119 protein-coding genes and 3 tRNA genes (2 of these 122 cut by a window edge) are annotated in these 114,593 nt (G+C 40.7%); 86 read left to right on the top strand and 36 right to left on the bottom strand.

Annotated elements, in window-relative coordinates:
• From WC724_01975 to WC724_01955, 5 genes are all read left to right on the top strand, one after another.
• On the top strand, positions 1–717 hold the 3' portion of the coding sequence (locus tag WC724_01975) for a PCRF domain-containing protein (GenBank protein ID MFA6077767.1). Its footprint begins 273 nt before the window's first position; 717 of the gene's 990 nt are visible here — the last part of the coding sequence; the start codon falls outside the window, past its left edge; its stop codon occupies positions 715–717.
• 87 nt (positions 718–804) lie between these two features.
• Positions 805–1,521 (top strand): 30S ribosomal protein S2, encoded by a 717-nt coding sequence (rpsB, locus tag WC724_01970; protein MFA6077766.1) that lies wholly within the window; start codon positions 805–807, stop codon positions 1,519–1,521.
• A gap of 36 nt (positions 1,522–1,557) precedes the next feature.
• Positions 1,558–2,142 (top strand): elongation factor Ts, encoded by a 585-nt coding sequence (gene tsf, locus WC724_01965; protein MFA6077765.1) that lies wholly within the window; start codon positions 1,558–1,560, stop codon positions 2,140–2,142.
• A 20-nt stretch (positions 2,143–2,162) separates the two neighbouring features.
• A complete protein-coding gene (locus WC724_01960) occupies positions 2,163–2,552 on the top strand; it encodes a hypothetical protein (protein ID MFA6077764.1) in 390 nt (129 codons plus the stop codon).
• A 135-nt stretch (positions 2,553–2,687) separates the two neighbouring features.
• A tRNA-Thr gene (locus tag WC724_01955) sits at positions 2,688–2,759 on the top strand.
• Between the two features lie 173 nt (positions 2,760–2,932).
• On the opposite strand, the gene WC724_01950 is transcribed toward WC724_01955, so the two are convergent.
• Positions 2,933–3,067 carry a lmo0937 family membrane protein gene (locus tag WC724_01950; protein ID MFA6077763.1) on the bottom strand — a complete coding sequence of 45 codons (135 nt, stop codon included), beginning with the start codon at positions 3,065–3,067 and terminating at the stop codon, positions 2,933–2,935.
• A 77-nt stretch (positions 3,068–3,144) separates the two neighbouring features.
• Positions 3,145–3,660, bottom strand: a complete 516-nt coding sequence (locus WC724_01945; protein MFA6077762.1) for an RNA polymerase sigma factor — start codon at positions 3,658–3,660, stop codon at positions 3,145–3,147.
• Positions 3,661–3,895: 235 nt separating this feature from the next.
• On the opposite strand from WC724_01945, the gene WC724_01940 reads away from it, so the two are divergent.
• From WC724_01940 to WC724_01870, 15 genes are all read left to right on the top strand, one after another.
• The gene (locus WC724_01940; protein ID MFA6077761.1) at positions 3,896–4,192 is read left to right on the top strand and encodes a hypothetical protein; all 297 of its coding nucleotides are present in this window, start codon (positions 3,896–3,898) and stop codon (positions 4,190–4,192) included.
• 6 nt (positions 4,193–4,198) lie between these two features.
• The gene (locus WC724_01935) at positions 4,199–4,543 is read left to right on the top strand and encodes a YtxH domain-containing protein (GenBank protein ID MFA6077760.1); all 345 of its coding nucleotides are present in this window, start codon (positions 4,199–4,201) and stop codon (positions 4,541–4,543) included.
• Positions 4,544–4,686: 143 nt separating this feature from the next.
• Positions 4,687–5,376, top strand: coding sequence for a fibronectin type III domain-containing protein (locus WC724_01930; protein MFA6077759.1), 690 nt, complete (start codon positions 4,687–4,689; stop codon positions 5,374–5,376).
• 128 nt (positions 5,377–5,504) lie between these two features.
• A complete protein-coding gene (locus tag WC724_01925) occupies positions 5,505–5,888 on the top strand; it encodes a response regulator (GenBank protein ID MFA6077758.1) in 384 nt (127 codons plus the stop codon).
• 7 nt (positions 5,889–5,895) lie between these two features.
• Complete coding sequence (locus WC724_01920; GenBank protein MFA6077757.1) at positions 5,896–7,677, top strand: ATP-binding protein; 1,782 nt, start codon at positions 5,896–5,898, stop codon at positions 7,675–7,677.
• A gap of 35 nt (positions 7,678–7,712) precedes the next feature.
• Positions 7,713–8,216 (top strand): response regulator, encoded by a 504-nt coding sequence (locus tag WC724_01915; GenBank protein ID MFA6077756.1) that lies wholly within the window; start codon positions 7,713–7,715, stop codon positions 8,214–8,216.
• A gap of 206 nt (positions 8,217–8,422) precedes the next feature.
• Positions 8,423–9,745, top strand: coding sequence for an ice-binding family protein (locus tag WC724_01910; protein MFA6077755.1), 1,323 nt, complete (start codon positions 8,423–8,425; stop codon positions 9,743–9,745).
• Positions 9,746–9,770: 25 nt separating this feature from the next.
• Positions 9,771–11,639 (top strand): ice-binding family protein, encoded by a 1,869-nt coding sequence (locus tag WC724_01905; protein ID MFA6077754.1) that lies wholly within the window; start codon positions 9,771–9,773, stop codon positions 11,637–11,639.
• A gap of 107 nt (positions 11,640–11,746) precedes the next feature.
• Positions 11,747–12,328, top strand: a complete 582-nt coding sequence (locus tag WC724_01900) for a class F sortase (GenBank protein ID MFA6077753.1) — start codon at positions 11,747–11,749, stop codon at positions 12,326–12,328.
• 139 nt (positions 12,329–12,467) lie between these two features.
• Entirely contained in the window at positions 12,468–14,075 is a 1,608-nt protein-coding gene (locus tag WC724_01895) for a glycosyltransferase family 2 protein (protein MFA6077752.1), read from the top strand.
• Between the two features lie 2 nt (positions 14,076–14,077).
• Positions 14,078–15,016 carry a PEGA domain-containing protein gene (locus WC724_01890; GenBank protein ID MFA6077751.1) on the top strand — a complete coding sequence of 313 codons (939 nt, stop codon included), beginning with the start codon at positions 14,078–14,080 and terminating at the stop codon, positions 15,014–15,016.
• Between the two features lie 42 nt (positions 15,017–15,058).
• Entirely contained in the window at positions 15,059–15,835 is a 777-nt protein-coding gene (gene pheS / locus WC724_01885) for a phenylalanine--tRNA ligase subunit alpha (protein ID MFA6077750.1), read from the top strand.
• A 2-nt stretch (positions 15,836–15,837) separates the two neighbouring features.
• Positions 15,838–18,183: a phenylalanine--tRNA ligase beta subunit-related protein gene (locus WC724_01880; GenBank protein ID MFA6077749.1), complete on the top strand. Its 2,346-nt coding sequence runs from the start codon at positions 15,838–15,840 to the stop codon at positions 18,181–18,183.
• A gap of 16 nt (positions 18,184–18,199) precedes the next feature.
• A complete protein-coding gene (locus WC724_01875) occupies positions 18,200–18,757 on the top strand; it encodes a C39 family peptidase (GenBank protein MFA6077748.1) in 558 nt (185 codons plus the stop codon).
• Positions 18,758–18,857: 100 nt separating this feature from the next.
• Positions 18,858–20,906 (top strand): DNA topoisomerase subunit B, encoded by a 2,049-nt coding sequence (locus WC724_01870; GenBank protein ID MFA6077747.1) that lies wholly within the window; start codon positions 18,858–18,860, stop codon positions 20,904–20,906.
• Between the two features lie 139 nt (positions 20,907–21,045).
• On the opposite strand, the gene thrS is transcribed toward WC724_01870, so the two are convergent.
• The gene (thrS, locus tag WC724_01865) at positions 21,046–22,785 is read right to left on the bottom strand and encodes a threonine--tRNA ligase (protein MFA6077746.1); all 1,740 of its coding nucleotides are present in this window, start codon (positions 22,783–22,785) and stop codon (positions 21,046–21,048) included.
• 45 nt (positions 22,786–22,830) lie between these two features.
• On the bottom strand, positions 22,831–26,019 hold the full coding sequence (locus tag WC724_01860; GenBank protein MFA6077745.1) for a DNA polymerase III subunit alpha: 3,189 nt from the start codon (positions 26,017–26,019) through the stop codon (positions 22,831–22,833).
• A gap of 57 nt (positions 26,020–26,076) precedes the next feature.
• On the opposite strand from WC724_01860, the gene WC724_01855 reads away from it, so the two are divergent.
• From WC724_01855 to WC724_01820, 8 genes are all read left to right on the top strand, one after another.
• A complete protein-coding gene (locus tag WC724_01855) occupies positions 26,077–26,691 on the top strand; it encodes a ribonuclease HII (protein ID MFA6077744.1) in 615 nt (204 codons plus the stop codon).
• Positions 26,692–26,899: 208 nt separating this feature from the next.
• Positions 26,900–27,046, top strand: coding sequence for a hypothetical protein (locus tag WC724_01850; GenBank protein MFA6077743.1), 147 nt, complete (start codon positions 26,900–26,902; stop codon positions 27,044–27,046).
• Between the two features lie 267 nt (positions 27,047–27,313).
• Entirely contained in the window at positions 27,314–27,541 is a 228-nt protein-coding gene (rpmF, locus tag WC724_01845; GenBank protein ID MFA6077742.1) for a 50S ribosomal protein L32, read from the top strand.
• A gap of 59 nt (positions 27,542–27,600) precedes the next feature.
• Complete coding sequence (gene nusB, locus WC724_01840) at positions 27,601–28,500, top strand: transcription antitermination factor NusB (GenBank protein ID MFA6077741.1); 900 nt, start codon at positions 27,601–27,603, stop codon at positions 28,498–28,500.
• A gap of 59 nt (positions 28,501–28,559) precedes the next feature.
• Complete coding sequence (rnc, locus tag WC724_01835) at positions 28,560–29,306, top strand: ribonuclease III (GenBank protein ID MFA6077740.1); 747 nt, start codon at positions 28,560–28,562, stop codon at positions 29,304–29,306.
• Between the two features lie 113 nt (positions 29,307–29,419).
• On the top strand, positions 29,420–30,040 hold the full coding sequence (locus WC724_01830) for a hypothetical protein (GenBank protein MFA6077739.1): 621 nt from the start codon (positions 29,420–29,422) through the stop codon (positions 30,038–30,040).
• An 85-nt stretch (positions 30,041–30,125) separates the two neighbouring features.
• A complete protein-coding gene (locus tag WC724_01825) occupies positions 30,126–32,414 on the top strand; it encodes an AAA family ATPase (protein MFA6077738.1) in 2,289 nt (762 codons plus the stop codon).
• A gap of 137 nt (positions 32,415–32,551) precedes the next feature.
• Entirely contained in the window at positions 32,552–32,782 is a 231-nt protein-coding gene (locus WC724_01820) for a hypothetical protein (GenBank protein ID MFA6077737.1), read from the top strand.
• 577 nt (positions 32,783–33,359) lie between these two features.
• On the opposite strand, the gene rnr is transcribed toward WC724_01820, so the two are convergent.
• The gene (gene rnr / locus WC724_01815) at positions 33,360–35,342 is read right to left on the bottom strand and encodes a ribonuclease R (GenBank protein MFA6077736.1); all 1,983 of its coding nucleotides are present in this window, start codon (positions 35,340–35,342) and stop codon (positions 33,360–33,362) included.
• Positions 35,343–35,547: 205 nt separating this feature from the next.
• On the opposite strand from rnr, the gene rpsP reads away from it, so the two are divergent.
• From rpsP to WC724_01770, 9 genes are all read left to right on the top strand, one after another.
• The gene (rpsP, locus tag WC724_01810) at positions 35,548–35,997 is read left to right on the top strand and encodes a 30S ribosomal protein S16 (protein ID MFA6077735.1); all 450 of its coding nucleotides are present in this window, start codon (positions 35,548–35,550) and stop codon (positions 35,995–35,997) included.
• A 152-nt stretch (positions 35,998–36,149) separates the two neighbouring features.
• On the top strand, positions 36,150–36,473 hold the full coding sequence (locus WC724_01805) for a KH domain-containing protein (GenBank protein ID MFA6077734.1): 324 nt from the start codon (positions 36,150–36,152) through the stop codon (positions 36,471–36,473).
• Positions 36,474–36,602: 129 nt separating this feature from the next.
• Positions 36,603–37,241, top strand: a complete 639-nt coding sequence (trmD, locus tag WC724_01800) for a tRNA (guanosine(37)-N1)-methyltransferase TrmD (GenBank protein MFA6077733.1) — start codon at positions 36,603–36,605, stop codon at positions 37,239–37,241.
• A gap of 294 nt (positions 37,242–37,535) precedes the next feature.
• Complete coding sequence (locus tag WC724_01795; GenBank protein MFA6077732.1) at positions 37,536–40,613, top strand: peptidoglycan-binding protein; 3,078 nt, start codon at positions 37,536–37,538, stop codon at positions 40,611–40,613.
• 76 nt (positions 40,614–40,689) lie between these two features.
• Positions 40,690–41,658: a CAP domain-containing protein gene (locus tag WC724_01790; GenBank protein MFA6077731.1), complete on the top strand. Its 969-nt coding sequence runs from the start codon at positions 40,690–40,692 to the stop codon at positions 41,656–41,658.
• Between the two features lie 237 nt (positions 41,659–41,895).
• Entirely contained in the window at positions 41,896–45,114 is a 3,219-nt protein-coding gene (locus WC724_01785) for a DNA-directed RNA polymerase subunit beta (protein MFA6077730.1), read from the top strand.
• Between the two features lie 13 nt (positions 45,115–45,127).
• Positions 45,128–48,754, top strand: a complete 3,627-nt coding sequence (gene rpoC, locus WC724_01780; protein ID MFA6077729.1) for a DNA-directed RNA polymerase subunit beta' — start codon at positions 45,128–45,130, stop codon at positions 48,752–48,754.
• Positions 48,755–48,840: 86 nt separating this feature from the next.
• Positions 48,841–50,565 carry a DNA primase gene (gene dnaG, locus WC724_01775; GenBank protein MFA6077728.1) on the top strand — a complete coding sequence of 575 codons (1,725 nt, stop codon included), beginning with the start codon at positions 48,841–48,843 and terminating at the stop codon, positions 50,563–50,565.
• A 23-nt stretch (positions 50,566–50,588) separates the two neighbouring features.
• Positions 50,589–51,845: a sigma-70 family RNA polymerase sigma factor gene (locus WC724_01770; protein ID MFA6077727.1), complete on the top strand. Its 1,257-nt coding sequence runs from the start codon at positions 50,589–50,591 to the stop codon at positions 51,843–51,845.
• Positions 51,846–51,930: 85 nt separating this feature from the next.
• Here WC724_01770 and WC724_01765 read toward each other — a convergent pair whose 3' ends face one another.
• Both WC724_01765 and WC724_01760 read right to left on the bottom strand, forming a co-directional pair.
• Positions 51,931–52,173 carry a hypothetical protein gene (locus tag WC724_01765; GenBank protein MFA6077726.1) on the bottom strand — a complete coding sequence of 81 codons (243 nt, stop codon included), beginning with the start codon at positions 52,171–52,173 and terminating at the stop codon, positions 51,931–51,933.
• Positions 52,174–52,297: 124 nt separating this feature from the next.
• The gene (locus WC724_01760) at positions 52,298–52,540 is read right to left on the bottom strand and encodes a hypothetical protein (protein ID MFA6077725.1); all 243 of its coding nucleotides are present in this window, start codon (positions 52,538–52,540) and stop codon (positions 52,298–52,300) included.
• Between the two features lie 74 nt (positions 52,541–52,614).
• On the opposite strand from WC724_01760, the gene sufB reads away from it, so the two are divergent.
• Positions 52,615–53,964 (top strand): Fe-S cluster assembly protein SufB, encoded by a 1,350-nt coding sequence (sufB, locus tag WC724_01755; protein ID MFA6077724.1) that lies wholly within the window; start codon positions 52,615–52,617, stop codon positions 53,962–53,964.
• Between the two features lie 4 nt (positions 53,965–53,968).
• Positions 53,969–54,652 carry a SufD family Fe-S cluster assembly protein gene (locus WC724_01750; protein MFA6077723.1) on the top strand — a complete coding sequence of 228 codons (684 nt, stop codon included), beginning with the start codon at positions 53,969–53,971 and terminating at the stop codon, positions 54,650–54,652.
• A 45-nt stretch (positions 54,653–54,697) separates the two neighbouring features.
• Here WC724_01750 and WC724_01745 read toward each other — a convergent pair whose 3' ends face one another.
• The gene (locus WC724_01745; protein MFA6077722.1) at positions 54,698–54,916 is read right to left on the bottom strand and encodes a hypothetical protein; all 219 of its coding nucleotides are present in this window, start codon (positions 54,914–54,916) and stop codon (positions 54,698–54,700) included.
• Between the two features lie 110 nt (positions 54,917–55,026).
• Here WC724_01745 and WC724_01740 point away from each other — a divergent pair, with 110 nt between their 5' ends.
• The 4 genes from WC724_01740 to WC724_01725 are packed head-to-tail and all read left to right on the top strand — an operon-like array spanning position 55,027 to position 57,654.
• On the top strand, positions 55,027–56,250 hold the full coding sequence (locus tag WC724_01740) for a SufS family cysteine desulfurase (protein ID MFA6077721.1): 1,224 nt from the start codon (positions 55,027–55,029) through the stop codon (positions 56,248–56,250).
• A 1-nt stretch (position 56,251) separates the two neighbouring features.
• A complete protein-coding gene (locus WC724_01735; protein MFA6077720.1) occupies positions 56,252–56,638 on the top strand; it encodes an iron-sulfur cluster assembly scaffold protein in 387 nt (128 codons plus the stop codon).
• Positions 56,628–57,359, top strand: coding sequence for a Fe-S cluster assembly ATPase SufC (sufC, locus tag WC724_01730; protein ID MFA6077719.1), 732 nt, complete (start codon positions 56,628–56,630; stop codon positions 57,357–57,359). Before WC724_01735 ends, sufC begins: the two co-directional genes overlap by 11 nt.
• Before the next feature lies 1 nt (position 57,360).
• Positions 57,361–57,654: a metal-sulfur cluster assembly factor gene (locus WC724_01725; GenBank protein MFA6077718.1), complete on the top strand. Its 294-nt coding sequence runs from the start codon at positions 57,361–57,363 to the stop codon at positions 57,652–57,654.
• A gap of 48 nt (positions 57,655–57,702) precedes the next feature.
• On the opposite strand, the gene WC724_01720 is transcribed toward WC724_01725, so the two are convergent.
• From WC724_01720 to WC724_01710, 3 genes are all read right to left on the bottom strand, one after another.
• Positions 57,703–58,416, bottom strand: coding sequence for a thioredoxin domain-containing protein (locus WC724_01720; GenBank protein ID MFA6077717.1), 714 nt, complete (start codon positions 58,414–58,416; stop codon positions 57,703–57,705).
• A gap of 40 nt (positions 58,417–58,456) precedes the next feature.
• Positions 58,457–59,080 carry a hypothetical protein gene (locus tag WC724_01715; protein MFA6077716.1) on the bottom strand — a complete coding sequence of 208 codons (624 nt, stop codon included), beginning with the start codon at positions 59,078–59,080 and terminating at the stop codon, positions 58,457–58,459.
• A 263-nt stretch (positions 59,081–59,343) separates the two neighbouring features.
• Positions 59,344–59,622, bottom strand: a complete 279-nt coding sequence (locus tag WC724_01710; GenBank protein ID MFA6077715.1) for an RNA-binding protein — start codon at positions 59,620–59,622, stop codon at positions 59,344–59,346.
• A gap of 270 nt (positions 59,623–59,892) precedes the next feature.
• Here WC724_01710 and WC724_01705 point away from each other — a divergent pair, with 270 nt between their 5' ends.
• Both WC724_01705 and dinB read left to right on the top strand, forming a co-directional pair.
• A complete protein-coding gene (locus WC724_01705) occupies positions 59,893–60,105 on the top strand; it encodes a DUF378 domain-containing protein (GenBank protein ID MFA6077714.1) in 213 nt (70 codons plus the stop codon).
• Positions 60,106–60,182: 77 nt separating this feature from the next.
• Positions 60,183–61,292, top strand: coding sequence for a DNA polymerase IV (gene dinB, locus WC724_01700; protein MFA6077713.1), 1,110 nt, complete (start codon positions 60,183–60,185; stop codon positions 61,290–61,292).
• Here dinB and WC724_01695 read toward each other — a convergent pair.
• Together WC724_01695 and WC724_01690 are read right to left on the bottom strand one after the other, a co-directional pair.
• Entirely contained in the window at positions 61,284–62,024 is a 741-nt protein-coding gene (locus tag WC724_01695) for a pseudouridine synthase (protein MFA6077712.1), read from the bottom strand. The genes dinB and WC724_01695 overlap by 9 nt on opposite strands.
• 47 nt (positions 62,025–62,071) lie before the next feature.
• Positions 62,072–62,434: a diacylglycerol kinase family protein gene (locus tag WC724_01690; GenBank protein ID MFA6077711.1), complete on the bottom strand. Its 363-nt coding sequence runs from the start codon at positions 62,432–62,434 to the stop codon at positions 62,072–62,074.
• Between the two features lie 67 nt (positions 62,435–62,501).
• Between WC724_01690 and WC724_01685 the strand changes: the two genes are divergently transcribed.
• Together WC724_01685 and WC724_01680 are read left to right on the top strand one after the other, a co-directional pair.
• Positions 62,502–62,912 (top strand): SET domain-containing protein-lysine N-methyltransferase, encoded by a 411-nt coding sequence (locus tag WC724_01685; GenBank protein MFA6077710.1) that lies wholly within the window; start codon positions 62,502–62,504, stop codon positions 62,910–62,912.
• A gap of 4 nt (positions 62,913–62,916) precedes the next feature.
• The gene (locus tag WC724_01680; protein ID MFA6077709.1) at positions 62,917–63,675 is read left to right on the top strand and encodes a hypothetical protein; all 759 of its coding nucleotides are present in this window, start codon (positions 62,917–62,919) and stop codon (positions 63,673–63,675) included.
• Here the strand turns inward: WC724_01680 and WC724_01675 are convergent.
• From WC724_01675 to WC724_01655, 5 genes are all read right to left on the bottom strand, one after another.
• Positions 63,655–64,305, bottom strand: coding sequence for a GGDEF domain-containing protein (locus WC724_01675; GenBank protein MFA6077708.1), 651 nt, complete (start codon positions 64,303–64,305; stop codon positions 63,655–63,657). The genes WC724_01680 and WC724_01675 overlap by 21 nt on opposite strands.
• Before the next feature lie 82 nt (positions 64,306–64,387).
• Positions 64,388–64,888, bottom strand: a complete 501-nt coding sequence (locus WC724_01670; GenBank protein ID MFA6077707.1) for a hypothetical protein — start codon at positions 64,886–64,888, stop codon at positions 64,388–64,390.
• 137 nt (positions 64,889–65,025) lie between these two features.
• Positions 65,026–65,193 (bottom strand): hypothetical protein, encoded by a 168-nt coding sequence (locus tag WC724_01665; GenBank protein ID MFA6077706.1) that lies wholly within the window; start codon positions 65,191–65,193, stop codon positions 65,026–65,028.
• A 69-nt stretch (positions 65,194–65,262) separates the two neighbouring features.
• Complete coding sequence (locus WC724_01660; GenBank protein MFA6077705.1) at positions 65,263–65,763, bottom strand: GerMN domain-containing protein; 501 nt, start codon at positions 65,761–65,763, stop codon at positions 65,263–65,265.
• Positions 65,764–66,196: 433 nt separating this feature from the next.
• Positions 66,197–66,268: transfer RNA gene (locus WC724_01655), tRNA-Asn, on the bottom strand.
• Positions 66,269–66,402: 134 nt separating this feature from the next.
• Between WC724_01655 and WC724_01650 the strand changes: the two genes are divergently transcribed.
• Genes WC724_01650 through WC724_01635 form a run of 4 tightly spaced genes read left to right on the top strand, consistent with a single transcriptional unit; the run spans position 66,403 to position 68,203 of the window.
• Positions 66,403–66,828: an HIT domain-containing protein gene (locus WC724_01650; GenBank protein MFA6077704.1), complete on the top strand. Its 426-nt coding sequence runs from the start codon at positions 66,403–66,405 to the stop codon at positions 66,826–66,828.
• 8 nt (positions 66,829–66,836) lie between these two features.
• On the top strand, positions 66,837–67,058 hold the full coding sequence (locus WC724_01645) for a DUF167 domain-containing protein (protein MFA6077703.1): 222 nt from the start codon (positions 66,837–66,839) through the stop codon (positions 67,056–67,058).
• A 58-nt stretch (positions 67,059–67,116) separates the two neighbouring features.
• Complete coding sequence (gene raiA / locus WC724_01640; protein MFA6077702.1) at positions 67,117–67,515, top strand: ribosome-associated translation inhibitor RaiA; 399 nt, start codon at positions 67,117–67,119, stop codon at positions 67,513–67,515.
• Positions 67,516–67,525: 10 nt separating this feature from the next.
• Entirely contained in the window at positions 67,526–68,203 is a 678-nt protein-coding gene (locus tag WC724_01635) for a peptidylprolyl isomerase (protein MFA6077701.1), read from the top strand.
• A gap of 66 nt (positions 68,204–68,269) precedes the next feature.
• Here the strand turns inward: WC724_01635 and WC724_01630 are convergent, their stop codons facing one another.
• The 3 genes from WC724_01630 to def form a co-directional block, all read right to left on the bottom strand.
• Complete coding sequence (locus tag WC724_01630) at positions 68,270–68,713, bottom strand: hypothetical protein (protein MFA6077700.1); 444 nt, start codon at positions 68,711–68,713, stop codon at positions 68,270–68,272.
• Between the two features lie 194 nt (positions 68,714–68,907).
• The gene (gene fmt / locus WC724_01625) at positions 68,908–69,777 is read right to left on the bottom strand and encodes a methionyl-tRNA formyltransferase (protein MFA6077699.1); all 870 of its coding nucleotides are present in this window, start codon (positions 69,775–69,777) and stop codon (positions 68,908–68,910) included.
• Positions 69,761–70,321 (bottom strand): peptide deformylase, encoded by a 561-nt coding sequence (def, locus tag WC724_01620; GenBank protein MFA6077698.1) that lies wholly within the window; start codon positions 70,319–70,321, stop codon positions 69,761–69,763. The genes fmt and def overlap by 17 nt, the downstream gene beginning before the upstream one ends.
• Before the next feature lie 147 nt (positions 70,322–70,468).
• Here def and WC724_01615 point away from each other — a divergent pair, with 147 nt between their 5' ends.
• On the top strand, positions 70,469–70,957 hold the full coding sequence (locus tag WC724_01615) for a hypothetical protein (protein MFA6077697.1): 489 nt from the start codon (positions 70,469–70,471) through the stop codon (positions 70,955–70,957).
• Positions 70,958–71,007: 50 nt separating this feature from the next.
• On the opposite strand, the gene priA is transcribed toward WC724_01615, so the two are convergent.
• Positions 71,008–72,924: a primosomal protein N' gene (gene priA, locus WC724_01610; GenBank protein ID MFA6077696.1), complete on the bottom strand. Its 1,917-nt coding sequence runs from the start codon at positions 72,922–72,924 to the stop codon at positions 71,008–71,010.
• An 84-nt stretch (positions 72,925–73,008) separates the two neighbouring features.
• Between priA and murA the strand changes: the two genes are divergently transcribed.
• From murA to rseP, 5 genes are read left to right on the top strand one after another with little or no spacing between them, the layout of a single operon-like run.
• The gene (murA, locus tag WC724_01605; protein ID MFA6077695.1) at positions 73,009–74,334 is read left to right on the top strand and encodes a UDP-N-acetylglucosamine 1-carboxyvinyltransferase; all 1,326 of its coding nucleotides are present in this window, start codon (positions 73,009–73,011) and stop codon (positions 74,332–74,334) included.
• A gap of 12 nt (positions 74,335–74,346) precedes the next feature.
• Positions 74,347–75,360, top strand: coding sequence for a rod shape-determining protein (locus tag WC724_01600; GenBank protein ID MFA6077694.1), 1,014 nt, complete (start codon positions 74,347–74,349; stop codon positions 75,358–75,360).
• 30 nt (positions 75,361–75,390) lie between these two features.
• A complete protein-coding gene (locus WC724_01595; protein MFA6077693.1) occupies positions 75,391–76,080 on the top strand; it encodes a hypothetical protein in 690 nt (229 codons plus the stop codon).
• A 49-nt stretch (positions 76,081–76,129) separates the two neighbouring features.
• Positions 76,130–76,681, top strand: a complete 552-nt coding sequence (frr, locus tag WC724_01590; GenBank protein ID MFA6077692.1) for a ribosome recycling factor — start codon at positions 76,130–76,132, stop codon at positions 76,679–76,681.
• A gap of 3 nt (positions 76,682–76,684) precedes the next feature.
• Positions 76,685–77,788, top strand: coding sequence for an RIP metalloprotease RseP (gene rseP, locus WC724_01585; GenBank protein MFA6077691.1), 1,104 nt, complete (start codon positions 76,685–76,687; stop codon positions 77,786–77,788).
• A 47-nt stretch (positions 77,789–77,835) separates the two neighbouring features.
• Here the strand turns inward: rseP and WC724_01580 are convergent, their stop codons facing one another.
• Positions 77,836–78,291, bottom strand: coding sequence for a hypothetical protein (locus WC724_01580; GenBank protein ID MFA6077690.1), 456 nt, complete (start codon positions 78,289–78,291; stop codon positions 77,836–77,838).
• 123 nt (positions 78,292–78,414) lie between these two features.
• Here WC724_01580 and WC724_01575 point away from each other — a divergent pair, with 123 nt between their 5' ends.
• From WC724_01575 to greA, 6 genes are all read left to right on the top strand, one after another.
• Entirely contained in the window at positions 78,415–79,659 is a 1,245-nt protein-coding gene (locus tag WC724_01575; protein MFA6077689.1) for an aminoacyl--tRNA ligase-related protein, read from the top strand.
• An 8-nt stretch (positions 79,660–79,667) separates the two neighbouring features.
• Positions 79,668–80,723, top strand: coding sequence for a rod shape-determining protein (locus WC724_01570; GenBank protein ID MFA6077688.1), 1,056 nt, complete (start codon positions 79,668–79,670; stop codon positions 80,721–80,723).
• The gene (mreC, locus tag WC724_01565; protein ID MFA6077687.1) at positions 80,704–81,495 is read left to right on the top strand and encodes a rod shape-determining protein MreC; all 792 of its coding nucleotides are present in this window, start codon (positions 80,704–80,706) and stop codon (positions 81,493–81,495) included. The genes WC724_01570 and mreC overlap by 20 nt, the downstream gene beginning before the upstream one ends.
• 1 nt (position 81,496) lies before the next feature.
• A complete protein-coding gene (locus tag WC724_01560) occupies positions 81,497–81,787 on the top strand; it encodes a hypothetical protein (protein ID MFA6077686.1) in 291 nt (96 codons plus the stop codon).
• Between the two features lie 10 nt (positions 81,788–81,797).
• The gene (locus tag WC724_01555) at positions 81,798–83,483 is read left to right on the top strand and encodes a penicillin-binding transpeptidase domain-containing protein (GenBank protein MFA6077685.1); all 1,686 of its coding nucleotides are present in this window, start codon (positions 81,798–81,800) and stop codon (positions 83,481–83,483) included.
• 132 nt (positions 83,484–83,615) lie between these two features.
• Positions 83,616–84,074 carry a transcription elongation factor GreA gene (greA, locus tag WC724_01550; protein ID MFA6077684.1) on the top strand — a complete coding sequence of 153 codons (459 nt, stop codon included), beginning with the start codon at positions 83,616–83,618 and terminating at the stop codon, positions 84,072–84,074.
• Between the two features lie 165 nt (positions 84,075–84,239).
• Here the strand turns inward: greA and WC724_01545 are convergent, their stop codons facing one another.
• Positions 84,240–84,578, bottom strand: a complete 339-nt coding sequence (locus WC724_01545; protein MFA6077683.1) for a hypothetical protein — start codon at positions 84,576–84,578, stop codon at positions 84,240–84,242.
• A 370-nt stretch (positions 84,579–84,948) separates the two neighbouring features.
• Between WC724_01545 and lysS the strand changes: the two genes are divergently transcribed.
• The 10 genes from lysS to WC724_01495 all read left to right on the top strand — a co-directional run bounded on the left by lysS (position 84,949) and on the right by WC724_01495 (position 93,016).
• Entirely contained in the window at positions 84,949–86,418 is a 1,470-nt protein-coding gene (gene lysS, locus WC724_01540) for a lysine--tRNA ligase (GenBank protein ID MFA6077682.1), read from the top strand.
• Positions 86,419–86,426: 8 nt separating this feature from the next.
• Positions 86,427–87,086 (top strand): Type 1 glutamine amidotransferase-like domain-containing protein, encoded by a 660-nt coding sequence (locus tag WC724_01535; GenBank protein MFA6077681.1) that lies wholly within the window; start codon positions 86,427–86,429, stop codon positions 87,084–87,086.
• A 142-nt stretch (positions 87,087–87,228) separates the two neighbouring features.
• On the top strand, positions 87,229–87,351 hold the full coding sequence (locus WC724_01530) for a hypothetical protein (protein MFA6077680.1): 123 nt from the start codon (positions 87,229–87,231) through the stop codon (positions 87,349–87,351).
• Positions 87,352–87,671: 320 nt separating this feature from the next.
• Complete coding sequence (gene mraZ / locus WC724_01525; protein ID MFA6077679.1) at positions 87,672–88,106, top strand: division/cell wall cluster transcriptional repressor MraZ; 435 nt, start codon at positions 87,672–87,674, stop codon at positions 88,104–88,106.
• Between the two features lie 39 nt (positions 88,107–88,145).
• Positions 88,146–89,114 (top strand): 16S rRNA (cytosine(1402)-N(4))-methyltransferase RsmH, encoded by a 969-nt coding sequence (gene rsmH, locus WC724_01520; protein ID MFA6077678.1) that lies wholly within the window; start codon positions 88,146–88,148, stop codon positions 89,112–89,114.
• A gap of 16 nt (positions 89,115–89,130) precedes the next feature.
• Positions 89,131–89,484 carry a hypothetical protein gene (locus tag WC724_01515; GenBank protein MFA6077677.1) on the top strand — a complete coding sequence of 118 codons (354 nt, stop codon included), beginning with the start codon at positions 89,131–89,133 and terminating at the stop codon, positions 89,482–89,484.
• Positions 89,468–91,189 (top strand): penicillin-binding protein 2, encoded by a 1,722-nt coding sequence (locus WC724_01510; protein MFA6077676.1) that lies wholly within the window; start codon positions 89,468–89,470, stop codon positions 91,187–91,189. The genes WC724_01515 and WC724_01510 overlap by 17 nt, the downstream gene beginning before the upstream one ends.
• Positions 91,190–91,204: 15 nt before the next feature.
• Complete coding sequence (locus tag WC724_01505; GenBank protein MFA6077675.1) at positions 91,205–92,515, top strand: Mur ligase family protein; 1,311 nt, start codon at positions 91,205–91,207, stop codon at positions 92,513–92,515.
• An 83-nt stretch (positions 92,516–92,598) separates the two neighbouring features.
• The gene (locus tag WC724_01500; protein MFA6077674.1) at positions 92,599–92,838 is read left to right on the top strand and encodes a hypothetical protein; all 240 of its coding nucleotides are present in this window, start codon (positions 92,599–92,601) and stop codon (positions 92,836–92,838) included.
• Between the two features lie 106 nt (positions 92,839–92,944).
• A tRNA-Glu gene (locus WC724_01495) sits at positions 92,945–93,016 on the top strand.
• A 238-nt stretch (positions 93,017–93,254) separates the two neighbouring features.
• Here WC724_01495 and WC724_01490 read toward each other — a convergent pair.
• Complete coding sequence (locus WC724_01490) at positions 93,255–93,623, bottom strand: hypothetical protein (protein MFA6077673.1); 369 nt, start codon at positions 93,621–93,623, stop codon at positions 93,255–93,257.
• Positions 93,624–93,627: 4 nt separating this feature from the next.
• Positions 93,628–94,047: a hypothetical protein gene (locus tag WC724_01485; GenBank protein ID MFA6077672.1), complete on the bottom strand. Its 420-nt coding sequence runs from the start codon at positions 94,045–94,047 to the stop codon at positions 93,628–93,630.
• A gap of 130 nt (positions 94,048–94,177) precedes the next feature.
• On the opposite strand from WC724_01485, the gene WC724_01480 reads away from it, so the two are divergent.
• Positions 94,178–94,333: a hypothetical protein gene (locus WC724_01480; GenBank protein ID MFA6077671.1), complete on the top strand. Its 156-nt coding sequence runs from the start codon at positions 94,178–94,180 to the stop codon at positions 94,331–94,333.
• Between the two features lie 197 nt (positions 94,334–94,530).
• On the opposite strand, the gene WC724_01475 is transcribed toward WC724_01480, so the two are convergent.
• Together WC724_01475 and WC724_01470 are read right to left on the bottom strand one after the other, a co-directional pair.
• Positions 94,531–94,794 (bottom strand): hypothetical protein, encoded by a 264-nt coding sequence (locus tag WC724_01475; protein MFA6077670.1) that lies wholly within the window; start codon positions 94,792–94,794, stop codon positions 94,531–94,533.
• Between the two features lie 115 nt (positions 94,795–94,909).
• Positions 94,910–95,368 (bottom strand): GatB/YqeY domain-containing protein, encoded by a 459-nt coding sequence (locus tag WC724_01470; GenBank protein MFA6077669.1) that lies wholly within the window; start codon positions 95,366–95,368, stop codon positions 94,910–94,912.
• Between the two features lie 52 nt (positions 95,369–95,420).
• Here WC724_01470 and WC724_01465 point away from each other — a divergent pair, with 52 nt between their 5' ends.
• The 3 genes from WC724_01465 (at position 95,421) to rplU (ending at position 97,997) form a co-directional block, all read left to right on the top strand.
• Positions 95,421–96,206: a PD-(D/E)XK nuclease family protein gene (locus WC724_01465; protein ID MFA6077668.1), complete on the top strand. Its 786-nt coding sequence runs from the start codon at positions 95,421–95,423 to the stop codon at positions 96,204–96,206.
• A 10-nt stretch (positions 96,207–96,216) separates the two neighbouring features.
• Positions 96,217–97,272 (top strand): DNA recombination protein RmuC, encoded by a 1,056-nt coding sequence (locus tag WC724_01460; GenBank protein MFA6077667.1) that lies wholly within the window; start codon positions 96,217–96,219, stop codon positions 97,270–97,272.
• Positions 97,273–97,637: 365 nt separating this feature from the next.
• Entirely contained in the window at positions 97,638–97,997 is a 360-nt protein-coding gene (gene rplU / locus WC724_01455) for a 50S ribosomal protein L21 (GenBank protein MFA6077666.1), read from the top strand.
• Positions 97,998–98,025: 28 nt separating this feature from the next.
• Here rplU and WC724_01450 read toward each other — a convergent pair whose 3' ends face one another.
• From WC724_01450 to WC724_01435, 4 genes are all read right to left on the bottom strand, one after another.
• On the bottom strand, positions 98,026–98,640 hold the full coding sequence (locus WC724_01450; protein ID MFA6077665.1) for a toprim domain-containing protein: 615 nt from the start codon (positions 98,638–98,640) through the stop codon (positions 98,026–98,028).
• Between the two features lie 6 nt (positions 98,641–98,646).
• Complete coding sequence (dnaB, locus tag WC724_01445) at positions 98,647–100,017, bottom strand: replicative DNA helicase (GenBank protein ID MFA6077664.1); 1,371 nt, start codon at positions 100,015–100,017, stop codon at positions 98,647–98,649.
• Between the two features lie 94 nt (positions 100,018–100,111).
• Complete coding sequence (gene cysS, locus WC724_01440) at positions 100,112–101,503, bottom strand: cysteine--tRNA ligase (GenBank protein ID MFA6077663.1); 1,392 nt, start codon at positions 101,501–101,503, stop codon at positions 100,112–100,114.
• On the bottom strand, positions 101,494–102,408 hold the full coding sequence (locus WC724_01435) for a magnesium transporter CorA family protein (GenBank protein ID MFA6077662.1): 915 nt from the start codon (positions 102,406–102,408) through the stop codon (positions 101,494–101,496). The genes cysS and WC724_01435 overlap by 10 nt, the downstream gene beginning before the upstream one ends.
• A gap of 274 nt (positions 102,409–102,682) precedes the next feature.
• Here WC724_01435 and WC724_01430 point away from each other — a divergent pair, with 274 nt between their 5' ends.
• On the top strand, positions 102,683–103,903 hold the full coding sequence (locus WC724_01430; GenBank protein MFA6077661.1) for a S41 family peptidase: 1,221 nt from the start codon (positions 102,683–102,685) through the stop codon (positions 103,901–103,903).
• Between the two features lie 27 nt (positions 103,904–103,930).
• Entirely contained in the window at positions 103,931–104,377 is a 447-nt protein-coding gene (rplI, locus tag WC724_01425; GenBank protein MFA6077660.1) for a 50S ribosomal protein L9, read from the top strand.
• A gap of 68 nt (positions 104,378–104,445) precedes the next feature.
• On the opposite strand, the gene rpmA is transcribed toward rplI, so the two are convergent.
• Entirely contained in the window at positions 104,446–104,718 is a 273-nt protein-coding gene (gene rpmA, locus WC724_01420) for a 50S ribosomal protein L27 (GenBank protein ID MFA6077659.1), read from the bottom strand.
• A gap of 59 nt (positions 104,719–104,777) precedes the next feature.
• Here rpmA and WC724_01415 point away from each other — a divergent pair, with 59 nt between their 5' ends.
• The gene (locus tag WC724_01415; protein ID MFA6077658.1) at positions 104,778–105,158 is read left to right on the top strand and encodes a hypothetical protein; all 381 of its coding nucleotides are present in this window, start codon (positions 104,778–104,780) and stop codon (positions 105,156–105,158) included.
• A 7-nt stretch (positions 105,159–105,165) separates the two neighbouring features.
• On the opposite strand, the gene WC724_01410 is transcribed toward WC724_01415, so the two are convergent.
• A complete protein-coding gene (locus tag WC724_01410; protein ID MFA6077657.1) occupies positions 105,166–106,353 on the bottom strand; it encodes a PD-(D/E)XK nuclease family protein in 1,188 nt (395 codons plus the stop codon).
• 90 nt (positions 106,354–106,443) lie between these two features.
• On the opposite strand from WC724_01410, the gene WC724_01405 reads away from it, so the two are divergent.
• The 6 genes from WC724_01405 to WC724_01380 are packed head-to-tail and all read left to right on the top strand — an operon-like array spanning position 106,444 to position 112,878.
• Positions 106,444–107,976, top strand: a complete 1,533-nt coding sequence (locus WC724_01405; protein MFA6077656.1) for an efflux RND transporter periplasmic adaptor subunit — start codon at positions 106,444–106,446, stop codon at positions 107,974–107,976.
• A gap of 29 nt (positions 107,977–108,005) precedes the next feature.
• Positions 108,006–108,722 (top strand): ABC transporter ATP-binding protein, encoded by a 717-nt coding sequence (locus WC724_01400; GenBank protein MFA6077655.1) that lies wholly within the window; start codon positions 108,006–108,008, stop codon positions 108,720–108,722.
• A 2-nt stretch (positions 108,723–108,724) separates the two neighbouring features.
• Positions 108,725–109,963: an ABC transporter permease gene (locus WC724_01395; protein ID MFA6077654.1), complete on the top strand. Its 1,239-nt coding sequence runs from the start codon at positions 108,725–108,727 to the stop codon at positions 109,961–109,963.
• A gap of 11 nt (positions 109,964–109,974) precedes the next feature.
• Entirely contained in the window at positions 109,975–110,922 is a 948-nt protein-coding gene (locus WC724_01390) for a matrixin family metalloprotease (protein ID MFA6077653.1), read from the top strand.
• Between the two features lie 7 nt (positions 110,923–110,929).
• Entirely contained in the window at positions 110,930–111,778 is an 849-nt protein-coding gene (locus tag WC724_01385; GenBank protein ID MFA6077652.1) for a Gmad2 immunoglobulin-like domain-containing protein, read from the top strand.
• A gap of 17 nt (positions 111,779–111,795) precedes the next feature.
• Positions 111,796–112,878 (top strand): DUF2914 domain-containing protein, encoded by a 1,083-nt coding sequence (locus WC724_01380; protein MFA6077651.1) that lies wholly within the window; start codon positions 111,796–111,798, stop codon positions 112,876–112,878.
• 331 nt (positions 112,879–113,209) lie between these two features.
• On the opposite strand, the gene WC724_01375 is transcribed toward WC724_01380, so the two are convergent.
• Both WC724_01375 and WC724_01370 read right to left on the bottom strand, forming a co-directional pair.
• Positions 113,210–113,554, bottom strand: coding sequence for a hypothetical protein (locus WC724_01375; protein MFA6077650.1), 345 nt, complete (start codon positions 113,552–113,554; stop codon positions 113,210–113,212).
• A 39-nt stretch (positions 113,555–113,593) separates the two neighbouring features.
• Positions 113,594–114,593: the 3' portion of a peptidoglycan DD-metalloendopeptidase family protein gene (locus WC724_01370; protein MFA6077649.1), read on the bottom strand. The gene runs 323 nt beyond the window's last position; only the last 1,000 of its 1,323 coding nucleotides appear in the window; its start codon lies off the right edge, out of view; its stop codon occupies positions 113,594–113,596.

Here is a 114,593-nt window from a genome sequence, read left to right as displayed (position 1 = left end):
GCTGCACTTTTTGCGGAAGAGCTTTCTATTATGTATCAGCGATATGCTGAATCTCGTAATTGGTCTGTGACTAGACTTGATGAATCGCGAAGTGAACTTGGTGGATATAAAGAAGTTTCGTTTGAAGTAAAAGGAAAGGGAGCTTATGAAGCGCTTCAGTTTGAAACCGGGGTTCATCGAGTGCAGAGAATTCCTGCAACGGAAAAATCAGGTAGAGTGCACACGTCAACAGCATCTGTTTCGGTTTTACCGATTCGTACTCGTTTTTCATACACAATATCTCCGGCTGATGTGGAGATGGAACTTTCTCGTTCCGGTGGTGCTGGTGGGCAAAACGTTAATAAAGTTGAAACGGCTGTACGCCTTATTCACAAACCAACAGGGGTTGCGGTGCGTTGCCAGAGCGAGAGAAGTCAGTTGAAAAATCGCGAGAAGGCTTTTGAAATGCTTTCCGCGCGCCTCTCAATGCTCAAAGAAGAAGAAGAGTTTAATAAGCTTTCTGCTGAAAAAAAGAGCCAGATTGGAACTCGCGACCGTTCAGAAAAAATTCGCACGTATAATGTTCTTCAAGATCGTGTCACCGACCATCGTATCAAGCAGACATGGCACAATATCGAGGGAATACTCGCTGGGGGCTTAGATCCGATAATTAGGACGTTTGAGGGGTTTAACGGGGTGATTCCTAGTGGAGGGGAGGGAGAACAAGACGAAGACTAATACGGGTTGCTTAGAATAAGCCTTTTTGTTAGTATATGAACTTCTAACCCTCTATATATGGGTGGGGTGGGATAATAATTTTAAAATATGCAGAAAAATACTAAAGAAATACCAAGCATGGAAGCGCTACTTAAGGCAGGCGCTCATTTCGGCTATTCCCGCACAAGACGTCACCCATCAATAAAAAAGTCACTTTTAGGTTCAAAAAATCACGCTGATATCATAGATCTTGATAAAACAAGTGAAATGCTTGAGATAGCTTGTGATTTTGTCAGAGAGCTTGGAAAACAAGGCAAGCAGATTATCTTTGTTGGTTCTAAGCCAGAAGCTCGCGATATTGTTAAAGAAGCAGCACAATCAATCGATATGCCTTTTGTCACAGAGCGTTGGATTGGAGGAACTTTGACTAATCTTTCAGAAATTAGAAAGCGAGTAGAAAGACTTTTGCAAATTAATGACGAAAAAGAAAAAGGTACAATTGCACGTTATACAAAAAAGGAACGTCTTATTATCGACTTAGAGCTCGGAAGACTCAACCGATATTTCTTTGGTTTGATTTCTCTAAAGAGTATGCCTGGTGCAATGTTTGTTATTGATTCTAAAAAAGAAGCCATTGCAATCGTCGAAGCCAAAAACGTTAAAGTTCCAGTTATCAGTGTCTCAAACTCTGACTGTGATGTTTCAGTGGTTACATATCCTATTGTTGGTAACGACGCTTCAACTTCAAGTATTAAACTTTTTGTTGAAAGCATCGTGAATGCATACCAAGAAGGGGTATCGATGCGCGAAGAGGTTGCTAAATAATTTACTCATAAGTTCTTTTTTAAAACCATGGTAACAATGGATCAAGTTAAGGAATTGCGCGACATAACAGGTGTTTCCGTTATGCAGTGTAAAAAAGCTCTCGAGGAAGCAGAGGGAGACAAAGAAAAGGCAATTGAAATCTTAAAAAGAAAAAGTAAAGATATTGCCGGAAAGAAAGGTGACAGGACTTTGGGTTCTGGCACTGTTCAGTCATACATTCACTTAGGTGGTTCTGTTGGTTCAATGGTTGAGCTTTCTTCTGAAACTGACTTCGTTTCAAAAAACGAAGAGTTTAAGAAACTTGCCTATGACATTGCAATGCATGTTGCGGCAGCAAATCCAGAGTTTGTTCGACGTGAGGATATCTCCGAGGAAGTTATCGAAGACTTAAAAAAAGTATTTACTGAAGAGGCTCTAGCTGCTGGTAAGAATGATCCTGTTGTTAAGGAGAAGGTTGTTTTGGGTAAATTAAATACATACTTTGCAGAGAGGGCTCTACTTGAACAGCCTTTTGTAAAGAATGGTGATGTTACTGTTGGAGCATTGGTGGATGAGGCAGTTCAGAAATTTGGGGAGCGTATTGAAATTGCACGCTTTGCACGTTTTTCCACAGTTAGGTAGTATTATTGACATAGGTATATATGATTTTACCGGCTATATTTTCTTTGGTTTTTGCTTCCGCCATCTCGGGGATGGTTCTTTTTAGGGTGTGGAGCATTAGGAGGGGTAAAATATTAAGTGGTGAAGAATGTAGAGTTGAAGATCTTTTGTCGGTGTTTGAATGGGAAAAAGCCTGGGAAAGTTTTTCAGCATTTATCCTTGGTAAGTTACAAAAGATGTCATCTGCTTTTTCTCGAATTTCAATAAACTTTTATCACATAGCGAAAAAGTTTATTGAAGAGAGAGTAGAACACTTTTCGATGTCTATTCCGCCAGTTAGCGGAGAAGATGGAGAAAGGGGGTCAGCTTCATTTTTTCTTAAGGATATATCCAATCATAGGGATAGTTTCCGTAACGGAGAATTGAAGTAGTTTTTTAGACAATTGCTCTAAAACATTTTGTGTGTAAAAATGTTTGGGCAAACAAGCCTAGTGATTGCATTAGCCGCCTTAGCTCCCCAGTAGCAGAGAAGACTCGCTACGGGGCAGGCAGTTGGTTCCATCAGAGCCGCCTTAGCTCAGTGGTAGAGCGTCGCTTTTGTAAAGCGAGGGTCCTCGGTTCAAATCCGAGAGGCGGCTCTGATGGAGTGAACAGAATTAGCGTTTGCTTGTCCCGTTGTAAATAATTTTTACTACCGGGATAAAGCGAGGGTCCTCGGTTCAAATCCGAGAGGCGGCTCCAATAAATTTACAACAAAAAACTAGCACAAATTGTGCTAGTTTTTTGTTGTAATGAAATTCTAACGAAGAGTTTAATTTGAAAGTAAGCGAACAATAAAAGCAATGATTGCGATGACAAGGAGTGTGTGAATAAGGTCGCCACCTAGATTAAAACTGAAGCCAAGTAACCAGAGAATGAGTAAAACGATTATAGTTGTTTGAAGCATATTTAAAAAAATTATCGGTAATACACTAATGACGTGTCCCTAGTTAATTCATTACACGATATTTGTAAAAATATAAATTAGGCGTGGCCATATAGTATTTTAAATTTTTCAAGGCCACGATGTAACTGAACAGCAACAGCATTTTTCGTTTTTCCGGTTAGGATGGATATTTCTTCAAGTGAAAGATCTTGCACATACCTCATGTTCATAACTTTTCGATATGTTTCTGGGAGTAGTTGTATTAGTAAAAGCGCCGCCTTACCGTCTAGTGCATTTGCAAGAAGTTCTGCTGAGTCATTGTTTCCTGGGTCAAAACCTTTTTCCGTGAGAACATCAAGAGAAGTTGTTTTATGTTTGCGATACTCGTCTACTATTAGATTATTTAGGACGTGGTAAAGGAAGGCCTTCATCACATCAATTTTTCCCCCTTTAACCAGATACGCCCACGTCTTCATGAAGGTGTCTTGAACTAAATCCTCGCCAATCTCATGGCTATGCGTTTTAAAAAACGCATGCGAGTTAAGACCTTTCTCGTATTCTCCATGCGCTAAAGTTAGCGCTCTTTGTTGTTGGGCTGTTTCCTTTTTATTCATTTTAGTTTAAGTAGTTACAACCTATGACGTTTCTTGGTTTGTTTCATTACATCAAGATTACGACGGGTACTGAGTTTGTTGTCGTGTTTGGTTGCGGGCCAGTTCTTTTTGTGGAAACGATAGCTGTGTGACATTACATGGCACCCAGTGGAATAGAATATCTTACCCAAATAGTACCACGTTGTGTTGATTATATCAAGTGTAACAAGTAGGCGGTTTGGTCGGCATTGTTAACATGGAAACAGTACTTATTTTCTCCGAAATAGTTTTCAATCTAACAATTTCTTTGGCCGTAATGGTAGTTGGAGTTTTGATGACTGTTATTGCGTATCACCTAGTAAGCGTAGCCCAAGATCTTAAAAAGATTTCCGACAACATTACTAATGTTTCGTCGGAAGTGGGGGAGAGGATAAGCGAAGCCCTAGAAAGACTTTCAGAACTGCCAGTACTTTCATATTTTTTTAGGAAGCGTCCGTCAAAATACGTAAAGGAAGGTCGTGTAAAAGTAATTAATAAGAAATATAGTAAATAATAAAAAATGAACAAAAAAATAGTTAATAAAAAAAACACAAAAGGAAATAGTGGAAAACTTTTAGAAGGGGCTTTGGTAGGGGCAGTGCTCGGTGTTGTGGCTGGAATACTTATAACGTCAGAAGCAGGGAAGAAAATAGGAACTGATATCAAGAAACTTTCCGGAGATTTCTATCGTTATATGGCACCGCAAGTGAAGAAGTTAAAAAATCTTGGCGAGTCAGAATACAACACTCTTGTTGATCAAAGTGTTAAGAAATATGCCAAAGCAAAAAAACTTTCCATTGCAGAAGAAAAGATTCTTGTTAAGGAGGCAAAGCGTTCATGGAACCATATTAAAAAGCATCTGTAACATTAATTTGCTAGTTTATTTATTTTTTAATCAGTACAACCTGTAATCGGTTAGATATATAAACGGCAATTATTGTAGTGAGGGTAGTTTTCAGGTCGAACGATTATTTAGAAGCTTAAATTAATAACAATAATAAAAAAAATATGTCTAAAACTATAAATTACACAGAAATATTGAATCGCTTTCTTTTGGAGGCGGGAATAATTTTGTCAGCAGCAGTAATTATCAGCACGCCTTTGTTTGCGCAAGCAGAAACGCTAAACCGTCAGTTGGAAATTGGAATGAGTGGGTCGGATGTTTCCGCCCTTCAGACATTCTTGGCTTTGGATCAAACTATTTACCCCCAAGGTCTCGTGACTGGGTATTTTGGTCCTCTAACAAAGTCTGCCGTATCGAATTTCCAGGCGCGTAACGGCATTGATACTGTCGGTAGAGTTGGTCCGATAACGCTTTCGGTCCTTAATGCTCAGATGGTTGGTGGTATAAGTGTTGGGGCAGACTTAGTTGCACCACTTATTACCAGCTTAAACATCACCACCACTAATACAAGTGCCTCTGTCAGTTGGAATACCGACAGTCTGGCTCGTGGGAAGGTTTACTACAGCACTTCACCAATTATGCTAAGTAACACCTTTGACCAGACCGGCATTCATTCTGTTGAGCCTGGTGTAAGTGGTATCTTGGCACAATATGATGGCGCCTCAAAAACGTATCATAACGTAAACATAAACGGTCTTAGTCCAAATACTAGGTATTATTACTTGGTTGAAGTACTAGATTCGTCAAACAACGCAAGTATAACCCCACCTTCTTCTTTTTATACTAATCAATAGTATTGGAGAGATTTAGGTTAAACAAAAAAATCTTTTTGGAAAATTACCAAAAAGGTTTTTTTGCGCCCTCTTTGTTTTGTTGTAATGGTTTTCGTTCTTGTTCGGCTCATGTGTATAGAGAAAATATTATGAAAAAACAAAAAACGATACTAATAATCGAGGATGAAAAAAGTCTCCGCAGCGCAATAGTTGATATTCTTCATATTAAAAATTTTCTATCAATTGAGGCTAGAAATGGAAAAGAAGGTGTGGTTTTGGCGCTCTCAAAACACCCAGACCTTATCTTACTCGATCTTATTATGCCTGAAATGGACGGCATAACGGCCTTAAAGAACATCAGAAAAGATAAATGGGGAGAGAAGGTGCCAATTATTATTTTAACCAATTTAAGTGGCCCCAACGAACAGTTTGTAGACGATTTACTAGTTCATAAATTAACACATTATTTAATAAAATCTGACTGGAAGCTCCATGCTATTGTGAAGAAAATAGAAGAAATACTGGAAATTTAAAAATTTTATGAAAAAAAAAGTTATAACCTCAGTATCCAATGAAATAATTCGAAACCTTAAGGTTCTAGCCAAGGAAAAAGAGGTTGTTCGACGTAAACTGGAGATAACGGCAAAGGAGCTCGCCGAGACGGCCAAGAAACTTGCCACAACAGCTAGGGAGAGGGAAATTGTTCGACGTAAACTAGAGATAACAGCAAAAGAACTCGCTGCAACAGCAGAAAAACTCGCTGCAACAGCAAAGGAAAAAGAGGTTGTTCGGCGCAAACTAGAAATAACAGCAGAAAAATTAGCTGTCACAGCAAAAGAACTCGCTGCAACAGCAAAAGAAAAAGAGGTTGTTCGAAGAAAACTAGAAGTTACAGCCGCAAAACTAGTAGTAACTGCGGCGAAGTTAGCAATAACAGCAGGGAAGCTCGCAGTGACCGCCGAAGAGAAAGAAGACGTTCGCCGTAAACTCGCAGTGACCGCCGAAGAGAAAGAAGACGTTCGCCGTAATCTTTTGGTAACAGCCACTAAACTTGCTGCAACAGCTGAGGAGAGGGAAAGCGTTAGACGTAAACTCGCCGTAACAGCAAAGGAAAAAGAAGACGCTAGACGTAAACTCGCGGTGATTGCTAAAAAGCTTAAAAAATCACACGAAACACTAGAACATAAAGTTCTCGAGCGTACTAAAGATTTAGAAATGGCTAGAGTGAAAGAGGAAGCAATATTACTGTCAATTGGTGACGGTCTTCTTGTTACCGACGAGAAGGGAATTATTATAATAATGAACAAAACAGCCGAAAAGCTGTTTGGCAAAAAGAGAGAGGAGACTATTGGAAAAATTTTTTCCGATACTATTCTCCTTGAGAACGAAAAAGGATTTCTTGTTTTTTTAGAGCAATATCAGGCAAAAACAATTTTGGACGATAACACAACTACCTCCGTTTCCACTTATTATTATAGGAGAAAGGATAAAACAAAATTTCCCATGTCTGTTATGGCGACCCCCGTTATTCTCAAAGGAAAGGTGATAGGCGCAATTAAAATTTTTAGGGACATAACATCTGAGAGAGAAATAGATAAAGCTAAGACGGAGTTCGTCTCTCTTGCTAGTCACCAGCTTCGCACGCCGTTATCTACTGTTAATTGGTATGCTGAAATGCTTTTGGCGGGTGACGTAGGAGAATTAAATGATAAACAAAAAAAATATCTTGATGAGGTTTATAAAAGTAATCAACGCATGGTTGAGTTGGTAAATGCACTCTTAGACGTTTCTTCTTTGGAACTCGGTACGTTTATCGTCGAACCAGAATCAGTAGATATAAGTAAACTTGCTCAAAGTGTCATAGATGAACAAAAACCACAGATTAATATAAAAAAAATATCATTCTCTTTCTCTTCAGAGAAGAATGTCGGAGTTATACAGGCAGATCCAAAGCATTTGCGAATGGTGGTGCAAAATATTTTATCAAACGCTGTGAAGTACACACCAGATGGAGGAAAAATTGCAATGTCTCTTTCTTGGTCAGGGAAAGGAAATATTCTTTTAAAAATTCTCGACACAGGTTATGGCATTCCAAAGAATCAACAAGACAAGATATTCACCAAGTTGTTTAGGGCAGATAATGTTAGAAATAAGGATACTGATGGAACAGGGCTCGGTCTTTATATTGCAAAATCTATTGTTGAAAATTCTGGAGGAAAGATTTGGTTTAAATCTTTAGGGGTAGGAGATAGCGGTACTACTTTTTATGTAACACTACCATTACTAGGAGCTAAAAAAAGGGGGAATAGGTATGCAAAATAAATTATCAATATTCATAACTCAGTATACAAAAACACATGATTAAAAAAGCTTTAAAAGAAATTAACAGCAAAAAAAAAGATATTTCTAGTAAAAAGAAAACAATCTTGGTTATAGAAGATGATCGACCTTTGCTCGAGGTGATAAACGCAAAACTTGAGAAAAGCGGTTTTGGAGTTATCTCTGCTCGGAGTGTTGAAGAAGCTTTTAATGCAAAACTCGAAAAAAATTCTCCTAAGGCGATTACTGTGCTCAGTATTGAACAAGCTCTTAAATATATCGAAAGCTTGGAGAGAGTTGATGCGGTTTGGCTCGACCATCATCTCCTAGGAGAAGAAGATGGTCTTGCTTTTGTTAAAAAATTTAAAGCAAACGGTGGAAGGTGGAATAAAATACCCGTTTTTGTTGTTTCTAATGCCGCAAGTCCTAAAACAATAAAGTCATATATTGATTCCGGTGTAAGCAAGTATTACGTTAAATCTAACCATCGTCTTGATGAAATCATTGAAGATATAAATTTATTACTAAAATCATTTAAGTAATAAATTAACCTTTTGCTAAAGGGCTAATTTTACGCCTAGCCCAAGGTCTGTTTTTCTATGTGGCCACGAAAAATCAACTGTAAAATTAACTGTAATGGTTTTCCGTTTAAAACGGCATCACTGCGTAAGATAACTATTTTAAACAATAGAAATAAAAAAATGGTGCAAATTTAATAAGCAATAAAGCATTTTTTTAAAAATAATATATGAAAAAAATTAATGAAAACTTATCAGCAGTAGCGTTGGCTGTCTCCCTTGTTTTTGTAGGAACAGCGCCAATAGCTGTGCTTGCAGCAGGACCTGAAGTGATTAATCTTGGGTCAGCTGGAAATTTTGCTATTTTGGCAAAATCTGGAATATCGACTACAGGCACCACTTTAGTTGTTGGTGATATTGGGGTTAGTCCAGCAGCCGCAACACTTATAACCGGATTCGGGTTGATTCTTCCTTCTGCATCAGCATTTTCTACATCAGTACAAGTTACCGGGAAAGTGTATGCCTCTGATTATGCTGTTCCAACACCATCTAATATGACTACCTCAATCAGTAATATGGAAACTGCCTACACTGACGGTGCGGGTAGAACAAATCCTACCGCGACTGAATTAGGTGCCGGAAACATAGGCGGAATGACACTTGTTCCCGGATTATACAAATGGGGTACAGGCGTAACAATACCATCTGACGTTACCATTTCAGGTGGTGCGAATGATGTCTGGATTTTTCAGATAGCACAGAATCTTGAGATTAGTTCAAACGTTAAAATTATTTTAAGTGGAGGAGCGCAATCCAGTAATATTTTCTGGGTAGTAGCAGGTCAGACAACTATCGGCACAGGAGCCGTTTTTAATGGAAATATTTTGGACCAGACAGCGATTGTGCTGAATACTGGCGCAACGTTAAATGGTAGAGCACTTGCACAGACCGCGGTTACTCTTGATGCGAATTCCGTTAATATTCCTTCGGTTTCTATTTCCACTACTCCCGCTACACCAGCAATTCCAGCTGTTACAACAGTGACTCCTACGGTTTCTGCTACACCTGCTGTGCCTGCAACCCCAGCTTCATCTGTAACTACAACCTATACAACTCAATCTTCAGTTAACGAAACCGACTCTGGATGTTTTTCTGGAAATAAATTTAGCATAACAACTGGTCGCAATTGCGTTTCTTCAAGTGTGACCACTATGAATGACTCAGGATGTTTTTCGGGAAATAAATTCAGCATAACAACGGGCACTGCCTGTATCCCCGGAGCTTCTTCCCGTGGCATTGGACAAGAAGTCCGAGCAATTACAGCCAACCTTAGGGAGGGTGGTAGAGGTAGTGATGTATTAGCTCTTCAACAGTTTTTGATTTCAGAAAACAAAGGTTCGGCTGCTGTGGCTCTGTCTAGAGTTGGTGCCACGTCTTACTTTGGAGTCTTGACTCGTGAGGCTTTGGCTGAATTTCAAGCAAGGGTAGGGATTAGTCCGGCTTTGGGAAATTTTGGAACAATAACACGCGGATTTATAAGTGAGCATTATTAAAGCAATAATTAAATATTATAAAAAAATGAAAAAACTCAAAAACAATTTAATAGCAGTCGCAGTAGCAGTCGCGTTTGTTGCAGGATTTGCCAATCCCGTTGTCGTTTCCGCAGCATCTACACCAACACTTGGTACTGCCAGTACATTCGGTATTGTTTCTGATACTTGGACAAACTCCTTGAATGCTGGACTTGAGACAGCTATTAATGGAAATGTTTGTTATACCACACCACCAGACACAGCTCCGATATCAATTAATGGGATTACCGTTACGCCACTAAGCCAAGCTGTTGTGCCATGTATAAATGGGGCGGCTCAATCAACGGCTTTGGCAAATTTAAATAGTCAGGCGTGTACATCTCTTGGTGCCAACGTTGTTTTGTCTGGAACATATACTCCAGGTTGTTACTCTAGTAGTGGGACAATGGATATAGCACTAAGTACCACTGTGACCCTCGATGGTCCTGGGACATATATTTTCAGATCAGGTGGTGCGCTTACAACAGGAGCTAACTCCAAGGTTGTTTTGATAAATGGTGCGAGCGCTTCAGATGTGTTTTGGACACCAACAGGGCTTGCCTCAATTGGAGCGAACTCTGCAACATCACCGACACCAACCTTTGTTGGTAATATAATTGCCGATACTCTCGGCTCTACAGGGGTTACTTTGGGGCATTTTGCACACCTCTTAGGAAGAGTGTTGGCTTTTGGTCATACCGTTACAACTGACTCAAACACAATTACTGTGCCAACCACTCTCCGTGTTATTAAGACTGTCATTAACACGAGTGGAGGGACGGCCGTTTCTTCTGACTTTACAATACATGTGAAGAGTGCGGGTGTTGATGTTTCTGGTAGTCCACAGCTTGGAGCTGTAACACCAGGGACCGCCTACTCACTCTCAGCTGGTACTTATGTGGTGAGCGAAAACGTGAACCCATCATATACAGCAATTTTTAGCGGAGACTGTAATTCAAGTGGCAGCGTGACTCTTGCTTTGGGCGATAGTAAAACTTGTACTATTACCAACACAGATACACCACCACCTCCAACACCATCATCTACGGGCGGTAGCACCTTCTCTCCATTGCCACTTATTAACATTACAAAAATACCAAGTCCTGTTGCGTTACCTCTTGGTGCTGGGGTAGTCAACTACACTTACACAGCAACAAATATAGGTCCAGTTGCGATGAGTAATGTATGGGTTAAGGATAACAAGTGTAGTCAGGTAAATTTTGTTTCGGGAGATACAAATAATAACTCGTGGCTCGACTTGTCTGAAGCATGGATATACCGTTGTACTAAAACAGTTTCTCAAACTGAAACAAACACAGCAACTGCTCGTGGTTTCTATAACGGATGGGACACATATGACACTGCGAATGCAACTGTCGTTGTTGGTTCGGCTGTAACACCACCATTAATACATTTAGTAAAAAAGCCAAGCGTATCAGTTTTGCCGATTGGCGGAGGAGCTGTCACTTATGCGTATACAGTAACTAATCCAGGAACAGCGCCATTGTCGAACGTCAGCATTACCGACGACAAGTGTACTGGTCTACCAGGACGCGTTACGGGACACCCTGGAGACATCAACAGTAATAACTTGCTTGAGAGTAACGAAACATGGTCGTTTACTTGTCAGACAAATATTACTCAAACAACGACAAATATAGGCACAGCCGTGGGCTACGCCAATGGCTTAACAGCCGTCGATTTTTCATCGGCTACAGTTGTTGTACCTGAAGTTCTAGGAGCAACCGTTGGTTTTCCTAACGCAGGGTTCCCACCAGAAAGAGGAAATACTTTATGGTTTGTTGCCACATTGATAGGGGTTATCGCATTGGTCTCAACTACACTCAAGGTGGTCTTAAAAAAGCGCACGGTTTAAATACTCACCAGATTTCTGGCGAAGGATTAAAAAGTGTACTGTGAAGTTTATGTTTATGGTTCCGTTTTGATACGGATGTCGCCTTAGGATTAAATCCTCTCAAGTTTATGAAATCAAAAATCTCTTCAAATCAAACACTCGCAATAGTATTTCTTATAGGGTTCATTGTTTCGGCTGTTCTTTATTCTTACTTTACACCACGTAATTCAACAGGTGACAGCAAGGTATCTTTTATTGAATATCCAGAATTGTTGCCAATGAACCTACGCATTCCAGCCATTGAAGTTGATGCGTCTGTTGAAGAAGTAGGAATTGCTATAGACGGTGTAATGGATACACCGAAAGTGCCTGACATCGCGGGGTGGCTTAAAATTGGACCACGCCCGGGAGAAGAGGGAACAGCGGTTATTACAGGACACTTTGGTTGGAAAAACAATATTCCTGCAGTCTTTGACGATCTGAACAGACTAAAAAAGGGAGACAAGATCTATGTCGAGGATGGAAAGGGGAACAGTGTTGTTTTCGAGGTGCGTGAGATTCGGATATACGACGAGAAAGAAGTTGCTCCAAATGTATTTAGTTCAAATGATGGAAAGGCGCATCTCAATCTGATTACTTGCGAGGGCGTATGGGATAAAACGATGCAGAGCTACTCCAATCGCCTTGTTGTTTTTGCTGATAAGGTTTAAATACCGACCTTTTGGGGAGTGTTTTCCGGGGCTTTCGTTGGTGGTGAATTTTTGATAAAGTAGGCTCGAGTAATGCCTAGGAGACACCCAGTGTCGTAACCGATGCATGAAATTCGGTATTTTGTACCAGCACAACTTTATGGAAGGAGAAGATAAAAAACATAATATTTCTTGGGTGAATAAGGAGTCAATAAGTACTCCTTATTTTCATGTGGGCCGCGCCACTGATCTTTCTTTGGGGGATTATCGTTTGTACCGGTTTCTCGAAATGATTCCTGGCCTTATGGCTTGGGGGACGATTATTACAATAATATTATTGTCTATTTTTGCTCCGACTATTGCCGCAATGTTCATAATTGCTTTTGATGTGTATTGGGTTTTGAAAACAGCACATCTCTCTTATCACCTTCGCCATAATTGGAAGCGTATAAAGCATAATCTAAAAGTAGACTGGTCTTCAATGCTTGAGAATCTTAAGTATGAGCATATCTACCACTTGGTTGTTTTACCGTACTACGACGAAAGCGAACACGTGCTTAATAATACAATCGAAAAACTTGCTGAATCAAAATATGATTTGAAGAAAATAATCGTTGTATTAGGAGCAGAAAAAAGGGCCGGGGAAGATGCAATTCTACGCGGAGAAGCAATACTTTCAAAATATAAAGAAAAGTTTTTTGACGTTCTTTTGACTGTACATAGAGATGGTATTCCCGGAGAGATGGCTGGTAAAGGTTCAAATATTTCTTATATGGCAGAAGAAGCCAGAAAGCTCATTTTGGATGCGAAAAATATTGCATACGAAGATGTTTTAGTTTCTGCTTTTGATAGTGACACGGTAGTTTATCCTGATTATTTTACCTGTCTTACTTGGCACTTTTTAACTTGCGAAAAACCATATCAATCTTCATTTCAGCCAGTACCTTTATATAACAACAATATTTGGGATGCCCCAGCGCCATCACGCGTCGCTGCCATGTCTTCTACTTTCTGGCAGATGATTCAACAAGAAAGACCAGAAAAGCTTGTCACTTTTTCTTCTCACGCTGTTTCTTTTAAAACTCTTTATGAGGTGGGGTATTGGCAGAAGAATATGGTTTCTGAAGATTCAAGAATTTTCTGGAATCTTTTAATGGCACACGATGGAAACTATGAAATAGTTTCAATCGCTTATCCTGTTTCGATGGATGCAAATCTCGACTCAAGTTTATGGCAAACAATGAAGAATGTGTACAAGCAACACAGACGTTGGGCATATGGATCAGAAAATGTTCCTTATATTTTGATGAATTTTTTAAAAAATAAAAGAATTCCATTATTGCAAAAAATAAGAATTTCTTTGGTCCAGCTTGAAGGCTATTGGTCTCTTTCAACAAACCCGCTAATTATATTTTTACTTGGCTGGTTACCAGTTATAATAGGTGGGAGCATCTTTAACCAAACTGTTCTTTCTTATAATCTTCCAATCATGACAAGGAACTTGATGATTATCTCAATGCTTGGTCTTTTTCTTACCGCCGCGATTTCTTATTCTTTTTTGCCACCGCGTCCGTCAAATAGAACATGGCGAGATAATTTTTTTATGATTATTCAATGGGTTTTGGTTCCAGTTACTATCACCATTTTTGGTGCCATACCAGGACTTGATGCTCAGACCAGATTGATGTTTGGTCGTTATATGGGTTTTTGGGTAACACCAAAACACAGAGGAGAAACAACAGTTTTTGCCAAAACGAAAAATATTTAAATATGCCAATAAAACCACTTTCAACTAAGAGCAGAAATAGATTTTTTTATTTGCTGATAGCTGTGTTTTTTATTGCCTCCCCAATTTTGGTTTTATACACATCAGGCTATCGCTTTGGAGAGGGGATTGTTTCTGAAACAGGTGGCGTTTCTGTTTATTTAAGTCCAGCGGGTTCTACTTTATATATAAACAATAGGGCCGGAGATACGCTCGGCTTTTTATCTAGGTCGTTTTTTGTTCAGGATTTAAAAATTGGTAATTATTTTATTGAGGTCAAAAAGGAAGGGTATTATCCTTGGGCAAAAAATATTGTGGTATACCCCAAAATTGTTACTGAGAATTACGCATTTCTTGCTCCAGAAAAATTTATATTGGACGAAGTGTTGCAGTTCGGTAAGCTAAAAGAAGGCACTTCTACGACAACAAAAGAAGTCGTGAGGGTGGCAACAAGTACGGAAGAATATCTAGCCGTTAAAAGTTTATTTGAAAAAAGAAAATTAACTAAAGCAGAAGAAAAAAAAGAGCTTGAAGAGTCTCTCGATATTCATAAAAGATTTGATCTTGATGAAACTGACGACATTTTAATTTCAGGTAAGAGTGCTGTTTATTTAAACAATAATACAATCTCGGCTTTATGGATTGGTAACGTTTTAGATGCCCCATATTTTTTCCGTGTTTCTACTAGTACTGTAGCAACGACAACTGATATTTTTAAAAGTGAGGAAAAAATTTCTAATATTGAATTTTACCCAGACCGAACAGATGTTGTTTTAATAGAGAGGCCATCTGGGATTGTTGCCTTACAGCTTAATATTGGATCAAGGGAAGCAGATTTACGCCCGGTTTTTAAAGAGCGAGATTCAAAAATTCGCGTTGCCTCAAATGGAGCTTATTTTATAAAAGGCGTGGACGGTAGATTTTATCGCCTAGAATTACCATAAAAACTTTGTTTAAGGGCCTCATTTGGCTATAATCAGAGGACTATGTTGTCTCCGGAAAAAAGTGGCCACATTCATCCAATAACGCTAGCTGTTATGCGTATTTCGGACATTTTTTCGAGGATGGGCTTCGATACTGTTGATGGGCCAGAGCTTGAAGATGAATGGCATAATTTTGATGCTTTAAATATCCCCGGAGATCATCCTGCTAGGGATATGCAGGACACTTTTTGGATTAAAGATAAAAGGGGTGTAAATAAGTATGGCGAAGATGTTGGCTATGTTTTGCGTACCCACACAAGTAATATGCAGATTCGCGCGATGGAGAAACATGTCGCAGAAGGTCGCGAGTTTCCATTGGCTATCGGGTGTCCAGGAAAAGTATTTCGCAACGAGGCGACAGACGCGACTCACGAGGCTCAGTTTTTTCAAATAGAAGGATTTTATGTTGGCAAAGACACATCGCTTTCAATGATGGTGGGGGTTATGCAAAAACTTTTCTCAGATTTTTTTGAGACAGATATCGTAATTAGATTACGCTCGTCGTACTTTCCGTTTGTTGAGCCCGGTAACGAATTTGATATGCAATGTTTTAAGTGTAAGGGGGGCGGATGCAATATTTGCAAGCAAACAGGGTGGATAGAAATAGGTGGAGCAGGAATGGTACATCCACGAGTACTTGAAGCGGGTGGAATTAATCCGAGGGAATATCGTGGTTTTGCTTTCGGTTGTGGTATCGACCGTATGGTAATGCTCAAATATGGCATTGATGATGTGAGACTTTTATACAATGGCGATCTTCGGGTAGTGAATCAATTTTAGATATGAAATTCTCTAAACAATGGCTACAAGATTATATTATTGAAACTCTTCCAAGTGATGTTGTTATTGCTGATACTTTAAACAAAAAGTCGTTTGAAGTAGAGGAGGTAATTTCTTTGCCGAACGATACAGTTTACGATATTAAAATTCTTCCAAACCGTGCGCACGACGCATTAGGGCATCGTGGTTTGGCACGCGAAATCTGTGCGGACTTGAGCCTCACTTTTAAAGAAGACGAGCGTGTTCAAAAAGACAATAATTTTTTGGGCGATTCAGTAGTTGCTCCCATTGTCGCAATTGGTGATGCAAAGTTTTGTACACGATTTATGAGTATGCGTATTGACGGTGTGTTTGTTGGCGACAGCCCAGAATGGCTAAAATCGCGTCTTGAGGCGATTGGACAGCGAAGTATCAACAACATAGTTGATGCCACTAATTACGTGCAATTTGCGCTTAATAAGCCGATGCATGCGTATGACACACGAAGTATTAAGGGTGCGCTCTGTACTCGTTTTGCTAAGAACGGGGAGGTGTTTACTACGCTTGATGAAAAGACCTTGAACCTCGATGGAGAGACTCTTGTAATTGCTGATGACGAAAAAGTACTCGGCCTTGCTGGCATAAAAGGCGGTAAGTATAGCGGTATAAGCAAAGACACGACTAGTGTTGTTCTTGAGAGTGCCAACTTTAATCCAAGTTTAATTCGCCAAACAGCACAAAAATATGACCTTCGAACTGATGCATCTAAGCGCTTTGAAAACGGTATTGCGAACTCACTTGTGGAAGAAGGTCTTTATATGACAGCGAATTTAATTAAAGAAATTTGTGGTGAAGTAATGGCAAGCGAAGTCGTTGATGTATATCCACGCAAAGATACAGAATATTATGTCGGAATTTCGCTTCCGGAACTCAACCTGATTTTAGGAACTACATATACTGATAGTGATATAGAAAGTACATTGAAGCGTCTTTCTTTTTCTTTTGAAAAAATAATTCCACAGGACTACATAACAGGAACATATAAAGCTGTTGTCGGGGTGCCATACAAAAATCCTTCAATTATGCGCGAAGACGCACCTTCTGCTTTTAACTGCTCTTCCTTGATTAGTTATTTATACAAAGGTATTTGGATGCCAAGTATTTCTGTCGATAAATACGTTTTTTCAAAAAAAGTAACTTTAGAAGAGTTAAGGTTCGGAGATTTAGTGTTTGCTAATTCAGGCGAGGGAAAAATTTATTTTGAATCAGTGGATTTCTTGAAAGGGGAGAAAGTTCCTAGCGGAGTTGATCATGTTGGTATGTATCTTGGAGACGGGAAGATTGTTCACTCTACAAGAGTACATGGAAAAGTTATAATAGAAACAATCGAAGAATTTTCGACAACAAGAAAAATAGTTGGATACGGAAGGGTGGTAGACGACTTAAGCGAAGAACGATATGTGATAAATGTTCCTTCTGAACGTTTAGATATCCGTATTAAAGAAGACGTGGCCGAAGAAATAGGGCGTATTTTGGGTTATGACAAACTTGTGCCAAGCCTACCAAAGCTTTCTCATACCGGAGCAATTCATAAGCGTATGTATTATGAGAACAAAATTCGCGAAATACTACTTGCTCGCGAGTTTTCTGAGGTAATGACTTACACTTTTGGCAATAAAGGTGAGGTCGCAATCGTAAAAGGGCTTGCCGATGATAAAGAAAAACTACGTTCAAATATTGCTTCGGGGATTGAAGAATCTCTTAAATTAAACATTCACAATGCTCCTCTTCTTGGGCAAAAAGTAATTAAGATTTTTGAATTTGGCAATGTGTTTACAAAGAACACAGAGGTTAGGAAATTATCTTTTGCAATTGATGATGGAATAAAGAAGAGTAGTTTTGTTGGTGAGGCAAAAAGTATTATCGCAGAAATAGAAGAATCCCTCGGAGTTAGTATCGTCGATAATTTCATAGTTAACGAAAAGCCATGCATTGTTGAGCTAGACTTTGATGCGTTTATTGCAAAATTATCTGAACCAACAAGCGATAATGTTCCAACAAAGATTTCTTTGCCGGCGGTAAATTATAAAAATGTTTCCCCTTATCCGTTCGCGCTTCGTGATATTGCTGTGTTTGTGGGGGGCGGAGTAAGCGAAGAGGAAGTTCTAGGGGTTATTAAAAAAGAGGCAGGGGAATTGCTTGTGCGAATAGATTTGTTTGATAGATTTGAAAAAAATGGAAAGATTTCATATGCATTTCATCTCGTCTTTCTTTCCGAAGAAAAAACATTAAGTGATGTAGAGCTTGATGAAATTATGAATCGAGTGACAAGGGTGCTAAACAGTAAAGATAACTGGACGGTGCGTTAATAAAAATAATATTCTAATGAAATTAAACGTTCCATATTACTCACAATTTCTGGATGTAAACAACGATCCTTATTGGATGCCACGGGCTTGTGGAATGGTGTGTTTGAAAATGGTTCTTGATTATCACCTTTCTTCGAAGGTTGATAGTAAAAAAACTCCACCACTTTTAGAGATGTGTGAAAGGGGAAAGAAAGATGGTGGGTATGGACCATCTGGCTGGTTCCATGATTACTTTGTGAAGACCGCCAAGGAATATGGTTTAAATTCTGAAAGGGGGGAGAAGATAGGAGAAATTTTGGGATTACAAAAAATACACGATGAACTCAAAGATGGGCGACCCGTGATTGTTTCTGTTTCGAAATATACGCTTGGTCAGACAAAGTTCCACATGGTTGTCCTAACTGGCTACGAAGAAAATGATGGAATTGAGTTTCCAGAGAGGAAAGGACAACTTACGGGGTTTTACTTTAATGAGCCTGAATCTTTATCAAAAGAGCAAGGTAAAGACCTGTTTGTTGATATCAAATCCTTTAAGCATGATTGGCGCAGAATGGCTATATTTTTCAAGCCATAATTCACTATATTTTCTCGTAAAAAAGCTTTCGTTTTGGGTCGTTTTCTGCTATACTTTCTCTAACAAAGCGAAGGCGCTTTTTTGATTTAACCCTTAAAATATGGCTGAAAAGAAAGGAAACGGACATCACTACGACGCTCAAGATATTACAGTCTTAGAGGGGCTCGAACCGGTACGAAAGCGCCCTGGAATGTATATCGGTACGACCGGTATTGATGGACTACATCATCTAATTTGGGAAATTTTTGATAACTCACGCGACGAAGCGATGGGTGGTTTTGCCGATCATATTGAAATTGTTTTACTCCCTGGTAACCGTATCCGCGTGGCAGATAACGGTCGCGGTATTCCAGTCGAGATTCACAAGAAAACAAAAGTATCTGCGCTCGAGACTGTTATGACCACACTTCACGCTGGGGGTAAGTTTGGTGGTGAAGGATACAAAGTTTCTGGAGGTTTGCACGGTGTTGGGGCCTCAGTTGTAAACGCCCTTTCTCTTTATGCAAAAGTTGAAGTGCATCGTGATGGAGCAAAACATTTTCAGGAATACAAACAAGGTGTTAAAAAGGCTGCAGTTAAAAAATTTGGTACATCAAAACTAAACGGAACCATCGTTACATTTGAACCTGATCAAGAAATTTTTAAAGAAATAAAATTTGAATGGAACACGGTTGTTAATCACATGCGCGGTCAGGCCTACTTAGTGAAGGGTCTTCGCATCGGTGTTATTGATGCTCGCATGTATGAAGGGAAAATTGATGACAGCAATGTGTTTTATTTTTCTGAACTTGGTCTTGAGGTGCCATCAATGAGTTTCTACTTTGAGGGAGGACTGCTCTCTTTGGTCAAATTTCATAACCAGACACAAAAGCCGATACATAAGAATATTTTTTATGTTGAGAAAGAGGCAGACGGAGTACAAGTTGAGGTGGCGCTTCAGTATGTTGATGACATAACTCCAAAAATAATTCCATACGCAAACAATACTTACAACGTAGAGGGTGGAACTCACGTCACTGGTTTTAAGACCGCTCTTACTCGCGTATTAAACACATACGGACGAAAAAACAACATAATCAAAGAGAAAGAAGAAAATCTCACTGGTGAAGATGTTTTGGAAGGAATAACCGCTGTTATCTCTGTTAAGTTGCGTGAAATTCAGTTTGAAGGGCAAACAAAGGGTAAATTGGGTAGCGTGGAGGCGCAAGGTGCGGTGGCTTCTGTTTTTGGCGAGGCATTCAACTATTTTCTAGAGGAGAATCCTGATGACGCTCGCGATATTTTGAATAAAGTTTTGCTCGCTCTTAAAGCTCGTAAGGCTGCAAAAGCCGCAAAGGACAGCGTGCTTCGTAAGGGTGCTCTTGAGGGAATGACTTTACCTGGTAAGCTCGCTGATTGTCAGACCAGAAATGCTGAGGAGGCAGAAATATTTATCGTTGAGGGAGACTCGGCGGGTGGTTCTTCGAAACAGGGCCGTGACCGTCGCACGCAAGCAATTTTGCCACTTAAAGGAAAGATTTTGAACGTAGAGCGTTCTCGTATAGACAAAATGCTCACTTCAAATGAAATCAGGGCGCTTGTTATAGCAATGGGTACAGCGATTGGTGATACTTTTGATTTATCAAAACTTCGCTATCACAAAATAATAATCGCAACAGATGCCGACGTTGACGGTGCCCATATCCGTACACTTTTGCTAACTCTTTTCTTTAGATACTTTAAGCCAGTTATTGATGGTGGATTTTTGTATATTGCTCAGCCACCTCTTTATAAAATTAAGAAAGGGAAAGATATAAAATACGCATACTCTGATGCTGAGAAAATAAAGATAGTTGGTAAAGATGTTTCCCTAGAGGAGATTGAAGAAATTACAGAAGAAGGTGACGTAGAAACCGAAGAAGAAGTTGAAGAAAAAACAAAGAAGCGCGAAGCGAAGGTTTCCATTCAAAGATATAAAGGTCTTGGAGAAATGAACCCAGAGGAGTTGTGGGAGACAACAATGGATCCAGAAAAACGTGTCTTAAAGCAAGTTACCGTTGATGATGCTGAGGATGCAGAGAAGGTGTTCGTGACTCTCATGGGTTCTGATGTGCCGTCACGAAAATCATTCATTCAGTCGAACGCTAAGATGGCCAATTTGGACGTGTAGCTTCTTTTTCTTTTTATTTTTAAAAACGCGAATATCCGCCTGCTGGCGGATTTCTATACTCACGCCGTCGCGCTCCGTAATATTTTAAAAAATAAAATGGGGTTAGTTTAAGAAAAAATAAAACCCAATTTAAAATATTTTAACTCTTATCCTTTATTTGGGCTTGTAGTTTTTGAATTATTTCTTCAACTGAAAATGCACCTATCTGACCAGCATCACGGCTCTCAAGTGTTGCAGTGTTGTTTGCCACCTCTTTGTCGCCAATCACTAAGAAATAAGGGGTTTTGCTTGTTTTGGCATTACGTATCTTCTTTCCGAGTGTTTCGTTGCTTAAATCAATTTCGATTCTAATACCGGATTCTCTCATTAAACTCGCAATATTTTTGGCGTAGTCAATTTGATTTTCTCCAATTGGGACAATTATTGCTTGGACAGGGGAGAGCCACGTTGGAAATGCACCGCCGTAGTGTTCGATTAAAATTCCCATAAAACGCTCGGTTGAACCCAAAATTGCGCGGTGGATAACGACTGGTTGGGATTTCTTACCTTCCTTGTCCGTGTATTCAAGTTCAAATTTTTTAGGAAGATTAAAATCAAGTTGTATTGTTGATAGTTGCCATTCACGTCCTAGAACATCCTTAAACATAAAATCAAGTTTAGGCCCATAAAAGGCGGCTTCGTTTTCTGCTTCTTTGTATTTCCATCCTGTTTTAGAAATGACAGAACGTAGTGCGTTCTCTGCTTCTTCCCAAACAGAATCGTCCCCAAGATATTTTCCTTTATTTTTAGAATCACGAAGTGAAATGCGAACCCAAAAATCATTAAAACCAAAAGCCTTATATGTTTCGCCAATCATTTCAACCATTGTCCTTATTTCGTCTTGTATCTGGGTGCTTTCGCAGAAGACATGGCAATCGTCTTGAGTGAGGGAGCGCACTCTTGTGAGGCCGGAGAGTTCACCGGATTTTTCGTAGCGGTAGTTTGTAGTTGTTGATGTGTAGCGTAAAGGTAAGTCGCGGTATGAATGAGGAAGCGACTTGTAGAGCATCATGAAGTGTGGGCAATTCATCGGCTTTAGATAGTAGTCAACATCATCAACTTTCATTGGATTGTACATTGCGTCGTATTTGTCCAAGTGCCCTGATATTTCGTACAGCTTTCCTTTTGTGATGTGAGGAATCCAGATTGGCAAATACCCACGTTTTTCTTGTTCCTCGGTTATGTAGTTTTCAATTAACCGACGTAGGATTGCTCCTTTTGGGTAAAACAAAGGAAGGCCCTGACCAACTTCTTCAATCAAGGTGAAGAGCTCAAGTTCTTTACCGAGTTTACGGTGATCGCGTTTTTTGGCCTCCTCTTGCATTACAAGATATGAATCAAGTGCGTCTTTTTTTGCAAAGGCGAGACCATAGATACGAGTCAGCATTTTATTTTTTTCATTTCCACGCCAATAGGCACCAGCTGTATGGGTGAGAGCAAATGCGTCAGCGTGTATTTTTTTTGCATCATCAACGTGTCCACCACGACAAAGGTCGGTGAAATTACCTGATGCGTAAAGGGTTAGTTTTTCACCACGCTCTACGATCTCATTGATCAACTCAAGTTTATATGGGTTTCCCGAAAAAGCCTCACGTGCTTCGTCTTTACTAACTTCGTGTGGAGAAAACTCGCTCCAGTCTTTTAAAATCTTGCGCATCTCATTTTCTATATTTGGAAGATCCGCGTCGCTTATCGGAGTTTTGAACTCAAAGTCATAATAGAAGCCATTTTCAATGGCAGGTCCGATTGCTGGTAATGCGTCAGGATAAAGCTCTTTAATTGCTGCTGCCAAAAGGTGGGCGAGCGAATGTCTTAGGCTTTGTAATTGTTCTTCTGTCATAAGGGCAATAATAGCAATTTTATTGATTTTACCAAACAGGGGCTTCTACTTGAGCTCTTTTAGCTCTTCTATGATTAAGCTCGTTTCGTCGTTTCTTTTTGATATACGCCCGCGAGCAATTACGCATTTATCTGAGACACAAAAATCTTTTACATCTTTGTATAGTTTTGGGAACACAACCGCTTCCATTGTTCCAGTAAAATCTGATATTTTTAGGAATGCCATTCGGTCGTTTGTTTTTGTTATCACTTCTTTTGATTCCTCAATGATTCCAGCAACAACGGCGAGCATTCCTTCTTTGTATGTGGCTTTTAATTTCTCTACTGTCATTTCACGCCCATTTAATTTTTCTTTCCATGGATCAAGTGGATGTCCGGAAACATAAAGTCCAAGCAGTTCTTTTTCCCACGCCAACATGTCGCTTTTCTTTGCTGGCTCAGATGGCTTCAGATTGATTGTTGCAAGCGGGGCTTCTGCCATTCCTCCAAAAAGTGAATCTTGCGCGGTGTCTATGTGGCTTGCCGCGTGAGCAAACTCTAACGCTTCTTCCGTGTTTGCTAGCAATTGACCACGTTCTCCGAGCTTATCCATACTTCCAGATTTAACTAGAGCTTCAAGAGATTTTTTGTTTAAGTTTTTGTGTTTAACTCGCATTAGAAAATCTGCAAATGATGTGTATTTTCCGTTTTGCTTACGTTCAGTAATGATTGCCTCTGCGATATCAACACCAAGATTTTTTGTTGAAATCAAACCAAAGCGAATTTCTTCTTTTCCTTCTTCGTTTTTTACAACAGTGAAATCGCCAAAACTTTCATTTACATCTGGAGGTAAGACGTTTATGTTCATGTGCTTACATTCAGTAATTATTTCAGCAACCTTATCAACGTCTCCAGATTCGGCGGATAAAATAGCGGCCATATAAGGAGCAGGGTAATGAGCCTTCATGTATGCGGTTTGATAGGAAACACGACCATAGCTTGCTGCATGGGCTTTGTTGAACCCATACGCTGCGAACGGCTCAATAAGCTTCCAAATTTCAAGAGCTTTCTCTGGCTTCAGTCCTTTGTCGACACAACCAGAAATAAACTTTTCTTCTTGTGCAGCCATTTCTTTTGGAATTTTTTTACCCATGGCCTTGCGGAGCTTGTCGGCTTCAAGCCAAGAATACCCAGCAAGTGTAATTGCGGTTAGAAGAACATCGTCTTGATAGGCTATAACACCATAGGATTCCTTCAATATCTCTTTTAGTCGTGGGTCTGGGTATTTGATTAAAGATGGGTTACGTTTGCGGGCAATGTAGTCGGGGATAGAAATCATCGGCCCTGGGCGATAAAGTGCGACCATAGCATTAATGTCGTGAATTGTTGTTGGCTTAAGTTCCTTCAAATAGCGGGTCATTCCGTCGCCGTTTAATTGAAACAAGCCTTCGGTCTCGCCTCGTGCCAAAAGTTCAAATGTCAATTTGTCATCTAAGGGAATGCGTTCAATATCGACGTCTTCGTCGTAGAGTTTTTTTACCAAGTCGACAGCTCTTCCTAGAATTGAAAGGTTTCTAATTCCAAGAAAGTCGAACTTTAGAAGACCAACATCCTCAACGACATACATATCGTACTGGGTGATAATTTTTCCACCCTTAGGGTCAAACTGTAGTGGAGTAAAATCGGTGAGTGGGGTAGGGGAAATAACAACACCAGCGGCATGCACAGAGACGTGTCTCACGCACCCTTCAAGTTTTTTTGCCAAGTCTATAATTTCCTTTGAATCTTTTTCGTTTTTATAAATAGTCTTAAGTTCTGGGGTCATCTTGAGAGCATTTTCAATTGTCATTGGGAAACCCTGTGAACCCATCGGGATTAGTTTTGATAGACGGTCTCCCGTTGCGTAAGGATGCCCAAGCGCTCTTGCCACATCACGCACAGCGCCACGAGCCATCATTGTTCCGAATGTTCCAATTTGAGCAACTTTATCAGCTCCATATTTTTGTTTTACATACTCAATCATCTCGTCGCGACGATTGTCGGCGAAGTCCATATCGATATCGGGAGCAGAAGGACGTTCTGGGTTTAAGAATCGTTCAAAGGGGAGTTTGTATTCAAGTGGATTAACCTTGGTAATACCAGTCAGGTACGTAACAATGGAACCTGCAACAGACCCTCTGATGTTTGTGAAGATTTTGTTCTCCGCCGCAAAGCGCAGAAGATCTGCAACAACCAAGAAATAAGGAGCATAGCCTTTGTCCTTAATAATTTTTAGTTCGTACTCAATACGTTCAACAACTTCCGTAGTTTTTTCAAGTTCACGCCTAACTATTCCTTCGTAAGTTAAACTTTTTAATTCTTCGTCGTAGTCAGCACTTCTTTCGGGGAGTTTAATGTCAGGGAAAACCCACTTACCAAGTTCAATTTCAATGTCGCACATATCGGCTATTTTGAGGGTGTTTTCTACAGCATCGGGAATATCTTTAAAAAGTTCATATGCTTTTTTTGCGTCTATTAAAGAGAAGTTGTCGTTGCCGAACGTGAGGCGATTGGCGTCGGTGGTATCTGAGCCGGTTTGTACTGCAAGAAGTGTGTCGTGGGCTTTGTGGTCGTCTTCGTCTAAATAGTGCGAATCGTGAGTAGCAACAAGAGGAATATTTAGTTCACGACCAAGCGCAACAATTTTATCGCGGACTTCTTTCGCCCCATCCATTTTTACGTGAGCCATTATTTCAAGGAAATAATTTTCTTTACCAAAAATATCTTGATACTCGGCGATTATTGCACGTGCTTTTTCGTCATTGTGTGCAGAGAGGGCACGAGAAAGCTCACCACCAAAACAACCAGAAAGACAAATGATTCCCTCGCTGTGTTCTCGTAGCAAATCCTTGTCCATTCTCGGTTTGTAGTAATAACCCTCAAGGTTTGCCTTACTCACAAGTTTCAAAAGATTTTTATAACCAGTTACGTTTTTGGCGAGAAGGGTGAGGTGATAGCGCTTTGAATCAACGTTTGGCTCTTTATCAAAACGTGTTCGCTCGGCGATGTATGCCTCAACGCCAATAATGGGTTTTACTCCGTGTGTTTTGCAGAGTTTATAGAATTCTATTGCTCCATACATATTGCCGTGGTCGGTCAGAGCGAGGGCGGGCATTTTAAGCTCTTGTGCCCGTTTTACCATGGCATCTACTTTGGTGAGCCCGTCTAAGAGAGAGTAGTGGGAATGCGTATGAAGATGAACGAAATTTTTCTCCATGATTTATGTTCCGCCTATTATAGCAGAGGCAAACAGGGACTCTGCTATCATGTGGATATGAAGAAAATCGTGGTTAAAAAGCACAAATGGATTGTCGGCGTTGATGAGGTGGGGCGAGGGCCGTTGGCTGGACCAGTAGCTGTCGGTGCTGTTGCCATTAATTCGGCAATTTATGGTTTAAGACTTAAAAAAGAATTTAAAGGAATTCGCGATTCTAAGAAACTTTCAGAAAAAAAGAGGGAAGAATGGTTTAAGAAAATAAAACTAGCACAAAAGGAAGGCGAGATAAAATTTTCAGTTTCTTTTGTGAGCTCATCAATTATAGATAAAAAAGGAATAGTTTTTTCTATACAAACCGCCTTAAACAAATCTCTTTCAAATCTTAAGGTTAAACCAGAGCAAGCACACATATTTCTTGATGGGGGATTGAAGGCGGGGAAAGAATATAAAAATCAAAAAACCATAATTCACGGTGACGATTTAATACAGATTATTTCAATTGCTTCAGTTGTCGCCAAAGTAACTCGCGATAAGTTGATGGTGCGATACGCTAAAAAATTCCCACGATATGGATTTCAAACACATAAGGGATATGGTACAAAAGCGCACTATTTTGCTATCAAGAAATATGGAACAACCAAAATCCACCGCCAAAGTTTTCTGAAAAGCTAAAGTTTTTCTTCTCTTTAAGTCCAAAGCTTTTGCTGTTAAAAACATTGAGCAGCGCGACGGCGCGAGCATAGCAAAAACTTAGCAAAGTTTTATGCGCGTTTTTAGGGGCAAAAGCAAAAAATATTTTATTTGACGCGGGTATTAAATAGTGGTATAAATTGCGCTAGCGATTATTGATATTTTGTCGTTTCAAGTTTAGGGGATTTTGATGAAAATGGTAACTGATGTGGCAATAGCTGTTGGCGGGATTGGTTCAGTCTTTGTTCCGCCACAGGTGTTTCTGGGAGTTCTTTTGTCGGGGCTGTTCCTTGTCGCAATCGTCATGATGGCGCGCGATGGCACGAGCAATTCATAACACTAAACTAAAGGGTAATATATGAAATTTCGTCTCGCAGTAGCAATTGTGGGCGCCGTTTTCCCTTTTTTTCTTTGGCCGGGAACACTCTTTGGTCTCCTCATCTCAGGGCTGTTCCTTGTCGCAATCGTCATGATGGGGCGCGAATACGTGAACAAGGGCGATTGAGCGTTTTCTGGTATAGGGAAATTGTGAAAAAACAAGGCGGGCTGATTGATTTCAGCCCGCCTTTACTTTTTATGGCATTTTTGTAATACTACGCAAGTTATGGTTGTACGAATGAGACATACGCGGGCACACACCCGCAATCGCCGTTCCCACCACGCTTTAGTGGAGGGTTCTTTATCTAAGTGTGAGAAGTGCTCGGCACCACACCTTACCCATCGGGCATGTCCTAACTGCGGTACTTACCGTGGAAGGCAAGTTCTTGATGTGACTAAGAAGATATTGAAAAAAGAGAAAAAGGCGAAAGCAGCTTCAGCTGCTAAAAAGTAATACGTTTAAAATTAAAAGCTAATCCGCCAAACGGCGAATATAAGCTATAAGTTCTTCAAATGGCTAACCGGCACCTTTCAAGGTCAATAGTTCTCCAAACGCTCTTTGAGTGGGATTTTAATGGTAAGCCAGAAAACACTCTTGAAGATATTTTAAAACGTAATATTGAGGAATTTGCCCCAGGTGCAAGTGATGCAGAGTTTATGCGTACACTTGTGGTGAATGTCGCAGCTCGTACAAAAACTCTCGACGACATTATTGAAAAAGCAGCTCCAGCTTGGCCGATTGACCGCATTGCAGCTGTTGATAGAAATATTTTAAGACTAGGGCTCTTTGAGCTTCTTTTTGCAGATAGACTTGAGGTTCCACCAAAGGTTGCTATCAACGAAGCAATTGAATTAGCAAAATCTTTCGGTGGAGATAATAGTGGCAGGTTTGTGAACGGAGTTTTGGGTGCCGTCTACAAAGAACTTGGTGAGCCCGGCAAAGATGATGTTAGTAAAAGTAAGCATAGTAGGGATCCAGAGGAGATTGAAAAACTTCCTATTGATAAGTTAGTCGGCGCGATTGTATACGGCTGGGGTGGCGGTATTTTACAGCTTGCTTTTGTGCACGACATTTTTGGACATTGGACTTTGGCCAAAGGGCACCTACAAGAAGGCGAGACAGATGAAGAGGCCGTCAATCGAAAAACACAGGAGGAGCTTGGAATTACCGTCACTGTCAAAGAAAAGATTGGTGACAATGAGTACCTTGCAACTGATCCAGAAAAAGGTAGGCTACGTAAGCAGGTTTGCTATTACCTTGTTGAATCGCCTATAGTGACGCTTACAACAGAGAAGACTGGCGGGCTTGATGATTCGCGCTGGTTTCCAGTGACAGAGGTTCCAAGTTTGAACCTATATGATGATATTGTGCCAATCATCACAAAAGCCATTGGAATTCTGTTAAAGAAATAGGTGTGCGGTAGTACGTGGCAAAAAATATTAGAAAATAATTCGAACGTAGTTATGGAATTTTGAACAACATTTTGTTAGTTGTTCCATGGCTTGTGTTCCCAAACACAATGATTGATTTCTCCGAGTTTGAAAAAAAGATGGGGGTTAGTTTTAAAAATAAAAACTTGCTTAAGCAAGCATTTATTCATCGTTCTTATTTAAACGAAAATCCAAAGGTTGGTATTCACCACAACGAGCGTCTTGAGTTCTTGGGTGACGCAGTGCTTGAACTTATTACAACCAATTATCTCTATAAAAATTACCCTGACAAAAACGAAGGGGATCTTACTTCGTATCGCGCAGCCCTTGTGAACGCCGTTACTCTTTCGGAGGTTGCGCAGAATATTGGGATGAATGACTTCCTCTTGCTTTCAAAAGGAGAAGCAAAAGATACAGGTAAGGCGCGACAAGATATTTTGGCCAACACCTTCGAATCATTTTTAGGTGCACTGTATCTTGATCAGGGATACGAAAAATCAGAAAAGTTTGTTGAAAAAGTCTTGTTCCCGCTGATGAAAGATATCTTAAAGAAAGGTTCGTGGCGTGACTCCAAGAGTGTTTTTCAAGAAAAGGCACAAGAGATTTTTGGAGTTACTCCGGTTTATAAAGTGACAGCCGAGTCAGGTCCAGATCACGATAAAAGATTTACCGTTGGAGTTTTCCTTTCAAAAGATTTGATTGTTGAGGGTGCTGGAAAATCAAAACAAGAAGCAGAACAAAAAGCAGCGACAGCCGCTTTGAAGAAGAAGGGGTGGGATGCGAAATAGTTTTTAGCCCAGAACTCTTTGTTTGACAAAACAAAATAAAAATGCTTTAATACAAGGAGCATTATTGATCATTGTTATCAATTTTTCGAAGGAGGATTACCGTGAGTGAACATATGGGCATAGCCGAGCAACTCGGGGTGTTTTTCCCAAAGGTCGCTTCGGCGGCAAGGGCTAAAAAGACCAACGACGTAAAGGCGAGGAAAGAAAAAGAGGCGGAGGCGAAAAAAGCCAGCCAGGCCAAATTGGCTACGGAAGAGGCGGCTATCATCAAGAAGGAAGCTCTTTCCTCCGACGGTGTTACTCGCCGTGAAATGTTGTGGGCCGGTGGTGGAAACGCACTGTTTTCGGTGAAGATTCCGGAAACTGCGGAATACAAGGTCGGTGTAAATGGAGGAAATGATTACCTTCACTTTTTCCGGCCGGTGAAGGGCGGAGTGGTCAATATCCATGTTTACCACCCCAATAACCCCCGCCAATTCCTGGGGGAAAAAGTAATTTGCACTATGCGGATCTGGATAAAGCACTACGAAGACGGCAGGGAATACATTTACCTTGACCTATTCATCCTCCCGCGCGAGACCGAGGCCGGAAGTTTCCCGTCGCATGAATGGCGTGTCGTTCAAGGGCGTGATCCAATCGCGCCGAAGGGGATGATGAACGTTTACCATTTTCCGACACCGGAACCACTCGATGGCGCAATCGTCGTCGGGGAAATACCGCCGAAGTTCAAATAGTCGAGCACCAAACTGAAAGAGCCCCGCATAATGCGGGGCTCATTTTTTTTAAGTTTAAATTAAGTTATAATCTTTATTAAATATAATGTTAAAAAGCCTTGAACTCTCCGGTTTTAAGTCGTTCGCTAAAAAAAGCGAGCTTGAATTTTCTGCCCCAATTACCTCGATTGTTGGGCCTAATGGTTCTGGTAAATCAAACGTGGCGGAATCAATCCGCTTTGTTTTGGGTGAGCAGTCACTGAAATCGCTTCGTGGAAAGAAAGGCGAGGACATGATTTTTAATGGCTCTAAGGCGATTCCCGCAATGAACCGCGCCCACGTTTCTATTACTTTCGACAATACAAAAAGAGTTTTTTCTCTTGAAGGAGAGTTGTCCGGTGACATAAATTTAAATTTTGATGAGATTACAATCACCAGAGAAGTGTATCGCGATGGAACGAATAAATATTTGATAAACGGTTCACAAGTTCGCTTGCGCGATATCGTTGAGCTTTTGGCGTCGGTTAATATTGGAGCATCGGGACATCACATTATTTCTCAGGGCGAGGCGGATAGGATTCTAAATGCCAATATTATTGAAAGGCGAACAATGATTGAAGAATCTCTTGGATTAAAAATATATCAGTGGAAAATAAGTGACGGGGAGAAAAAATTAGAGCGTACCCGCGAAAACACAGAAAAGGCAGAATCACTTCGTCGGGAAATTGCTCCGCATATAAAATTTCTAAAAAAGCAGGTTGAGAAGGTTGAGAAAGCTGAACAGTTGCGAGTTGAGCTTTCAGATCTCTACGCTGAATATTTAAAGCGTGAAGAGTTTTACATAGTACGAGAAAAAGAGAAAATTGGAAGAGAGAAGGGGATTTTGGTTAATACGCTTCGAGATGTTGAAAAGATGATTGGAAGCATTAAAGACTCCCTTGCTTCAAGAGAAAAAAACCTAGACACGCTTTCTGGTTTGCGACGTTTTGAGGAGGGGCTCCGTACTATACGTGCCGATAAAGATGAGCTTTCAAGAAAACTTGGGCGTCTTGAGGGGCGAATAGAAATTGAGCAAGAACGAAAAAAGGAGATGGAGGAGATGTCCAAAGAAGAGGAAGTTGCTCAAATCTCAGCTTCTAAGGCACGCCTTTTTGCGGAAAAAATTAGTGAATTGTCTGCAAAAGGAGAAATAGCGAATGATGTTTTTACACTAAAGCCTATTCTTGCGGCGCTCAAACAACTGGCAAATGAGTTTCTTGAGACACTCCGAGAAAGCACCCCTCAGAGAGTGGTATTTTCTGAAGAAGATTTTGAGAGGCTAAAAGGAGAGTGTGAAGTAATTGAAAGAGATATTGAAAGAAAGGAAGGTGAAGAGAATTCACTCAATCTTGAATATATGAAAGCAAAGGCTGAGCTTGAGAAAGACAAAGATTTGTCACATGATCGCGAGCGCAAACTATATGAACTTTCTGCTCACAGAAGTGAGTGCGTTTCTAAATTGGATATCCTTTCCTCAAAGGAACACTCTGTTTTGCGCGATGAAGAGATGATGAGAACCGAGCAACAAGAAGCACTAGTCTTGATTGGGGCTGATTCTTTGCGCTATAAAGATTTTGAGTTAGACGAAGTATCAGCGGCAACTGAACCTCGTGAAATTCAAGAAGATCGTCGAAAGAAAATGGAGAGAATAAAAATTCGCCTTGAGGATATGGGTGGTGCCGGTGGGGCAGAGCTAATGCGTGAATACCAAGAAGTATCTGAGAGAGACACATTTCTTGAGAGAGAAATTTCTGATTTGAAAAAGAGCGCGGAAGACATCGAGTCTCTTATCTCTAGTCTTCGAGAAAAATTAAATAAGCAGTTTTCCGAGGGTATAGAAAAAATAAATAAACAGTTTGATGAATTCTTTAAATTAATGTTTGATGGGGGAAACGCCTCACTTTTGATTATTGAAGAAAAGAGAAAACCAAAAAGCATCGGGTTTGACCCAGACACAGGAGAAGAACTTTACGAAGAACTTTCTGATGATGAGGAAGTTAAGTACGGTATCGATATCAAAGTAAGCCTTCCTCAAAAGAAAATTCGTGACTTACAGATGCTTTCAGGTGGTGAGCGTGCCCTTACTTCAATCGCTCTTATTTTTGCCGTATCACAGGTTAACCCACCTCCTTTCCTTGTTCTCGATGAGACGGACGCCGCCTTGGATGAAGCTAATTCGCGTAAATATGCTGATATGCTGACGAACCTCGCGAGACACTCACAGCTTGTCGTTATTACTCACAACCGCGAAACAATGTCGCGTGCGGGAGTGCTTTATGGCATTACAACAGCCGGCGACGCAGCTTCCCGTCTTCTTTCTGTTAAGTTTGAAGAAGCTGTAGCGGTGGCTAAATAATTTGTTTATTGACTTGTTGCGAGACATCTATATTCTTGAGATAGTTTTGAATTGAATAACCAGGGAGACGAATCATGGGGAATAATAGAAGGGTTCCTGAGTTGAACGACGAAAACGTAGCCAGGTTTTTCCGATCAATGAACAAGATTCGGGAAGAAGGGACGCCGTCGCCTAACCATAAGTGCAAGGCGGAAGGTTGTGGCGGGGACGTCGCCAAAGAAGTTCTTGGTTGTTCCGGCGGGATGTTCTTGTATCGCACTGCTGTTTGTCGTAAGTGTGGCAGGCAATATCCCTACGCTGGTGAAGGCGTTCCGACCTTCGGGGAAAAAGAATTTGTGGAAATGATGAACACTCCGTTTACTATTTAGTTTCGGAGGAATAGGCCGCGCAATGCGCGGCCATTTTTTTGATGAGATGACAACATAAAACCCGCCGGTTGGCGGGTTTTTATTAGTTGGATTCTGATTATGCGCAAAGAATGAGAACCTCGCTCTTTGACGGCTCTGTGCAGGAAATTATTTCTCTGCCGTCTGTGGTTACTTTTGCTTTGTATCCACAATTACAGTAGTACAGCCGAACAACAATATGGGCGGGTGGAAGCTCGTTGTCCAACTGCCTGAAATAAAGAGATCCTCCCTGGCATGATGGGCAGAACCCATTAATTGGTGGGTTGGGGCCTTTCACTTTCTTTCTCCAAAAAAACGACAGACTTCAATATATCCCTACTTAATGAGTTTAGGCAAGTTCTATTAAAAGACTCTTTCAAAACGCGTATAATTTTCTGTTGAGTCGCGCGTCAACGGACGGTCGCACGATATGATTTCGTCTAAATCATATGCTCGCGTCGTCACGCTGCGCCCGCCTGCGCGTACACGCGGGCAGGCAATGTTTTTCAAGAGTCTTTTGGGTAATTAAAATACGTAATTTAAATACAAAGGGGCGTTTTTATACCAATGCGTAATCTATAGTCTTTCTCCCTAGGTCAGTTTTCATAACCTTAATTTTAACTTTGTCGCCAAGAGAAAATATTTTTTTAGTTTTTTCTCCAACTAAGCGATAGCGTTTTTCCTCGAAGTTATAAAAATCATCATTTAGTGTTCGTAGCGGGACCATTCCTTCACACTTTGTTTCTTTTTCCTCCACATAGAAACCCCACTCCGTAACCCCGGAAATAACACCGTCAAATGTTTGCCCAATACGTTCGGACATATATTCAACTTGTTTGTATTTGATTGAACCACGCTCCGCATCTGATGCCTCCTTCTCCCTTTGTGAAGAAAGAGTAGACATTCGTTCGTAGAACTTCCATTCTTTAGGATCTATTTTTTCGTTATTTAAATAGTGAGCCAAGAGGCGATGCACCATGGTGTCCGGATAACGACGAATAGGGGAAGTGAAGTGTGTATAAAACTCAAACCCGAGACCAAAGTGCCCAATATTTTGGGTCGTGTAAATTGCTTTTGCCATTGAACGGACAACAGCTGTTTGAATCATATCCTTTACACTAGTACCTTCGAGTTTTTCAAGAAGATTATTTATATCTTTTGGTGTTGTTTTCCCGTCATGAAGTTTTAGGTCATACCCCAAGCTTTTGACGAAAATCGCAAGGTTCGCGATTCGGTCTGTGTCTGGCTCGTCGTGAATGCGATAAACAAAAACACCTTCTTCTTTTTCGTGTTTTTTTGCAACGAAAGCTGCGACTTCACGGTTGGCGAGAAGCATGAACTCCTCAACGAGTTTATGAGTATCGCCTCTAACTTTTTTGTAGACGGCGATTGGGCGTCCTGTCTCATCTAATTTAAAGCGAACTTCCTCTTGTTCTAGCGAAATAGCGCCCTCCTCAAAACGTTTCTGCTTTAGTTTTTTTGCAATCTTATTTAAGACGATAAGGTCTTCGAAATGTTCACCGGAGCCACGGTCGATAGTTTCCTGAGCATTTTCGTATGTAAATCTTTTGTTGGAATTGATAACAGTGCGACCAAACCAGTGGTCAGATATTTTGCCGTTCATATCAATTTTAAATACAGCACTGAATGTGAGCTTGTCCTCATTTGGGTTTAAACTGCAGAGTCCGTTGGAGAGTCCTTCTGGGAGCATTGGAATCGTGCGGTCTACTAAATAGATTGAAGTCGTACGTTTCATTGCTTCTTTATCAATCTCAGTTCCTGGGCGGACATAATGAGATACGTCGGCAATGTGTACGCCGATTTCGTAATGTTCTTCGTCTTTTTTCTCAATTGAAATCGCGTCGTCAAAATCTTTTGCATCTTCTGGGTCGATAGTAAATGTCGTAACCTCCCTGAAATCACGACGATCTTTTAAGTCCTCGGGAGTAATTCCTTTTTTTTCAAGATTTTCAGATTCGCGTTCAACGTCTTTTGGAAAACCAATATCAAAACCAGATTCCAAAACGATGGCCACCATTTCTGCATCGTGATCACCTGGTTTTCCTAGAACACGAATAACTTTTCCGATTGGGTTTTTCTTTGGGTCGGTCCATTCTCCCAAAGCAACGAAAACCTTGTCTCCTTCTTTGCCCCCGTTTAAATCGTCCTTCGGAATTATTAGGTCAACATAAACACGCTGGTCTTGGGGGATGAGGTAATAGATGTCATTTGATTTTTCAATAGTTCCTGCAAATCCAGACTTAGCACGAAGAAGAATCTCAATAACTTCTCCTTGTGGTTGTCCGCTACGCCCTTTTCCGTGAACGGCGGCTGTCACCCGGTCACCATGAAGCGCAGTATTAAGCGAGCTTGCATCGATTTCAATAGAGTCTTCTTGTCCCTCTACCCGAACAAACCCAACACCCTTGAAGCTGACAGTAATAGTGCCTTCGACTATATGTTCGCGGTGCTTTTGGTCGTGTTCTCTCGGAGGAGTCTTTTTATGGTCTATTTTGTGGTGTTTATCGGTATGCTTTTTCATGGGTTCAAATAATAACACAAAAGGGGTTTATTCGCAGGGGGATTTTTCTTGTTAAAAATAATAAAAACTTTTCGTTTTAAGAGACTAGCGAGCGTGGCGACGCGAGCTCGAGGAAATTTTCAGCAGAAAATTATCCGTGCTCTTAAGGCGAAAAGTGAAAAAATAAAACTTGACCTATTTGGTCATTTCTATTAGTATTGCCTGCATGTTAAAAATTAGGTTACAGAGAATAGGACGAAAGAACAGCCCACATTTCCGCGTGGTTGTTGTTGATCATAGAGAGGGCCCAAAGACGGGTAACTTTGTTGAGATTATCGGATCCTATGAACCTAAGCTCGGAAACTTTGAAGTTAAGGCAGATCGCGTCAAACATTGGATGTCTCACGGAGCGTTGCCTTCAGACACAATGCACAATTTCCTCGTTGAGAAAAAAGTTATTGAAGGTAAGAAAAGAAATGTCCTTTCAAAGAAAAGCCCAATTAAGAAAGACGAACCTGCAAAGACAGAAGCCCTTGCGTCACCAGCACCAGCTCCAGTAGCAGAAGCTGAAGTAGCGGCAGAGGCTCCAGCTGTTGAGACCCCAGTTGAAGTAGCTGTCGAAGCACCAGCAGAGGTAGTTGCAGAAGCTCCAGCAGAAGAAACGCCAGCTGCATAATTTGATAACTTTTGATTTTTAAGAAAACCGCCGAATCATTTTGATTGGCGGTTTTCTATTCATTGACCACAATCGATTGAAGTTTTACAATTGACGAAGTAGCCCGGTTTGATACCGTGTCTGCTTTTTAAAAATAATCTACCGAAATGAATATGGAGAAAGATAAGGAATTTTTAGAATATGTAGTGAAGGCGTTAGTTGATTTTCCAGATGATGTGAAGATAGGAAGAGTGATTGATCAAATGGGAGTGCTTTTGACTTTGGATTTGAACCCAGCAGATATGGGTAAAATTATCGGACGAAAAGGGAACACTGCGAAAGCAATTAGAACACTTCTTCGTGTTGTTGGTATGAAAAACAATGCGCGTGTTAATTTGAAAATAAATGAACCAGCAGGAGGAATGGTGAAGCCATACGATAGTGGAGTGACATTAAATACAGTTGAGCAGGTGATGGAAGATATCAAAGATTTATAACTAGCTGGTTAGCTTTTAGTTTCATTAGCTTCGTTAGGTGGAAGACAAAAGAAAAGTCCTGTGTATACAGGGCTTTTCTTTTGTCTTTATTTCTATAAGCTATAGCCTAATAACTAAAAGCTGATTATTATGAAATTTCACGTAGTAACACTATTTCCGCCAATGTTCGACTCGTATCTGAAAGAGTCGATTATTGGACGAGCCATAACAGACAAGAAAATTGCGGTCAAATTCTATAATCCTCGTGATTACACAACCAACAAATGGGGGAGAGTTGATGGTCGTCCATATGGCGGAGGTCCAGGGATGGTGATGGAAGCACAGCCTGTTTTGGCGGCGGTCGCCAAAGCTCGGGGTAGGAAAAAAATAAAGACCATTATTTTTTCTCCAGCAGGGAAAAAATTGACCAACGAATACGCGCGAAATCTTTTGAAAAAAAATAAAGAAATAATTTTAATATCAGGAAGATATGAAGGGATTGATGGGCGAGTGAAAAAAATTCTTAAAGCCGAAGAAATTTCAATTGGTGATTATGTGCTCACTGGCGGGGAATTACCATCAATGGTTTTGATTGATACAGTCGCTCGTCAGATTAAAGGAGTGCTCAATACTTTTGATTCAGTTGAAGAGAATCGCATTTCTTCAAGTGAGGTTTATACACGCCCAGAAGTTTTAAAACATAAAGGCAAGAATTATCGCGTGCCAAAAGTGCTCCTTTCTGGACATCAAGCAAAGATTGAGGAGTGGAAGAAAAAAGATTTGCAATAAATTTCTTTTTAATGATTTTGGTTACAGAGGGCCCCGTTAAGCGTTTTTTTAAGATATATATTTTGCGCTTGACACTATTTGTGCTGGGAGTACGCTCAAGATGATAGTTACTTTAAAAGGAGAACACCTTTTTTTATTGTATTTGTGTGTTTTTACTTTGGCTTTATTTTAGCAATTTATTTATTAATTAAATTAGCTAGTGCCAAAGTTGCCACGACTTACTCCTCTCCGGGAAATAATTTCTCGAACCGAAGCATAGCCGAGACAGCTTCGACGGTAGCAAAATTAAAATATATGTTTTCACAAACAATGGTTTACGCCTCATCCATAAGAGACGTCGTATTAAAAGTTTTTGTTTTAGGAGTTATCACCTTGTCGTTTTTTGTTTTTGCCGGAGTGGCAAATGCAGCGACATTAAATGTTGATGCTGTTTGTGTTGATGTAGTGCCAGCAGAAACACCAGATGGTATATGCGACGCACTAGATACATACAAGACTATAGAGGAGGCGCTTATGGCGTCCAATATTGGAGATACTATTTTTCTCAACAACGATGTGACAACCCTTTCTCAGATAAACCCTAAGGAGGGGGTAATAATTGACGGTAACGGAAAGACACTAACGGCGGCTTTTGCGAAGACGACGAACTCAAACAATTCAGCAATCGGAGTCACAAATTCTAATGTGACAGTACAGAATATTGTTATTGATGGGACGGGTGGGGCAAACCTTCATGGTGTAAATGTCTATCAATCAACAGGGGTTACGTTGAACTCGGTCACCATTACTAATTTTAGGTCTGGTGTAGTGGTAAATGGTTCATCTGTAACGGCAACAAACTTGAACACGAGTGGAAACACTTGGAATTCGGTAAACGTCGATCCTGGTTCTGGGGTCACGTTGCCTTCGTCGTTTACACTCAATAGCGGTAATTTGGATGATAATACACAGATTTGGTCCGACGGTGCGAATGTCACGGAAACGGCCAATGTTACCGTTGTAGCAACTGGATATAATATGTACAAAAAGGGTGGTACGCTCGCGGCTTACGTTTGGACGAACAGGGCGTTAACTGGCGTAGCTACAATCGGCACCACTTTCTACACAAGTATTCAAGATGCAGTTACTGCTGCTGTTTCTGGTGACACGATTAATGTTGCGCCTGGAACGTATGCGGTTGGTCAAATTGTTATTGATAAAAATTTGACTATGACAGGAGATGTTTCTAGTAAGCCGGTACTACAACCTTCTGGAAATTTTACCGTAAACAATGCAGGTGGTTCATGGATACTGGTTCAACCTGGAATTTCATTCAATTTGAGTAATGTTGTAATGGACGGAAATACGGCTTTTACAAGATATGCTCTTCGTTCTCATGGAAATACAACTGTTAACAATGTTGATTTCCAGAAGATTTGGGGAAGTACTAATGGTATCGGTAGTCCTTATGCTGGGATCGCTATCTCAAGTTTTGGTGGCGCCATTGCTGGAGCTGGAAGTGCCGGATTCGACACACACGGAGGTCTCGGTGGTTTGGCGAGTACGCTTACAGTGACAAATAGCACATTCGCCAATATCGGGCGCATCGGTGTGCTTGTTAAAGGCACTGGTTCTACGGCAACAATTACGGGTAACACTTATACTGGTAAAGGCGACGGTGATTTCCTAGACTATGCTTTTGAATTTGGTGCTGGGGGGTCCGGTACTGTTAGCGGTAATACTATTAGCGGTAATCGCGGTGTTGCCATCGGTCCCTCAACTTCGGCTGGTATTTTGGTTACTGAGTATTATGGCTCAGGAACGAACGCAACAATTACCGGAAATACATTCTCTAACAATAGTGTGGGATTACATGTTGGTTATCTTGATACCGATGCAAGCGTTGTTACTGCTCATGAAAATAATTTTAGCGGAGAATCTGTTGGAGTGGAATCTGACGCAACTACAGTAACTGTCAACGCAGAGAATAACTGGTGGGGAACCGCGAGCTCTACAGAGATAGCAGTTAAGGCTCCTGGTTTAGTTGATTTTGATCCATGGTACATCAATCCTGGCATGACAGTGCTCTCAAGCGCGGTGAGCGAAACTGGCGTGGTAGATGCTTCGACTTTAAGTTTCGATGTAGCCGGTACTAATTCCGGCGATGCTGACTTGCCAGCTGGTGTCACGGATATTACTTTGGGTAATAACACAGTACTCGACCTCTCAAGCGCCACAACCTCAGCTGTTTCAACGGTTGTTGTTGGTGGAAATAGCGTGAACTTAACGCAAGCAGTTACCCTTCAGTCAGGAGTTGAGGGTGAACCAATTGTGTTGACTAACTCAAGTCTCGCCGGTGTCAGTGTGAGTATTCCTGATGGAACGATTATTTCAGGTCCAGTAGAATGGGACGGCACGATAATGCCATCGACAGACGCTCCGAGTGATGGTACTGCACCATCTGGGTTTACAGTCGGAGGTACAGTTATCTCCGTCGGCTCTTCTAATGGAACATTAGTCTTTGATAAGGCGGTAAAAATAGTTTTATCTGGTGTTACAGGAATAGTCGGCTACAAACCAGCACTCTCTACTACTTGGGTAAAAATAACTACTGCATGTACTGGCGCGAATGACCCAAGCAATATTTCTTCTGGCGAGTGTTACTTCACGGATGGAGGGAATACGATTATTTGGACATATCACTTCACGTCATTCGGAGGACTTGATCCAATTCCTCCAACTCCAACCCCAACACCAGCTCCATCAGGTGGTGGCGGGCCAGTCGGTCTTTTCGGAGCGGTAACAAATAATTCAGTCGGAGTGCAAAACGCACAAGTAGTGGTTGCACAAACTCCAGCAGCCACAAACGCAGCGGCTCCAGCAACTCCAACCCCAAGAGGCCAAGTGCTCGGTGTGTCTACATTTAGATTCACAAAAGCAATGTCTGTGGGTTCCCGTGGAGATGAGGTGATTGAACTTCAGAACCGCCTCATTGCAGAAGGTTTGCTTTCAAGTGAAGCGACTGGATACTATGGCTCACTTACATCACAAGCCGTTAAAGCATTCCAGGCAAAGTATGGAATTTCTCAGGCCGGAGTGGTTGGACCTCAGACAAGGGAAAAATTAAATGGAACATCAGCTTCTTCAGCGTCAGAAGGAAGTCAATTTGGTGCAGCTGTTTCTGCTTTTTCTCGAAGCTTGAGTCAAGGCTCAAGAGGGGATGACGTTACAAAACTTCAAGAGCGTTTAACAACAGAAGGAGTTTACTCAGGTCCAATTACTGGGTACTTCGGAGCTCTAACTAGATCAGCAGTTGAGGCATACCAGGAAATGAAAGGACTTGAAAAAGTCGGAGTAGTTGGACCGATGACTCGCGCTGAACTAAATAAGTAAAGCGGATAGCTAACACAAAAACCGCCCTCTTGTTTTTGGGCGGTTTTTGTGTGATAGTATGTAGCACGATATAGCTATGGAAAAACTCAAAAAAACCATACGGACTCTAAAGGATACTTTTATTCCATCAAGGAAAAATGAAGGTCATCCTTATATTTTTAGGCGAGAAACGATTGTTGCCGTCGTAATGGCAATTCTTATTGTTGAAGCTGGATTTCTCGTTCAAGAATTTGTTGTTTTTAGAAAAGACAATTTTCTCGCAGCGGTTCTTCCGGGGTATGTTATGTCACTCACCAATACCGCCCGTAACCAAGATAACTTAAAATCACTTTCAGAAAATACTCTTCTGCGCGAAGCGGCACAGAAAAAGGCAGAAGATATGGCGTTACGCGGATATTTTTCTCACACCGGTCCAGACGGTAAACTTCCTTGGCAATGGCTTGATTCGGTTGGCTATAGCTACCGCTATGCTGGAGAAAACTTGGCAGTTAACTTCACCGACACAAAAGAGCTTGTTGATGGTTGGCTTGCTTCGCCAGGACACCGCGCAAACATTCTTCGAGGTAGTTTTACTGATATTGGAATTGGTATGGCGACTGGAACATACGAAGGCAGGGAAAGTATATTTGTCGTTCAATTTTTTGGAGCACCAGCAACGAAGCCATTAGTTAAGGCGGTAGATCAACCCAAAGATAAAAAATCTACAACCTCAATAGCTATTACAGAAATCGCGCCTAACACACCAGTTGTTTTTGGAACTTCTACTTATAACTCGATGGAAGATATTTCACCAATAGCAAAACCATTTCTTTCTCCAAATACAATCTTAAAAGGTTTGTTTGTTGTAATAGTTGCATTTCTTGTGGGGCTAGCGGTTTTAGGAATGTTTGTTCATTTCCGTCTTCCACACCCAAGAGTCTTGGCTGGTTGTATTTTTGTTCTAGCCATCATTTTGGGGATACTATATTTGAACAATAACTTGTTTGTTCCTAGTGTAGAGTTCCCGACAGACATTTCAGCTTCGGTTGTAAATGCTGTTAGGTAGGGGAATTTGACATGTATTTTTGGGCGGGTATACTGTCTTTACCAGTTTTTGATTGAGTCACGCCCCTGGTAGTGTTGATTCGGGAACCTATTCTCGATGAAAATTGAAGAAAATTATCAGGTGTCCTAGAAAAGGGGCGGGATTTTCCTTGCTTTCATTTTCTTTTTGCATAACCGTTTCGCAGAGGGACCTACGCTTTAATGAGAGTGTTGGTCGCTTTACGAGGCTACAAATACTATGTCAAAACAGTTGCGTGTACAGGATGCAATTCTTCCAGTGTCTCGCGGAAGATTGAGTGGTGCAGGACGTGAGCAGAAACATTTTTCCGCTTGGAAAAAACCTCTCGCCGGTATGCCAGACTTGATTGAAAATCAGGTTGCGTCATACAAGTGGCTTATCGAAAAAGGTCTCAAGGAGATATTCAAAGAATTTTCTCCTATAAAAGACTATTCAGATAAGAAATTTGATCTTGAGTTTACTTCGTTCTTTTTGAGCGAACCAAAACACAATGAGTATTTTGCAAAAGCAAACAAGCTTTCTTACGATGCTCCTCTTCGTGCAACAATTAAACTAAAGAACAAAACTTTCGGAACTGTTAAAGAACAGGAAATTTTCATGGCGGACTTTCCGCTAATGACTTCACACGGCACCTTCATCATTAACGGTGTCGAGCGTGTTATTGTCCCTCAGCTTGCAAGAAGCTTCGGGGTTTTCTTCAATGACCAAGATATAAAAGGAAAACGTTTCTTTGGTGCAAAAATAATCCCATCTCGTGGCGTTTGGATTGAAATAGAATCTGATGCTGATGGTATTTTCGTACGTATCGACCGAAAGAGAAAGTTCCCAGTTGTTTCTTTGCTACGTGTTTTTGGCACAAAGAGCGACAAGGAAATCATCGGTAAGTTCACAAAGGAAATGCAGGAAGCTGTCACAGTTTTGCTTGAGAAGGACCCAGCCAAGACACTAGACGATTCATATATAGAAATCTACAAGCGTCTTCGCGACGGTGATTTGGCAACAGCAGACAATGCTCGCGAGTTCATCACCTCAATCTTCAGTGAAGAGCGTTACGACCTTTCTCCTGTTGGACGTTTCCGTTTCAATCAGCGCTTTAACCTAGCAATGACAGAATTGGCGCTTGCACGACGTACTCTTTCACTTGAGGACGTTATCCTTATTGTTGAAAACATAATTACATTAAACGCTACCCCAGGAGCAGAAGCTGATGATATCGACCACTTGGGTCTTCGTCGTGTTAGATACGTTGGAGAAATGCTTCAAGCAAAAATCCGTGTTGGTATGGCTCAGATGAAAAGAAACATTCAAGACAGAATGTCTACTATTGATGCTGAGACAACACTCCCAATTCAGATAGTTAACCAACGCCCACTCCAAGCTCGTATCAAAGAATTCTTTACAACAAACCAACTCTCTCAGTTTATGAGTCAGGGTAACGTTTTGGACGAAATTGAACACCTTCGAACGCTTTCAGCACTTGGACCAGGCGGTCTTACCCGTGAAAGAGCCGGTCTTGAAGTTCGTGACGTGCACACTTCACACTACGGTCGCGTTTGTCCAATTCACACTCCAGAAGGTCAGAACATCGGTCTTATTTTGCACCTTTCGACACATGCTCGTATCAATGATTTCGGTATTATCGAAACACCTTACGTTAAGGTTAAGAACGGAAAAATCACAAAAGAAATTGTTTACTTGAACGCTCTTGAAGAAGAGGGAAGCATTATTGCCCACGCTGGCATTCCTTATGATGAAGAAGGAAATATTTTAGAAAAGAAAGTTGAAGCTCGCGTTAAGACAGAACCAGGTTTGGTTGATAAAAACGAAGTTGATTACATCGACGTTTCAACAACACAGCCTTTCTCTGTAGCAACATCACTCATTCCATTCTTGGAACACGACGACGCCGGTCGCGCACTCATGGGTTCCAACATGCAGAAGCAAGCAACGCCTTGTATCATCCCGGAAGCTCCACTTGTTGCGACAGGAATGGAACACTCGGTTGCTCACTTTACTGGACGACTAATTCTTTCAGAGGAAGAGGGAACGGTTACCTATGTTGATGCAAAGAAAATTAAAGTTGAAGGAACAAAGTCAGGAAAAGAAAAAGAATATACTTTAGTTAATTACTCTAGAACAAACGACTTTAGCGTTTTCCACCAGCGCCCAATAGTTTCAGTTGGCCAAAAAGTTAAAAAGGGTGAGGTTATGGCGGACACATCATCGTCTGACCACGGACAGGTAGCACTCGGACAAAACGTCTTGGTTGGTTTTATGGTTTGGGACGGTTCGAACTACGAAGACGCCATCATCCTTTCAGAAAGACTTGTTAAGGATAGTAAGTTTACAAGTATTCACATCGAAGAGTTCGTTGTGAATGTTCGTGATACAAAACTTGGACCCGAGGTCACAACTTGCGACATTCCAAACGTTGGAGAAACAAAATTGAAAGATCTCGACATTGATGGAATTGTTCGTATTGGTGCCGAAGTTCGTCCAAACGATATTTTGGTTGGTAAAATTACACCAAAAGGCGAATCAGAGCTTACACCAGAAGAAAGACTCCTTCGTTCGATTTTCGGCGAGAAAGCTCGCGATGTTAAAGATACTTCACTTCGCATGGAACACGGTAAGCGTGGGCGTATTGTTGGTGTGAAGGTTTTCTCTCGCGATAGTGGTGACTCACTTGATAGCGGAATCATTAAGAGAATCCATATCGAAGTCGCTCAGCTTAGAAACATTTCTGTTGGAGACAAACTAGCAGGACGTCACGGAAACAAAGGTGTTATCTCCCTCATTTTGCCTGAGCAAGACATGCCATACATGGAAGACGGTACGCCAATCGATGTTATTTTAACGCCACTTGGAGTTCCTTCTCGTATGAACTTGGGACAGATTCTCGAGCTTCACATGGGTCTCGCGGCAAACACTTTGAATTACCAAGCAATCGTTCCTCCTTTCCAAGGAGCAACTGACCAGGAAATTCGTGATGAACTTAAGAAAGCCGGATTTGCGGAAACAGGTAAGGTTAAACTTTACGACGGTCGTACTGGTGATTCGTTCAATCAAGAAATTGCCATTGGATACATGTATATCATGAAGCTTCACCACATGGTGGAAGACAAGATTCACATGCGCTCCATCGGACCGTACTCGCTCATTACTCAGCAACCACTTGGTGGAAAGGCGCAAGGTGGAGGTCAGCGCTTCGGTGAAATGGAAGTGTGGGCTCTCGAAGGATATGGCGCAGCCCATACTCTCCGTGAAATGCTCACTGTTAAGTCAGACGATATCGTCGGTCGTTCACAGACGTTTGATTCCATTATTAAGGGTGAAGATGTGAGAACGCCAAACGCACCTGCATCATTTACGGTTATGCTCAATTACTTACGCGGATTGGCCCTTGATGTCGAACTTAGAAAAAAGAGACGCAATTAATTAAAATAAACATATGAAAACATTTGATACAAGCGATTTCGATGCCATTTCACTCTCGGTTGCGTCTCCAGACAAAATCAGAGAATGGTCATATGGTGAGGTAACAAAACCAGAAACAATTAATTATCGAACTGGCCGTTCAGAACGCGGAGGTCTTTTCGATGAGCGCATCTTTGGTCCTGAGAAAGACTTTGAGTGTTACTGCGGAAAGTATCGTCGTATTCGTTATAAGGATATTGTTTGTGAGAAATGTGGAGTTGAAGTAACTCGCTCTATTGTTCGCCGTGAACGAATGGGTCACATTGAACTCGCAAGTCCAGTTGCTCATATTTGGTTTCTCCGTGGAGTTCCATCAAGAATGAGTCTTTTGATGAACGTACCAGTTACAGATCTTGAAAAGGTTATTTATTTTGCTGGCTATATCGTCACAAAAATAAATGATGAGGAAAAAGATAAAATCATTAAAAATCTAGAATCAGAATACAAAGCAAAGGTTAAATCAATGACCGATGAAGCATCTCGTGAAAAAATCAAAGAAATGCTTTCAACTGCAAAGAAAGAAGTTGGTGAAATTGTTACCGGAAAAGTTCTTGATGAGGCAACATATCACCGTTATGCCTTAAAATACGGTTCAGTCTTTGAGGCAACAATCGGAGCAGAAGCTATCTTCAATCTTTTCAAAAATCTAGATTTGAAAAAACTCGAGAACGAACTTACAAGCAACACAAAAAAGACAACTGCTATTGAAAGAGAAAAAACCGAAAAGCGCTTATCGCTTATTCGTGCAATGATCAATTCAAACGTTCGTCCAGATTGGATGTTCTTGACTGTTATTCCAGTAATTCCTCCAGCACTTCGTCCAATGGTTGCCCTTGAAGGTGGACGTCATGCAACATCAGACGTGAACGATCTTTATCGTCGTGTTATCAACCGAAACAATCGTTTGAGAAAGCTTCTCGAAATCGGCGCACCAGATGTTATCTTGCGTAACGAAAAGCGTATTTTGCAGGAAGCTGTTGACTCACTTATCGACAATTCAATTCGTCGACAGTCTGAGGCAATGGCAATGAATCAATCTCAGCGCCGTTCACTTAAATCACTCTCAGACAATTTGAAGGGAAAGCAGGGTCTCTTCCGTCAAAACCTTTTGGGTAAGCGTGTAGATTATTCTGGACGTTCAGTTATCGTCGTTGGACCTCAGCTTCACTTAGACCAGTGTGGTTTGCCAAAGCATATGGCGCTTGAACTTTTCCGCCCATTTGTTATTTCTAAAATTCTTGAAAGAGAGCTTGCTTACAACATTCGTGGCGCCGGTCGTTTAATCGACGAAGGTGTGCCAGAGGTTTGGGCAATTCTTGAAGAAGTAATCAAGGGAAAATACGTTCTTCTAAACCGCGCACCAACACTTCACCGTTTAGGTATTCAGGCTTTCCACCCAGTACTAATTGAAGGAAACGCAATCCAGGTGCACCCACTAGTTTGTACAGCTTTCAACGCTGACTTCGATGGAGACCAGATGGCCGTTCACGTTCCGCTTTCTAAAGAAGCCCAAGAAGAAGCTGGTAGCTTAATGGCTGCAAACAGAAATCTTTTGAAGCCAGGAAACGGTGATCCAATCGTTAACCCAAAGCTCGATATCGTGCTTGGTTGTTACTGGATGACAAAAGTTGTTGATGGTGAAAAAGGTGAAGGAAAATTCTTCCCAAGTCCAAACAACGCAATTATGTCCTACGACTTTGATATAGTTGCTTTCCGTTCAAAGATTAAAGTTTTACCAACAGACAGTCCAAAGTATAACCAGTTTGAAGGTAAGGTTTTTGAAACATCTGTTGGTCGTCTTCTTTTCAATTCAATTTTGCCAAAAGATTTTCCTTACATGAACGAAGAGGTCAACATTAAGAAGCTCGCTGCTTTAGTTGATGAATTGATTGCTCGTTATGGTATTGAGAAAACTCCTGCAGTTTTGGATAAGATTAAAACCTTTGGTTATAAGTACGCCACAGTCTCTGGAACAACATGGGGAATGGACGATGTTAAGGTTCACCCAAGAAAGAAAGAAATTGTTGCTGTTGGAAGAAAGAAGGTTGATGAAATTCTAAGTCAGTTTAACGATGGTTTGTTGGCTGAAGAAGAAAGATACAGAAAGACAATCGAGGTCTGGCAGGGTGTTAAAGGAGAGCTTGATAAGCTTGTTCCAGAAACACTTGATAGAAACGGTTCAGCTCACGACTTGGTTACTTCTGGAGCTCGAGGTTCTATTACTCAGTTGAGTCAGATGTCTGGAATGAAAGGTCTCATTATCAACACTGCTGGACGAACAATCGATTTCCCAATCATTCCATCATATAAAGAAGGTCTTTCACCAATTGAATACTTCACTACTACTCACGGTGCTCGTAAAGGTTTGGCCGACACGGCACTCAACACGGCAAAGGCAGGATATCTCACAAGAAAGCTTGTTGACGTTGCTCAAGATTCAGTGATTACAGAAGATGACTGTGGTACGAAGGAAACAAAGAGAATCACAAAAGAAACTCTTTCTGGAATCGAAGTGCCAATTTCAAAGAGTATTCGCGGACGTATTTTGGCAACTGATATCAAAGACGAGAAAGGTGAAGTAATGTACAAGAAAGGATTTCTTATTCTCAAGAGCGACGCGATGAGGATTGAAGCCGCTGGAATAACAGAAGTGTTTGTTAGAACACCTCTTACTTGTAAAACATTGCACGGCATTTGTCGTATGTGTTACGGTCTTGATCTTGCAAGAAACAGAATGGTTGAAAAAGGTGAAGCTGTCGGTATTATCGCGGCACAAGCTATCGGTGAACCAGGTACTCAGTTGACGATGCGTACGTTCCACGCTGGAGGTGTTGCGGGTGTCGACATTACGATGGGTCTTCCACGTGTTGAAGAAATTTTCGAACGTCGAATTCCAAAATCACCAGCTGTTGTTTCAAGTGTTAATGGAGAAGTGATTGAAATAAACGAAGTTGGCCGCGAGAAAGTCATCAAAGTATTACTTGATGAAACAGACGTAAAGAAAGGTAAGGTTGGAGAAGTAGAGTTTGTTGCTCCGTTCAGACGAAGTCCGCTTGTTAAAGTTGGAAGTAAAATAAAGAAGGGAGACATCATTACTGACGGTTCAGCTGATTTGGCAGAACTTTATAAGTATGGTGGACGTGAAGCTGCAGAAGAATATGTTATTAAAGAAATTAATAACATTTACGAACTACAAGGAGCTTCTATTTCGCGTAAGCACATAGAAATCATTATTCGTCAGATGTTCTCACGAAGACGTATCAAGGAGAGTGCAGATACTTCATTTACTGTCGGAGAGCTTGTAGAAAATATGGAATTTGCACTTGAGAATGCACGCACCAAAGAAGCTGGCGGTGATGTTGCTGAAGGAGAGTCAGTCATTCTTGGTATTACCGAGGTTGCACTTTCAACAAAAAGTTGGCTTTCATCAGCATCATTCCAAAATGTCACACGTGTGCTTATCAACTCAGCAGTTCGTGGAAAGATTGACGATTTGCGTGGCTTGAAAGAAAACGTAATTGTTGGGCGATTGATTCCTGCTGGAACTGGATTCAAGGCAAAAGGCGGAAAAGAAGTCGTAGAAGAAGAGGACGAAGAATAATTTAGTCAGCTTTTAGGCATTAGCTTTTAGGTGGTTAGGTGAAGCATTAACGCTAAAGAAGCTGAAAGCTAAAGAAGCTAGATGTCATGTCCACAACACCAGTTGAACAAATAAAAGAACGCCTCTCTATTGTTGATGTTACTTCTTCCTATATCAAATTAGAAAAGGCCGGTAGTAATTACAAAGCGCGATGTCCGTTCCATAACGAACGCACTCCGTCCTTCTTTATCTCGCCAGCTCGTGGAACTTACCACTGTTTTGGGTGTAACCGAGGTGGAGACATTTTCAGCTTTGTTGAGGAAATAGAAGGAGTTGATTTTGCTTCGGCGCTAAAAACATTGGCTGATAAGGCTGGTGTGGAATTGCGAGCAGTTGACCCAAAACTAAAAAGCGAATACGAAAGACTATATAGCGTACTTGAAGAGGCGACCCGTTTCTTTGAAAATAGTTTGGGTGCCAATCCTTCGGCAAAAGAATATATAACAAAGCGGGGACTTAATGTCGGCACAATCGCCGACTGGAGATTGGGTTATGCTGACACCAATTGGTCCACACTTTACGATGTTTTAAAAAGCAAAGGTTTTACCGACCAAGAAATTGAAAAAGCAGGCTTAAGCATAATGGGGAATCGTGGTTATTATGATCGTTTCCGCGGAAGAATTATGTTTCCTCTTTCAAACACGATTGGTCGTATTGTTGGATTTTCTGGAAGATTGTTTGATGCACCGAGCAAAGGAGAGGCCGCAAAATACGTGAATACTCCAGAGACACCGCTTTATCACAAGTCCAGTGTCTTATATGGATACGATAAGGCGAAGCGCGCAATGCTTCAGAGCAACACAGCTATCTTGGTTGAAGGCCAGATGGACTTGCTCTTGGCTCATCAAGCGGGAACTTTCAACACTGTGGCATTGTCTGGAACAGCGCTTACGGCAGACCATCTTCAGATGATAAAGAGATTTGCTGATAGTTTGATTGTTGCACTTGATGGTGACGATGCCGGACTAAACGCTTCGGAGCGCGCATTTCGCTTAGCAATTTCTCTAGGGATTGATGTGAAAGTCGCGCGTCTACCAAAAGATGTTGATCCTGCTGATTTAATTGCGAAAGATAAAGATGAATGGAATAAAGTTATTAAGGAGGCCAATCATATTGTTGATTTTGTCTTAAATGGAATTCGCGAGAAAAAATTAGATGAACCAGCGTTTAGAAGAGAAGTAGGGAAGCGTGTAATTCCGTATATTGCAGAAATATCAAACAAAATTGACCAAGCTCATTTTGTGGGAAAAGTTGCAAATGAACTCAAGGTTGCAGAAGAACATGTTTGGGAGGAAGTTAAGAAATTACCAAGTACGCCTATTGTAGAGGATTCTGTTGCGACAGCCGAGAAGCCAACTATATCGCGCTTAAACAAAATACGTGCTACTATAGCCGGCATTACGTCGTGGCAAGAAGGGATAAAAAATCCACTCATCGACCCAAAAATATTAAGGGAACGATATGATGTTCTTGCTCGCACCTATGGTTTGATGGAGATAGATCTTGTTCCAGATATGGAGCGAGAGCGAATGATTTTAGTTTTCGAAAATAATTATAATGAGGAAAAGAAACTGCTTCGCGAAGTGGATGAACTTTTTATTAATCTGGAACTAGATTGTCTGGAAGAAAGATTTAAGGAAGAGGTAAGAAAATTAAAAGAAGCAGAAAGTTCCGGAGACGCAAAAAGAGAAAACGAAATCAGCGAATTAACAAAAAAATGCAACGAAATTTCACAAAAAATAAACAGTTTAAAAAATAGTCGCCACCAATAATTTAATTTTATAATTTTAAAAATATGCCAAAAGCAAAAGCCAAAAAAACAAAAGTAGCACCAAAAAAGGTGAAGAAACCAGCTAAGAAAAAGGTGGCTAAAAAGGTTGCTCCAAAAAAGAAAGTACCTGCAAAGAAGGTAAAGAAAGTGGCTGTAAAAAAACCTGTGAAGGCTAAGAAGCCGGCTAAACCAGCAAAACCAGTAAAGAAAACAAAGCATGATTTGTTGGTTGATAAAGCAGATATCCTTATCGCTAAGGGTAAAAAGCGTGGTTTCATCACCTATGATGAAATTTTAAAAGAATTCCCAAACGTTGAAAATAATATTTTATTTTTGGATGAACTTTACGAACGCTTTGGTAGTGCTGGCATAGACGTTCTTGAGGGTGGAAATTTACTTGATGTTGATGCCAAAGAGATTTTAGAGAAAAGAGGTTATGGCCGTGAATCATCTTCGTACGACGCTATTCAAATGTATCTTAGAGAGATTGGACAATACCCGCTTCTTTCTGCAAATGAGGAAAAGGAGTATGCCCGCCGTATTGAAAAAGGGGATAAAGAAGCGAGAGATTTGCTCTGGCGCGCCAACCTTCGCCTCGTTGTTTCTATTGCAAAGAAATTCGTTGGACGTAGCTCAGACTTAACACTCCTCGATCTTATTCAGGAAGGAAATCTTGGTTTACATAAAGCGGTTGATAAGTTCGATTGGACCAAAGGATTTAAGTTTTCAACCTATGCAACATGGTGGATTCGCCAGGCTATTACACGCGCTCTTGCTGATCAATCAAGAACAATTCGTATTCCTGTGCACATGGTGGAAACAATCGCTAAATACAAACAAGTATCACGACGTTTGTCTCAAGATTTGGGACGTGACCCATTACCAGAAGAGATTGCAACTGAAATGGGAATCGATGTAGAAAAAATCCACATGATTGAAAATATCAATCAAGATACAGTCTCCCTTGAAAAACCAATCGGTGATGATGAAGACAAATCAACTCTCGGTGAATTTATTGCTGATGAGACTATTCTTTCTCCAGCGCAGGAATCTTCGCGCCGTATTCTTTCTGATCAGGTTAAAGAAATTTTAAATGATCTTTCTCCAAAGGAAAGAAAAATTCTTGAAATGAGACATGGTCTTGTTGATGGAGTAATGCATACACTTGAAGAGGTGGGACAGGAGTTCGGTGTGACACGTGAACGTATTCGCCAGATTGAAGCTAAAGTACACGAAAAAATCCGCCAACACGAGAAGGCAGATAGGTTAAGAAATTATTAAGAAGCTTTTAGTTTTTAGGCAGATAGCTTTTAGAAAATTAAAAAGCCCCGCGCGATGCGGGGTTTTTGGTTGGGACGGAAGAGAACTAGCCTTGATAGGCTTCGGCGGCCTGCCTGAGAAATTCATCAGTGGGCGGGGTTGAGCCTGATTCCCCTTTTTGTACAGCGAAATGAAACATGAAAACAACCTTGTTTCGTTGCCATACACTCGCCAGCCATGCCTTGTCGCAACTGCTGGGAATTTTCGCCTGTTTCGCGTGTTGGTGCAAGAACGCAACAAATTCTTCATTGCCCTTAATTGCGTCCTTTTTGATTTCACTGGTGTTCATTTCGCCCTCCGGTGATTGGTTGAGTTAAAGTTGCAACTGCGTTGATACTATCATGTTTTTCGAAAACGTTAATATGTTAAAAAGCCCCGCGTGATGCGGGGTTTTTGGTTGGGACGGAAGAGAGCTAGCCTTGATAGGCTTCGGCGGCTTGCTGGAAGAAAGCAGTATCGTTTGGAACGAAGAGCACCTTGCCGGTTTCCATAACGAAGAGGTGTGAAAGCAAACCCCTGTTATTTTGCCAAAAACCTGCAAGCCACTTCTTGTCGCAGGTTGCGGGGATGTTTTCCCACCTTGCACGTTCATGGAGAAAAGCGACGAAGTCTTCGTTGCCTTTCAGTATGGCATTTGCGTTGAAGTCAGCACTCACGGCAACCCTCCTCTTTTTTGTTTAAATTTAATTGGATTTGCAACTGGCGTGATATTACAATATAATTCATCTCTATGTCAATAGAGGAGAAAACAGTAAATATGGGTCTTTCTGAGTCTTTGGTGCGCCATATTTCAGAGAGCAAAAAAGAACCCGCCTGGATGCTAAAAAAGCGCTTGGAGGCCTTTTCTCTGTGGGAGAAGACAAAGATACCAGACTGGGGGCCGTCGCTCTCTCAGCTCAATTTGGACGACTTGGTCTACTATGTTGATCCAGCCGTTGAAGAGAAAACAGACTGGAAAGAGCTTCCAAAAGAAATCACGGATACTTTCGAAAAACTTGGTATTCCAAAGGCAGAAAGAGAATATTTAGGTGGAGTGGGTGCACAATACGACTCAGGAATTGTTTATCACAATTTGCAAAAGTCACTCGCCGATAAAGGAGTAATTTTTGAAAACATGGATGTGGCAGTGCAAAAATATCCAGAGCTTGTGGAAAAATATTTTATGACCGACTGCGTTCCATCCTCTGACCACAAATTCACAATGCTACATGGCGCAGCTTGGAGTGGTGGCACTTTTATTTACGTTCCTAAAGGGGTAAAAGTTGGATTGCCATTGCAAGCTTATTTTAGAATGAATCGCTCGTCATCGGGGCAGTTTGAACACACTCTAATTATTGCTGATGAAGGTTCGGAGATTGAATATATTGAAGGATGTTCTGCGCCACGATATACATCCTCGTCACTTCATGCTGGTTGTGTGGAGGTTTTTGTGCTGAAAGGAGCGAAAGTAAAATATCTAAGTATTGAAAATTGGTCACGTAATACCTACAACTTGAATACAAAGAAGGCGATGGTTTATGAAGATGGTGAGATGCAGTGGGTCAACGGCAATATGGGTTCTTGTGTGACTATGCTTTATCCATCGTCAGTACTTTTGGGGCGTGGAGCCAAGGCCGATAGTTTAGGGATAGTTCTCGCGGGGGAAGGGCAGAATCAGGACACTGGAGCAAAAGCTCTACACTTGGCGCCGGATACTGTTTCTACAATTCGCTCAAAATCAGTTTCTAAAGATGGTGGCATCTCTACTTATCGCGGTTTTGTACAAATAGGAAAGCGAGCAACTGGAGCAGTCTCTTCTGTTGTTTGCGATGCTTTAATTTTAGACGACAAATCAGTTTCAAATACTTACCCGTCTACAAAGAACGATAACAAGAGGGTTAATATTTCTCACGAAGCAAAGGTTGGACGGCTTGGTGATGATGAAGTTTTTTATCTCCGCTCACGTGGATTTTCCGAAAGGGAAGCGGAGCGCCTTATTGTTGGTGGGTTTCTAGAGCCAATTGTTAAAGCCATGCCACTTGAATACGCAATTGAACTAAATAAGTTGATTGAGCTTGAGATGGAAGGTAGTGTTGGATAAAGATATGAAAAATACTAAAGAAATTTTATATACTTATGCCGGTCCGAATGCTTTTAAATATGGACTCAAAATCGCATCTTCTTTTTCGGAGGAATTTTTGTCTATTGTTCAAAAAGGTGGAGAGGTGATTGAAGTTGCTCAGGGAGAAAGAAAAGTTTTGGAAAATGATTTGTCTAAATCAAGACTTATTGTTGTTCACGTAGAGGAAGGAGCAACGTTTGAATATCGTGAATCGTGTGAAGGGAAAGCAAAAGGAAAAAATGACATTCATATTATTTTGGCGGGTCGTGGCGCAAGCGCTTCGATAACGAGCCGTTATGATTTATCTGGCGATTCAGAAGTTGATGTCTATCACAAGGTTTACCACGAAGCTTCCGAAACTGTTTCAAAAATTGAAGTGAAGGGTGTGCTTAAAGACACAGCGCACGTCATATATAGGAGTGATATTGCGATGGCAAAAGAAGTGAAAGCGGTGGGGGAAGAATCGGCTTCATTTTTAATCTTGTCTCCCGAAGCGCGAGTGGACGCTATTCCATCCCTTGATATTGCAAGTAACGATGTTCGATGTTCACACTCACTCTCAATAAAAGATATTTCAGGTGATGAACTTTTTTATCCGATGTCTCGCGGGCTAGAAGAAAACAAAGCGCAAGAACTTTTAGTCTCTGGATTTTTAGAAGTATTATAAAAGCCCCCGAGTTGGGGGCTTTTGGTGTGTCGGCCGTTAAGGCCGTTATTTGATTGGCATCGGCTGGATAGAGACGAGAGTACAGCAGTCGCCGGCGTATTTCTTGTGCCCCCTGAAGTGGGATTCGTACAGTTCTTTTTCCAGTTTTTTGACATCGGCCATCGACTGGATGACAATACGCGATTTGCGATAGATCATCCTGTTAACTGCATACGGCTGTTGGCCGTGACGGCTGATGACGTATGCGACGAAATGTTTTTCCATTAACGAGAACTCCTCTGTTTTGTTGATAGGACTAGCGAACTTCACTGATTTAACCGCAATATGAGTGAGTTGTCAACAACAACAAAATATGTCATAATTGCCCGATATTTATGTTTGATGTGAAGAAAATAAAAGAGAATTTTCCAATTTTTGAAACCCCGGACGGGGCAACTTTGCACTATCTAGACTCAGCCGCATCCTCACAAACTCCAGAGTGTGTAATTTCTGCAATGGATGAATACTACCGTGGTTTTAGGAGTAATGTTCATCGTGGCGCATACGCTCTTAGCGAGAAGGCTAGTGAGTCATATGAAAGCGCGCGCGAAATTGTTGCCAAGTTTATTGGCGCCAATAAAAATGAAATTATTTTTACCGCTGGTGCAACAGGGTCAGCAAATATGTTGGCGTACACGCTCGAGCAATCTCTCGACTTAAAAGAAGGCGACGAGATTGTTGTTTCTATTATGGAGCATCACGCAATGCTTCTGCCGCTACAAGAACTTGCAAAGCGCCAGAAACTTAATTTGAAATATATAAATATTAATGAGAATTTTAAGCTTGATTATAAATCGGCAGAAGCGCTTATTACGGAGAAGACAAAAATTGTTGGAATTACACTAGCAAGCAACATAACTGGTGTCGTGAACGACGTTCGGCGCATCGCTGATATCGCCCACAAAGTTGGAGCATTGGTTGTTGTTGACGCTACTGCAGCTGTTGGGCACATGCCCGTTTCTGTAAAAGAGCTTGATTGTGACGCTTTGTTTTTCTCAGGACACAAAATGTGCGGACCAACAGGAATTGGCGCCCTTTATCTAAAAAGTGAACTTGGGGAGAAGTTAACCCCGTCATTTTTTGGTGGTGGAATTGTCACTGATGTGAATTTGAGCGAGGCGCAATTCGTCTCAAGTCCTGAAAAGTTTGAAGCGGGGACACCAAATATTTCTGGAGCTATTGGTATGGCTGAGGCTGTGAAGTATTTAACAGAAGTTGGGGTTGAGAATATAAAAACACATACAGAAGAATTAACTTCTTATTTAATTGAGAAACTTGGAGAAATTTCTGGGGTTAATATTTTTTCCGAGAGAAATGTAAAGGAGAATGTTGGGACAGTTTCTTTTACTCTTTTGGATATTCACCCACACGACGTAATTGAATTTTTGAGTAGAGACAACGTTGCGGTACGTGGTGGGCATCACTGTGCTTTACCTTTTGTGCGAGCTCTCGGGGTGCCTGCGACTGTGCGAGCGAGCATTTATCTTTATAATACAAAGGAAGATATAGACGCCTTAATAGCGAGCGTTAAAAAAGCGCAGGAATTTTTCAAAAAATAACATGAGCTTCGAAGAAGAACTTTACCGAGAAAATATAATGGAGCATTATCGCCACCCACATAATCGTGGCGCTCTTTCTGACGCTACATTTGCAGGTGTTGGGAAAAATGCTAATTGCGGAGATAACCTTATTTTTTCTGTTCGCTTAGGGGATGACGGGGAAACAATTGAAGAGGTGAAGTTCCAAGGTGACGGTTGTGCAATAAGTTTGGCTGGCGCATCTCTTTTTACAGAGAAGCTTAAGGGGATGAAACTTTCCGAAGCAAAACTTCTTGCCCCTGGCGTTATGTACTCTCTTTTGGGTGTGCAGATAAGTCACACGCGAACTCGTTGCGCTCTTTTGGCATATGAGGCATTATCAGACGGTATTACAAAATATGGTAAGTAAAAATCTAGAAATAAAAGACCTAAGCGTTGCGACAAGGGAAGGCAAGGTTGTTGCAACAGACATCTCAATCTCAGTTGGCGGAGGGGATATTGCAGTACTCATGGGTCCGAACGGTTCCGGTAAATCAAGTGTTCTCAATGCTGTTATGGGTCATCCTAAATACGAAATAACTGCTGGAAGTATCAACCTAAACGGAGAGGATATAACCGCCTTCAACCCAGAGAAAAAAGCCAAACAAGGTTTGTTTCTTTCAATGCAACATTTGCCAGAAATCTCTGGTGTTCCGTTGGCTAGTTTTCTCTATCAAGCTAGAAAAGATTTAGTTGGTGAAGAAAAAAATACCCTCGATTTTTACAAAGAAGCGGTGAACACTGCGCGAGAGATTGGTGTTCCTGAAGAATTTTTGAAACGCTCGGTAAACAAAGGTCTTTCTGGTGGTGAAAAAAAATTAAGCGAAATGCTTCAGCTCGCTGTTTTAAATCCAAGCATAGCCTTACTTGATGAGATTGATTCAGGGGTTGATATGGACTCAATGAAGAAAGTTTTCAGTGCGATAAAAACACTTGCCGAAAAAGGGACAGGTTTTCTTTTGGTGACTCACCATCCAAATATTTTGGAATATATAACACCAAGCATGGTTTATGTTATGAAGGAGGGGAAGATTGTTCGCTCTGGTGGAGTTGAAATTATCAAAGAACTTAAAGAGAAAGGATTTGAATAGTATGCAAATTACAAAAGAACAGGTTATCGAAAAACTAAAGACAGTTAAAGATCCAGAGCTTGGAATTGATGTTTGGACCTTAGGACTTATTTATGAAATAAAAATAGACGAAGAGGCGGTTGAGGTTTTAATGACACTAACATCACCGATGTGTCCTTTTGCGGATGAGCTAATTGCGTCTGTAGAAAATGCGATTAATTCACTAAAGAGCGGGGAAGCTCGCGTGGAGATTACTTTTGAGCCGGCATGGCAACCATCTGAAGAATTGAAAACAATGATGGGGTTAAGTAGCTAAACAAAAAAAACCAAGGAACGCCCTTGGTTTTTTGTTGTTTGAATTTTTTTACTTAAGCAATCTGTCGATTGTTTGTTTGATTGTTTCTATCGGTTGTGCACCAACAATTGATTCCTGTATTCCTTTTTTGTTTAGAACAAAAGATGTTGGGGTTCCAGTGACGCCAGCTTTTACTCCACTCTGGAATTGCTCCTCAACCAGTGTGGCGAATTTACCACTTGAAAGACAAGCATTAAATTTAGCAACATCAAGACCTATAGTTTCAGCAATTTTAGGAAGTTCTGCTTGATCCAAACCATCATTTGCTGGTGTTATTTCATATAAGCGCTCAATGTATTTGAAAAACGCAACGTCACCACCTTGCTCCGCTGCACACTCAGAAGCTTCAGCTTCTTTTCGTGCTTTTTTGTGTAGAGCGTCTAAGGGGAAATGGCGATAAATCAAAGCAACCTTACCTCCGTATTGTTCAACAATTTGTGTTGCTGTTGGCTGGAAGCGCTTACAAAATGGACACTCAAGGTCGGAATATTCAATAAGCACAATTTCTGCTTTTGAAAGATCACCCTTTACATGATCTCCATCTATCGGAGGAACAGCTTTAAGTTGAGCCCCAGGATTAACTGCGTTTTGACCCAAATTAACCCCTTCGTTCGCTGAAGATTTGTAGGAATTACTAAAGATAATAGCCCCCGCAATTATGACACCAGCTAAGACGATGGCACCAGGTATTGATAACTCAATTTTTTCTTTTTTATGTTCCATTTTTTTTGAAAATTACTAATTGAGATACATCATAGCACAATCATTTTTTCCACTCTATAGTTTTACTTATATTTTGTGTTTCAAATTTGTCTGCATCTCGTAATTTTCTTAGAATATTTTTAGGAACCATCTCTTTGTGTGGTGTGTGGAAGATAAAATCATTTATATTCCAAAGTTCTTTCTCTTCTATAATCCAAGATTCGCCAAACTTCTTTATAATATCAATTGGTTCGGTGTATGAGCGTAAGTTTTTACGCCCAGTTTTTAATCCCCAGTACTCATGAAAATAGGACATCATAAGTTCGCGAATATTAAGGTATACAGGATCTCGATATCGCAGGACAAGGTGGTTTGATTTGCTTATTGCGCCAAAACGGTCGCCCTCTTTGAATATCGCTATGACGTGGTCTTGGTCTTCCCTGGTTGTGTGCATATGGGCAACGAGTGCAGGTCGTCCATGAAAATTAAGTATTGCGCCTGCAAGTAGTGCCCCTTCAATACAATGTGCCCGACGGCTTTTTAGCACGCGTCTTGGCGATTGGCAGGTTTCGCCCCCAGTCTCAAAATTATTTGGTATTTTGTTTATAAAATCCTGAATCTTCTGTGGGGTATTTAATTTTTGAAATATTTTCTTTTCTGCTCCGGTAAGTACCTTTTTATTCATAGGTGAATTATATCAACAATTTTTTATTTTTGCTTTTTTAAAACACGTATAATTTTTTTCTTAAAAACTCTAGATTTTTCCCTTAAAAAACATTGCGCAGTATGGCGATACGAGCATAGCAATCCGCCAGCAGGCGGATATGCGCGTTTTTTAAGGGAAAAATAAAAAAATAAACAAACTATTGTTAAATATACGAATTTTGTTTTATTTTTAAGCAACAAAAAACTCCGCATAATGCGGAGTTTTTTGCATACATTTAAGTATTAGAAGCGGCGCTCTCGATTGGCTCCTTCCTCGCGGGGCTTAGCCTCATTAACTGTAAGAGTTCGTCCTTCGAATTCTTTTCCATGGAACTGTTCAACTGCGCGATCTGCGTCAGCGTCGTTCTCCATTTCGACGAATCCAAATCCGCGTGAGCGGCCGGTCATCTTATCAGTAATAATGGTTGACGATGCAACCGGGCCAGCAGCTTGGAAGAAATTCTTCAAAGCATCGGCTGTAGAAGTATAAGGAATACCTCCGACATACAATTTCTTTGCCATAAAACTATCCAGTCTCTAATTAATAACAATTGTGAGGCGACTAGATCTCGAGTAGCTTCGGTTCCGAACTAACGTTCTTTTGCGAGAGACAGCACGAGAAAACCTACAATGAAAATATACTAGCAGAATGCTGACGAAAAGTCAACCCCACTAGTTTTCAGGTTATGACAATTTTACTACCTGTGCATTACTTGCTGGCGCGCTTTTGTGTGAGTACTACAATATTAGTAAGCGTCGATATTACAAGTTTTAAGTAACAACTAAATACATATGAAATGGCTCCACATGGCTTCCTTCATCCTTCTCGTCGTGGGAGGTTTGAATTGGTTGCTTGTAGCGTTTGGTTATAATGTTGTGGAATTGCTTGGTTCGACAGTAGCTCAAGTTGTTTACATTTTGGTCGGTTTGGCCGCTGTGTATGAATTGGTCACACACCGTGGTAACTGCAAAATGTGTAGCGAAGGAGACGGAATGGGAATGTAGGCAATACCGCGCGGTATTGCAAAAACAACCGCACAAGCGGTTGTTTTTGTTTTAGTAGTGCTAAAATCTATATCCAAATGAACGAGCGTATTATTGCCCACCTTGATATGGATGCCTTCTTCGCTTCTGTTGAAGTGCGCGATAAACCATATTTGAAAGGAATGCCGATTGTTATTGGTGCTGACCCAAAAGGTGGAAGCGGACGAGGTGTTGTTTCAACAGCAAGCTATGAAGCGAGGAGATATGGAATTCATTCAGCTTTGCCAATATCAAAAGCATGGCGATTTTCCGAAGAAGCAAAAAAAAGAGGGGACCAGGGGGTGGTGTTTATCACACCAGCATTTCATAAGTATGTTGAAAGTTCTCATAGAGTTATGGCGATTTTGAGAAAATATACGCCATTAGTGGAAGAGGCAAGCATTGACGAGGCATATTTTGATATTTCAATGGCCGGTAGTTTTAAGAAGGCTGAGAAAATTGTTCAAAAAATAAAAGATGAGATAAAGAGAGAGGAGGGGCTTACCTGTTCTGTTGGCATTGCTTCAAATAAGATGCTCTCTAAGATTGCTGCACAAGAAGAGAAGCCCGACGGCTTAACCGTGGTTTTGCCAGAGCAGTCTGCAGATTTTTTGGCTAGCAAATCAGTTTCAGTAATTTCTGGAGTTGGTCCAAAAACGTTAGATGTTTTTAGTGCGAATAAAATTAAAACCATCAAAGAGGCTCGTTTACTCTCGGAAGATAAGCTAGTTTCAATGTTCGGCAAATGGGGGAGCGACCTTTTTCAGAAATTACTCGGCGTTGACGACTCCGATGTTGTTTCTGAGCCAGATATTGCGAAGTCGTGCGGTGAGCAAGAGACATTCGAGATTGATACACTCGATTTGAAATTTGTTATGAAAAAAATCAACACACTTTGTGTTGATGTGTTTGAGAAAATTAAATTAGAGGGGTTTGTTGGTTTCCGTACCGTTGTACTGACTGTGAGGTTTGCTGATTTTGAAACAAAGACACGCTCTTTCACTTCGAAGAAAATCTTTAAGACAGCAAGAGAGCTTGAACAAACAATTCTTGCTCTAGTGATTCCTTTTCTTGATAGGCAGGAAAATCCGCAAAAAAAGAAAATAAGGCTACTTGGAGTGCGAGCGGAAAAACTAGAAAGTAAAATTGTTGAAGACCATCTATTTTAGGAGTTCTTCAATTTCAGAATCACGCAATGCTCGAGTGTTGTTGGGACGCAAGGCTCCAAGAGAAATTTTACCGATACGAATACGCTTTAGGGATGTGACTGTGTAATTTAACTCGTCGAGCATGATTCTAATTTGGTGACGCTTTCCTTCGTGGATTGTGATTGAAAGAACGTGTTCGTCCAAGATTCTCGCTTTTGCGGGAAGGAGTTTTCCAAATGTTTTGGTTTCCATTCCTTTTGCAAAAATAGCAATTATTCCCGGGCGTAATTTTTCGCGAACCTTAACAGTGTATTCTTTGTCTAGCTTTGAGTCAGCTCCAAGAATTGAGGTTGTGATACGCCCGTCGTCTGTTAGGAGGAGTAAGCCTTCTGATTCTTTATCAAGGCGACCGACGGGAAATAGCCCTTTCTTTTGCCACTCATCGATAACCGAAGGGGCGTCGGTTGATGTTTGTGTCGCCAGTCCACGTGGTTTGTAATAGGCAAGGCAGGTTTTTTTCTGCGCTCCGCTTTCCTTGAGGGTTACTTTGTCTTTTGCTCCAACTAGCATACCCATTTCGGCTCGTTTACCATTGACCAAGACAAAACCTTTTTCTATCAGCTTGTCGGCTTCTTTTCGAGAGGCTAGCCCCTTGTCTCTTATGTACTTATTAATACGAATAAGGTCGGGGTTTTTTACCGACTTAGGGAGTGGCTTTTTTGCCTTCTTTTTGTAGTACTTTTTAGTAATCATGTATATTCACTGGTATTTCTATCAGAACAGCACGGTCTCCGCTAGGACTAAAGATTTAAGCCAAGAATGTATGGTCCAAAAATAAATATTCCAATTGCGACAGCTCCCATTGAGGAAATGAGCACCGCCGCTGCCGCGAGGTCTTTTATCTTCGCTACATAAGGGTCGTTTTCTGGACGCAATTTATCGCAGAGCTCCTCAAAAGCCGTGTTTAATATTTCGACAGCTAAGACTATGGTGATAGTAATAAAAACTACCGCAAACTCAATTGTTTTAATTTGGAGAAAAAACGCAGTGATTATAGAAAGAAGCCCCAAGAAAACTTCAATTTTAAAATTAGCCTCATCATTCCAACAGGTTCTCAGTCCGTTTATTGCGTAAGTAAAACTTTTTGCTAATTTATGATTCATTTTTGTTTTGTAATTATACTATAAAACCATTAATTTTTTTGAAAATTGTAATTTACGTGTTATACATATGCCTGTGAGAAAAGGAAAATTTACACCTGGTGAATATAATCTCATAACCAAGCGCTCAAAGACGGGAATTGGGCTTTTTACTCTTGATCCGATAAAAAAAGGAGCGTGTATTATTCAATATGTTGGCCGAGAGATTTCCGAAAGAGAAAAGATCTATAGTCGGGGAAAATATTTACTTGAGATAAATTCTAAAATAACTATTGACGGTAGCGCGAAAACAAATACAGCTCGTTATATAAATCATTCTTGTCGTCCAAATTGTGAATTAGAAATATGGAGAGGTGGTGCGTATATTTTGGCTAAAAAGAATATTAAGGCTGGAGAAGAATTAAACTATGATTATGACACTGAGTATTTTGATGCATACATAAAACCTAGAGGGTGTAAGTGTATAAAGTGCCACAAATAAAAAAATGGATTCAGTTCTGGCTATTTATAAAAAGAGAGGGGAGACACCTCTTCAAGCTTTAAGTCGTTTACGTGAAGAGAAGTCAGAGCTTGCAAACGAAACTCTTTCTTATGCGGGAAGGCTTGACCCGCTTGCAGAAGGATTGATGTTGGTGCTTATTGGCGAAGAAAATAAAAATAGAGAAAAATATCTAGGTTTAGATAAAACATACACAGTAGAAATATTATGTGGCGCTTCAACCGATACGCACGATTTACTCGGCTTGGTCACAGAAGTTGGGGCAAAAGAAATTACTCTGAAAAAATTTACCGAGTCAGTGAGTTATTTTGTTGGTAAGTTTACTCAGAAATATCCAGCGTTTTCGTCAAAGACAGTGGGTGGTGTTCAGCTACACGAACTAAGCAGAAAAGGAGAGATTGTGGAAATCCCAGAGCACGAAGTTTCGTTATGTGGTGCAGAAATAATATCCCATAAGAAAATTACAGGGAAAGATGTTTTAGAAAACGCTCTTTTTTTGGCTGATTTGGTTCTAGGCGATTTTAGACAAAAGGAAATTAAAGAAAGATGGGAGATGTCACTCAATAGTGGAGAAATAGATTTTAAGTTATTTGAAGTGGAGTTAAAAGTTTCTTCTGGTTTTTATGTTAGGCAATTTGCCCATGATTTAGGTAAAAAATTGGGCGTACCAGCTTTGGCGTACTCAATTAAAAGAACGAAGGTTGGTGAGTGGGAGATACAGGGTTTAACCTCGACCCTTAACTAGGTGTAATAATTTTAAGAAATAATTACCTTCCTCCTCTCCGTGGGTGAAAGTAACAACTTGATTTTTTCCTCTTTTTTTAGCTTTGTACATAGCCTGGTCTGCTTTCTCTATCATTTGGTGAAGGTTTATTTCGTTGCTATGCATAACAATGCCAACACTCATTGTTACTTGTACAGGCTTCCCGCCGAGTTTTATTTTTGAATCTGCAAACGCATTACATAATTTTTCGGCAACCTTAACTGCTGTTTTTTTGTTTGCTTGAGGTAATGCAACAACAAATTCTTCGCCACCCCATCGTGCATAGATGTCATTTTCTCTCAAAACACGACCCATTATCTTTGCTGTGTGTTTTAGAACCTTGTCTCCCTCATCGTGCCCATACTTATCGTTTACTTTCTTAAAATCATCTATGTCTATAAAAACAATACTGAAGGGGAGTGTGTCACCTTGTCGATTTAGACTTAGTCCATGTTTTGAATACATGTATTTGAAAACCTTACCAGCTTCTTCGTTGAAACCACGTCTATTCAACATTCCGGTAAGCTCGTCACGATAGACAAGATTTTTCAGTCTGGCTATCTCTGCCTCCAGTTGTTTAACACTCAAGTCTTTTTCTAGTTTTTTAATCATAATTTTGATAACTATATCATAGTCAGTTTTAGTGCGGATAAAAATGAAAAAAAACAGAGCCACTTGCTTGCGCGAAATGGCTCTAGTTGGTGCTCCGGGTGCCGAAGAGTAAAGGTAGGACTTCGTCAGCGGATGGATCGCCGTAATCAACGAAGTGGAACCTCCCGTCGATACAACAAGTGTTGTCATTCTTGAACAGATCAGATTTCTGGAGATGGTCGGGAAGCGACAGTTGGTTGATAACCCAAGGCTCAAGAGATTCCGCAATCTGCTCTCCTTTGGTCATAACGATTACAAAACCCCAAAGATAAGAGCGAAGTACGCGAGCAATTGGGTATTCTGGGTACATTGTGGAAATCCGCATCTCACGACGATTTGCGTCAATACCAGCAATGGTCATACAGCGAACCAGTACCTTAAGCAGGTTTCCGTTATGTTTTTCCAGTTTTCTCTTGAGGTCACCTCTTAAAATTGCCTGGATGACGATTATAAAAGGAATAAATGGCCGAAATGGCAAAGCAATTTTGATCGCGATGGTCTCCGTGAGGATGACCAAGCGCGTACACCCTTGTGTAAAACGCATCGCGAGATCCTCCTAATTTGTGGTGGAATGTGCTGGGACAGAGTGCTTACTGGTTGTTTTTATATCACGAAGTAAAACCATTGTCGATTAATATGAAAATCCCCATAAAGGGATATTTATATTTTGTATTATGTAGGCTAGTTAGAATTTTTTCTCCTATTTTTTACGGCAATTAAGATACCAGCTACAAATAATATGACCCCGAGTAGTTGTGCGCCTGGGCTATCATCGATTTCGCCAAAAACAAACATAAATGCACCAAATAATATTGCGAGAGTAGAATACATTACTTTAATTTTATTCATGATAAGAATAATACCGTAATTACTTCCGATTAGTTAAGAGGGGTTGATGCTGAGACAGGATAGACAGTTTTATGGTTGAAACAATTCTTCGGGTATGAAGCGAACGTTGTTAACTGTTGGAAATTGTTTTGTCGTTGCCTCAATTTGTGCCCACAAAATGGCAACCCGACAAGAACCACCGCCTGTTTTGTTTTGCGGGTCGTCGAATACGAGTGTGGCAACTCCATTGGTAATAGTTGCACTTTTAAGTGTGACATCTGGAAGCGGGAACTCACTTTCAATTCCCGATGCCCGCTCCTTATCGGAAATTTCACCACGGAGAAGAAGCTTTATTGTGTCCGCGAGGGGAGTCGTTGTTTCCGGAATGACCCGCTGAACAGCTACGAGTCCGTTTTTACTGCATTGTACGCCACCAGGACCCTGGTCTAGAGTTGGGTTATAAAAATATAGCTTAATGGATTTGCCAGACTCTATCGAGATAGAGGGGGTCGAAGGACGTGATGCGAAAAAGTACCAAGTTGTTATAACAAGAAGGAAAATACTGAGGACTGCTATTAAATATTTATTCATAGATTCTTATATGAAGTATACCAAAATTTGGGACCATATTTAGGTTAAAAAAGTTGGCTACCTAAAGCAAAGATTTAGAATATTTCCGGAGAACTGGATTCGGCCACGGATAAATAAGACGGGATTCGCCTCTCGCAAAGCCTCGAAACGCACTAAAAATATAGTCGTTCCACTCCTTATTTTTAGGCGCCTTCGGTTTGAATCCCGCACCAAGTAGTTAAAAACAAAAAACGCCCACGAAGGGCGGCTTTGTTTTTAATGCTCCGGAGACAGTCCGGTCACAGATATTTTTCTGCTGAAAAATTCTGCGACCCCGCCTCGCGCCGTCGCGCTCCGGCTTTCGAATCCTGCACGCAAGTGGCTTAAGCCACTTGCTCTCTCGGAGTTGCAACAAAAGTAAAAACGCCCTTTTGGGGCGTCTTACTTTTGGCAACTCCGGAGACAGGATTCGAACCTGTGACCAATCGCTTAACAGGCGACCGCTCTACCGCTGAGCTACTCCGGAATATATTATGCGGAGTGGTAGAAATGCTCTATTTATTCGCATTTCAACTACTCCGGAATGTGGCTAGTATGCTATCAAAAAAATAGAAAAATGAAAAGTTTATTCATTATCTTTCGTGAGGTATACTATTTTTCATGTTATACAAAGATTTTCTTCAGAATTTAGACAAATGTCCATTTTGCGACAACGGGAATGGGCGTCACATTTTAAAAACAGAAACCGCTTACTTAACCTATGCGCTGGCGCCATATCATAAACACCATTTATTGGTTGTGCCATTTAGGCACGAAGAAATAATTCTTGGTCTCTCTGAAAAGGAGATTTTAGATATGGATTTTTTACAGGAAGAAGCGCTTAAGATTTTTAAAAAACTTGGATATAAAAATATGTCCGTTTTAGAGAGGGAAGGAGACAATACATCTAAATCAATTCCACACCTTCACAATCATGTTATTCCAGAAGTGAGAATTGGCGATCTAGACCACAATGGCAACGAAAGAGCAGTTATGTCCGATTCTGAGATTGAGGACGTTCTTAGGGAAATTTCAGCTGTGCTTTAATTTAATTAATGTACTGTAAAGTCAAAGTAATTCCAGGTGCCAAAAAGGAATCTTTTGTAAAAAAAAGCGAAGACCACTTCAACGCTTCTGTGCGTGAACCAGCTGAGCGCAATTTAGCCAACAATCGAGTTTTGGAGCTCGTGGCGTATCATTTTGAAGTAGCTAAAGGCAAGGTTCGCCTTGTTTCAGGCCATAGAAGCCCCAGTAAAATATTTAGGGTTGATATCTAGTTTTTAGTAGTTGGGTTATTTTGTTATAATAAGTGAATAATTAATCATTTTTAATCACATGAAAATAAACACAATTAAAGCTACAAACACAGACTTAACTCCTGCCATCGCGGAGTATGTGCAGAAGAAGCTTTCTAGTTTAGAAAAAGTTGTTGATAAAAATGATGAAAGCGCCGTGGTGTCTATTGAGGTGGGTGTAAAAACAAAACACCATCAGCAAGGAGATATTTTCTTTGCGGAAATAAATTTGCATATTGCCGGTGGGGATTTTTACGCTGTTGCTGAGGAGTCTGATTTGTATTCAGCAATCGACGCGGTGAAGGACGAAATTATTAGTGAAGTGAACTCACACCGTAGCCGAAGAAGGAAGCTACTTCGTCGAGGGCAGGCGTTAGTGAAAGACGTGATGCGTGGTTTTGGGGAGCAATTCGGGAAAATTAAAAGATTTAGAAAATAATTATTTAAATATGGATAAAGAGACTCTTGCTGTTTGGGGTGGTTTGCTTGTTTTAATAGCTGGCATTGGCACAGCTGTTTATTATGGATCGATAAAGAGTACTGTTTCTAGCGAAAAAACAAACACCACAGAAACACAAATTCCCGTGCCGGGCTCCACAAACCAGGTTATCAATAATTCTACGGAAAATAATATGGACAATACTAAGGCAACACAGGCAATAATTAACACGAACTACGGTTCAATAGCATTTGAGTTTGATTACCAAGCACCAAACACGGTGGCAAATTTTACAAAATTGGCACTAGAAAAATTCTATGATGGAATTAAGTTTCATCGCGTTATTAAAGGGTTTATGATTCAGACTGGAGATCCGTTTTCTAAAGACGATAGTATTAAAGAAAGATGGGGAACCGGTGGCCCTGGTTACAAATTCAACGATGAACTTACTGGTCAAGAAAAATATCCAACAGGGACTGTTGCAATGGCCAATGCCGGCCCAAATACAAACGGTAGTCAGTTTTTTATCGTGACGGCGCAACCAGAGGCACCACTTCCACCTAGCTATGCTGTCTTTGGTCACGTTACTTCTGGAATTGAAGTAGCTCTAAAGATTGAAAGCGTTAAGACCGAGACGAGCGATAGACCAGTTGAGCCAGTGATTATTCAGTCGATAGAAATTCGATAATAAAAATCTGACCCATTAGAAAAGCCCGCGTGAACGCGGGCTTCTGGTTTCCTTGAAGGGAACCGGCTATTGCGGGGGATATTCGAGGACATCCTTCCGTATGTCCAGGCGGGTTTTCCCCAGGTCGCTTTTCGCAAGAGCCAAAAGTAGTTCGGATTCTTTTTTGCCGACGACGACTGCGTTCATTTCGTGAATTAGTGCAATCAACTCTCCCGGTAAAATCCCCCGGGGAACAGGTAGTGGCTCGCCGTTTGTCGCTAGGTCAGTTTCCTTTCCCGGCATTTTGGCCACTGCTTTGCCGAGCGTCTTGAGGAAGCCAGAAATCTGGATCCCAATAATCTCAGCTGCGGTGCCGTTGCTTCCGTTTGCGGTGAGGATCCGGACTTGTCCCGAGATTTCGACCTCGTCCTCAACCTTATAGGAAGCACTTGTACAAAAAAGACGAAATGCGTCGCCACCATGCTCTTGGTTTGCGTTATCGAGAAGGAGTGGTTGGTAGGCTCCAACCATACGGACACCTTCTGACTTCAGCTCACCTGGAACTCTTGCGACCACAACGATTTGTGGCGGGCGCGGTCCTTTCCGCGTTGGCGCTACCTCGAGTGGTGCTTGAGCACTGCCTTGGCCCGGTCTTACCCCGGCTCCGGTCGCTTTCATTTTTTAATCTCCTGCTGTTTTGTTGATAGGAACTGCCTTGCCAATTTCTATTCTATCACAACGTCTCCGCGCAAGAAATCATCAAAGTTCATTACTTTTCCACCTTCTGGAACAACTTGTTTTACTACTAGTTTACCTTCAATTAGTTCAGCTTTTTTAATAGATACCCTTAATTTTTTTCCATTTTTTGTTGCAAAAAAATAAGCGCCCGGCCACGGTGTTAAAGCTCTGTATTTTAAATAATTTTTGTGTTGGTCGTCAGACAAAACAATTAAACCATTTTCTTTTGTTATTTTTTTTGTGAAGGTTGCTTCGTTGTGGTTTTGTTCCTTTGGTTTTATTTCCCCTGCAATCCATTTTGGAATAACAACAGAAAGAAGTTTCCCTCCCTCGTGAGCTAAAAGATTTTCTAGTTCTGGAGCTGTTGTGCTTTCTTCAGTTCCTATTTTTTTAATATCTAATATTGGGCCGTGATCCATTTCTTCGTCGATGAGCATGATTGTGATCCCAACTTCTTTTTCATCAGCAAGTATTTGGGATTGAATAGGGGAGGCACCTCTATATTTTGGTAGGAGTGATGGATGGACGTTGAGTGTTCCATTAGTTGGAATATCCAAAATTGTTTTAGGAATTATTTTCCCATAAGCGGCAACGACGAACAGATTGTAGGAACTATTTTTTAGTTTATTAGTAAAGTCATTGTCGAGTTTTGCTGGTTGTACAGCTGGGATGTTGTGCGCTTGTGCCCAAATCTTTACAGGTGGTGGGGTGAGGATAAGTCCACGGCCTTTTGGTTTGTCGGGGGCCGTGACAATAAGAGAAGGCACAATTTTGGCGTTTTTGAGTTCTTCTAAAATGGACACCGCAAATTCTGGTGTTCCAAAAAATACAAACGGAATATTATTCATTGTTTTCATTGTAGCCCTCCTCGTCTTCGGGATGTAGCTCTCTTAGTTCTTTTGCTTTGTCTATAAAAAGAATTCCGTCGAGATGGTCAATTTCGTGTTGGAATATTTCGGCGAGTAGTCCACTACCTGTTTGAGTAAAAACTTTTCCATCTTCATCCTGTGCCTTCACTGTCGCTTTTTCGCTACGCTTTATTTTGCCGTAGATGTGACGCACAGAGAGACATCCCTCTAGAAGCTCACGCTCTTTTTTTGAACGCTTAATTATTTGTGGGTTGATGAAGGCTTTATCGGGGTAAAGTTTTTGATCCATAATTTTCTCGGGGTCTTCTTCGTTGGTGCGAAGAGCAAAAACGCGCCCAGCAACGACGAAAATACGAAAGGATTCTCCAATTTGAGGGGCAGCTATAGCAACGCCGTCAGGCTCCTTAGATAAAGCCACTTTCATGTCTGCTATTACCCGCTTTATTTTTTTAGAGTCAATTTCGGCGGGTGGAACGACCTTAGCCAGTGAACGAAGGACCGGCTCACCGTTTTGGACTATCTTTTTAGGCATTTGTTAATTATACGTATGATTTTTGAAAACACTACGTAGTGCTGGTAAATTGCGTATCGTTGACGTATTTGATTATGGGTGGTAGCGTGGCAACAGCCTAAAGTTCTCCTGTAGTTTAAAACCGTCCACTATATAAGGAGTGTACACATGGACAAAAACGCGCTTGCGCGAAACAACCACCTGTTTTTCTACGTTTTCCTGACCCAACACGCCCTCTTGACCGAGACCTTTTTGGATCTGTGCGATATCGGAGCACGAGAGGTGTCACATTGGGAAAGTTTTCCCGACGACGCGCCCATTGGGAACGGAATACAACAACTCGCGTTTCACTGTAGGGGCGACGAGTTGGGGTACCTCCGGTTCACCAACGACACGGCAAAGATTATCGCGGAAAAGGAAATTCGCGGTTTACAGATGGCGCTGAAGATTCCGAGCTTTATCCGCGGCGAACTCAACGACAGTTGTGAATTCACTTTGAACAACGGAGTTCAGGTGTCGTTCAAAATTACCGGCTACGAAGGTGACCCTGACGACGGCCGAGGTTTCGTCGAAATCATTGACCCCGTTTCCGAGTGTTCATCGGACGACATTCCGCTTGGGCGGATGGTGGAAATGAGTGTTATCTGTACCGCTTGACAACACGTGGTGCTCAAAAGGGCTCGTCGCAAGATGGGCCCTTTATTTTTTTATAAAATTGTTTCAGGATCGACTTCAATATCAAATTGAAGTGGGAGACTCTTTAGCTTTTCGATAAGATCTTTGCGGGGCCACTGTTTTGGTTCGAAAGAAAGTAGGCCATGTAGGCGGTACTCCTTTTTAACTTCTGGTATAAAAGCGGGGAAAATTGGGAATTGATCAACTCGAAGATAGTTGTGAAGTCGCGCCATTTCGCGCTCGGCCTCGTCGCGTTTTCCACGGTAGGTGATTTTGAGAAGCTTAGCGAAAGGCGGATAGCCAAATTGTTTTCTTTCAGCAAGTTCACGTCTGTAGAAGCCCACTAGGTCTCCTTTTGAAACATCGCTTAATAGTTCTCTGTCTTTGTCCCTTGTTTGAATAATAAATATTCTTCGTGCTCGTGTTTTTAAGTATGAGAGTGTTTGGAATACCCGTTCTTCTATTCGAAAATCTGGAATTGTAAAAAGAGAATCAATACCGACGGCCGCAACACAGTCAATTTCTTCTGTGAGGTACGGAAGGGCAAGTTCTGTTCCGATAAGCAGAGTTGCTTTCGAGCCGTAGAATTCTTTAATAGCCTTAGTGATTGATTTTCGGGTTTTAGCGACATCGCTATCGAGGCGAACAATGTTTAAGCGTGGAAACTTTTTTTCAAGTTCGCTTTCAATACGACCACTTCCGGTACCAAGTGGTTTCATTCGCCAGCTTCCGCAATTGCGACACAAGTCTTCGGTTTGTTTTCCTAAAATTATTTTCTTTCCACATTGATGACAAAGATAAAAACGGAGAGATCCTTCTTCGTGAAGAACCATAGGACTTGTGCAGTGCCCACACATAAGAGTTTCCCCGCAGTCTTCGCAGACGGTTACTGGAGCAAGTCCACGTCGTCCAGCAAAAACGAAAATATTTCCGTTACGTTCTATCGTTTCCCTTATTTCGTTAACAAGGCGCTCACTTATTATTGGGTATGTTTTTTTGGGAGACGCCTTTTCAAGCTCTTTTTTCATATCAATAACAACTGTTTCAGCTTGCGCGCGAAGGCGTAATTTTACGGGGCGCCATTCTGGGAACTCGTGCTCATCATGGCGGTAGAGGGTTTCGGCGCGAAGAATTGTGTCTCCAAAAATAAGTCTAGCCCCACTTTTTTTAGCCAAAAATTCGGCAAACGTGCGGGCGTCAACGTGTGGACGCCCCATACGACGATAAGCATTGCTCGATTCTTTCTCGACGATAAACGTCGAAATGTCATTTCGAGGAACTGATAGGAATGTACTAGTTCCAATTATTAAAAGTGGATGAGTATCGGAAGCAATTCTTTGCCAACGACTAACCATTTCTTTTTTTGAGAGTTCGCTGTGTAGGGTGACGACATATCCTTCAATGCCTTTGGCTAAGAGAGTTGTATAACGTTCTACGTCTTCTATGGTTGGAAGGCAAAGAAAAAGGGAAAACCCTCGGGCGAACTCTTCTCTAAATAAACTACGATAAGTAACGAGTCGTTCTTCCTCGTCAGACTGAAAAACAAATTGTTCTGCTGTTATTGGGCGTTCTTTTCTTGGAACAGAAATTACTTCTCCGGCGGTGGCGCTTTCTTCAAGAATTGCTTTTGGTGAAAATAGTTCAATGATTGCGCCAGCTGGTGCCGCGAAATATTCTGCCGCTTCGTCGGCCGCGGCGATAAAGGCAGACGAGAAAAGTTGACGTGGTTTTCCGTTTTCTATTTTCTTTATTGCAAAGGAAGCAGCTCGTATTTTTGCCTTACTATCCTCTGCACTTTCAACCAAAACAACGAGTGCAGGAATACTTCGTCCTCGGAGGGGGACATTAACAACCGAGCCAAGTGGTAAGTTTTCAACCGAAAAATAAGACAAGCGTTCTTTGAAGACGCTTTTTCCGATTGGCATAACGGTCACGAGGCTAATCTGCATAAATTCCAGTATAGCAAAAATGCTCCACAAACTAGTTTTTAAGTAGAATTTGGAGATGCACTAAAAACCAAGTAAGATGGTGCAATGAAAGAGATTTTTCTAATCAAAGGGTTGGCAGGCATGCGAAAATTGCGTGGAAAAATTGCCGTACGTGGCGCAAAAAATGCAGCCCTAAAGGTTATGGCTGCTTCTATTCTTTTTGACGACAAGCTCACAATGAAGAATGTTCCTGAGATTGAAGATGTTAATCGAATGGGGGATTTACTCACCGACTTAGGAGCTGATGTGCAGTATAAGAATAAAGGGGTCTTGGAAATTTCTACTACAGGAATGCGTAACGGGAAAATGTCAGTTGAGATCGCCAAGCGCTTGCGTGCTTCTATTGTCCTTACTGGTCCACTACTTGCACGTTTTGGGACAGTCCATTTTCCACATCCAGGTGGATGTGTTATTGGTGCGCGACCGATTGATTTATTCTTGGAAGGTTTCAAAAAAATGGGGGCAAAGATTTCTGTGTCTGGGGAAAAAGGGAAAGCTTATTACGTCATCTCTGCTCGTGGCGGAAAACTTCGGGGGGCAGAAATATTTTTCAGGAACCAAAGCGTTACAGGAACAGAAACGTTTATGATGGCAGCGGTTTTAGCCGAGGGTAAAACAGTCATTAAAAATGCTGCTCTTGAGCCTGAAATTGAGACATTAGCGGAATATTTGAATAGTTGTGGGGCAAAGATTATTGGCGCAGGAACATCAACAATCACAATTACTGGAACTTCAAAATTAAAGAGTAAAGGTAAGGCTTACATTACGACACCTGACAGAATTGAAGCTGGTAGTTTTCTTGTTATCGCGGCGCTACTCGGAGAGGATGTCACTATCACAGACTGCGAACCAAAACATTTAGAATCTTTGATTGAAGTACTTACGTATTCTGGAGTTCCGATTAAGGTCGGCACAAATACTATTACGGTAAAAGTTTCTGGAAAGAAAAAAGTTCAACTCAACGCTGTTGATATAAAGACACACGAATACCCAGGATTCCCAACTGACATCCAAGCGCCAATGGTGGTTTTTCTTACACAAGCAAAAGGTGACAGTTTGGTTTTCGAGACAATTTTTGAGGGACGTTTAAATTATGTTGAATGGTTAAACAGAATGGGGGCAGAAATAACAATGTTTGATCCTCATCGTGTAAAAATTTCTGGACCAACACCCCTTAATTCTAAGGAGCTTGAAAGCCCAGACCTTCGAGCGGGGCTAGCCTTTGTTATTGCGGGTATTGTTGCCAAAGGTGAATCTGTTATCCATAATGTCTATAACATTGATAGAGGGTATGAGAGAGTTGAGGAGCGCCTAAGAGCAATCGGCGTTTCAATTGAAAGGATGCCGGTCGCGGACTCGGTGGTGGCTTAACACACGAAATAAATGTCATTTTTTACAAAAAAACTTGGAATAGATTTAGGGACAGCAAATACCCTCGTGTACCTTCCTGGAAAGGGAGTTGTTTTAAACGAACCTTCAGTTGTTGCTGTTTCTGAACAAGAAAACAAAATTTTGGCTGTTGGTATTGAAGCAAAAGATATGATTGGTAAAACTCCAGATAGCATTATTGCTTATCGACCAATGAGAGATGGTGTGATTGCTGATTATCGCGTGACCGAAGCGATGCTTCGTTATTATATTGGTAAGGCGATGGGGAAGTTTAGTATTTTTAAACCAGAGGTGATGGTTTCTGTTCCTGCGGGGGTAACGTCAACAGAACGTCGTGCTGTCGTGGAGGCTGCAATTAAAGCTGGGGCAAAAAACGCCTATGTTGTGAAGGAACCAATTTTGGCGGCAATCGGCGCAGGTATTCCAATTCATGAACCTCGAGGGCATATGGTTGTTGATATTGGTGGTGGTACGACAGACGTTGCTGTTATTTCGCTCGGTGGGATTGTTGCATCAAACTCTGTGAAGTGCGCAGGCAATCGTATTGATGCTGCAATTACGGATTACATTAAAAAAACTTTTAACTTGGCTATCGGAGACAAGACAGCAGAAGATATAAAAATTCAGATTGGTTCGGCAACGCCAATGGACGAAGAATTGACGATGACCATCAAAGGTCGCGATTTCATCGCAGGACTTCCACGTACTGCACAAATTTCAACAAATGAAATCGTTAAGGCGATAGATAAAGAACTAAGACAGATGATAAAAGCGATTAAAGACGTTCTTCAGGATACTCCACCAGAGCTCTCGGCGGATATTATAGATAATGGAATAATCATGACCGGAGGAACCTCTATGCTTCGTAATTTTCCAGAACTTGTTTTTCGTCGCACTGGAGTTAAGGCGACTATGGCCGAGGACCCATTGTATTGTGTGGCGAAGGGGACTGGAATCGCACTTGAGCACCTCGATGTTTACAAAAAGTCGATAATCGCGAAGCGATAGTTTTTACAAGGCTTAATCTTGTAAATTAAAATGAAAACAATTTTTGAGACATATAAAGGTAGTGGTAACTTACACCACGCTTATTTGATTGAGGGAGAAACCACCTTGGTGCCAGAACTTGTTTCAGAAATTGAAAAAGCCTTTGGACTTGTAAGTCAGGCTAATCCTGATTTTTTTATTGCTCATTACGAAACGCTTGGAATAGACGAAGGGCGAGAACTTAAGCGCAAGCAGTCCGAAAAATCACTTGGCGGTGATTATAAAATTTTTGTAGTTTCGGCTTTGAGCTTTACTCGTGAGGCTCAAAATTCTCTCCTTAAAGTTTTTGAAGAACCAACAGCAGGAACTCATTTTTTTATTGTTCTTAAAGATGCGCGGGCAATACTTCCAACGCTACGTTCACGAATGGTTGTGGTTTTGGGAGGGGAAACATTAGACGAGGCGGGTGAAATACAGGAGATTGCCAATGAGTTTTTAAAGAAGGAACCAACAGAGAGGCTCCAAATGCCGTTCATAAAAAAACTTATAGCAGACAAAGACCGAGAGCGCACTTCTCTTTTTATGGACGCACTTCAAGAGGTTTTAAGTAAAAAAATTAATGGAAAGACAACACCAGAAGAAGTGGCAACCCTTGAGACGGTAATAAAATTCCGCGGTTATTTGCGAGACCGCTCGCCATCAATAAAAATGATTGTGGAATATTTGGCAATTACGCTCTAGCGCTTAAAAGTTTGAATTCATTAAAAAATACCATATACTACACATCAATATGGCTTACAGTTTTCAGCAATTTAAAGATGAACTTAAGAAAGTAGACGAGTGGTTACTCCACGAATTTACTTCGCTTCATACTGGTCGAGCAGCCCCAGCTATTTTAGACGGTGTCTTGGTTGAGGCTTATGGCGCTCGTACCCCGATAGTTCACTTGGCAACAGTTTCGATTGAAGACCCACGTACTTTACGTATTGCGCCATGGGACAAAGCTCATGTTAAAGAAATAGAACGTGCTATCTCCTCGGCAAATCTTGGACTCTCTGTTTCAACAGACGACGAAGGTCTTAGGGTTTCTTTCCCTCAACTTTCTTCTGAGCGTCGCGAGATGTTAATAAAATTATCAAAGAGCAAACTAGAAGAAGCTCGTATTTCTGTGCGAACAGAAAGAGAGAAAGTTTGGTCCGATATTCAAGCTCAAGAACGTGACGGCTTAATAACAGAGGATGAAAAATTTAGATACAAAGATGAGCTTCAAAAGTTTGTAGATGAGGCTAATTCTAGACTTGAAGAATTTACACAACGCAAAGAGAAAGATATCTTAAGTTAATACATGTCAATTATTCTTTTTCTTATAATTCTTTTCGTCCTCATTTTGGTGCATGAGTTTGGGCATTTTATAACAGCAAAATGGGCAAAAATTCGCGTTGATGAATTTGCTATTGGTTTTCCTCCAAAGATTTTTTCGTGGAAGAGAGGAGAAACACAATACAGCCTAAATCTTTTGCCGTTTGGAGGTTTCGTTAAAATTTTTGGTGAGAATCCGGCAGAATTTGAAGACGAGGTGAAAGAAAGTAAGGAGGACTTGTCACGAAGTTTTGGTGCTCAGCCAAAGTGGGTTCAAAGCGGAGTTTTGCTTGCCGGTATATTTTTTAACGCCCTTTTGGCGTGGGTACTTTTTTCCACAAGCTATATGGTTGGGTTGCCAACATCCGCCCAGTCAGTATTTGCCGAAGGCTTACGTGATACAAAATTGGTGGTGCTCGATGTTTCAAAAGGTTCTCCTGCGAATGTGGCAGGGCTGGAAGCAGGGGATCAAATCTTATCTGTTGAAGTTGAGGCGGAAAAATTAGCACAATTAAAACCAGATAATTTTAGAAAGTTTGTTCAGGAGCATAAGGGCGAGTCTATTGATATTAGTTTTTCTCGTGCCGGTGTGACAAACGACATTTCTGTTACTCCTGCTAGTGTTCCTGGTGGCACTTATGCTGTTGGTGTTGTTATTGATGAAATTGGAATTATAAAACTCTCGCCAACTGAAGCTATTTGGCAAGGGCTCAAGACGACAGGTTCACTTTCGTATCTTACTATCGCATCGCTCGGGGATTTGGTTGGTGGAATGTTTAATGGTAAATCTGAAATATCGTCACTCACTGGTCCGGTTGGAATTGTTGGGATGGTAGGGGAGGCAAGTAAGTTTGGTTTTGCTTACTTGCTTTCTTTTACCGCTTTGATTTCTGTTAACCTTGCAATCTTGAACCTTCTTCCATTTCCAGCGTTAGACGGCGGACGATTCTTTTTTGTGATTATCGAATGGATTAAGGGTTCGCCAATAAAACCGATAGTAGCCAATACTGTTAATCTTATCGGTTTTGCAATTTTGATTATTTTGATGCTCGTTGTGACGTATCACGATATTGCAAGATTGATTGGGTAAATGAAAAATCGCCCGCATATAGCGGGCGATTGAAAAACTGGCGGAACTTACTCGAAGACGAAGGACGTTATCCGTATTCTCTCCCCACGCTGTTCGGTCATTTTGACGACCTGGAAATTGGTTGGTAGATTGAGACGTTCTTCTGCCCATGCGAGTAAAACCTTGCCGTCCTCACCGCCACTTGTTGCACGAAGTACGTACAGATGTTCTCCGGCTTCACGGTGAGAGTTCAGACACGCGAGAACTTTGTAGTAGCCCCCGACCTTCATGAAAAGATGAAGGTTCCCGTCTTCGTCGATGAGCGGGAGTGGGTGGCTGAATTTTTCCCGCATTCCACGCTCGGTCAGAAAAGACGCCCACGCTACGCCTACCCAAAAGGTGACGAAAGCGGTTATTACCAGAAACAAAAGCGTTTTGCTTTCGGTGGCGGTTGCAATCATCGCACCAATAAACAGAGCGATGGTGGTTAGTATTGCCAGTATCTTAAAGTCAAGTTTGGTCAAGATATTCTCCTTATTCAGTTTTGTGACAGAACCAGCTAGATTATTTCTGTTTCGAACTTTACGTCATTTACCTCGTTTTGTCAATTTTTTCTTTTTCTTAAAAAAGTAGTGTAAGATAGCACTATGTTGCAATCAAAACTCTTTACAAAACCACGAAAGGAAGCGCCTGCCGATGAGGTGTCTAAAAACGCGGAGCTTCTCATAAGAGCTGGTTTTGTCGATAAATTACAAGCTGGTGTCTATACATACCTACCACTTGGTTTACGTGTTTTAAAAAAGATTGAAAATATAATCCGCGAGGAAATGAACAAGGCAGAAGGCGTTGAAATTTTGATGCCATCGCTTCATCCGAAAGAAAATTGGGAGACAACTGGTCGCTGGGAGACAATGGACGATCTTTATAAAGTGTCCGATAGTTCTGGGCGTGAGAATGCTCTCGGTCCGACGCACGAAGAGGTCGTCGTTCCGTTGGTGAAAAAATTTGTTTCTTCATATCGCGATCTTCCAGTTTATCTTTATCAAATTCAAAATAAATTTCGTATGGAGTTGCGCGCGAAGTCTGGTATTTTGCGCGGGCGCGAATTCATAATGAAAGATTTGTACTCCTTCCACAAAGACGAAGAAGATTTGAAAAAGTACTATGAAGTTATGAAGACTTCATACGAAAATATCTTTAAGCGTGCAGGCATTGGCGAAAATACATATTTTACTTTTGCTTCGGGTGGTAGCTTTTCTAGATATTCCCACGAATTTCAGACAATCGCAGTGGCGGGGGAAGATACTATTCATATTTGCGACAATTGCCGCATCGCTGTTAACGAGGAAATAATTGCCGACCAGAGCACTTGCCCCAAGTGTGGAGAATCTGATTTGCGTAAAGAAAAGGCGATTGAAGTTGGAAACATTTTTGAACTTAAGACAAAATATTCCAAACCTTTCAATCTTGTATACAAAGATGAAGATGGTAGCGACAAAGATGTGATCATGGGTTGTTATGGTATTGGGCTAGGAAGATTAATGGGGACCGTGGTTGAAGTTACTTCCGACGATAAGGGAATGGTTTGGCCAGAAGAGATTGCCCCTTTCAAAGTGCACCTACTTGAGCTTGCTAGTTCTGATGCAGAGGTTTCTAAAAAAGCGAAGGAGGTTTATGAAATGTTGAACAGTGCAGGGATTGAAACTCTTCATGATGACCGTGGAGATAAAACTGCGGGAGAAAAATTTGCAGATGCGGATTTGATTGGAATCCCATATCGAGTGTTGGTATCAGAAAAAAGTTTGAAGGCTGGGGGAGTTGAAGTAAAAAAGCGTACAGAAAAAGATTCCAGTATTGTGGCAATCGATAAGATAATCGCAGAACTTTCCTAAATAATTAAATGAAACCATTCGACAAAATTTACTCAGTTTTCTCAAACGATATCGGTATTGATCTTGGTACTGCAAATACGCTTGTTTATCTGAAAGGGCACGGCATTGTTATCAACGAACCGTCTGTTGTCGCTGTTAATCAAAAAACGGGACAAGTTGTTGCTGTCGGTATGGAAGCAAAGCAAATGTTGGGACGTACGCCAGGGCATATCAAGGCCATTCGTCCATTGGTTGATGGAGTTATATCTGACTTTGAAGTGACAGAGGAGATGATTGCTTATCTAATCAACAAAGCTGACCGTATTGCAAAAAAACCAATTCGCCCTCGCGTTGTTGTGGGTGTGCCTTCCGGTATTACCAACGTGGAGATTCGCGCGGTTTATGATGCAACCAGGAACGCTGGCGCTCGCGAAGTGCACATTGTTGAGGAACCAATGGCTGCAGCGATTGGAATTCGTCTTCCTGTTAAAGATCCTGTTGGTTCAATGATTATTGATATTGGTGGTGGAACAACAGACATTGCCGTCATTTCTCTTGGTGGTATTGTTGCTTCGAAAAATCTGAAAATTGCCGGAGATAGATTGAATGAAGATATTATTTCGTATTTGCGTGATGAGTTTAAAATATTGATAGGGGAGAAAACAGCTGAAGGCGTAAAGATTGCAATTGGTTCTGTTTTCGATACAGGAGAGACAATTGAGTCATCAATAAAAGGACGAGACTTGATAACAGGATTACCTCGCGAAGTTATAGTCACCGACGCTGACATTAGAGAAGCGATTTCCGCATCCATTGGTAATTTGATGGATTCAGTTAAAGAGGTGCTTGAACGAACACCACCCGAAGTTACATCCGATATTATGAATCGTGGTATCGTCTTGGTTGGAGGAGGAGCTCTTATTCAAGGACTTGCCCCATACCTCAATAGCGTTTTGAAGATTCCAGTTTATATTTCTGACGATCCTCTTTCGGCTGTAGCGAGAGGAACTGGAATTATTTTGGAAGACCTTGTTTTCCATCAGGATATTCTTATTGAAAAACAAGATGATTTACCACCGAGATAAAAAGAAAAATTATTTTAAAGTATTTGTTCCTGTGATTGCCCTCACTCTCATTGTGGTGTCTGGTGTTTATGCGAAAGGGTTTGTTGCACAGCTTGGAAATAGCACTCAAAATTCTTTGGCTTTGGTTTCTGAAGGAAAGGACGGTGTTGCTAGTTTCTTTTCTGGTTTTTGGTCAGCAATACAGTTTAAGAATTCACTTTCTCAAGAAAATACACGCCTAAAAGCAGAACATGTTGGCTTTGCTCTTCTTTCTCTTGAGCGAGATAGATTGGCACAGGAAAACACAGAACTCAAGGATATTCTTGGGAGAAAATCTGAAAAAAGATCAGTACTCGCTGCAATAATTGCAAAACCAAATCGTTCTCCGTATGACACCATGGTCCTTGATGTTGGGGTTGATAGTGGAATAGTTAATGGAGCTCAGGTTTTGACATATGGAGGTACGGTTGTTGGCGAAGTTTTTAATGTTGGTGACGCCACTTCCAAAGTTGAAATGTTTTCTTCACCAGGAAAGATAACTGCAGGGCTAATATCTGAAGGCAATATAAGCGTCTCTTTACGTGGTTTAGGAAACGGCAATTTTGAAGCTACTCTTCCGAGGGATGTTAATGTTCCTGTTGATGCACAAGTTGTTTCTTTAGGACTCAACCCATTTTTGATTGCTACGGTTGGTGCAGTTGTGAATGATCCACGAAGCCCTTTTCAGGTTATCTTGCTGAAGACCCCGTTTAATATGCAGGAATTAAAACTTGTTGAGGTACTAATCAATTGAAATGAATAACGAAAAGTCTTTTTCATTTATTTTAGGAGTTCGAATCTTGTTTTTTGCGATTCTTGTTTCCAGTATATTTTTTGCGCCATGGTGGTGTAGTTTTGTTTTATACATTGCTGGATTATTTTTATTTGAAAAATACTTCGAGGGAATTTTTGCATTATTATTAATTGACCTTCTTTATGGCATACCAGAGGAAAAGTTTTACAATTTCCCCTTGGTCTCCACTCTTTTTGCTACTGTTTTTTACTTTGTGATTTCTTGGCTTAAGCGTCGTCTCTCTTTCTATTAAAATTAAAAGAATGATATTTAGAAGAAATAAAAGAAATTCAATAATCTCAAAAAACTTCGACCCCGATGAGATTTTTCTAGATTCTGCGAACCGTCCCGGGTTTGATACTCATCACATGGAAGGAAGAATTGAAAAGCCAATTTCTAGGGGGAGTATTTTTTTGATTGGAGGGTTTTTTGCGTTGGTTGGTTTGATTTTCGTTGGTCGTGTTTGGTGGTTCCAAGTTGCTCTCGGGGAAGAATACGCTCGAACAAGTGAGCGCAATCACCTCAAACACATCCCGATTTTTTCAGTGAGGGGGGTTATTTATGATCGAAATAAAACTGAATTGGCTTGGAATACGATTGGGGAAAATGATTTGTTTCCAAAACGTAGCTATTCTACTGCGCCCGGTCTTGCTCATCTTGTTGGTTACGTAAGTCATCCCAAACTAGATTCCAGTGGTAACTTTTGGCAAACAGAAATAACCGGCCAGCAGGGTGCAGAAAGAGAATTTGATGAAATGTTGCGTGGCGAAAATGGGGTCAGATTGGTTGAGTCAGATGTGACGGGAAAATTAAAATCAGAAGTGTCACAGAGGCTTCCTGTTGATGGAGGAAACGTGACGCTTTCTGTTGACGCACGTGTTTCTGCGAAGCTTTACGAGAGTATGGAGGCTCTTTCAAATCAGGTTGGTTTTACGGGCGGGGCGGGGGTTATCATAGATGTTAATAATGGAGAGATACTCGCACTTACTAGTTATCCAGAATATAACTCCCAAATACTTTCAAACGGAGATGAGACTCGCATCATAAATGCGCTTCTTTCAAATAAAAATAAACCATTTCTAAACCGCGTGACAGCGGGGTTGTATACTCCGGGGTCAACCGTAAAACCGTTTCTTGCTGCAGGTGCTCTAGAAAAAAAGATAATTGACCCAAACAAGCAGATTTATTCTTCTGGCTCCATCTCTATCCCAAATCCGTATTTTCCAGACAAACCATCTATTTTTAAGGACTGGAGGGCAAATGGATGGACAGATGTAAGGCGAGCCCTCGCTGTCTCGAGTGACGTTTATTTTTATGCTATCGGCGGTGGATATGCGGACCAAAAAGGATTGGGTGTTGTGGAGATTGGAAACATAATGCGAGCTTTTGGCTTTGGCGAGAAAATTGGTATTAACTTTGCGACAGAGGTTGCAGGAACCATTCCTAGCCCAGAGTGGAAAGAAAAAAATTTCGATGGTGCAAAATGGCTTTTAGGCGACACGTATCATACTTCGATTGGGCAATATGGTTCTCAGGTTTCGCCACTTCAATTAGTGCGCGCTATAGCTGCAGTTGCAAACGGGGGGAAACTTTATACCCCACATATAACAACAGGAGAACAGAATCTTCCAACGAAAGTTGTTTCTATTTCCGCTGATAATTTTAGGATTATACGAGAGGGGATGAAGTTGGCTGTTGATGAGGGTACCGCAAAAGGTCTTCAGATGGGTGGTGTTTCTGTTGGGGCAAAGACCGGTACTGCAGAGCTCGGCGCACAGAAACAGTTTGTTAACTCTTGGATTACTGGATTTTTCCCATACGAAAATCCACGCTATGCTTTTGTTGTGGTGATGGAGAGAGGGCCTCATGAAAATACAATCGGAGGGCTTTATGTTATGCGTCAGGTTCTTGAGTGGATGACAGTTAATACTCCGGAGTATTTTAAATAGGGAATTTGGTTAGTGGATAGTTTCTATTGTGTTTAAATGAACTAATTTTACTAATCTAGCTATTTCTTTTGTAGTTTTACTGTTTGTTGCTTTCGGGTCACTTTTTCGCTACAATACCGCAACTATTAAATTATGGAATATCAATTAAGTAAACAAAAAATTGAGGAATTATCGGCTGAGGTCTTGTTCTTGAAAGGGACAAAACGCAAAGAAATTGCGGAACAACTTGAATATGCAAAGTCTCTTGGAGACCTTTCGGAAAATGCAGAATACCTTCAAGCCCGCGAAGATCAGGCCAAAACAGAAGAGCGCATAGCTCAGATTGAGGAAATACTAAAGTCAGCTGTTGTTATTGAAAAACACCACAGCAATATGGTGGAAGTTGGTTCAACTGTTCACGTTAAAAAATCAGGAAGTTCTGTAACTCAAAAATTTGAGGTTGTTGGTTCTGAGGAAGCAGATATGTCTGTTGGTAAGATTTCAAATATGTCTCCTCTCGGAATAGCGCTTTTTGGTAAGAAAAAAGGAGAAGTTGTTAAGTTCAAAACTCCAGGAGGAGTCACTCAATACGAAATCGTAGATATAGAATAAGATTTTTTTCGAGATACTATCGAAAGACACACATAAAACTTTGCTAAGTTTTTGCTATGCTCGTGCCGTCGCACTGCGCAATGTCTTTCTATAGTATCTCTGGGGTATCAGGAATACAATAGACTTTGGTTTTTTTCGAGATACCACTGAAAGTGTTACTTGTATTTAAATCTCGTTTAAGTCGTGCCTAACTTCACCAGATGCGGTCATAATACCAATGGCGTTGGACAGTAACTTTCTTTTAAGATTTAAGGCGTTAAATTCCTCCTCACTCAAATCTCCATCTGGGTTCCAAACCCATAAAGTTAAATATTCTCCTTTATCCCTTTTGTTTAAAGAGATTAATTCATTGTAAATTTTAGGTGTTAATAACTTTGCGCTCTCTCGTCCCTCGGAAGAGAGAATAGACTCGGCTTCGCTAAATAGTATAGACAAATCAGCTATCCTTTCTGAGGGATTTTTCACCTCATTTTCATTTGGTTGTGGGTTGAATTTTTCTGACATATATTAAATTGTAGCAGGCTCATCTGTGTTTTCCTAAAATCCAAGCGAGTTGTATTTTTGAATTCAATATCACCAAAATACCCCTCAAAAAACATTGCGCAGTGCGACGCTCAATTGCGATATGTGAAGCAATTGAGAGACGGAGCCTGACGAGGCGAGTCGGGGCCGAGCTAATTTCTAGCAAGAAATTATGCGTGGCACGAGAATATGATTTAGGCGAAATCATGTCGCACGACCGTCCATTGACGCGCGACTTTTACAGCAGGGGCGGACATGTGTGTTTTTTAATGCAAAAGCTTAATAATAAATAATTATAAAAAAATCATTATGATTTTCGTTTTTTTATTAAAAACGGTATAATTGGCCAATTATGGCTTCACTTGAAGAGATTCGAAACGAAAGGTTAAAAAAGCTCGCGGTCTTGAAGGAGATGGGCGTTTTGCCTTACCCAATCGTTTCAAACGTAGATGCCACACTTCTTGAGGCGGTTACTCAATTTTCTAAATTATCCAAGCGCAAGAAACCATTGTCTTTGGTTGGGCGTATTATGTCTGTGCGGGGACAGGGTGCGCTAATATTTTTTGATTTAAACGACGGCACAGGAGTGTTTCAGGGGCTTCTTAAAAAGGGAGAAATAGAAGACGCAGTCTTTGAGCTTTTTAGAGATACTGTTGATATAGGAGATTTTGTCGAAGTATCTGGAAATTTATTTGTAACGAAACGAAAAGAAAAAACAATTCTTGTCACCAACTGGAGAATGCTTTCAAAGAGTTTACGTCCGCTTCCTGACAAGTGGCATGGATTACAGGATGTTGAGGAAAGATTCCGTCGTCGTTATCTCGACACATTAATGGCACCAGAAATTCGTGATCGTTTTATTGTTCGCTCAACGGTTATAAGTGAAATTCGTCTAGCGCTTAATGAGAATGGATTTCTTGAGGTAGAAACACCACTTCTCCAACCACTTGCAGGCGGAGCAACCGCCGAGCCTTTTTCAACTCACCACAATGCGCTAGATATTGATTTGTTTTTGCGTATCGCGCCAGAACTATATTTGAAACAACTTTTGGTTGGAGGGTTCAGAAAAGTTTTTGAACTTGGGCGTAATTTTAGAAACGAGGGGATTGATGTCACTCATAACCCCGAGTTTACGATGCTTGAATTTTATGAGGCATATAGTGATGCCAAGAAGGCGATGAAGTTTGTTGAAGCGCTTGTAAGACGCGTTGCAAAGAAAGTTGTGAAGAAAGGGCAAGTAGAACACGGGGAAGAAATAATTGATTTCGGAAAACCATTCAGTGTTATTTCTTATTCTGATTTGCTAAAGCGACACGCCCTTATCCCTGATTTGATAGTGGCAACAAAAGATGAATTATCCTTAAAAGCAAAACAACTTGGTATTGATGTTGCTCCTTCGGACGCAAAAGAAAAAATTATCGACAATATTTATAAAAAAACCTGTCGACCAAAACTAATTCAACCAACATTCATTGTTGATTATCCTGTAGAATTTTCTCCTTTCGCAAAACGAAAAGAAGACAATCAGAATTTTATTGATAGATTCCAACTTGTTGTCGGAGGATTTGAAGTTGTTAATGCTTTTTCTGAGCTCAACGATCCAAGTGACCAGCGTGAAAGATATGTTGAACAAGACAAAAAGAAGCGTGCTGGAGAAGGGGAAGTTTCTCCATCGGACGAGAGCTACCTTGAGTCAATGGAATACGGAATGCCACCAGCTGCTGGAGTTGGAATTGGAATTGATAGACTAGTAATGATTCTGACAAATACGAAAAATATTAAAGAGGTTATTTTGTTCCCAACGATGCGACCGAGAGAATAAAACAATAAATGAGATTATTACTTACCTCTAGTGGGTTAAAAAATGAGCACATAGCAAAAGCTCTCGAAGAGCTTGTTGGTAAACCACTAGCAGAAGTATCTATTCTTTTTGTCCCAACAGCAGCAAACCCTGGAATAGATGATAAGGGTTGGGTTATAGAAAATTTAAAAGATTTTCAGAAATATAGTTTTAAATCAATTGACATCATCGACGTTGCTTTACCGGCAGGGGTTTGGGAACCTCACTTTTTGGCGGCAGACATAATTTGCTTTGGTGGAGGAAATGAAAAATATCTATCGAGAATAATTAAAGAAAATAAAATAAGAGAATTTCTTTTACCGTTACTTAATACAAAAGTGTACATGGGAATAAGCGCAGGGAGCATGGTTGCTGGGCACTTTTTGTCAGAAGATTTAAATAGTGAAATATTTCCAGAAGAGGACTATGGTGGCGAAGAGGGAACTCCAATGGGATTGTATGATTTTGCTTTTATACCACACCTTAATTCTGAGTGGTTTAAACACGTAAGAAAAGAATTTTTAAATAATATAGAGAAAACAAGGTTTAATGTTTTAGTGTATGCCACCGACGATGAGACAGCAATTAAAATAGATGGCTCTAGGTTAGAAATTGTTGGAAGGGGTGATTATTGGACGCTCGATAAATAGAGATTTTAGTTAATTAGAAAAGAAAATAACCACTTGGAGGCGAAGCCTCTAAATACCTACTTGCGTGTTTTATTTTTTCGTGTTAATATAACGCAGTCGAATCGGGATTTTATTGTCAGGATAACCTTTTAGAAAAACTACTATGGATGTTATTTTAAACGAAGGAACAGAAGAGACGACAGAAACTGTCGTTGTTGCAGACGAAGGTACAGTTGCTGAAGCTTCTTCAACAGAAGAAACCACAGAGGCTGTTGATTTAGCGTAAATCAAATAATTTCCCCAAGATCACTCATCTTTTAAGACCGGCGATTTTAGGGAAATATATTATCAACAAAAAACCACCTTGGCGTAAATGCTAGGGTGGTTTTTTGTTTGTACATAAGGATAAAAACGAAGCGCCATTGCCTTTTAATGGAAGTTATTTCCTGGTGTAATTTTGTGGATAACTTTGCTATGTAGTGGTAGCTGGTGGGGTATAATGGTATGCAGTGGTATGAAGTGGAAAATTTTTAGCTAGCCCACTTTATCCACATCGCTTCTGTTTTTAGCCATTTAACGGAAACGATGGGTACGAAATTAAAAGCCATGCTTATAGGGGAATACGTCCACACGTTGGATGATAAAAAAAGAGTTTCTTTGCCCGCCAAGTTCAGAAAAGAGGTGGGGAAGAAAGTGGTAATAACGAACGGACTGGATAAGTGTCTTTTCGTGTACACCATGCCTCAGTGGGAAAAGCTTGCGGATAAACTTTCCGAGCTACCACTAGGACGAGGAGATATGCGTGGCTTCTCTCGTTTTATGCTTTCGAGCGCGTTTGAGACAGACGTTGATTCATTGGGAAGAGTTTTGATTCCCGATGCATTAAAAGATTTCGCAGAGCTCAAGAGCAAGGTCGTCATCGCGGGCGTTTATGGACGCATCGAGATTTGGAACGAAAAGCTTTGGGGTGAATACAAAGCAAATATCGGTAAGCAGGCAGATTTGATGGCAGAGAAGTTAGGTGAGATAGGGGCAATATAACAGCTTGTTAGGAACTAGCTGTTAGCTGATTAGGAAAACATGGAAAAGAAAATATTAAAAGGTGCTCCATCTGAACCTAATAAGCTAAAAGAGGGCGAAGCTAAGGGCTCACATGTATCAGTTCTTTTACAAGAAGCAATAGAAGGTCTCAGTCTAAAAGCAGGAGCTGTCGCACTTGACGCAACACTTGGTGTTGGTGGTCACACGAAAGCAATTGCAGAAAAGATTGGAGCAAAGGGCACACTAATTGGCATTGATGCTGATAGTGCCGCAATCACGCGCGCAAAAGCAACACTTTCTGATTTTGGTTTTAAGGGCGAGATAAAATTTTTTAATACAAACTTTCGAAATCTCGACTTAGTACTGAAAGATGCGAACGTGGAAAAAATCGATGCAGTGTTGTTTGATCTTGGGCTAAGTTCTCCTCAGATAGAAATATCGGGAAGAGGATTCAGTTTTAGGCAAGATGAACCACTAGTGATGACATTTGCCGAAGAGCCAAAACCAGAAGAGGTTACGGCGCTTGATGTAGTGAATAGTTGGAGTGAAGAGACACTAACGCTAATCATCTCGTCATACGGTGAAGAAAAATTTGCCAGACGAATTGCCAAAGCGATTATCGAAAACAGGGAAGCACGTCCAATCACAAGCACTACCGAACTTTCCACAATCATTGAGCAAGCGATTCCTTACGGCGCAAGAAAGAAACAAAAGATTCATCCGGCAACACGTACTTTTCAGGGAATTCGAATGGCGGTGAATGATGAGGTAGGAGCCTTAAACGATGCGCTACCAAAGGCATTTGAGGCTCTCAACGCAAGTGGAAGAATGGCCGTCATCTCATTTCATAGTATCGAAGACAGAATCGTGAAGAGATATTTTCAAGAGAAAGCAAAAGAAGGTGTCGCAAAAATTATTACAAAAAGACCATTGATTGCGACTGACGAAGAGACAAAAGAAAATCCAAGAGCCCGCAGTGCCAAATTGAGAATCCTCGAAAAAATTTAAGTTCAAAAAGTTCTTTATGAAAAAAAATATTTCAAAATTAAATACAAGAAGTTCGGTAATAGCTTGGGGCGAGGTTTCAGGCGCAACAATGCACATAGCTCTCGGTGTCTTGGGTATTACGATGGCATTTTATTTCTACTTAGTTGCTAGTACAATTTTTAATGTTGCAGGAAGAGCAAATGTGGAAAACGAACTTAGAATAGTTAAATCATCTTTAAGTGAGATTGAGCTTGAATACCTTGCATCAGGCAACTCTATTTCTCTTGATTTAGCACGCTCCTTGGGCTACCAAGAAGCAAATAATGCTGTTTTCGTCTCAGAAAACACTGTTGCAAAGGGTCTAACATTGAGAGATGGCTCATCATATTAATCACACTAGTAGAATTAGGTTAATTTCATCCCTTTTAGTCTTTGCCGTGGGATTCATCATCCTCAGGCTTTTCTTTGTTCAGGTTGTTAACGGTTCTTATTATAGCGAGATAGCAGACCGCCAATATGCAACACCACGTGGCTCGATTTTTGATCGTGGCTCGATTTTTTTTAAGGAGATTGATGGAAAATTAATTTCTGCTGCTGGACTAAAATCTGGGTATATCGTTGCAGTTAATCCTCAAAAAATAACAAATGCAGAGGAGTTATATTTGAATTTAAAAAAATATATACCAGAGCTAGAGCACGATACTTTTATTAAAAAGGCGACAAAAGAAAAAGACCCGTATGAGGAAATAGCACATAGGGTTTCAAGAGAAAGTGTCGACGCAATAACAGCGCTAAAAGCCCCCGGAGTTTCTGCTTATAAAGAAAAGTGGAGGTTTTACCCAGCTGGAGAAATGGCAGCTCAGACAATCGGTTTTACCGCTTACAAAGGGGATGTTATTGGTGGTCGCTATGGGCTTGAACGACAATATGACGGCATTCTTGAACGGGGTAAAAATGGTCTTTATGTTAATTTTTTTGCAGAAGTTTTTTCAAGCTTGAGGAGTAATTTGTCTAGCGATGTTTTAGACAAAGAAGGTGATTTGGTTTTAACAATGGACCCTTCTGTACAAAGCTATGTAGAAAAAGTTGCTAAGGAAATTAACAAAAAGTATGATTCAGAAGAAACAGGGGCGATTGTTATCAATCCAAATGACGGCAGTATCTATGCAATTGTTATAACCCCTAGTTTTGATTTAAATAAATTCCAAGACGTGGAAAATGCGGGAATATTTTCTAACCCTTTAGTGGAAAACGTCTACGAAATGGGTTCGATAGTAAAGCCTCTTACGATGGCGGTAGCTCTTGATAAGGGCGTTGTCACAGCCAAAACAACATACAACGACACAGGCTCTCTCACGTTCAATGGCTACACGATTTACAATTATGACAAGCGCGGACGAGGTGTTACCACGATGCAAAATGTGCTTGATGAATCACTCAATACTGGCGCGGCCTATGCAATGCAAAAGGTTGGAAAAGAAGATTTCAAAAAATATTTCTTAGCTTTTGGCTTAGCAGAGAGAACGGGAATCGATTTACCAAACGAAGGAAGAAATCTTATTTCAAACCTAAATACCAATCGTGATATTGAGTTTGTGAATGCTTCGTATGGGCAAGGAATTGCTCTGACCCCAATTAGCATGGTGCGAGCTCTCGCAGTTTTGGGAAATGGGGGTTTTATTATTACTCCGCATTTAGTTTCCGAAATTGATTACAAAGGAGGATTAAACAAGGTGATTGAAACTCCAAAAGGAGCTCAAGTTCTTAAAAAAGAGACATCAGAAGAAATAACTAGAATGCTGGTTGAGGTTGTCGACAAAGCTCTCTTGGGTGGGGCTGTAAAAATGCAACATTATAGTATCGCTGCAAAAACAGGTACGGCACAAATTGCACTCCCGAACGGCAAAGGTTACTATGAGGATAGGTATCTACATTCGTTTTTTGGATATTTCCCGGCGTATAACCCAAAGTTTTTGATATTTATTTATACGAAATTTCCGAAAGGGGAGAAGTACGCATCACATACCTTAACCTACCCATTTATAGATATTACCAAGTTTTTACTGAGTTATTATGAAGTTCCTCCCGATAGGTAGGAAAATACATACTTTATGCAGTTTCTAAAAACAATCCTAAAAAAAATAATAGTCGCGATTCTTACATTAGAAGCGCGACTTATTTTAAAGAAATACAAACCGAAAGTTGTGGCTATTACAGGCACTGTCGGCAAAACTTCTGCGAAGGATGCTATTTATGCCGTGTTGTCGCATTTTTATACAACACGAAAAAGTGAGAAAAGTTTTAATAGCGAAATCGGAGTACCACTCACTGTTATTGGTTGCCCTAATGCGTGGAACAACCCACTTATGTGGCTAAAAAATTTTCTTGATGGACTTTCTCTTTTGATTCAAAGGAAGCCATACCCTGAGTGGCTTGTTCTTGAGGTTGGCGCCGATAGACCAGGTGATATTAAAAAAACAGCATCATGGATTAAGCCAGATATCGCTATCATCACGCGCTTAAGCAAAGTTCCGGCTCATGTGGAGTTTTTTGAGTCGCCAGAAGCAATAAAGGCAGAAAAAGGAGAGCTTGCTCAAGAAGTATCGCCAGGCGGGACTCTTATTTTAAACGGAGATGATGAAGACGTAATGTCTCTCAAGGAAAAAACAAAAGCTCGAACTGAAAGCTATGGATTTAACAAAGATGCCACACTCGTTGCTTCGTATGAAAATATTGAATACCAAAAAGATGATGGCGATAAATATCCCTTGGGCATAACTTTCCGTGTCGACTCAAAACGAGCAAGTATCCCCGTGCACTTGGCTGGCGGATTTGGAATGAATCATATCTATGCAGCACTCGCCGCACTTGCCGTCGCTGATGTGTGTGAACTCAATATGGTTCGCGCAGCAGAAGCGCTTCATACGTATGAAATGGCGCCAGGACGAATGAAATTAATTAAAGGGGTGAAGGAAAGTATTATCATCGATGACACATATAACGCTTCTCCGGTCGCAATGGAGTCTGCTCTCGACACGCTTTCAAAAATGAAGTGCGACGGACGAAAAATTGCAGTGCTCGGGGAAATGCTTGAGCTTGGTAAACACGCTAGTGATGAACATCGTCGAATGGGTGAAATTGCGGGTAAAATTTGCAACATGGTCATTACTGTCGGTATTCGTGCAAGACATATCGCCGAAGGAGCTCTCATTGCGGGGCTCTCTGAGAAAAAGATTTTTCAATTTGAGAATTCAGTGGAAGCGGGTAAATTTTTGGAACAAAAAATTAAAGCAGGGGATATAGCGCTCGTTAAAGGTTCACAAGGAGTGCGAATGGAAAAAGCGGTGCTTGAAGTGATGGCGGAGCCTGAGAAAAGAAAAGAACTTCTTGTGAGACAGGAGGAGGAGTGGAGCTTCCGTTAAAAGTAGCCCTCATTTGAAAGCGTTGACAATCATGTATTTAATGTCGTAGAGTAGCGGAAGCAAATGGTACATAGCTACTTGGGATGGGCCTAGGTGGTGGATATAACGACATCGAAGGAGGAATCATGGGAGGAAATGACTTGTATCCTGGAGAGGAAGCCGTCAAGCGCTTTCAGGATGTCAGGAGTGGTGAAATAACGCTGGTCATTGTCGCGATCATCGTGGTCATAGCAATTGCCTGTATTTATGGCGATCTGCTGGGGATCAACGAAAAGATTGCCACAACCTACAGGGATATCTGGGAAATCATCTTTCCCCGCTAGGCCAACTCACCTCAGACCAAAGCCCGCAGGAATGCGGGCTTCATCATTTTTGAATTGTAAATTTCCTCTTAAATTGCTATGATTTTTTGGTATTTTGTTTTAAAGAGGCCCTATCGTCTAACGGTTAGGACACCGCCTTCTCAAGGCGGGAATCAGAGTTCGATTCTCTGTAGGGTCGCAAAAATTAGCAAAGCCCAATTTTTGCGACCCTAAGCGAGTAAATCACTTTACTCGCGTCAGAGAATCGAAAGACGGAGCGTGACGGCGCGAGTCGGGGTAGCGGAAAATTTTAGCAAAAATTTATCCGTGACCGAAGCGTACTCGCGGTTCTCTGTAGTGGTTAGCTACAAAAAACTTAGTGACTTGTGACCATTAAAATTTGCAAAGCCTTAGAAAATTATGCGTGACCACTTCTCTTAATTAACCCCCATCCAAAACAGCCAAGTTCCAAAAATAAATATAACAGCACCCCAGAGGGCTGACTGGCCCCTAAACATCTGAGCTTTTTTATTGATATGTTCCGGAAATCCGATTTTCATAACTCCTTTAAGTAGGGTAGTCCAACCCAAAAGAGTAATGACGAGCCTCCAATCATTAACCCAGACGCTATGTGCAACAACAGTAGCTAAGCCAAGTAAAAAAGTAATATACCCAGTAGATATTGTTACAGATTTATCCTCGGTATATTCAATGACTCTTCCTAAAAACTTTGCTCCAATAGATAATCCACCAAGAACCATAAAAAGACTACCCCAGAATTTTGCTAAAAATATTGTAATTTCCATAATATTATTTGATTAAATTATTAACTTCGGAATTGAATTGAAGTACTTTCCACGCAAAATATATAAGAGCCATTGAAACAATCGCGCCAACACCCTCGATTATTGAATAGAGCGGAGTTGCTACTTCCGGCTGTAGTAGATGAAGCTGGTCGGCGATTACAAAAAGAATATTTAAAACTGCTGAGGTTATTGCAAGATACGCACCAAGCATTGGTCTTTTGTAAATTAGAGGTATCGCAGATATTTCAGCAATTAAAATTATAAAAAAATACGCTAACCAAAGAAGAGAGACGTTATCTTGAGGTCTTGTTTCAAACCCAATTGGTGGGGGAAACTCTAGGGCGGTAATAATGAGAGTTAGCATGATGGAACCAACTACTCCACGTTTTGCCCACTTAATACTTAAAATGTCGTCTTGTAACATAAAAAAATTATATCATAGAGCTTTGGGGTGTTGGGGTTTGATGCGCATTTTTCCACTCTTCCCATCCCTCAACTCTCGTGGTATTATAAATGAGGTAGTTTTGTTCAACTTATCGGGGGAGGAAACAGCCATGAAGTTTTTGAAGAATCTCTGGGGTAATTTTGCCCAGGCAGTTGAGGAGTTCATCGCCGACCTTCTCGAAGAAGACACGCTGGCTCTGACCGAAGTTGAGCCGGATCAAGTACCCATGATGGTCGAAACCGACTCCTTTGAGAGCTGGAAATAGATCACGAACAACGTTTTGAATTTGCCACCCATATCGGGTGGCCTTGTTTTTAATATTTAGGCAAAAAACTTGGTTCAACACATACACTATAATCTTGCTATAGCAAGATTATAGTGTATGTGTTGATTATGTTCTTAAATATATTAGGCAAAAAAATAGCGCCCCATGATGGGGCGCGGTTTGCTACGCGAGCGGAATTACGTAGCGAAGAGGTCGAGGCTCTCTTGCACGGGCGCTTCAGTCGGCGCTTTGAGAGGAACCTTGTATCCTTCGTACATCTTCATCACGAGCGGTTTGATTTTTCGCCCGTGGTAACCCTTTCCGTCGAATGCGTTGTTTCGTTGCAAAAGACGGTAAAGGTCTTTGTAGAAGACGTTTTCGTCAAACGACGTTACGTGATCCGCAGTCATTTTCGAAAAAATTTGCTCGGCAAGCTTCTGGTGAAACGGCTCGGTCGCCATGACAAATCCTCCATGAAGTAACCTCCTGATATCATACCAGAAAAGAGGGATATGTCAAGCCCGTACTAGAGCAAAGCTTAGTACGGGGCAGGCAACACTAGAAACAAAAAGAAAACTAGACTAGAAGCTCGTCAATTACATCCTTAACATCGTTTCCATCAGCAACACCTTTTAGTTCGTTCATCACCATTCCCATTAGCATTCCTTTTTTAGATTTGTCGACGATACCGCCAAGGTCAGCAATCTTTGCTTTAACAACACGAGCAATATCATCACGACCCATTGTTTCTGGGAGGTATTTTTCAAGAAGAGAAATCTCTGCTACTTCAACTTGAGCAAGATCAGCGCGGTTGCCTTTCATGTATTGCTCGACAGAGTCCTTTCGTTGCTTAACGGCGCGTTTTATAACAGCCGTAATTTCTTCGTCGGTTAAAGTGTCGTGTGGGGTACGCTTTGTTGCAACGAGTTCGTTTGTGCAAGCAGAAAGTATTCCGCGGACAGTGTTTAGCGCGACCTCATCCTTCGCCTTCATTGCTGTTATTAGTTCTCCTTTGAGTTGTTCGTAAAGTGTCATTTTTGTATAAGTGGATTTAAGTATACAATAGTAGAAATTAAAAACCACAGATATGTCCCAATATTACAATCCGCGCCGAACCAAGAATAAATTTAGTCCTGATAGCGCCGAACCATTTGCGCTCTCGCGTTCAAAAATTGATTTATTTTTAGAGTGTCCAAGATGCTTTTATTTAGACCGAAGACTCGGGGTAGGGAGGCCACCAGGTTTTCCTTTTTCTCTAAACTCTGCCGTAGATAAGCTTCTTAAAAAAGAGTTTGATATTTATCGCGCCAAAGGAATAGCTCATCCTTTGATGACAAATTACAAAATCGACGCTGTCCCTTTCAAGCACGATAATTTAGAGGATTGGCGAAACAACTTTGTCGGGGTGCGATATTTACACAAGAAAACAAATTTCGTCGTGACTGGTGCGGTGGATGATATTTGGGAAGCGCCGTCCGGCGAGATAATGGTTGTTGACTACAAAGCGACAAGTAAAGAAGGGGAAGTGTCTCTTGATGCTGAATGGCAAGATGGATATAAGCGACAAATGGAGGTGTATCAGTGGCTTCTACGCCAAAATGATCATATTGTTTCAAACGTGGGGTATTTCGTCTACTGCAACGGCATCTCAGATAAAGAAGCTTTTGACGCCAAGCTTGAATTTAATGTGAAAGTCATTCCTTACAAAGGTTCGGATGAGTGGATTGAGGAAGCTCTAATTGGGGCGAAGAAATGTTTACTTCTTGATGAACCACCAAAAGAATCTGAAGATTGTGATTATTGCTTGTATCGTGAAGCCGTTTCCGAAGTGATGCCAAAGAAAAAAGGAGGGGGAACAGCTTCGTTGTGGTAAAATATTTCTCATGGAAGTTGGAACTATTATTTTTGTAGTCATTGGTGTTTTTATCGGAGCTTTTGTTGTTTGGATAATCACAGCAAAACAGGGGAAACCAGCAGTTGAAACTGATAGTCTTTTACTTATTCAAAACCAACTCGCGACTTTGGCGAAGACGATGGATGACAAGCTTGGCGCGTCTAATAAAGATATGCAGGAAGCTGTTAGGCATCAATTTGTGGAATCGCAGAGTTTAATTCGCGATATTACCGAGAAGTTGACTCGTCTTGATGAAACGAACAAGCAGGTTATTTCCGTCACAGATCAGCTTCAAGGATTGCAGGATATTTTGAAGAATCCAAAACAAAGAGGTGTTTTGGGGGAATACTATTTGGAAACATTACTCAAGAACGTAATGGCTCCTAATGATTATCAAATGCAGTACGCATTTGGAGACGGAGAAATTGTTGACGCAGTTGTTTTTGTAAAAGATAAAATAATTCCTGTTGACTCGAAGTTTTCTCTTGAAAATTATAATCGTGTTATTGACGAAAAAAATCCAGCGGAGCGTGAGCGTCTAGCAAAGCTGTTCTTAAACGATTTGAAATTACGTATTTCTGAAACGGCAAAATATATTCGCCCGAACGAGGGAACGATGGACTTCGCTTTTATGTTTATCCCACACGAAGCGATTTATTATGATCTTTTGGTGAATAAGGTTGGTTCAATAAAAGAGAACGAAGAGAATTTGATACAACGCGCGGCAGGGAAGTATCACGTCATTATTGTTTCTCCAACATCATTCCTCGCATACTTACAAACAGTCCTTCAGGGGCTTAAAGCAATGCAGATTGAAGAGACCGCAAAAGATATTGTAAGGAGGGTGGAGGAGCTTGGAAAGCATTTAAAAGGGTACGAAGAATATCACAGCAAGCTTGGGAATTCATTGAAAACAGTGACCAATCATTACAATTCTTCTGGAAGGGAATTGAAGAAGGTAGACAAGGATGTTTTACGTATTACTGGAATGAGCCCAGGACTCGAAATTCCAATATTGGAAGGACCCGACCGAGAAGACGAATAGGAAGAAAAAATATCTCGATACCAAAAACGAACATTTAGGTAGAGGATTATTTTTAACCTTTTGTTCCGCTATTCTTTTTTGGTCCACAAAGATGTTTTTGGTACGGGATTATTGTTTTGTTGCTACTGATTACATTAGACAAAACAATAAAAAAACCCCGCGCCAAAGGGAAGGGGGAGGTAGGCGCGGGGGCTGACCGCGGTCGCCCCATCAAGCCATGGAGCGGAAGGGAGGTGCGGTCAGGAAAGCTGTTATTTCGATAAAGAGCGATTAGCTCGTTTCCTAAAAGACTGTAGCATTCTATATATATAGTGTCAACAACGGTAATCTTGCGTTTTTACTCGTTTTATGTAAAATACTCTGTCATGGCTGTAACCAAGAAAACCGCAGGAAAGAAGGCAGAATCAAGTGAATTTGCCGTAATAAAGACTGGTGGAAAGCAATATCGCGTTGCGGTTGGCGATGTTGTTACTATTGAAATAATGGATGGTGAGCACAAAGAGGGCGAGGCTATCGTCTTTGATAAGGTTTTGCTCGTTGATGACGGCAAAGATACAACCATCGGAACTCCATATATAAAAGAAGCAAAAGTGACCGGAGTATTGAAAGAAATTGGAAAGGCAAAGAAAGTAGAGGTGATGAAATACAAGGCCAAGAGTCGCTATTTGAAGATTAGAGGACATCGCCAGCCATTTTTCAAGGTTGCTATAGAGAAGATAAAATAAAAAAAAATCCGCTGATGGCGGATTTTTTTTATTTTCTATTTTCGATTGCGTATTTAAGTGTTTCTCCGTCTGAGTATTCGAGTTCGGAACCAGTGGAAAGACCGCGCCCAAGAGTACTTAAACTAATAGAATATTTTTGTGTGACTGGTTCGAGAATGCGCTTAACATATTGATAGGTATTTTCACCTTCGGGATTTAGCGAAAGGGCGATAATTATTTCTTTAAGAGCTCCGAGTTTTGCTTGGCGCTCAATTTCTGCAACTAGCTCGCGAGCTCGGATTTTTTTAGCAGGCTCTTCTTCGAGGATTGGGAGTAGTCCGCCGAGGATAAAGAAACGACCATTATAGAAACCACTTTTATTTACGTTTTCAAAATCAACATCTTTTTCAACAACAAGGACAGTGCTCTGGTCGGTGTTTGCACCACGACATATCTGACACATTGTATTCGTGTCGCTAGGGAAAAATCTATAGCAAGAAGCGCACTGAGAAACATTTTTCTTTACATCTGCGAGGGCTAAAGAAAGTTCCGAGATAAAATTACTATTTCGAGTTAGAAGAAAATATACAAATCTCTTAGCCTGACGTGGACCTATGCCGGGGAACATTGCAAAAAGACGTTCTAGTTTTTCTCGAGCATCCATAGATAATTAAAAGTCATCATCCTTACTAAGTGTTGCGTAGTCGCCCTTATCAACAGGGAGGAAGGTTGTTTTTTTGTCATCGAAATACAATTCAATTTTACCTGTTGGACCATTTCGATGTTTTTCGATAAGAATTTCAGCAATATTTGGTCGCTCGGAATCATCTTTGTACTTGTCTTCGCGGTGAATAAACATAACCAAGTCAGCATCCTGTTCAATAGAACCGGAGTCACGGAGGTCGGAAAGGCGAGGGCGTCCGCCGCGTGATTCAACGGCACGTGAGAGCTGAGAAAGTGCGAGGACTGGAATATCTAGCTCGCGAGCGAGGCTCTTTAGGGAGCGAGAGATCTCAGTCACTTGGTTGACCATAGAATCGTAATTTTTTGAGGTGGTCATGAGTTGGAGGTAGTCGACAATGATAAGGCCGAGACCATGTTCGCTTTTTAATCTACGTGCAACAGAACGCATTTTAAGAATGGAGTTACCGGCTTGGTCGTCGATATAGATAGGGGCTTTTGAAAGAACACTCATTGCGTCGCGTAAACGAGAAAAATCTTCATCGGCGCTAATTTTGCCGGTGCGTAGTTTCCATGCGTCAACGCGGGATTCGGCGGCAAGCATACGGTCGGTGAGTTGATGTGCGCTCATTTCAAGAGAAAAAATTCCAACCGGGATATTGTGACGAGTAGAGGCGAGTCTTGCGATATCGAGAGCTAAAGCAGTTTTACCCATTGATGGGCGAGCCGCGAGAATGATTAGGTCAGACTTTTGGAAACCAGCAGTTTTTGCATCAAGGTCTGGAAATCCAGTTGGGACACCGCGAATTTCGTCGCCAGACTTATTTAGATGATCCAGTCTTTCCCACGCCTCAGTCAAAGTGTCTTTGATATTAACGAATTTGTGAACCTTTGGGGAATTGGTGATGCCGAATATTTTTTTCTCTGCTTCGTCTAAAACTTGATCAAGTTCTTTTGATTCAGTAAAGCCCAAATCAGAAATATGATCTGCGGCGTCGATTAGTCTGCGCAAGATACTCGTCTTGTCGACAAGATTGGCATAGTGTAAAACGTTTGACGTTGAAGGGACGGTATTAATTAATTCAATAAGGTATGCACGACCACCAATACGTTCTAGGTCATTCTTGTCGTTTAGTCTGGAAGAAACAGTAATTACGTCGATTGGTTCATTTCTGGCAAAAAGTTCTCGAATTGCATTGTAAATTATGCGGTGTTTTTCAGCGTAAAAAGATTCCGGTTCTATAGAATCAACAATCTCGTTGATTGCATCTGATCGAACCATTATTGCACCAAGAAGAGCTCTCTCGGAGTCAATATTTTGTGGGGGAACACGAACAGAACTTCCTTTTAGTTGTGCCATAGTTGCTCCATATTAGCACATTGTCGCCCAGGTAGTTTAAGTCACGTTTGGGGCTAAGCTGTGTGTATGTGGGGGATAAAAATAGCCAATTTAGCTATTTTTTGGTCACTTTAGGGCCTTCAGCAGAATCATCAACAAGATAGCCTAATTTGGCTATTTCTGTACGAATAAGGTCTGATCTCTCGAAATCTTTCTTTGCTCTAGCGATCTCTCTTTCGTCTATAAGATTTTTAACAGGAATGGGTACTTCTTCGTCTGGAATCGTTGTGACTACTTGGCTATTTTCAATATCAAGCCCCAAAACTTTATCAAATTCAAGAAGGGTTGCGAACTTTGTTTCTGGCGGAAGAGGGGATCTCAAAAGCTCAAAAATAAGAGCAAGCGCTTGGGGGGTGTTGAAGTCATTGTTGATAACATCCTTAAACCTAGAAGAGAAGTCTTCGTCGACTGTGCCACCTTTTGGAAAAAGAGAAGCTTCGCGATAGATTCCCAGAAGAGCTTTTTCAGCACCAGAAAGCGCTGACCACGTGAAGTTCAAAGGCATGCGGTAGTTTGTTCCCAAAAGAAAATAACGAAAGGCGAGAGGGGAAATACCACTTTTTTCAATATCGGTTAATGTGGTGAAATTTCCAATAGACTTCGACATCTTTTGTCCATCGATACTTAGAAACGCGGAATGCATCCAATAGTTGGCGAGGTGTTCACCTGTAGCAGCTTCGGACTGCGCGATTTCGTTTGTGTGGTGAACAGAAATATGGTCAACCCCTCCGGTATGAATATCGAAATGATTGCCAAGATACTTCATCGACATTGCTGAGCATTCAATATGCCAACCAGGAAATCCGATACCCCAAGGTGAGTCCCATTCTTGCTGACGAACCCCGGGGGTAGGCGAGAATTTCCAAAGTGAAAAATCTGTAGGATTTCTTTTTTCAGGATTAATTTCAACTCGAGCACCTTCGCGCAAATTTTTTATATCTAAAAGGGCCAATTTTCCATAATCCGGAAACTTCATTGTGTCAAAATAAATACCCTTACTTGTCTTATAGGCAAAACCTTTTTCTTCAAGGATTCGCACCAATTCAATTTGTTCTGGAATATGTTCTGAAGCTCTTGGGAAAATAGTATCTGTTGTATTTACGTTTAGCTTTTTTAAGTCACTAAAAAAAATATCTGTATAAAATTTTGCGACTTCTTCTGCGGATTTATGCTCACGCTGTGAAGCTGTTTCTATCTTATCTTCTCCGTCATCTTCATCTGAAGAAGGGTGTCCAACGTCCGTGATATTGATAATTTGTTTAACCTTGTATTTATTCCACTCAAAAGTCCTTCGCAAAATATCAGCAAAAACATAAGCTCGCATATTTCCAATATGGGCATAGTCGTATACCGTTGGCCCACAGTGATACATATAAACCTCACCTTCGTGAATAGGCTCAAAGAAGGCTTTGTCGCGAATGAGAGTGTTGTAAATTCTTATAGCCATTTTTTATATTTAAATATTGAAAAGCCAAATACTCCGACGAATGCCATTAATCCGATTACAATCCAAAATCCATTAGGGGAATTTTGGAATGGGATATTTTGTAAGCTAACCCCGAAAACTTGTCCAACAAAGGTCATAGGCAAAATTATGAAAGCCATAATGGTGAGAGTTTTCATAATCTCGTTGGTTTTACTTGAAAGAAGTGAGTCGTTTGTGTCGCGGAGTTCGTTGACGGTATCGCGGTGACCCTCAAGAGTACTAGAAACCTTATGATACTCAGAAAGCATTGAGCGTAGGTGATAATCAAAATTTTCTCCAAAAAAACGTCGTCCAGCAGTTTCAAACGATTCAAGCACTCCTTTGTGATATTGAATAGCCTGCTTAAAGGTTAGTAGCTTCCGGTTGATATGGGAAATTGTTTTAACCATTGCTCTTTCTTCGCCACGGAAAATTCTTTCCTCGATACTTTTTAGATTGTGGTCAAGGTCAAAAAGTTGCTCCATTAAGTTTTTATAAAGCTCACGGAGAAGATAAAAAAGTAGATAGCCACTATGGTCTCCCATATTGCTTTTGTTCAGAATTGAATTTACCTCAAATATTTTTGAAAATTGATGAATTGCATCAATCGATTCGTAGTGATTTGTGACGATATAGTTTTTCCCGATAATAAAATCAATTTCGTTTGATTTATGTCTTGAATGTGAATGAACCACGGAAGGGAAGTGGAGTATTAAATAAATACAATCATCATACAAATCAACCTTTGGGCGAATTGTTGGAACCAATAATTCCTCAGCAACTAATGGATGAACTTGATATTCCTCGATTAGTTCCCGGATTTCTTCTTTATTTGGAGACTCCAAATCTATCCAAGTTACATTGTTGTATTTGTATATGGTCCGCATAATTCTTGATATTATATAACGGTTTGCACGCTTAATCCAAGTGATTTAATAAGTTTCTATTTATTGTTTTTAAAATACCTCCCAAAAACGCGTATAATTTTCTGCTGAAAATTTACTATGCTCGTGCCGTCGCACTGCGCAATGTTTTTAGGAGGTATTTTGAGAGTGTTTAAATACAAAAAGATTACTATGTTTTAATGAAGAAAGAAAAGGAATTAAATATGAATTTTATAAAAAATTGACCTGAGGTGTTTCGGTGTGAGATAATCCACAAATGTTCTCACGCTATCGAAAATCTTTTTACTACGCGTTAGTCGTTGCTGTCTTCGTCGTTGTTTTTGGTTCCGGATTTTATTTCGGTAAAAAATCTTCCCCTTCCATTGACGAAGTTGCCCTATTAAACAAAACAGCACCAGCGGGAATAGAGACCGACTTCGAAGCTTTCTGGAAGACTTGGACAGTTTTGAACGAAAAATTTGTTTCAAAAAAGAAAATTCCAACAGACCAAGAAAAAGTTTGGGGTGCAATTTCTGGGCTTACTAAATCTTTTGACGATCCGTACACTGTATTTTTCCCACCAGTTGAATCAAAAGCTTTTGCGGAAGACATAAAAGGTGAGTTTGGCGGAGTTGGTATGGAGATTGGTTTGCGTGATGAGGTTTTGACTGTCGTTTCGCCACTTAAGGGTTCGCCCGCAGAGAAGGCTGGCATTAGGGCTGGTGACAGAATTTTTAAGATTGACGACAAGATTACTACCGATATGGCAGTAGACGCCGCTGTTAAATTAATTCGCGGAGAAAAAGGAACGGCAGTAAAACTTTCTATTGTTCGCAACGGTGATTCAAAGCCCATCGAAATTTCTATAACTAGAGACACGATAAATATTCCAACAATTGACACTAAATTGAGAGATGATGGAGTTTTTGTTATTAGCCTGTATAGTTTTTCAGAAAATTCTCCAAATTTATTCGCAAAGGCTTTGCGAGAATTTATTGTGTCTGGTAGTGATAAGCTCGTCTTGGATTTGCGCGGTAACCCAGGCGGATATCTCGAGGCGGCTGTTGATATGGCTAGTTGGTTTTTACCAGCAGGCAAGATAATCGTTCGCGAAGATTTGGGTAAAAATCAAGAGGAGGAAGTTTATCGAAGTCGAGGGTACGACATCTTTAACGATAAATTGAAAATGGTTATTTTAATAAACCGTGGATCAGCTTCAGCTTCAGAAATTTTGACCGGCGCGCTTCTTGAGCACGGAAAGGCTGTTGTGGTGGGGGAGCGTAGTTTTGGCAAGGGTTCGGTTCAGGAGTTGGTCAAAATAACCCCAGAAACGTCACTTAAGGTAACTATTGCAAGATGGCTCACGCCAAATGGACTTTCAATTTCTGAAGGCGGAATTACCCCTACGTTTGTTGCGACTACGTCAGAAAAGGACTTAATTGCTGGTAAAGACGTTCAAATGGAGAAGGCAGTTGAAATTCTTTTGAAAAAAAGCTAGACTGTCGCTCTAATCAATTCAAAATACATGAAAGTCATATTTTTACACGATGTTCCAAGACAGGGGAAGAAATACGAAGTGAAAGAGGTTTCCGATGGTTTTGTTAAGAATTTCCTTTTTCCAAGGAAGTTGGTTGAGGTTGCGACCGATAAGGCACTGGCTCGCCTTGAACTTATGAAAAAAGCAGAAGTATCTGAGCGAAAAATTCAGGAAGATCTTTTGGAAAAGAATATTCAGGATTTAAACGGGGTAGCGGTTGTTATGAAAGAGAAGGCTAATGAACTCGGCCATTTGTTTGCGGGAGTTCACAAAGAAGAGATTGCTAAGGCTATTGCTGAAACAACACGTCTTTCTGTTAAACCAGAAATGATCTTACTTGAAGAGCCAATTCGTCAAACTGGAGAATTTTCAATCGAAGTTGCAATCAAAGACAAGAAAGCAAAAGTTTTGCTAACTATCGAGACCCTCGCATAATCTTTTACATAAAAAAGAAAACAAAAAAAGGGCAATCGCCCTTTTTTTGTTGCAAGTATAAATTTTTACTAGATAACGCTTACAACTTTTTTGACAGATGTTACGCCATCGAAACCAACCTTTCTCTTTGATGTGAATTTAACTTTTCCGTCTTTGAGGGCGAAAATAGTATGATCACTGCCGAGGCCAACATTTTTTCCAGGCATGATTTTTGTACCGCGCTGACGAACAATAATAGAGCCAGACTTTGCAGTCTCGCCGTCATGAAGCTTCGTACCTAAGTACTTTGCGTTTGAATCTCTGAGGTTTTTAGCTGTACCTCCAGCTTTTCGTGTTGCCATATTGTTTTAAATAGTTAAAAAAGCCTTTTCCCGTAAGGTCTTATGGTAAGATTACGTTGATGCGGATTATAGATTATTTGTTACTAAAAATCAAGGATTTGGCTAGAACGCTAGGGGAGCGTGGAGTATTTACCGCAATTACCATAATTTTGGTTGCTTTTGCGTCGTTTGGCTTGGGAAGGCTGTCGAAAATTGAGGAGCTGAAAATGCCGGTAAGAATAATACAGAATGCCAGTTTTGAGCAAAAAGCTGCCACTATTAGTTCGATAAAGGTAGATAGTGGTTTTGTTGCCTCAAAGAACGGTAAGAAGTATTTTTTGCCGTGGTGCTCTGGCGCTTCTGCTATAAGCCCTCAAAACTTGATAACATTTTCAACTGAAAAGGAGGCCCGTAATGCTGGATATACTCCTGCTGCAAATTGCCCAGGGCTTTCAAGTTAACAGAAAATTACTCTTCTTCAACAGCCCCTTTTTTCTTTGTTGATTTTAGGGTTGCGAACTTTTTTATAATTTGTGCTTCTTTGACGGCTAGTATTTCCTCCTCGGTAAGTTCAGCGTTAATTTCATCAAGCTTTTTTGCGTCAGGCGTAAGAAGTTTTTGCCAATGTCCATGTGCTTCAAGTGTGGGGCGCAACTTCTCTAAATCATAAGAGACTCGTTCTTGGTTTGTTCGCGTGATAAAACCGTCAGCACCAAACACACGCTCTACTTTTTCTTTATCCATATAACCAATAATTATTTCTCTGAGCTCTCCGAGTCTGTCTTTATTTTTGTCCTCACTATCTTTTAGTTCAAAGAATTCACTAATTGCAGAAGAAACCATTTTTTCGTCAGGCTCATTTTTTTCGACTTTGTATTCGTGTGACCACATAGGACAGACAGGGCGGAAGCCACAGTAATTACACAAAGGTCCTGGTGTAGGTGGGAAATCGTCTTTCTCTGTTTTGTCTTCTACTTCACGAATTGTAGAAAGAAGCATTTCCTGCGCGCGTTTGATTACAGCTTGGTTTGGGGTTAATGAAATTTTTTCGTTATGCTTCAAAAAATAGAGTGATAGCTTAACTTTCCCAGATGTTATTGACGGCCACCGCCTTGTTAGCGCCAAATGATACAAATTGAGCTGTAAATTTTCTTCGAGCGTTGACTCCGCTGGCATCTTTTTTGAGGTTTTGTAATCAATTATTTCGTACGTCTCATTTTCCTCGTTTTTGTCGATGCGATCAATTATTCCGGCGAGCGTGTGGGTGCGTTTTGTTTTTTCATCTTCTATATCCAAGGAAAACCTCGTTTCAAGTTCGAGTGCGTTAAAATTCCAGGGTTGATTTTTTTTATAGAAATTTTTCAACATTCGCACACCCTCTTCAAGGTACATTTTCTCTTCAGCTTCTTTGGTTTTTTCATCATTAAACAAAACTCCATCAGCTTTTTCGTTAAATTTTATTGTAAAAAAATTAATAACCTCATCTAGTGTGGGGTATAGGGGGTTGCGCTCAAACATAAACTTCAGGGCGCTATGAACAAGGGTTCCAAAAATTGCCTCAATTCTTTTTGGGGCTCCGCGTTTTTCAATAACTTGATATTTGTATTTCAGCGGGCAGGTCTTGAATGTTTCGAGTGCTGAGTAAGAAGTACGCATAATATGTATTCTAAAATGAAGTGAACAAAACTCCTACTTATGATATAATTCACCTATTATTCGCTTTGTTTTTTCTAATTCAACAAAGAAATGTCATTTTTTCTACGCTATTTTAATTTAATAAAAACGTTCTCAGTTAGGCGACCTTGGGTGACCGCTATCATCGTCATCGTCACTCTTTTTGTTGGTTATTCTGTATACAAAAACGTGACCGAGGTCCCAGTTGTAAATTATGCGACCGTGGAAAAGGGGACGGTATCTCAAATCGTTTCTGTTACCGGCAAAGTTAAGCCAGCCGAAGACGTAAATCTTTCTTTTGAAAAAGGGGGGAGAGTTATTGCGGTCTACCGTGATGTTGGCGAACACGTTTACGCAGGAGAACCAATCGCTGCTGTTAGTAGTGCTGATATTTCTGCCCAACTAGAAGGCGCCAAGGCGACAGTGAGGGTTGAGCAAGCAAGACTCGATGAGCTTAAGAGTGGAACACGCCCTGAAGATATTTACGTTTCCCAAGTAGATGTTGATAGCGCAACAAGTGATGTAATCAACGATATTAAAAATGGGTATGTTAACGCCGACGATGCAATTAGAAATAAAGTTGATCAGCTAATGAGCAACCCAAAAAGCACAAACCCACAACTTAATTTCATTTTATCCGACTCGCAACTTAAGAGTGATATTGAATCAGGGCGCCTTCAAATGGAAGCCATGCTTACTTCTTGGAATTCTTCAGTTATTAAAATTTCAATATCGAGTGACGTTATTCCATATTCAAGTGAAGCAAAAAATAATCTTAAAGCAATCCAACTTTATCTTGATAAAATTGCCCTTGCGGTGAATGGGCTATCTGCAAGTTCTGCGTTGACTCAAACAACAATTGATAGTTACAAGTCCGCGGTTGTACTTGCAAGAACAAACGTAACAACAGCTCTTTCTGCGCTAACATCTGCTTCAGAGAATTTGATTAGTAGTCGTTCAAAGTTGGCATTAAAACAAGCTGGAAGTATTCCTGAAAAAATTTCCGCTCAAGAGGCGGCGCTCGAAGTTGCAAGGGCAAATGTTTCAAACCTTGAATCACAGTTGGCAAAAACTGTTGTTTATTCTCCGATTTCTGGCGTGATAACAAAACAAGACTCCAAGGTTGGGGAAATAGCCTCACCCTCTGTTGTTTTAATATCAGTTATTTCTGATTCTCAGTATGAAATTGAAGCAAATGTTCCAGAGGCAGATATCTCTAAAATAAATAAAGGAAATAAGGCGGAAGTTACCCTAGATGCGTATGGTAGCGACGTTATTTTCATGGCAACCTTGTCAACAATAGATCCAGCTGAGACCATAATTGATGGAGTTGCGACCTACAAAACAACACTCAGTTTTGATAAAAGTGACTCTCGAATCAAATCAGGGATGACTGCAAATACCGACATTTTTGGTGCCAAAAAAGAAAATGTTTTATTTGTCCAAGGGCGTGCAATCTCCACAAAAGATAAAATAAAAACGGTTAAGTTAATCGAAGGGGAGGAGACACGAGAAGTCACTGTTACAACAGGACTTCGTGGTTCAAATGGAGACGTTGAGATTTTGTCCGGCCTTAAAGAAGGGGATAGAATTAAGATGAATTAATTTCAAGTTAATTTGAAATTCAAAAAAATATGGCTTTAATGGCTATTAAAAATTTAGAAAAAACGTATCACGACGAGCAAGTTGCAACCGCCGTTTTAAAGGGTGTTTCCTTTGAAATACCAGAAGGGCAATTTGTTGCAATCATGGGTCCTTCTGGGTCGGGCAAATCAACCCTTCTACATATTTTGGGATTTTTGGATAAGTCGACCGGCGGAGATTACTTCTTTGACGGGAAAAAAGTTGATAATTATTCAGAAGACGAAGTGGCGTACGTTAGAAATAAAAAACTAGGATTTATTTTTCAGTCTTTCAATCTTCTACCAAGAACAACTGTTTTAGAAAACGTAAAATTACCGCTAACTTACTCTGGTGTTAAGGAAGAATTTTGGGACGAGATGGCAAAAGAAGCTATTGAATCTGTCGGTTTGTCGCACAGATTGGATTTTGAACCAGCACAGCTCTCTGGTGGAGAAAAACAAAGGGTCGCGATTGCGCGTGCCTTGGTGAATAAGCCCCAAGTTATTTTTGCTGACGAGCCAACAGGTAATCTTGATTCAAAATCTGGAGAGCTCGTTATGGATATTATTCAGAAGCTCAATAAAAACAAAGGACATACTATTATCCTAATAACCCACGAAACATATACTGCCGAATACGCCGAAAGAATAATTAGACTTCGTGATGGAATGATTGAGAGTGACGAGAAGGTCAAAGTACGTCGCACTGGAAAAGCTTTTATAAAATAGACATGACATTAAAGCATAGTATAAAAATTGCCCTTGGTGGATTACACACAAACAAGACAAGATCTGGGCTTACCATCCTCGGAATTGTTATTGGTGTGACCGCGATAATCATGGTCGTTTCGCTAGGGCAGGGGGCTCAGAACCTTATTTTGGGCCAAATACAAGGGATTGGAGCTAAGACAATCGGGATAGTTCCAGGAAGAACTCCAAAGGGGCCAACTGACGTTTTGGCGACCCTGAGCGCCTCACTGAAACAGCGAGACCTAGACCTTCTTTCAAGAAAAGAAAACGTTCCACATCAAGATGGAATTATGCCGATTGTTTTTGGAAGTGAGACAGCTTCATATCAAAGTGAGACATATCGACCAACTATTTTCGGTGGGACAGAAATGATGGCGGAAATATACGATGCGTTTCCTGAGATTGGCAGAAACATAAGCGAGGACGATGTACGTGGATCAGCAGATGTTGTTGTGCTTGGGGCGAAGGTTGCAGAAGAACTTTCTCCAAATCAAAGTTTGTTGGGAGAAAGAATAAAAATTAAAGGAAGAAATTTTATGGTCATTGGAATACTTCCCGAAAAAGGTGGTTCTTCTTTGTTTAACTTTGACGAAATCGCAATGCTTCCATATACAACTGCTCAAAACTATATCTTTGGCATAAAATACTACAATCGTATAGTTATACGTGTTGATACAGAGGAAAACATAAACAATACGGTTGAGGATATTAAGGCAACATTGCGTGACGCGCATAATATTACAGATCCAGAAAAAGATGATTTCGGAGTTGAGACACAAGCAGATGCACTGAAAACAGTAGGCACTATATTAAATACACTGACACTTTTCTTGGCACTAGTCGCGGCTATTTCACTGGTTGTGGGCGGTATTGGTATTATGAACATAATGCTTGTTTCGGTAACCGAAAGAACACGAGAAATCGGTTTGAGAAAAGCCCTTGGGGCAACAAACAAGAATATTCTTACCCAGTTTCTTTTAGAAGCAACGATACTTACTGGCATTGGTGGTCTGATTGGAATTTTGCTTGGTTCTAGTCTTTCGTTTGCAATTGCGTTAATTATTAGCAGTGTTTATGGCATGGCTTGGACCTTCACTTTTCCTTGGCAGGCAGCTATTTTGGGAATTGCAGTTTCGGGAATAGTAGGACTTATTTTCGGAATTTATCCAGCTCGTAAGGCTGCAGCTAAAAGCCCAATCGAAGCTCTAAGATATGAATAGATTTATTTAATATGAAGCAACTATCAAAATTCCTTATTTACGTTGTGGTGATTGGGGTTTTTGGCTATGTTTTCCAGGATCCAATCAAAGGGCGGCTGGAGATAATTTTAAACAATATTCAGTCGGTCTATGCGCCATGCGATGAGCCAATTACATATGAACTCGTTGCTTTTGATAGTCGGTTCGGTATTTCAAGGGGAGATTTTCTTTCCGCGCTTAAAGAAGCGGAGGATATTTGGGAAAAACAAATAGGTCTTGATCTTTTTTCAAATGCTGTCGACGGAAATGTGAAAGTAAGTCTTATTTATGATTATCGTCAGGAAGCAACGGCAAACCTAAAAAGTTTAGGGTTAGTTGTAGATGAAAACAGGAGTAACTACGATGAACTTAATCAAAAATACACTGAGTTAGTTGATCTATACAATAAAGCAAAGGCTAACTACGATGTGCGTTTAGCGGCCTTTGATGAAAGGCGTGATGCATATGATAAGCAGGTTGTTTATTGGAACTCAAAAGGTGGCGCTCCAAAAAATGAATATGAAAAACTTCAAGCTGAGGCAAAAATTATTGATGCTGAGATTGAGGAGATTAAAATTTTACAAGGAGTCGTTAATGGATATGTTGCAAACATAAAATCTATAGTTGTCGTGCTAAACAATATTGCCAATGCACTTAATATTGACGTTAGAAAATATAACGAGATTGGCGACACTAGGGGGGAAGAGTTCGAAGAAGGTGTTTATCGAAACGATGGTCAGGGAAACGAAGAAATTGATATTTATGAGTTTAGTAGCCACACCAAACTTGTGAGAGTGTTGGCACACGAACTCGGGCATGCGCTAGGCTTGCCACACGTGGAAGATAAAAATGCAATTATGTACAAGTTAAACATGAGCAAAAATCAAACACTAACTCAAGCAGATATCGATGCGGTTAAAATTAAGTGCAAAATTAAATAAAAATATAATGAAAAAAACATTTGAAATTGTAATATTGTTAATAGTTCTCTTAGCTGTTTCTGCTTCAGTATTAATGGTTTTTCTAAAACCAAACACTGACCAAATTGCATGCACGATGGAGGCAAAGATTTGTCCTGATGGATCTGCTGTTGGAAGATCTGGTCCAAAATGTGAATTTGCAGAGTGCCCCGTAGTCGTAAGCGAAAAAAGCCTTATTTTAGAAGCAAAAATAGGGGAGACGAAGAGTGGCTTAGGTGTCAGCGTGACCCCAATTTCTATTGTTGAGGACAGTCGCTGTCCTAGTGATGTGACCTGTATTCAGGCTGGGACGGTGCGAGTAAAAATTAAAATTTTAAGTGGATTAGGTGAAAGTGAAATGACTGCCACATTAAATGGTACTCCAATTACTACTGAGGTTGAACAAATTGAGCTTGTAGAAGTGGCCCCGTACCCAAACTCTAAAACAAAAATAAATACGCCCGATTACGTCTTAAAATTTAAAATTTCAAAACGAAATGATACTGCGCTTTTGAATGATAAAATTTTTGTAAGTCAGCCACTAGAAAATACTGTAGTCAAAAGTCCTCTCGTTGTAAAAGGAGAGGCGAGAGGGAACTGGTATTTCGAGGCTTCGTTTCCTGTAGTGCTAATTGACGCAAATGGCAAAGAGCTTGTTTTATCTCCAGCACAAGCAAAGACTGACTGGATGACAACCGAATTTGTTCCATTTGAGGTCACTCTAACTTTTTCAAAGCCGTTAACTAAAACGGGGACACTGATTCTCAAAAAAGATAACCCATCTGGTCTTCCGGAAAACGATGCATCAATTTCAATTCCAGTGCGTTTTGAAATTTAATCTTGAAAAATAAATAAATGACCCCACCAACATCAATACTTAATATTTTTAAAGAATATCTACAAAAATACGAAAGACATGTTGGAGCGGTGTCTATACTACTTGGTTTTATTTGGGATTTTTTTACATTCGCAAGACCAGACCAGTTGCTTGGAAATATAATTTTACTCTCTTATCTTATTGGCGCAGCGCTTGGTATCGCGCTTTTGTCACTATACAGAAAGAGAGGTGAAATAACGCCTATTATTCTGCTTGCTTTGGTGCAATTTGCCTTCGGTAATATCGCCGGAAGTTTCCTGTTCCTATATGGAAAGAGTGGCACGTTTGAAGGAAGCTCTCTTTTCTTGTTAATTTTAGGGGTATTTCTTATTGGAAATGAATTCATGCGAGAAAAATATTCTAAAATTATTTTCCATATTTCGGTCTGGTACTTTCTTTCTTTGCTTTACCTAACGTTTGTTGTGCCTATGGTGCTTGGGAAAATGGGTGACTCAGTATTTTTCTTGAGTAGTGTTATAAGTTTGATCTCTGCCGGGATGCTGTTGCTTGTTTTACACCTCACTTCAAAAGACATTGCTAATGAACTAAAAAAGGTATCGCTATACATAGGAGGAATATTTGTCGCCTTCAATGCTTTCTATTTTTTGAATATCATTCCTCCGGTTCCACTGTCACTTCAGGAGATTGGTATATACCATCTTGTGGAGAGAGCTGACAATGCCAACTACAAAACCCTGTACGAAAAACCGGAGTGGTATGAATTTTTAAGCGACACAAAAAAGGTTTTTAATAAATACAATAATGAATCAGTGTACTGTTTTAGTTCCGTCTTTGCTCCTGTAAAATTATCGACCGGCATAAATCACAGATGGGAACATTATGACGAAATGTCTAATGAGTGGAGTACGGTATCTATTGTCCCTTTTACGATAACAGGTGGACGAGACAACGGTTATCGTGGATATAGTCAAAAACAAAACTTAACACCAGGGCGCTTTAGATGTAGCGTAGAAACTACAACAGGCGCACTTGTTGGAAGAACAACTTTTGTAGTTGTGAATGTAACAAAGGCACCAGTTCTTTTACAGAAGGAAAGATAATAGACCATATACCCCTAAAATAGGGGATTTTGGGTCGTATGGGTTAGAAGGCAACCATTTAGCTACAAACAAGAATGTTCATAAAATACCTAAATAAGTGACGCTAATTTTTTAAATTAAATATAAGTAGAAGGTTTAGAGATCGTAATTAAAAAATCAAACACAATTCATTTTTTAAGTATGCGTTTTCCTCTGGTCAAGATGGCCTTAGGGGAGGGCTAGGCTGAGATTATATACATGTCGCACAATATACCTTTTACGACACGTAGGCACAAAAAGTGCTCCCCTCTACGATTCTCTTAAAAGCAGTTAGCTAGAAATCTTTATTGCTTTAATTTGAAGTCGAGGTTGCTGTTGAGGTCGCAATATTAAATTGTGGGACCAAACTAAAAAATGTTGACGTTCCCTGTCCACTAATCATCCGATGCATATTTTCTGCAAACGGCACGATTATTACATTTTTGAATGTATTGTTCCAAAAAAACATAACGGGAGTCCTCAAGTAGCTATCCCAAACACCCTTAACTCCACCGTAAACGTATGCAATGTTATTTTGCATTACTGGTGAGTTAACAAGCTCGCGTAGGTCAACATTCATTGCACTTAAAATAAAAATTCCTATTATGATTATAATCAATAGTTTTAAAAATCCTCCGTTTGCTTTTTTTGTTGTCATTTAATTTTTAGATTGCTATGTAGAAATTATGGGTAATTTTTACAAATAAGACAAGGGATTAAGGTAACCAGCCTTAGGTGCGACTGGCATTCGTAGGTATGTCCCACAAATCCTACTCTTATACTCAGTTGGGCCTGATATGTGGACGGCATCCGCTGCATAAACTGTAAAGTGTAGATGTGGGCCAGTTGAGTAGCCTGTATTTCCACTATAACCAATAATATCTCCCGACTGAACATTGTCACCAGTGGAAACTTTAATTAAAGATAGATGAGCATATAACGTAGCTAGACCATTTTCGTGTCTAACAAGAACCCACTTACCGTAAGAGACTCCATAACACGCTGTGTCAGTATTCCCTGTCCCATAAACAACACCACTGGCAGATGATTTAATTGGTGTTCCGATTGGCACACCAAAATCAATCCCGTTATGCCCCATTCCGTTGTAAACTTGCGGGTTTTTTGTAGCAAAAGGTGTTTTCCCAAAGTATTGGGTAATTCTTACAGAAGAAACTGGCCAGCTTAATATTCCTTTCCCTGCAGATGGTAATTTTGAAATATCAACGTCAAGTTTAATCTTGGATTCAAAGTCTAAAATTTCAGCCTCCAACTGCTCTTTTTTCTCTAGACGCTCTGCTAGTAGTTTCTTGTACTCTGACTCTTTACTACTAGTTTCTTTTAAGACTTTTGTTTTTTCGTTTTTATTTTGATCAACAAGAATTTTTTGATCACCAAGATTACTTTTAAGACTGACTAGTGTTTTTTTAACGTTTTCTGCAGCTGTCTTGTCTTTAACAAGACTTTGTTTTACCTCCCTCAATTCATCAATATGGTCTTTAACAGCACGCTCAAATTGCGCTGTTTGATCGAGCGAAACCCAAACATCTGAAAAACTCGATTCAGAAAGAAGTATTTCTATTGTTGACTCCCCTTCTTTTTCAGAAACAATTCTTATATTTTTTGCGATTACCTCACGGCTATTTTTAACTCTTAGGTTTTTGTCTTCAATTTGTTCACTGAGTTTATTTAGAGTTGTA

This window comes from Candidatus Paceibacterota bacterium (assembly GCA_041661305.1).
Classification (GTDB): Bacteria; Patescibacteriota; Minisyncoccia; order Phycocordibacterales; family VMEP01; genus VMEP01.
This window is presented reverse-complemented; position numbering and strand designations above follow the sequence as displayed.

What these genes read in the sequence shown, in the direction of transcription:
- rpsB (MFA6077766.1), top strand. Translation starts at nt 805, where the DNA reads ATGCAGAAAAATACTAAAGAAATACCAAGCATGGAAGCGCTACTTAAG.
- tsf (MFA6077765.1), top strand. Translation starts at nt 1,558, where the DNA reads ATGGATCAAGTTAAGGAATTGCGCGACATAACAGGTGTTTCCGTTATG.
- WC724_01960 (MFA6077764.1), top strand. Translation starts at nt 2,163, where the DNA reads ATGATTTTACCGGCTATATTTTCTTTGGTTTTTGCTTCCGCCATCTCG.
- WC724_01950 (MFA6077763.1), bottom strand. Translation starts at nt 3,067, where the DNA reads ATGCTTCAAACAACTATAATCGTTTTACTCATTCTCTGGTTACTTGGC.
- WC724_01945 (MFA6077762.1), bottom strand. Translation starts at nt 3,660, where the DNA reads ATGAATAAAAAGGAAACAGCCCAACAACAAAGAGCGCTAACTTTAGCG.
- WC724_01940 (MFA6077761.1), top strand. Translation starts at nt 3,896, where the DNA reads ATGGAAACAGTACTTATTTTCTCCGAAATAGTTTTCAATCTAACAATT.
- WC724_01935 (MFA6077760.1), top strand. Translation starts at nt 4,199, where the DNA reads ATGAACAAAAAAATAGTTAATAAAAAAAACACAAAAGGAAATAGTGGA.
- WC724_01930 (MFA6077759.1), top strand. Translation starts at nt 4,687, where the DNA reads ATGTCTAAAACTATAAATTACACAGAAATATTGAATCGCTTTCTTTTG.
- WC724_01925 (MFA6077758.1), top strand. Translation starts at nt 5,505, where the DNA reads ATGAAAAAACAAAAAACGATACTAATAATCGAGGATGAAAAAAGTCTC.
- WC724_01920 (MFA6077757.1), top strand. Translation starts at nt 5,896, where the DNA reads ATGAAAAAAAAAGTTATAACCTCAGTATCCAATGAAATAATTCGAAAC.
- WC724_01915 (MFA6077756.1), top strand. Translation starts at nt 7,713, where the DNA reads ATGATTAAAAAAGCTTTAAAAGAAATTAACAGCAAAAAAAAAGATATT.
- WC724_01910 (MFA6077755.1), top strand. Translation starts at nt 8,423, where the DNA reads ATGAAAAAAATTAATGAAAACTTATCAGCAGTAGCGTTGGCTGTCTCC.
- WC724_01905 (MFA6077754.1), top strand. Translation starts at nt 9,771, where the DNA reads ATGAAAAAACTCAAAAACAATTTAATAGCAGTCGCAGTAGCAGTCGCG.
- WC724_01900 (MFA6077753.1), top strand. Translation starts at nt 11,747, where the DNA reads ATGAAATCAAAAATCTCTTCAAATCAAACACTCGCAATAGTATTTCTT.
- WC724_01895 (MFA6077752.1), top strand. Translation starts at nt 12,468, where the DNA reads ATGGAAGGAGAAGATAAAAAACATAATATTTCTTGGGTGAATAAGGAG.
- WC724_01890 (MFA6077751.1), top strand. Translation starts at nt 14,078, where the DNA reads ATGCCAATAAAACCACTTTCAACTAAGAGCAGAAATAGATTTTTTTAT.
- pheS (MFA6077750.1), top strand. Translation starts at nt 15,059, where the DNA reads ATGTTGTCTCCGGAAAAAAGTGGCCACATTCATCCAATAACGCTAGCT.
- WC724_01880 (MFA6077749.1), top strand. Translation starts at nt 15,838, where the DNA reads ATGAAATTCTCTAAACAATGGCTACAAGATTATATTATTGAAACTCTT.
- WC724_01875 (MFA6077748.1), top strand. Translation starts at nt 18,200, where the DNA reads ATGAAATTAAACGTTCCATATTACTCACAATTTCTGGATGTAAACAAC.
- WC724_01870 (MFA6077747.1), top strand. Translation starts at nt 18,858, where the DNA reads ATGGCTGAAAAGAAAGGAAACGGACATCACTACGACGCTCAAGATATT.
- thrS (MFA6077746.1), bottom strand. Translation starts at nt 22,785, where the DNA reads ATGACAGAAGAACAATTACAAAGCCTAAGACATTCGCTCGCCCACCTT.
- WC724_01860 (MFA6077745.1), bottom strand. Translation starts at nt 26,019, where the DNA reads ATGGAGAAAAATTTCGTTCATCTTCATACGCATTCCCACTACTCTCTC.
- WC724_01855 (MFA6077744.1), top strand. Translation starts at nt 26,077, where the DNA reads ATGAAGAAAATCGTGGTTAAAAAGCACAAATGGATTGTCGGCGTTGAT.
- WC724_01850 (MFA6077743.1), top strand. Translation starts at nt 26,900, where the DNA reads ATGAAAATGGTAACTGATGTGGCAATAGCTGTTGGCGGGATTGGTTCA.
- rpmF (MFA6077742.1), top strand. Translation starts at nt 27,314, where the DNA reads ATGGTTGTACGAATGAGACATACGCGGGCACACACCCGCAATCGCCGT.
- nusB (MFA6077741.1), top strand. Translation starts at nt 27,601, where the DNA reads ATGGCTAACCGGCACCTTTCAAGGTCAATAGTTCTCCAAACGCTCTTT.
- WC724_01830 (MFA6077739.1), top strand. Translation starts at nt 29,420, where the DNA reads ATGGGCATAGCCGAGCAACTCGGGGTGTTTTTCCCAAAGGTCGCTTCG.
- WC724_01825 (MFA6077738.1), top strand. Translation starts at nt 30,126, where the DNA reads ATGTTAAAAAGCCTTGAACTCTCCGGTTTTAAGTCGTTCGCTAAAAAA.
- WC724_01820 (MFA6077737.1), top strand. Translation starts at nt 32,552, where the DNA reads ATGAACAAGATTCGGGAAGAAGGGACGCCGTCGCCTAACCATAAGTGC.
- rnr (MFA6077736.1), bottom strand. Translation starts at nt 35,342, where the DNA reads ATGAAAAAGCATACCGATAAACACCACAAAATAGACCATAAAAAGACT.
- rpsP (MFA6077735.1), top strand. Translation starts at nt 35,548, where the DNA reads ATGTTAAAAATTAGGTTACAGAGAATAGGACGAAAGAACAGCCCACAT.
- WC724_01805 (MFA6077734.1), top strand. Translation starts at nt 36,150, where the DNA reads ATGGAGAAAGATAAGGAATTTTTAGAATATGTAGTGAAGGCGTTAGTT.
- trmD (MFA6077733.1), top strand. Translation starts at nt 36,603, where the DNA reads ATGAAATTTCACGTAGTAACACTATTTCCGCCAATGTTCGACTCGTAT.
- WC724_01795 (MFA6077732.1), top strand. Translation starts at nt 37,536, where the DNA reads ATGTTTTCACAAACAATGGTTTACGCCTCATCCATAAGAGACGTCGTA.
- WC724_01790 (MFA6077731.1), top strand. Translation starts at nt 40,690, where the DNA reads ATGGAAAAACTCAAAAAAACCATACGGACTCTAAAGGATACTTTTATT.
- WC724_01785 (MFA6077730.1), top strand. Translation starts at nt 41,896, where the DNA reads ATGTCAAAACAGTTGCGTGTACAGGATGCAATTCTTCCAGTGTCTCGC.
- rpoC (MFA6077729.1), top strand. Translation starts at nt 45,128, where the DNA reads ATGAAAACATTTGATACAAGCGATTTCGATGCCATTTCACTCTCGGTT.
- dnaG (MFA6077728.1), top strand. Translation starts at nt 48,841, where the DNA reads ATGTCCACAACACCAGTTGAACAAATAAAAGAACGCCTCTCTATTGTT.
- WC724_01770 (MFA6077727.1), top strand. Translation starts at nt 50,589, where the DNA reads ATGCCAAAAGCAAAAGCCAAAAAAACAAAAGTAGCACCAAAAAAGGTG.
- WC724_01765 (MFA6077726.1), bottom strand. Translation starts at nt 52,173, where the DNA reads ATGAACACCAGTGAAATCAAAAAGGACGCAATTAAGGGCAATGAAGAA.
- sufB (MFA6077724.1), top strand. Translation starts at nt 52,615, where the DNA reads ATGTCAATAGAGGAGAAAACAGTAAATATGGGTCTTTCTGAGTCTTTG.
- WC724_01750 (MFA6077723.1), top strand. Translation starts at nt 53,969, where the DNA reads ATGAAAAATACTAAAGAAATTTTATATACTTATGCCGGTCCGAATGCT.
- WC724_01745 (MFA6077722.1), bottom strand. Translation starts at nt 54,916, where the DNA reads ATGGAAAAACATTTCGTCGCATACGTCATCAGCCGTCACGGCCAACAG.
- WC724_01740 (MFA6077721.1), top strand. Translation starts at nt 55,027, where the DNA reads ATGTTTGATGTGAAGAAAATAAAAGAGAATTTTCCAATTTTTGAAACC.
- WC724_01735 (MFA6077720.1), top strand. Translation starts at nt 56,252, where the DNA reads ATGAGCTTCGAAGAAGAACTTTACCGAGAAAATATAATGGAGCATTAT.
- sufC (MFA6077719.1), top strand. Translation starts at nt 56,628, where the DNA reads ATGGTAAGTAAAAATCTAGAAATAAAAGACCTAAGCGTTGCGACAAGG.
- WC724_01725 (MFA6077718.1), top strand. Translation starts at nt 57,361, where the DNA reads ATGCAAATTACAAAAGAACAGGTTATCGAAAAACTAAAGACAGTTAAA.
- WC724_01720 (MFA6077717.1), bottom strand. Translation starts at nt 58,416, where the DNA reads ATGGAACATAAAAAAGAAAAAATTGAGTTATCAATACCTGGTGCCATC.
- WC724_01715 (MFA6077716.1), bottom strand. Translation starts at nt 59,080, where the DNA reads ATGAATAAAAAGGTACTTACCGGAGCAGAAAAGAAAATATTTCAAAAA.
- WC724_01710 (MFA6077715.1), bottom strand. Translation starts at nt 59,622, where the DNA reads ATGGCAAAGAAATTGTATGTCGGAGGTATTCCTTATACTTCTACAGCC.
- WC724_01705 (MFA6077714.1), top strand. Translation starts at nt 59,893, where the DNA reads ATGAAATGGCTCCACATGGCTTCCTTCATCCTTCTCGTCGTGGGAGGT.
- dinB (MFA6077713.1), top strand. Translation starts at nt 60,183, where the DNA reads ATGAACGAGCGTATTATTGCCCACCTTGATATGGATGCCTTCTTCGCT.
- WC724_01695 (MFA6077712.1), bottom strand. Translation starts at nt 62,024, where the DNA reads ATGATTACTAAAAAGTACTACAAAAAGAAGGCAAAAAAGCCACTCCCT.
- WC724_01690 (MFA6077711.1), bottom strand. Translation starts at nt 62,434, where the DNA reads ATGAATCATAAATTAGCAAAAAGTTTTACTTACGCAATAAACGGACTG.
- WC724_01685 (MFA6077710.1), top strand. Translation starts at nt 62,502, where the DNA reads ATGCCTGTGAGAAAAGGAAAATTTACACCTGGTGAATATAATCTCATA.
- WC724_01680 (MFA6077709.1), top strand. Translation starts at nt 62,917, where the DNA reads ATGGATTCAGTTCTGGCTATTTATAAAAAGAGAGGGGAGACACCTCTT.
- WC724_01675 (MFA6077708.1), bottom strand. Translation starts at nt 64,305, where the DNA reads ATGATTAAAAAACTAGAAAAAGACTTGAGTGTTAAACAACTGGAGGCA.
- WC724_01670 (MFA6077707.1), bottom strand. Translation starts at nt 64,888, where the DNA reads ATGCGTTTTACACAAGGGTGTACGCGCTTGGTCATCCTCACGGAGACC.
- WC724_01665 (MFA6077706.1), bottom strand. Translation starts at nt 65,193, where the DNA reads ATGAATAAAATTAAAGTAATGTATTCTACTCTCGCAATATTATTTGGT.
- WC724_01660 (MFA6077705.1), bottom strand. Translation starts at nt 65,763, where the DNA reads ATGAATAAATATTTAATAGCAGTCCTCAGTATTTTCCTTCTTGTTATA.
- WC724_01650 (MFA6077704.1), top strand. Translation starts at nt 66,403, where the DNA reads ATGTTATACAAAGATTTTCTTCAGAATTTAGACAAATGTCCATTTTGC.
- WC724_01645 (MFA6077703.1), top strand. Translation starts at nt 66,837, where the DNA reads ATGTACTGTAAAGTCAAAGTAATTCCAGGTGCCAAAAAGGAATCTTTT.
- raiA (MFA6077702.1), top strand. Translation starts at nt 67,117, where the DNA reads ATGAAAATAAACACAATTAAAGCTACAAACACAGACTTAACTCCTGCC.
- WC724_01635 (MFA6077701.1), top strand. Translation starts at nt 67,526, where the DNA reads ATGGATAAAGAGACTCTTGCTGTTTGGGGTGGTTTGCTTGTTTTAATA.
- WC724_01630 (MFA6077700.1), bottom strand. Translation starts at nt 68,713, where the DNA reads ATGGTTGGAGCCTACCAACCACTCCTTCTCGATAACGCAAACCAAGAG.
- fmt (MFA6077699.1), bottom strand. Translation starts at nt 69,777, where the DNA reads ATGAAAACAATGAATAATATTCCGTTTGTATTTTTTGGAACACCAGAA.
- def (MFA6077698.1), bottom strand. Translation starts at nt 70,321, where the DNA reads ATGCCTAAAAAGATAGTCCAAAACGGTGAGCCGGTCCTTCGTTCACTG.
- WC724_01615 (MFA6077697.1), top strand. Translation starts at nt 70,469, where the DNA reads ATGGACAAAAACGCGCTTGCGCGAAACAACCACCTGTTTTTCTACGTT.
- priA (MFA6077696.1), bottom strand. Translation starts at nt 72,924, where the DNA reads ATGCAGATTAGCCTCGTGACCGTTATGCCAATCGGAAAAAGCGTCTTC.
- murA (MFA6077695.1), top strand. Translation starts at nt 73,009, where the DNA reads ATGAAAGAGATTTTTCTAATCAAAGGGTTGGCAGGCATGCGAAAATTG.
- WC724_01600 (MFA6077694.1), top strand. Translation starts at nt 74,347, where the DNA reads ATGTCATTTTTTACAAAAAAACTTGGAATAGATTTAGGGACAGCAAAT.
- WC724_01595 (MFA6077693.1), top strand. Translation starts at nt 75,391, where the DNA reads ATGAAAACAATTTTTGAGACATATAAAGGTAGTGGTAACTTACACCAC.
- frr (MFA6077692.1), top strand. Translation starts at nt 76,130, where the DNA reads ATGGCTTACAGTTTTCAGCAATTTAAAGATGAACTTAAGAAAGTAGAC.
- rseP (MFA6077691.1), top strand. Translation starts at nt 76,685, where the DNA reads ATGTCAATTATTCTTTTTCTTATAATTCTTTTCGTCCTCATTTTGGTG.
- WC724_01575 (MFA6077689.1), top strand. Translation starts at nt 78,415, where the DNA reads ATGTTGCAATCAAAACTCTTTACAAAACCACGAAAGGAAGCGCCTGCC.
- WC724_01570 (MFA6077688.1), top strand. Translation starts at nt 79,668, where the DNA reads ATGAAACCATTCGACAAAATTTACTCAGTTTTCTCAAACGATATCGGT.
- mreC (MFA6077687.1), top strand. Translation starts at nt 80,704, where the DNA reads ATGATTTACCACCGAGATAAAAAGAAAAATTATTTTAAAGTATTTGTT.
- WC724_01560 (MFA6077686.1), top strand. Translation starts at nt 81,497, where the DNA reads ATGAATAACGAAAAGTCTTTTTCATTTATTTTAGGAGTTCGAATCTTG.
- WC724_01555 (MFA6077685.1), top strand. Translation starts at nt 81,798, where the DNA reads ATGATATTTAGAAGAAATAAAAGAAATTCAATAATCTCAAAAAACTTC.
- greA (MFA6077684.1), top strand. Translation starts at nt 83,616, where the DNA reads ATGGAATATCAATTAAGTAAACAAAAAATTGAGGAATTATCGGCTGAG.
- WC724_01545 (MFA6077683.1), bottom strand. Translation starts at nt 84,578, where the DNA reads ATGTCAGAAAAATTCAACCCACAACCAAATGAAAATGAGGTGAAAAAT.
- lysS (MFA6077682.1), top strand. Translation starts at nt 84,949, where the DNA reads ATGGCTTCACTTGAAGAGATTCGAAACGAAAGGTTAAAAAAGCTCGCG.
- WC724_01535 (MFA6077681.1), top strand. Translation starts at nt 86,427, where the DNA reads ATGAGATTATTACTTACCTCTAGTGGGTTAAAAAATGAGCACATAGCA.
- WC724_01530 (MFA6077680.1), top strand. Translation starts at nt 87,229, where the DNA reads ATGGATGTTATTTTAAACGAAGGAACAGAAGAGACGACAGAAACTGTC.
- mraZ (MFA6077679.1), top strand. Translation starts at nt 87,672, where the DNA reads ATGCTTATAGGGGAATACGTCCACACGTTGGATGATAAAAAAAGAGTT.
- rsmH (MFA6077678.1), top strand. Translation starts at nt 88,146, where the DNA reads ATGGAAAAGAAAATATTAAAAGGTGCTCCATCTGAACCTAATAAGCTA.
- WC724_01515 (MFA6077677.1), top strand. Translation starts at nt 89,131, where the DNA reads ATGAAAAAAAATATTTCAAAATTAAATACAAGAAGTTCGGTAATAGCT.
- WC724_01510 (MFA6077676.1), top strand. Translation starts at nt 89,468, where the DNA reads ATGGCTCATCATATTAATCACACTAGTAGAATTAGGTTAATTTCATCC.
- WC724_01505 (MFA6077675.1), top strand. Translation starts at nt 91,205, where the DNA reads ATGCAGTTTCTAAAAACAATCCTAAAAAAAATAATAGTCGCGATTCTT.
- WC724_01500 (MFA6077674.1), top strand. Translation starts at nt 92,599, where the DNA reads ATGGGCCTAGGTGGTGGATATAACGACATCGAAGGAGGAATCATGGGA.
- WC724_01490 (MFA6077673.1), bottom strand. Translation starts at nt 93,623, where the DNA reads ATGGAAATTACAATATTTTTAGCAAAATTCTGGGGTAGTCTTTTTATG.
- WC724_01485 (MFA6077672.1), bottom strand. Translation starts at nt 94,047, where the DNA reads ATGTTACAAGACGACATTTTAAGTATTAAGTGGGCAAAACGTGGAGTA.
- WC724_01480 (MFA6077671.1), top strand. Translation starts at nt 94,178, where the DNA reads ATGAAGTTTTTGAAGAATCTCTGGGGTAATTTTGCCCAGGCAGTTGAG.
- WC724_01475 (MFA6077670.1), bottom strand. Translation starts at nt 94,794, where the DNA reads ATGGCGACCGAGCCGTTTCACCAGAAGCTTGCCGAGCAAATTTTTTCG.
- WC724_01470 (MFA6077669.1), bottom strand. Translation starts at nt 95,368, where the DNA reads ATGACACTTTACGAACAACTCAAAGGAGAACTAATAACAGCAATGAAG.
- WC724_01465 (MFA6077668.1), top strand. Translation starts at nt 95,421, where the DNA reads ATGTCCCAATATTACAATCCGCGCCGAACCAAGAATAAATTTAGTCCT.
- WC724_01460 (MFA6077667.1), top strand. Translation starts at nt 96,217, where the DNA reads ATGGAAGTTGGAACTATTATTTTTGTAGTCATTGGTGTTTTTATCGGA.
- rplU (MFA6077666.1), top strand. Translation starts at nt 97,638, where the DNA reads ATGGCTGTAACCAAGAAAACCGCAGGAAAGAAGGCAGAATCAAGTGAA.
- WC724_01450 (MFA6077665.1), bottom strand. Translation starts at nt 98,640, where the DNA reads ATGGATGCTCGAGAAAAACTAGAACGTCTTTTTGCAATGTTCCCCGGC.
- dnaB (MFA6077664.1), bottom strand. Translation starts at nt 100,017, where the DNA reads ATGGCACAACTAAAAGGAAGTTCTGTTCGTGTTCCCCCACAAAATATT.
- cysS (MFA6077663.1), bottom strand. Translation starts at nt 101,503, where the DNA reads ATGGCTATAAGAATTTACAACACTCTCATTCGCGACAAAGCCTTCTTT.
- WC724_01435 (MFA6077662.1), bottom strand. Translation starts at nt 102,408, where the DNA reads ATGCGGACCATATACAAATACAACAATGTAACTTGGATAGATTTGGAG.
- WC724_01430 (MFA6077661.1), top strand. Translation starts at nt 102,683, where the DNA reads ATGTTCTCACGCTATCGAAAATCTTTTTACTACGCGTTAGTCGTTGCT.
- rplI (MFA6077660.1), top strand. Translation starts at nt 103,931, where the DNA reads ATGAAAGTCATATTTTTACACGATGTTCCAAGACAGGGGAAGAAATAC.
- rpmA (MFA6077659.1), bottom strand. Translation starts at nt 104,718, where the DNA reads ATGGCAACACGAAAAGCTGGAGGTACAGCTAAAAACCTCAGAGATTCA.
- WC724_01415 (MFA6077658.1), top strand. Translation starts at nt 104,778, where the DNA reads ATGCGGATTATAGATTATTTGTTACTAAAAATCAAGGATTTGGCTAGA.
- WC724_01410 (MFA6077657.1), bottom strand. Translation starts at nt 106,353, where the DNA reads ATGCGTACTTCTTACTCAGCACTCGAAACATTCAAGACCTGCCCGCTG.
- WC724_01405 (MFA6077656.1), top strand. Translation starts at nt 106,444, where the DNA reads ATGTCATTTTTTCTACGCTATTTTAATTTAATAAAAACGTTCTCAGTT.
- WC724_01400 (MFA6077655.1), top strand. Translation starts at nt 108,006, where the DNA reads ATGGCTTTAATGGCTATTAAAAATTTAGAAAAAACGTATCACGACGAG.
- WC724_01395 (MFA6077654.1), top strand. Translation starts at nt 108,725, where the DNA reads ATGACATTAAAGCATAGTATAAAAATTGCCCTTGGTGGATTACACACA.
- WC724_01390 (MFA6077653.1), top strand. Translation starts at nt 109,975, where the DNA reads ATGAAGCAACTATCAAAATTCCTTATTTACGTTGTGGTGATTGGGGTT.
- WC724_01385 (MFA6077652.1), top strand. Translation starts at nt 110,930, where the DNA reads ATGAAAAAAACATTTGAAATTGTAATATTGTTAATAGTTCTCTTAGCT.
- WC724_01380 (MFA6077651.1), top strand. Translation starts at nt 111,796, where the DNA reads ATGACCCCACCAACATCAATACTTAATATTTTTAAAGAATATCTACAA.
- WC724_01375 (MFA6077650.1), bottom strand. Translation starts at nt 113,554, where the DNA reads ATGACAACAAAAAAAGCAAACGGAGGATTTTTAAAACTATTGATTATA.